The organism is Candidatus Uabimicrobium helgolandensis, assembly GCF_041508025.1.
Lineage (GTDB): Bacteria > Planctomycetota > Uabimicrobiia > Uabimicrobiales > Uabimicrobiaceae > Uabimicrobium > Uabimicrobium helgolandensis.
In genome coordinates, this window is sequence record NZ_CP165719.1 from 3,339,776 (window position 1) to 3,455,118 (window position 115,343).

The window sequence follows — 115,343 nt, forward strand, 5'->3', positions numbered from 1 at the left end:
CTAATGTAAGAAATGCTAGCTGGAAATATGAAAACGAAACAAGCGAAATGGTTGTTTACGTTGACGAAGCTGATTCTAAAGCTAAACTAAGCTACGCTGTTTCTTTCTTCGCTGATGTTGAAAACGGTGGCGCACCTACTCGTCCTTATTACCTTGTAGATGCTACTGATAAAGACAATGTTCTTCTTCAATTCGAAGGTTTAACAACTGACAGAATTGGTAAAGGTCCTGGCGGAAACAACAAAACTGGCCAAATTCAGTACGATCCTAATTCTAAATTTGGTGCAATGGACGTTCAATTTGCTAACGGTCGTTCTACTATGACCAACAAAGACGTTAAAACAGTTGATATGAAAAATTCATCTTGGGGTGGCAATACACACTCTTTCGATGGTACAACAAACACACACAAGTCTATCAATGGTGCTTTCTGCCCACTAAACGACGCTCACTATTTTGGTGGTGTTGTTTTCAATATGTACAAAGAGTGGTACAACACAGCTCCTTTGACATTCCAACTAACAATGCGCGTTCACTATAGCTCTAACTACGAAAACGCTTTCTGGAATGGTACTTCTATGACTTTCGGTGACGGACGTAACAGATTCTATCCTTTAGTTTCTCTTGACGTATCTGCTCACGAAGTAAGTCATGGTGTTACAGAGCAAAATTCTGGTCTAGTTTACAGAAACCAATCTGGTGGAATCAACGAAGCATTCTCTGACATTGCTGGTGAAGCTTCTGAGTATTTCATGAATGGAAGTAACGATTGGCAAGTTGGCGCAGATATCTTCAAATCTGCAGGTGCTCTACGTTACATGGACAATCCTCCAAAAGATGGTCGTTCTATCGGACACGCTAGTGACTACCGTAACGGTATGGATGTACACTACAGCAGTGGTGTATTCAACAAAGCTTTCTACTTACTTGCTACCGACAAAGGTTGGGGAACACGTAAGGCATTCGATATCTTCATGAAAGCTAACCAAAACTACTGGACTCCAAGTACAAACTACGCACAAGGTGCTAAAGGTTGTATGGACGCAGCTCGTGACCTAGGTTACTCTGTTGCAGACGTTCAAGCAGTTTTCGCAGCAGTAGGTGTATCTGCTGAGTAGTCATAACTACTAGTAACAAAGCCTGAATATAAGATCCCTTCACATTATTTGTGAGGGGATTTTTTTTTGAAAAAATAGAACTTCGTAAAAGTAGCTTTGCAAAAAATAACTACACGAATATACTTTTCGCTATTGGCGATACGTAAACATCCTGGTTATTAATAAATCTCTCTTACAGATGTGCCTCGTTTGTGGATTGTCCAAGCGTATTTTTTTTGGCGCCAGTAAACTTTCACTTTAAATTCATAAACAACAAAGTGAAGAGTTTGCCAACTTTCACAAGCCCCGCGGTATCGCTTAAAAAAAGAAATACCTAAAAATGAAATACCGCGGATAGGATCGCTTTGATAATCTTGAGTTCTTATGTGTGCTAAAACTTGTTTTTTAGCACACATATATCCACACAAAAACCAACAGAACAACACAATAATACAAACTATTGAGATAAGTAGTTTTTTATGCTTCATAACAACTTTCTGCAAGTATTTTCTCAAATTTCTTTAACGCTTGGGCACGATGACTTATGGTATTTTTTATTTCTCCCAATTCAGCGAAAGTTTTATTGTACTCTGGCACAAAAAATAACGGATCGTAACCAAAACCACCTATTCCGCGAAAATCGCTTAGTATAGTGCCTGGACACTCTCCACGAACGGTAATCACCGCCTTCTCGTTAATTGCCATAACAATGACACACACAAACCTTGCCGTGCGTTTTTCTTGAGGGACTTTTTGCATCTGCTCTAATAGCTTTTTATTGTTTTCGCGAGATTGATTTTCTCCGTGTTCTCCCGACCAGCGACCAGAATAGATACCAGGTTCTCCTCCAAGTGCATCTACTTCTAAACCGGAGTCATCGGCAATAGAAGGTAATCCGCTAAATTGGCTGAAGGCAATTGCTTTTTTTGCAGCATTTTCTTCGTAAGTATTTCCATCTTCAATAACTTCTGGCAATATAATATCCAATTCTTTTGCAGTAATAATATTATAAGAAGTTTTTTGGAGTAGATTTTGTAATTCATATAGTTTTTTTTTGTTGCCACTGCCAAGTAGTATTTTATCCATTACTTCCTCTGTTTTGTCATTGGATTTGCGTCAATATGACCTACTTTAAGTAAAAAATCCCACTCATTTTTTTAGCCATTTTAAAACGCGTTTTTTTGTGACTCTTTTTTGCGGGCTTATAAAAATAAAACGCTAAAAGTTCTGTGCTTCCTAGGTAATCGATAGGAGGTGGTTCGAAAGGATCTTCAATAATATTGCGATAACTTCGCGGATAAACTATCAATAAAAAAGTAATAAGTAGTTTTTTTTGCGGAGTTTCTCGTTTCGCTTTTTTGGGTTTTTGCGGCTTCTTACTTGTTATTTTCATTGAAAATGGCGGATGGCATTTTAGAGCCTTTATTTCTTTTTTAGGTAGTACATTCTCTATTTTTACTTGTTGAATTACCCAATCTTTATCCAAATGTTTACGAGTTTTTTTTACAATCTCCAATTTTTGCTTTGGCGGAATCCATGTTGGAGGAATTTGCGTATAGAATTTCTTACGGTAAACATCCGAAATTACTTGCGAACGCGCAAACGAAAAACATACCACTAGAAGAGACAGCAATATGATTTTAGGCCTTATTATCAAATAAACGGATTGAAAAATATCCATAGAAGTGTAACCTAAGAAGCGAATGCCATAATATATCCTTTTGTTGTTTTCCATTTTACAAAGCGTAATATGTGAACATATTCAGTTACGACTTGTACTAGTAGAAAGTTTGCCATTTTTTACGTTCCCGAACCCGATCCCTTATAAATACAACGTAATCTAAGTATGTTTATGTTAACAATAGTGTAAAAAACATAATTGTATGTATCAAATATTAGTAACATTCAAGATGTATTTTCAATTTCTTGGTGTAAGTTCGTACTTATGTTTACTTGTTTAGTTAGTTAAATTCCGGAATCGAGTTCAAGATCGTATTTTTATTTCAACTAGCACAAGTTATTAGTAATTGATAAATCTATCTAATTTTATTTTGCAACAGGTTCTGATTTAAGGACAATAAACTAAGTAAATTTATTCAAAAAAAATTCAAAAAATGGAAATAACAACTGCATATTTTAAATTTCGTTTCGATAAGGCACGACGATGTCGCGCCGTTAAATTTAATTACGATTGCAGTAAGTAACCCTCGATAAAATCATCTAAATCGCCATCCAAAACTCCTTGAGCATTACCTTTCTCAACGCTTGTACGATGATCCTTTACCAAAGTGTAAGGATGTAAACAGTAAGAACGAATCTGATTACTCCAGCCAGCTATTTTTTTCTGACCGTACTGTTCATCAAAAGCTTCGCGTTGTTCATCCATTTGTTTTTGATATATTCGTGCTTGCAAAATTTTGAAGGCCGTCGCTTTATTTTTGTGTTGCGATCGCTCATTTTGACAAGAAACAACCATTCCCGTTGGCAGGTGAGTAATACGCACTGCGGAGTCGGTAACATTAACGTGCTGTCCTCCTGCTCCTGATGCACGGTAAGTATCTATTTTTAGATCTCTTTTTTCATCAATCTCAATAGGAGGTGGAGTTTCAAATTCTGGCGTCACCATCACTGAAGCAAAAGAAGTTTGTCGTTTGCCATTAGCATTAAATGGAGATATACGAACTAAACGATGAATACCGGTTTCTGATTTTAGATATCCGTAGGCAAAAACGCCTTTAATGTGTATCGTCACACTTTTTATACCAGCTTCTTCTTCTGGATCGATCTCTACTATTTGATGAGAGAAATCTTTATTATTTGCAAAACGCAGATACATTCGCAAAAGCATATTCGCCCAATCACAAGCGTCAGTACCACCTACACCAGCTTGCACAGATAGAAAAACATTGTTTTTGTCTTCTGGATTTGAAAAGATACTACTTAAACGAAGTGATTTCATCTTTTTTTTGCACTTGTTGAGATCCTCTTCAATTTCTTTTAGCACTTCTTCGTCTTGTTCTTCTTCAGCTAATTCATAAAGAGCCTCTATATCAGCGAGTTTTTCTTCCATAGCAATTGCAGGTGTCACGATCTGTTTTGCTTCTTTTAACTGGTCAATAACTTTCTGTCGTTCACCTTCTTGTTTTTGCCAAAAATCCGCTTCGGCCATTTGCTCTTCTAATAATTGCATTTTTTCTATTTGTGCGTTTATGTCAAAGATACACCTTGATAGAATTGTAATCTGTTTTTAATTCTTCTATACTTTGTGTTATAGAAACGTTCATGCGTATTCCTCTCGTACTTTGAAATATTCGAATAGGATAACCTTTAGATTTTAAGCCTATAATTATACAACTGTATCCCACAACGTCAAGGAGTGAATTTCAAACGTTTGTTGACTTCAATCACTATTTTATATAAACTTAAAGTAGAGAATAAGTGGCTTGATAATTTAAAAACCGCTTACTTACGAGTTTCTATTTTTGTGTTTTGGAATCATAAACGAAGTATACATCCTAAAATGCTCTGTAAATCAAAATGATAAAGCACAAAGAATTAGAAATTTATACCATAACATAATATTCCCGTTTAGGATAAAACATGCGTTTTTTTGATTCACTACCAACTAACCAATCGCGTCTACTGACTTTTCGTTGCCCATACCACAAAACAAGACCAAGTGTAAAACACTATCTAACTATTGCTTGGAAGTTTCAAGATCCCAAGCGAGGAGAAGCGGTACAATTATTGTCCGAGAATGTTCAGTATGTAGGAAAACCTTTAGCTCTATTTCCAACGGCTATTGATTCATACAAAAAAGATGTTTTTCCTCTAGGTACGCTGTTTATTACTTGCTCTTGTATGCCGGAAAGAAACGGTAAGATTTGTTATATTAGTACTGATGTTATTGACCCAAATAATATGGCTGCAGGCTCTCCTGCTGAGACAACTAAAATTCGCAAGAGACTCGAAGATGATTTTAAAGTAACGAACCGTCTTTTAATTCAAATATATGATGTTTTAGAAGATATACAAGAAGAACAACGCAAACAAAAAGCCGTTTTACAACAAGTTCTAAGTGATCATGGTAAAATTGCCGAAGAACAAACATGTTTAGAACATCATGTATCTAATATGGCAAAAATATTTGTAAAGTTACCAGCTTATTTAGAAGATCGTTTTTCAGGTGTGAGTGATTTAAGTGTTTACAATGATCTGAAACAACAAACAAAAGCTCTTGAGGGTAGTATAAAAGAAACAAAAAGAACACCGCGACCACAAGTAAAAAAAGTAGAAGAATTTGTGGAGAAGAAGGAAAAGAAAAAAGAAGACAAATATCTCGATTTATTCGGAGATGTGGATTCATCACTAGGTTCTGTTCTCAATGAAAAACCAAAAACACCAGTCGCTAAAAATTCATTTAGTGTAACTCAAGTGCTAAATAAATCCGCATTGGCACGCGAAATTAAAAAGCATCCTCATGCGCAAGACTTAGAGCAAATATTCATGATGGATGAAGATATGCCAAAAAAGAAGAAAAAAGAAGATGAATAAAAGAAGGCGCTTAAAGCGCCTTCTTTCTACTACTTATTAAGTAGATTTTTCATGGTAATACCAATTTCTGCAGGACTTGGTGCGACAACAATGCCATTTGCTTCAAGGCATGCAATTTTTTCTGCCGCTGTTCCTTTTCCACCAGAAATAATAGCACCAGCGTGCCCCATACGTTTACCTGGAGGCGCTGTACGGCCAGCAATAAATCCAACAACTGGCTTAGTAAAATGTTCTTTTACATAGCGAGCTGCTATTTCTTCATTTTCACCACCAATTTCACCGATCATGATGACCCCTTCTGTATCAGGATCTTCATTAAAATCTTTTAATAGGTCAATGAAAACACTTCCGATAATAGGGTCTCCACCAATTCCAATACAAGTTGATTGGCCTAAACCTTCGTTGGTCAATTGCCAAACCGCTTCGTATGTTAGTGTCCCACTACGCGAAATAACACCTATTTTTCCAGGAGTATGAATGTATCCTGGCATAATTCCAATCTTACACTGACCTGGAGTAATAATTCCTGGACAGTTAGGACCGATAAGGCGACATCCTTTTTCCGATACATAACTAGCAGCTTTCGCCATATCAATAGTTGGAATTCCTTCAGTAATACATATAATTAAAGGAATCCCTGCATCTGCAGCTTCCATAATTGCATCCGCAGCTCCAGGAGCTGGAACATAAATCATGGTAACATCAGGTTTTACAGAAGCAACAGCTTCGCTAACAGTATTAAATAATGGAAGAGGATCGTATTCTTTACCATCTCCTGCATCTACAGGAGCTGTGGTTCCGCCTTTGCCAGGCTTTACACCTCCTACAACTTTTGTTCCATAAGCAATACACTGCGAAGTATGAAATAGACCAGCACGTCCTACACCCTGACACAAAATTCTTGAATCGCTTCCTACGAGTATACTCATGAGCTTGCTCCTTGTCCTTTAGCCGCTTCTACAACTTTATTTGCAGCTTCTAACATGCCTGTCGCGGTAATAATCGGTAAATCTGAATCTGCAAATATCTGTCGTCCTCTTTCGACATTCGTTCCTTCTAAACGAACAACTAGAGGCACGCTAAGTTCTACAACTTTTACAGCTTCGATAATTCCTTGTGCTACGACATCGCACTGAACAATACCACCAAATATGTTCACAAGAACAGCATTAACATTTGGGTCTGATAGTATGATTTTAAAAGCTTCCGTTACGCGTTTTTCACTAACTCCGCCTCCTACATCGAGGAAGTTAGCTGGTTCCGCTCCAGCTTGTTTAATAATATCCATTGTTGCCATGGCCAAACCTGCACCATTTACCATACAACCAATATTACCTTCCAGCTTTACGTAAGAAAGATGTAATTCAGCTGCTTTGAGTTCTGTTTCATCTTCTTGGGTTTTATCATGTAACTCAGAGTACATTGGATGGCGAAAAGAAGCGTTATCGTCAAAAGTAATCTTCGCATCCAAAGCTAAAACTTCACCTGTCTTAGTAGTGATAAGAGGATTGATTTCCATCAAAGAACAGTCTGTTTCCAAAAATGCTTTTGCTAAGCCTTGCATAATTTGACAAACAACACTTAGTTGATCTTTACCAAAACCTAAACTAAATGCTAGTCGGCGCGCTTGAAAATCTAATAATCCTAATCCTGGATCAACAGGCTCTTTTAAAATTTTCTCAGGAGTGTTTGCAGCAACTTCTTCAATTTCCACACCACCTTCAGTCGAAGCCATTATCACAGGGCCAAGAGCGCGGTCAACAACCATGCCAACATAGTATTCCTTTTCTATATCAGCTCCTGGGCAAACGAGAAGTTTATGAACAGGAACACCTTCGGCTGTTGTTTGCGGTGTTATAAGTGGCTTCGATAAAATAACTTCAGCCACTTCTTTTGCTTCTTGTGCAGAGCGTACAAGCTTTACTCCACCACCTTTACCTCGTCCACCTGCATGGACTTGAGCTTTGACAACGGCAAGTTCTGATCCTAGTTTGCCGTAGGCATCAGCAGCTTCGTCGCCATTTGCAACAACAACGCCCTGTTGAACAGGAACATTGAATTTTGCAAGGATTTCTTTGGCTTGATATTCATGAATATTCATATATTTATTTTGTTACGTCTCACAATAAGTGAACGAGTAAAATTCATTACCTAGCAAAATCTGTAAATTTATTTTTATAATAAGGATAATAAAGGTGTAAAACCTAAGCTTTATAACAGAGAAGCAACAAAGCCTAAAAAATAAAAGAGTACATCGCAAGCAGGTAAGTTTTTTGACTGGTCACTCGGTTTGATTATTTTATGAAGCGCAACAACCTTTCGAGAATCAACTACTTTAATTACCGAGTACAGGATTTCAAAAAATATAAAATTTCATTGTGAAAAAACTTTATTTTTCATACAATCTCGAAAGATTGTAGTCTGTTTTTGTTTTTTTGTCAAACACCTTCTAAAAAGGCATATAACTATGGCAGATAAGCACCCCATGATAGGTCGAGTTTTAGCAGATGACTATAAAATAGTATCTTTTCTCGGACGAGGAGGCATGGGGTCTGTATTTAGCGCTCAACAACTATCTTTAAATCGTCAAGTAGCAATCAAGCTATTTCCTACTTGCGACATGACCACCGCTGAATTGCAGAGATTTGAAAGAGAAATTGCCACAATGGCGACTATCTCACATGCGAACATTGTTACGGTTTATCACCGGGACAAATTTGGCGATCCCCCCACTCTATTTTATGCAATGGAGCTGATGGAAGGAGGGTCACTCCGAGGTTATCTAAATCAAAATGGTAAAATGCTTCCCAATACGGTTTTACGTCTCTCTCGTCCCGTTGCTGAAGGGTTATTTTATGCACACCAAAAAGGCTGCATTCACCGTGATATTAAACCTGATAATTTATTGTTTGATCGCAACTACCGCAATTTAAAAGTCGCAGATTTTGGAATTGTAAAACGCAACTCAGATGCAAGCATCACTAAATCGCAGACAATGGTTGGAACTTTTGTATATGCCTCTCCGGAACAAATGCACTGGTATGAAACAGAGGAAGACATCGATGCATTAGAACTAGATGCTCGTGCTGATCAGTACGCGCTAGGAGTTGTGATGTATGAAATGATATGTGGAGGACCACCATACCAAGCGAAAAACATGGTGAGCCTTATGAAATCTCTAAATGCTCCTCCCATACCCTTGTCAGAACGTATTGATTCGATCAGTCCAAGCCTTAACTGGTTAATTTCAACGATGATTTCAAAATCACGCGATGAGAGGTTTTCTTCTGATGAAGAACTTTTAGCTGCAATGGACAGTGTTGAACTAGAAGTTGCGGCTTCCGTTTCTGCACGCGTTTTTATCCCAGAGCGACCAAAGAAACAGTCTATTGGTGCTACAGCATCGAAAAAAGATCTTTCTGATACAGAAAAACAATTTATTCAAAATCTACAAACAGTGACAAACGATTCTTCAAATGAAGCAATTCGCAAGTATAAAAAAATACTTATTGTATCTGTAGCTATTTTAGCATCGCTCGTTGCAATTATCAGTCTCTACGAATTATTTTTACACAATAAAATTATAAAGAGAAATGTTCCTATAGCCACGAACATACAGTATGATGTTAAACCACCACAAGGCTTTCCACAACCAAGTATAGAATTTATACCTTATAGCAATACCTCTGAAAAAATAATTGTATCCAATCAAGTAGAAATAAAGCCTGGAAATTACACTGTTTTAGTAAACCTACCTGGGTATTCGTGTTTACAAAATAAATCAACAATTACCGTTCCTGAAGATCAAAACACTTTACTACTTAATATTAATTTTGTGGCAAATATGCGCAATGTGATTATACAAATAGTCGATATCGCAACAAAACAAAATGTCATTCCTGCTTCACTACATATTAATGGTAAAAAAGTAGATAAAGAGTATGCTATTAAACCAGGGCTGCACAATATAGATATATATTTTAATAGTCACGAAGAAATTCACAAGAGTATGACTATCTTACCCGGAAATAAACCTGTACAATTTGAATTTTATTTGCGCCCTTTACGTGAGATTATTGTTAATTTAGATACAGTAGTAAAAAAAGTAGACGGAAGTTATTATCCCGTTGAAATTTGGATAGATGGTGAACCTTTAGATAAAAAATATTACAGACATGACGTAAAAAAAGGACGCCTGCACTGTTTTTTAAAAGTACCATCTCATGTGAAAAATATTATGCTCCAAAGTGGTTATTTTTATCAAAAAGTAAGCATTAAAGAAATTTTCTTGTTGAATGATTTACCTAATATAAATATTGACCGCCTGCTACAACATTTGGCTCTTATTGTTAAACGCAAAGATGTGGCTCAGTTTACTCAAAGTTTGCTAAAAAACGATTTGGGCAAAATACAGAGTTTGCCTAAAGATAAGAAAGAAACACTATATAAGTTTTTAGTGTCTCTCCTTCAAGGAGAGAATCCCAATTTAGGAGACCCTAGTTGGAAATTAAGATTTTCTTTGAACAAGAAAGAACATTTAGAAGCTCAGAAATTTAGTGCTTTGTTACAAATAATTGATTTTGAAAAAAGTTTGCAAGCATGGGAAAGTTTTTACAAAAAAAGCCGTAAAGGAATTTTTGCTAGTAAAGCGCTCGAAAAAATAGATTACTACAAAAAAGTAATTAACTACCGCAAAATTCTTCAAAAAAGTACTAAAGACTGTTATTTAAGCCTGAGTGAAAAAAGAACTATTGTAAATTTGCGAAGTAAAATAACAAAAACGGATGTAGGAAAAATACACTTCGCAATAAAAAAATATTTAATTCAATTCAATTGCGGTGAAAGTTTAGAACAAATGTTAAATGAAAAGTGAGGTATCAAAATGTATATTTACTTGCCTATTCTACTCGTGCTTCTTGCCTTTGGATGCACAACCAACCAAACACCAACCCCTAACCACACAAAACCACAACATTCCAACACCGAATTATCTACCGCTGTTGAGTCCAATAATACTAACGAAACCGACAAGAATCATTCACAAAACAATGAACAAGCGCAAAATGAACAAAATATTTCACACATAGAGTCCGTTTCCCAAAATACAGAAGTAAATTCTCAAGCAAACATAAATATATCGGAAAACAATTTAAACGAGATAGTCATTGAAAATCTGATTCATGCCGAAACTCCTCAAAAAGATATTAAAATTTTGCATTTTTCTTCGTGGGAAGCGAGTTTACTTCCACAAATGCTCAGCGGAAAAAAACTAGGTGGGTTTGCTTATTTAACCCAAGCGATTAAAAACATCGAGCAATCTTCACAAGTAATTCTATGTACAACAGGAAACTTTTTTCGCGGTGATACGACAGACAGAAGGCCAGTTGTAAAAGCACTAAACATGATGGGACTTAGTGTTTGTAATATCAGTAACCTAGAACTGAATTATGGCCCTGAAGATTTACAAGACAAACTTGAAGAAGCAAATTTTACGACGTTATGCGCCAATGTATACCAAGAAAATAAACGATTATTCCCAGCCTACACTATTGTCAATAAAAATAACAAAAAAATTGCTTTCATAGGTATAATGTCGCGAGAAGCAGCAGTACAATCTATTCCCCAAGCTATTGAAAATTTAGTTTTTCGCAAACCGATAAATGAGCTGCAAAAAATACTTCCCAATATAAAAACACAAGCCGATTTTGTTGTTGTAATTAGCAATTTGCGCCACAGCGAAGACATTGAAATAGCTAGAAAATTTTCTTCCATAAATTTAATTGTAGGTCGCTACGACGTAGACATGAGAAATTTATCTGATAAAGTAAACAACACTTTAATTGTGCGAACCAATAAAAAACAGGGTGTTCAACTTGGAGAAGTAACGCTTAGTGGAGATTTCACTCCTAAGTTCCATGATATCGGACCAGATTCCAATGAATTCAATAACGCAGATCCACAAAGTAATATTTTAATTAATGAGTGGCAAAATTTAGAAAAAATTAGAAGCGAAATTTTATGTAAATCATTAGTATATCTCGACGGAGAATACTCTCAGGTACGACAAAGAGAAACAGAGCTAGGGAATTTACTTGCCGACGTTATTCTAGCGACGCGCAGCGAAGCCGATGTCGCAATAATTAACAGCGGAGCAATTAGAGCATCAATTGCAAAAGGCGATGTAACATACGGAGGAATTTTAGATACTCTACCATACAAAAACAAAATAGTGGGAATTGAAGTAACAGGAAAAACATTAAAAGAAGTACTTGAAAATGCTGTAGCTCGCTACGAAGCTATTTCTGGTTCGTTTTTACAAGTAGGTGGTATGTCTTTTAGTTTTTCCCAAAGCGAACCGATGTTCTCACGCATTTCTAATGTTAAAATCCAAGGCGAACCACTTACACCAAATAAATTATATAAGATTCTTACCCTAGACTATATCGCCTCTGGAGGAGATGATTACATTATGTTAAAAGATATAAAACCATACTACACTTCAGAACAAGGTTTGCCCGATATTATAGCAAATTACTTACGCGGTAAAAATAAAATAGACCCACGTTTAGAACAACGTATTGTCAAGAAATAACTCCTTCCATTATTAAATCTAAAGCAGGGCGTGTAGCACGCCCTGATCAAATAACCCAATCATTTACCGTATAAAAACCGTAAATCGAATTGACAACATCCTTCCTATTTGTTACAACTATTGTTTCTTATAATTCTTTATTTTCAATTAGATGGATAACAAAAATGACAATTAAAATTTACTTTTTTGGTCCGATGGATCGTAGTGGTAGAGTACGTTGGTTATTAGAGGAAATGGGCATGGCTTACGAAGATCATCGCCTAGACTATCAAAAACAAGAACACAAAAGTGAAGAATATCTAAAAATAAATCCCCTTGGAGCAATTCCTGCAATAGAGGAAAACGGAGAAATCCTTACGGAATCTGGAGGAATTTGTGCTTATCTTGCAGATAAACACAGAGACAAAGAAATGTCGCCAAGTATCGATTCTCCTCTACGTGGTAAATACATGCAGTGGATGTTTATGATTCCAGCAAGCATAGAGCCATATATGGTAGAATGTTTTCGTGCCTCACAACTTCCAGAAGAAGAACGTAACAAAGTAATGGCTGAAGCTGTTACTAAATTTGAGCCTGTTTTAAACATGATTACAGATAAACTTGGTGACAACGAATATATGATAGGCAATAAGTTTTCGGCAGTGGATATTATGCTTGCTTCCACTTTACATTGGGCTAACAACTTTGAGCTTCTTCAAAATAAACCAACTTTGGATAGTTACATCGAGAGGTTAAAATCAAGAGAAGCGGCAGTAAAAGTAGGTGCTTTTCTACCGATTACTCCTCCGAAAGAAGACTAATCATTTGTTATTGGGCGGTTTTACGCCGCCCAATTTACGCCTGTTCCAAAAAGCTTTCCTATTTTTCTACGAAGTAATGAATACGATCTCGATCCCTGAAAATCAACTAACCAAATAAGTAATGATAAGTACAAATTTACATAAAAAATCGAAACCGAAAAATCGTAACACAAATATTGCATTACTTTTGAGAATCAAACTTTTTTCTCAATTATTTTCTCTCTCGTAAGTAATCTCAGCTTTCTCATTTTCACCGAGTGTTTTGTAACATCCATACAACTCATAATACGATTGCTCTATAGGATAGAGCTGCCGCAAAAAATAAAATATTGGATTCGTTTGGATTTTCCTACGAAAGGGAATTTTAAAATGAGCTACAAGGTTATATTTCTCAAATCAAATATTTCCATTTACTGGAAAGAGGGAAGTGTTCTAGAGTTGGCAGAAGAACATGGCGTTGACATTGATTTTGGGGATCGTTGTGGTCACTGTGGTTGTTGTAAAACAAAACTTATCTCTGGAAAAGTTCTCTATATTAGTAAAGTTGCTTTGCCAGAGGAAGGGTTTTTTCTTCCTTGTGTGACACAACCAATTACCGATATTGTAATTGATGCGTAAAATAACTGGCAATTCACAATTTAAACAGTGGTAAACTCATAAGATACTAAAGTGTAATGTAGAAACGGTTTTGTAATGCCTTCACAAACAATTGCAAAACTTATTTAACGCCGATTGACAAATACAAAAAATGGCAAACGCTATTCATTTGAATTTGTAATACGGGCGGCACAAGACCGCCCCTACACCGCACTGTTATAAAGAAAATCTATTTTGGAAAGCACTAATTTACATTTACTTTAAAGCTTCCAAAAACTTGCTTATATCAAGAGTATTTCCGCCAGCAACGTAGTTGTTTAGTTCTTCAATTTCAACACTACCCTTGCTTGATAACAAAGCTGCAAAATATTCCTCGTAAGTTTTTTCTGAGCCGTGCTCTGAGATAGCTAAAGCAATTGCAGCTGTTACGTGAGCGGCAGCAATACTTGTAGAGCTAACTTTTTTATAAGTATTGTTCGGTGCTGTTGTAAGCACATCTTTCCCAGGAGCAGTTGTATGAACAAATTGATAGCTATAATTTGCTAAGAAAGGCTTTTTGTTGTTTTTGTCTATACTTGTGACAATAAAAACATTTTCGTATGCAGAAAAGATTTTATGCAAGCCATCACTACTACCAAGTTCCATATGAATATTTCCCGCACCAACAACAACCGGAATACCTAAATCTTGTGCCTTGTTAAGAGCTTGCTCTATCGCTTTAGTTTCAATACGGCTTATCTCAGGATAAGGCGAAAGTTTTACACTAATCAAATTAATAAGAGCAATATCTGGTTTTACTTCGCTAATATGCATTAAAGCACGAGCAAGTGTAGGAATGCGTGACTGTCCATTTGTGTTAATGTAACGCACAGGATAGATCGACGCCTTCTTTAAAATCCCTTTAACTCCTTTACCGTTGTTATGCGCTGCGGCAATTACTCCTGCCAGGTAGGTATCGTAGCCATAACGATCATATGCTAAACCATCGTTATCTACAAAATCCCAACCTACAAAGTTATCGACGAAATTGTCACCGTCGTCGTCTTTATTATTGAACGAACTACCATTACTAGGATTTTTTTCCTTGAGTTCTTTCATATTGATATGAATGTTTTCGCGCAAGTCTTCATGGTTATAGTCTATACCACTACCAACAATCATTATTTTTACTGCTTTACTACTAGAATATTGATCCCAAACACGTGGAGCAGATGTTTTTTGTAAATTCCATTGTTCAGAGTATAAAGGGTCTTCCTGCTCTTCACCTACGGTTATATGTTTAGGCATAGGATCTATATTTGGCTTAGGAGGTTTTACTACTCTTTTTCCTTCACAAGCAGCCCCTAACAATAACAATATTACAAATATACAAAGTTTACTCTTCCCCATTTTTATCCTCCGCTTTCACGTATTCAATCTTGTCAATGACGAAACCCGCACTTTCAAAATTTGCAAATGTTTCAGAAAGTATCGGAATATAGCATATAGTTTTGCCTGTAGCATCTTGCATGCATAGAGTTGCTCCAGCGCGAAAACCTTCGTCTGGTGTTTTAAACTCTTTTTCTTCATTTTTTTCAATAGCAACTAATGCATTAGCAAAACGCACTAACGCAGCATCTCCTTTTATCCATGGAGTCCAAAACCCTTGAGGGTATTGCTTTTCCACTTTAAAAACAAGACGGTATGACTTATCGTAAATAGCAATAAAATCAAAATTTGGGATATCAGCAACTAGCCACTTGAAATGTACGCGGATATACTCAGATTCTGGTTCAGCGATTCTCCAGGTTTTGTCAAAAAGCTCTTCATTGTAACGTGGTGCTGTAATTTCAATATCTTTGCTTTGAACATTGTCAGACTGGTGAAAAGAATTTACTTTGTTGGTCAAGGCACTGTGGACATTTAAACGACCTTGGCTAGAAACTAGACCAGAAAGTTGTGGTAGAACATCTACAGTTGTCAGTAATCTCTTTTTTATATCCAACGGTTTATTGCGAAGTTCAGGATCATTTGCAATCAGAAGAGCTGCAGCACCTGAAACAAAAGGGGCAGCCATACTTGTACCTGAAAAAGCAGCGTAAGCAAATTTTTTATTAGAACTTTTACTTAGCGGTATAGTACTCATAATAGAAACCCCAGGAGCGGCAATATGTACAGTTGAAGCTCCGTAGTTGCTAAAGTTAGCAATTTGATCTTTGTTGTCGGTTGCAGCAACAGAAATAACATTGTCTATTTCATAATTAGATGGATAATGAGGAAAATGATCATTGTTTGATGCACTATTTCCCGCAGCAGCTACAAACAAAACACCACTGTTTTTTGCTTTTTGCATGGCGTATTCTAGAAGATCATCTTTTCCACCACCACCCCAGCTATTTGACAATACATCTACTTTATTCTTGATTCCGTAAAGTATAGCTCGGTAGGCATCAGCACTTGATCCTCCTCCATCTTTGTTCAAAAATTTTAATGCCATTAATTTTACATTCCAATTAACTCCAGCAATTCCCTTGTAGTTATTTGGAGTAGCACCTATAATTCCAGCACAGTGTGTTCCGTGTGAATTATCATCCATTGGATCTGGATGTCCAAGTTGACCATGGTAAGTTCTTTTGCGACTACCGGTGATAAAATTCCATCCATATTTATCATCTGTATAGCCATTACCATCATCATCTTTGCCATCAATACCCTTTAATTCTTTTTCGTTTACCCACATGTTACCTTTTAAATCGGGATGAGTGTAGTCGATGCCTGTATCCACTACTCCTACGATCACTTCGCGGCTACCCTTACTTATCTCCCAAGCTTTAAGTATAGAGATATCAGCACCAGCTGTTCCTTGGGCTCCAGTAGGACTATCTTGACCAATATTGTTCATTCCCCACTGATGCAACCAAAATGTATCTTTAGGGGGCTTTGTGTCGCGCAAAGAATGAATCCAGTTTAACTGGGCAAAATCAATTTCTCGAAGTTCTCTCATTGCATCGACAATTTGTAAAACGTTCGCATTTTTTTGTAAGTGCAATAAATAGATATTAGTATCAAGTATTTGAATATCGGTAATCTTCTGCTGATTTTTGACTAGGTAATCTTTTGCGACTTGTAGATTCCCTTTTATAATGATCTCTGATGCCACATAGTCTTTGGCATGCAAAAATGCACAACTAACAAGTAGCAAAACAAGCAACTTTTTTTTCATGTTATAAGCTCCCCTTATTTGAGTTTTGTATATAATTCATGACTTATGTGGCTAAAACGTTGCTTAAAAAACAACAAGACAGGGTGAACTTTCGGTTCTGTAGAAAAATGTAATGTCTTTTTAACAGAAGAGAGCCAGTCGATGATAAATAAATTTTTCAGAGAAAATACTTGTTGTACTGACCATTGTGCCCCAGTACTTTTTGCGCTAACTGTTAAACTAATAGATCTAATATCAAATTTGTCCATTGCAAAATCAAAATGGTCAGTATATAACTTACATGGACCATCAAGCTGTATCGTGACCATCGGAAACACTTTGACTTTAGGATTTTTAATCATTTCATCAGGATAGTCAACAGTTGTTACTTTGAATGCAACTAAAACTTCAGGGTAATAATCAATGGTCGATTTAGCAAAAAAATACACTTTTTTTTGTACAGTAATTGACTTTTTGCGCGGATCTTTTCTTTCGCTTATCACTTCTTCAAAAATTTTATCAAGTCTTTCAACATAATACTCTTTGCTTAGAGTTTTGAAAAAATTGTCAGCAAAAACTTGTGGTTTTAAAGTAGCTTTGTTACTCCACATAGTAGTGGAAGAAACTGCACTTGGACTTAGAGCTACCTTGTTTACCAAAGGAGCCTGGGCAGTTAAAAACGCTGAGAACAACAATAAACATATGATAAATCTTTTCATACAACATCCTTAATATAGGGATACGCCCTAGAACAAAAATACAAGTTCTTTACATAAAGAGTACAAGGAGAAAGGAGAAATGTCAAACACCGAAATATCACTCGTTGTAAGTTACGAATAATTATAAACTATATTTAGAAAGAGGTATCACGTGGAAAAAAAACTATTTCTACTTTTTGTTTTTAGCATTATTTTTGCAACAGCATTTTATGAAAACTATGGTATTCCAGACACACAAACATCCGCAATATTCATATTTCTTATTATTGGTAATTTTTTGTGCGTAAAATACAGTAAGCATTATAAAATGCTAATCTCTTGTATTACACCGTTTTTTTTGATTGGTCTTTTGTTATTTCCTCAAGGAGATTATTTACAGGATGTAACCAGAGGTAGAGAAGGAATTCGGCCCATTTTTTTTACTACCTTTATTAAAAACGGCCCGAATACTAGTCTCCTAAATAAATACCTTGGACATGCTCCACCAGTATGGCAACATCTCTGCCCAGGTCCAGGTATGCTAAACCAGGTCTCTGACGGTGGCGAACGTGTCGAATCGCAATCTCTTCTTCGTCGCGAATATCTATCTAAATACCTAAAACTTTTGCCTTCAGAAGAAGCCAGAAAACAAGTATTACAATGCTTGAGTGATTCTAAAAACTATTTGCGTTTTCATCAAGGACTGTTACTTGCTTGTTTAGGAGAATGGCACTACCCGCAAAATATGGATAGTCATTCATGGTGGGAAAAGCACGCCATTTTTTTTAGGCGAGAAAAAAATGTGAGAAAAGCAGCGTCGATGGTTCTAGAATGGAAAGAAAAAGTAGCTAACTCCTCAAGAAAAAAAACTTGGCCTATTGATTGTCAATTATACGCAATGAAATGTTTAGAAGAGTCGCATTGGGCGGTAGAATCAGCAAAGGAACTAGGATATGAGCTCAAAGTGACACAGATGTATATCATAAATGGTATTGCGAAATCATATCAAAAACAGCCAGTGTGGTGGAAATAATCATCTTTATAAAAAGAAAATTAATTGTCTTAAACTTGACAAAAAAAAATTATCGCATACTATTATTGTAAACGATCAGTAAAACTTTTATCGATTAAAATTTTCTTATATGTAAAATAGGGCGTGTCACTTGGCACGCCTTACGCGTTTTATATGTTAAAATAGTCATGCTGGAGAAGAGAATATGCAGGGATTTTCTACCTCGGACATAGAAAAACAGTTGCAATTAGCACGTCAGAGTTTACTCGATTTAACAATGCGTAACCGCTTAATCAACTACCAACCTTCCTCGTCGCGTAGTATAAAAATTATGGAAGAAGATGCGCGTGGAGCTTATGATTTTCTTGTGATAAAAGGCAAGAATATAGAAATCAAACCTGGATTTTCTCCTAAAAAAGCACAAAAAAACCTCGACCCTGATGAAGTTATTGACGAAGAACAAGTGGAAAAAGAACGTCAAGATGAGCGCGAACAGCAAGAAAAGCGCGACCGCGGAGTTAGATATACAGATTTGAAAGCAAAAGAAGTTGAAAAGCGCATGTTTAACGTCTATCAAAAAGCGCGCATGATCATAGAGGAGCAAGGGTATACAGCCCTGTTTGTTGCCGCAGGATTTTTAAAGTGGATCGATGACAAAGAAAGTTGCTTTTCTCCTCTTATTCTAATTCCTGTTGAGTTATTTCGCACACGTGTCGGACGTTCTTTTAAGCTGCGCTGGACAGGTGAAGACATCATCACCAACATTTCTCTACAAGCCAAATTAAAAGAACGCGGAGTGTTACTGCCTGACTTTGAGATGCCAGATCGCATTAGCGGAATAGATAAATACATTAAGCAACTTTCAAAAACTCTCGAAGAACAAGAACAGTGGCAAGTAGAAAACGATGTATATCTTGACTTCTTTAGTTTTACTAAGTTTGTAATGTACAACGACTTAGCTCCAGAAGCGTGGCCAGAAGACATGACACCTGCAAAACACCATTTGATACAATCTATTTTTTACTCAAAAGAGAGTAACGCTCCAAAAAATGAAGAAACAGAGTTCAACGGCCCGATGAAAGATTTGTATCATGTAATGGATACCGACGCTTCGCAAATGGCGATTATTGAAGATGCTAAACGTGGTAAAAACTTAGTCGTTGAAGGCCCTCCCGGCACAGGAAAATCACAAACAATCACTAATATTATCGCCGATTTTATGGCGCGCGAAAAGAGTGTATTGTTTGTCAGCGAAAAGATGGCGGCACTTGAAGTTGTCAAAAGTCGTCTAGATAAGATAAGTTTAGGAGATTTTTGTCTTGAACTTCACAGTCGTAAAGCACGAAAACAAGATGTTTTAAGCGAACTGCAACGCACTTTATCCATGCCTGGCCCACAACAACCAGAAATGGAAGAAAAGTTTTTACAAATAGAGAATTTGCGCGGCGAATTAAACGATTACGTCGATATTCTACAAAACCCTATTGGCGAAATTGGCTTATCTCCTTTTGATTTACATTTGATGCGCGAATCAGCACGTAAACATTTTCAAGGAGAAGATGTCCCGCGAATGACTTTTCAAGAAATAGAAAATGTTGCTGTTAGTGACTGGGAAAAAGCCAAGTCTTTGTGTATTAGCTTTTCACAAGCGCTCGAAGTAGTTCAGCCAGTGTCTTCTCACCCATGGCGCCAGTGTGCTCCAGGAATGATTTTACCTTCTGATGAAGATTCCATAAAAAAACAACTACAAAATACTTTAGCTCACATAGAAAGTGTTCGCGAAAGTATTGAATATTTACAACAAACAACACATGTGTGCTTGCCTGAAAGTTTAGGCGACTTAGCCAAAATAGTCGATGCCACAAAATTGATGGCCGATATCCGTAAGATTTCTCAAAAAGTTATAGAACATCGCGAATGGGAAAATCCAACCGGTCGCCCACAATACCTAATTGAACAAGTAGAAAAAGCGCAAAAACTAAAAAGTGAAATACTAGAAAAATTTGAAGAACGCGTTTTGAATAAAGATGTTCCTGATATCTTGCGCGAATTTAAGCATAGTGCCATGAAATTGTTACATCCTTTAAATAGCCGTTTTCGTTATCTAAGATGGGACATTCGTTTTTGGTATAAAGACCACGCCAAAAGACCTCCTCAACAGGTAATACTCGACCTTGAGCAAGTAAACGATTATTTGAATCTCGTTCACGATATACAACAAAAATTCCAAGAAGGAACAAATCTTTTTGATTTTCTATGGCAAAGTGAAAATGGCGACACTACTTCTTTGCGTCTTTTTATGAAATGGATGGAGCAGTTAAAGTTCTTCTTATCGCGTAATATTCTTACCCAAGAATCATTGATTGCTCTTGAAAATGGCGTTGTACCTGAGGATATTCGTTTATGCACACAGCAAATTTCGGAAAGCCAGGATGCTTTACGCAAGAATATAGATGATTTATTCGAGAAAATGGGAGCAGAAGTACAAAAAACTTTTTCTAATAAGCTAGAAGATGTAAATCTCGATGTATTGTCTGAACAAGTCCAGTTATGGTTAAAAGAAATTCATCATTTACAGCGCTGGTCTCAATACTATTCCATCCGCAAACAGTGTTCGGACACAATCGCTTATTCAATGGTTGACATTATTGACGAAGATCTACTTACTCATCAAGATGTAATTCCATGTTTAGAAGCTAATTTAGCGGACGCTCTTCTTGAACATGCCTTTATTAAATATCCTTTCCTTGCCAATTTCATTAGTAAATTACACGAGAGTAAGATCAAACGCTTTTGCGATCTTGATAAAGAAATCATCTACTACAATCGCTACCGCTTATCTCATAAACTTCATTCACTACGACCACAAATTTTAGGTGGTGCTTCTCCAAATTCCGAAGCTGGTATTTTGCTTAGTGAATTTAATCGCAAACGCGGGCATATGCCTATTCGTAAGTTAATGACCCTAACTGGACATCTCATCCAAAAAGTAAAGCCTTGTTTTATGATGAGTCCACTGTCTATTGCAAAGTTCCTAGATCCACGTAATGTGCGTTTTGATGTCATTATTTTTGATGAGGCATCACAGGTACGTCCAGAAGATGCACTAGGAGCGCTACTACGCGGTAACCAAGTCATTATTATGGGAGATAGCCAACAATTACCTCCGACGAGCTTTTTTGATTCTCTAATCCAAGAAACGGAAAGTGAAATTGCTTCTATTTCCGATATGGAAAGCATTCTGCACCAATGTAAACGTACTTTTCCAACACGAATGTTGACAAACCACTATCGTAGCCGTCACGAGTCGCTCATTGCCGTTTCAAATAAACAATTTTATCACAACAACTTGACTGTTTTTCCTTCCCCTGTAGCACATTCAAATCGCTTAGGCTTGCATTTAAATTACCTAAAAGATACTATATACGATCGCGGTGGAAGTCGCATAAATTTAAAAGAAGCAAAAAGCGTTGCAAAAGCAATTACTGAACACTACCGTAATTTTCCAGAAAAAAGTTTAGGTGTGGGTACTTTCAACATTCAACAACAACAAGCTATCTTACAAGAGATTGAGCTCGAGATGATCAAGTACCCTGAAGTGGAAGAGGCAATCCAAAATAATACCTACGAACCACTGTTTATAAAGAACTTGGAAACTATTCAAGGTGACGAAAGAGACGTTATCTTCTTAAGTATGGGCTACGGTTTCGATCAACAAGGCAAACTTTCCCACAATTTTGGACCGCTAAATCAAGATGGTGGCGAACGACGCTTAAACGTTCTCATCTCGCGAGCCCGCGAAAAATGCGTTGTGTTCTCTAACTTTCGCGGACGTGATCTCCGAACAGATTCACAAAGTCCTCAAGGATTACAAGTTTTAAAAATGTTCCTTGATTTTGCTGAAAACCGCCAACTAAAGCGCGTAGATCATTTTGCAATAGCATCATCAGCAATGCAGGAAACGTTGGAAGAATTTATAGAAAACCAAGGATATAAAGTTGAACGAAATATCGGTTGCGGCAACTTTCGCATTGATTTAGCTGTTGTTCATCCTCATAATGACAACTACTATTCTTTAGCAATCGAAATCGACAGCAAAAAATACCTAGATAACCCATTCACTCGCGAACGTGAGCGTCTATATCGCGAAATATTACGTGGTCTTGGTTGGAATCTACACCAAGTCTGGTTTCCTGAATGGTATCGTAATAAGGAAGCGACAGAAAACGCTCTTCTCGAAATTATAGAAAATAGTAATCGTGAGTCTCTGGATATTTTTCCCTCAAATGAAGAATCGATCGAAGAAAACTTACCAGCACCACCGCTCAAAGAGAAAAAAGAGCCAAAACAAGAACCAATTTCGGAATACAAAGTGTGCAAAAAACTGAGTTTTGATGTTTCCGGTGACTTACAGCAACAGCCAGAAGCAATAGTAATTGCAACAATAAGCGAAATTGTTGAAGTAGAAGGCCCCATTCATATCGAAGAACTTTTGCGCCGCATTCGCGTACTATGGAGCATCAAACGCAGCTCAAGTAAGTTTACCGAGCTAATAGCACAAACGATAAGTGAAGCGGAGGAACAAGGGCGCATTTGTATTCGCGAAGATTTTATATGGCCATATGACATGACACAAGTTATAGTAAGACGCCGTTTTAATGATCCACCAGCAAAGGTTGACTTTATCTGTGACGAAGAAATGAATACTGCACTAAAATTAGTTATTAAACGCCAACACGCCACAAAAATTAAGGATCTAATCAAACAAGCGTCGCGCTACATGGGCTTTAAAACAGTAACGCGAACTGTTAGCGACAAAATAGGAACTCTAGTTGAAGAACTTGTTGTACAACAAGTTCTAGTAGAGCTCTCAAACGGAATGCTTGATTTACAAGAAAATGTATAGGGCACGTTCCCTAATATCACTCAAATTTTAGTTAAAATCTTTGGGGGTAAAAGTGACTTTGTCAGGTCGCTTTTACACTCAAAATAGGAGAATGTAAATGACAAAATACGCGGTGCTATCTGATATACATGCGAATTTAGCAGCACTCGATGTAGTACTGGATGATATTGATGAGCGTAATATAGAAGAAATTATTGTACTAGGTGATGTTATTGGGTACGGACCTAGCCCCCGAGAGTGTTGGAAAGAAATTTCAGAACAAGCAACATTTATTTTAATAGGTGATCACGAACAAGATGTTATTTCTAATGCGAGGCCCGCAGACGAAATGGCAGCATGGACAGCGAAAAAAATGAAGAATCTCGATAGTTGGGATGCTTTTGCACGTATGACAAAAACCAATCTAACAGAACATGCACAAAAGATCTATGAAGGTAACTTCTTTGTTCATGCTGCTCCTAAAAACACAACTAAAGAACGCATTTGGCCTGGTTATGAAGATTTTTATATTTCATACAACAGCCAACTAGATAAGCGCCTACAAGGATTCATGAACGATTTCCCTACAGACCACGGCTTTTTCGGACACACACATATACCTACTGTAATGACTGGTTATGAAAATTGTAGTATCTTTGATACAGGAGGCCCGTGGAACAAAGAATTGACCTTTATAGGCCCAAATAGCATATTCTATGTTCCCAAAGGCAACACGCGCATTGACAATATCGAAGGAAAACTAGTTTTTATAAACCCTGGAAGTGTAGGGCAACCAAAAGATGGCGACAACCGAGCATGTTACGCAATCTACGACGAAAACTCTATCGAGTTTATACGCCTAGAGTATGATATAGAAGAAACAAAGGGAAAACTGGAAAAACTAAGCGTTGACAAAGAAATCACCAGCCACTTAAGCGAACGTCTGCAAAAAGGACTGTAAGTAATAAATACGTAAAATGAAAATAGCCATAACTCAAAATAAGTTATGGCTATTTTTTATTTTCACTTGCAAAGTTCTAGCTTTTTTCATCGAGTAAACCGCACTGCCATAGTGCGAAAAGAACTACACTTCCAGCAATTGTTGCACTAACTGCAATGTAGAAAAAGCTTGTTTGTACTCCGTACTTGTCAGCAACCACACCTAAAAACGGTAAAAACAAAGCATAACCTAAACGAGTCACCATACTTTGTACAGAAATCATTGTTGCTCGTACTTCCGATGTAACAAGGCGATTTAGATAGGCTGAAAAAACGATCTGTGAAAAACCTCTTACAAATTGATGTCCTAATGTAAATAAGAAACTAAAAGGCAGTACCCAAATCCCCATAAACAAAGAACTTAAAACGAGTATAGGCATTAATATAATTATTGAAAATCGAATCCCTAGAGTTTTTTCTAACCAATATGAATATTTAGAAACAACACCAGCGAAAACATTATAAAGTGCAAAAATAATCCCGTAATACTCAATATGCACACCTGTGTACTTGAAATATGGCTGGTAAAGCCACAGTACGCTGTGGTAAAAACACACAACAACAGCACAAAACAACAAAAATGAGCATATTTGCCTTTGAGAAAAAGCATGCGTTTTTATGATAAAAATTAATTTTTTAAGATAACCTTTTTTTACAATAATTCTGCTACGCTTTGGCTCCACAAAACTAAGAGCAGTAGGAATCATAAAAAACATTGTTGTTGCTGTTGCAATAATAGGAACGCGCAAATCCCATTTAGCTAAAAAACCACCTATCACATTAAAAACTGCGCACATTGTCGCAGCATAAAACATAGCATTACCCCAAATTCTTTGGTATTCATCTTCGCGATTAAGCTCTTTCAATGTGTCATATATAAGGGCGCTATCAGCACCAGACGTTAATGATAAAGCAATAGCAATAATTGCTTCAGCAATAACAAAATGGTAAAAATGATAGCTAAAACAATAAACGGTAAAAGAAATAAAAAAACAAGTTCCGCCAATGACCAATGATACTTTTCGTCCAAATAAATCAGCAAAATAGCCCGAAGGAATTTCGAGAACAAGTACAATTAACGAAAATATTGTTTGCAACAACATGATTTGAGTCATAGAAAGCCCACGCTCTTGCCAAAATAAAACAAGAATAGGAATTGCAATTCCTATAGAAAAGTGTAGAGTCTTGAATAAATAATATTTCCATATGTTTGCTGATAGATTTTTATGCACAACAGATCCTTATTGACAGCTGATGTTGTAAAATTGCAGAAAATCAGGTAAAATAGTAGTATTTATCATAGATATAGGATGTTTATCGCAAAACCATCAATGGCATTTTTATTACAAATACCTAGGTAGGTTATAAAAATTGTAAAGCTAATTTTACTGAGTTTAGGAACTCTATATTTCCTCAACTAGCAACATACAAGTAATGGCCATGATTACCAAAAACTAGTCTGTTGCTCAGTATGAATCAAACCATTATTAGTAGAAAACCTAAATACTAGGAACAAATCAAACCATTGGCAATTAGATATTCTGATTATTTTTGTTGAACATAGAAATGATTGCACTTTACAACACTTCGCCAAGGACGTAGCCCAACTCTACCACTAAGAGATTCTGTTAAGTTTACGGTATACTCAGTTTCATCGTCGATAATAACTTTGAGCTTGTCTGGTTCTACAGATATACTCAGGGAATACGAGCGCCCTGCTTCTGCAATAAAATCAACGCCTGCATCTACATGTTTATAATCCCCAAACTCATCTCCTCCATCATTACCAATCAACTCTAATAAGACTCGTCGAGTAGAAAAAAGTAAATGATAATATCTTCTGATGTTATTTGGAGCACTCCATCCAAGGACCAATCCCGAATTTCCCGATCCTTTCTTTCCAAAGCGAATTGTTGTATTAATTGTATAAGGAGGCTTATATTCCTGCTGAGATAAAAGATAGTTGTACATTCCTTCTCCCGAAATTAACTTGCTATTCTCATCGATTTCCCAAGCGCCTATTTTTAGCAAATCTTTCCAGTTATCGGTAAAGTGCTCACTATCTACTTGAACTCTCTTCTGAGATTTTGGAGCAAGTTTGTCAACTAATGCCTGCACTTGTTCAGGAGTTTCAATACGGCATCCATGGCTCATACGAATAATATCTATTAAATCTTTTGGCTCAACAGACATAAAAGCAGGGATCATTTCTTTATTTAGAATCCAAGCTGCTCCCGCTTCGGCATTAACCCAAAGACTATCTTTAGAGCGAGGAGTAAGTATAAAAAGAATTCGACGTGAGGATAAAATTGCACCGTGAATCGTATCCAACCAATCTTTACTAAGAGAAATATCTTTTTCTGCCAAAAAACAATTCACTCCAGCACTGTCAAGAGCAGAGGCTAAGTTTGCAGCAAAAGAACCATCTTCATTCGTATAGCTAATAAAAACATCGTAGTTATATTCTTTTTCATTTTCCATGGTAAACCCTTTGTTTTCTATTGTTAAATTCGCTGACATTACGAAAATATGTTTTATGTAAGTAAAAGTGCTGTCAAATATTCAGTTTAGTAGGGTATTTTCGTATAGTATTATAAATATAATACTATATAATTTTTACATATGCTTAAAATGATTAGGGTCTGTCATCAATTAAAACATTATACTAAAAATTCGTGACTGTAACCGTAACCTGTGACCCTAGCTGTAATCGTGATCGTAGCAATAATCATAACCGAACAACTGCGATTTCTTTTTCAATAAATACTTAAAATATTCGGTTCAGGATCGGATCGGATTCGGGAACGTAAAAAATACCAAACTTTCTACTAGCACAAGTTGTGTTAAATTATACAATATAGCAGAACTTCTGTAAAAGATGCTAAAATTTGCAAGTACACTACTCTGAATTTAGTGTACAAACTATGTGACTTCTACCCAAAGGGATAATGTTATGGTTAGATTTTTATATATCGCAGTCTTGTTCGTGTCCACTTTGCATTTCCATGCTATAGAGTTTTCAAATTATAACATTCCTGATAATGCCCATAAAAAAATAATGAGTTTACAACAATCGCAAATTCAAGTAACAGCATTTACTCCTAAAGGAGGATGGATTGTTACTACAACAACTGGGCAACATTTTTATCAAAAAATCCCTAATAGCTGCGAAGAAAAACTTTTGTCGATTCGAGATAAAGAACAAATTCGCGATGTCATTTTCTATTCTGACAATGATGGTTGGGTTATCTTAACAAACACCAATATTTATTTTGATGATATTCCATTAGAGTGCCAAAATAAGCTGGAAAAAATTTCTGCGAAAGATAATTACGTATACATCAACTTTACGCAAAAAAACGGCTGGATTATTATCACACAAAACCAAGTTTTTTCAAAAAACGTTTCTGGTGAATGCATACAAATAATAAAGAATTTCCAACAAGGCTTTAGAAATGTACATCGAGTTATTTTTTTTGCAAATGGCTGGGTAGTTTTGGCTAAAGATCTATATTTTGCTAAAAATATTCCTAACCGCTGTTATCAACAGCTACAAAAGTTCAATCGCGAAAATCATCTTGTTCATAATATCGCAACTACTTATAACAATGGATGGTCAATTGTTTCAAACAAAAGTATAAACAACATCCCTTTACATCCTTCCAGGTTATTTGAAAAACAATCATCGATCTGGCAATCAATGGCGAATCTCAATGTTATCGGAATAAGTGTAGCTGTTGTTGTTGATAATAAAGTAGATTGGGTATGTAATTATGGCTTGCTTGAAAAATCTCAACCATATCCTGTAACTAAAAATAGCGTTTTTCAAGCAGCATCAATAAGCAAAACATTATGTGCCGTAAGTGTTCTAAAACTAGTAGAGCAAAAAAAACTTTCTCTCAACACAGATATTCGCCAATGTGTAAATAGCCGTTACCTATCTTATCGTTCTTGTTTACAAAACGGTAATCTTGCAGTAACAGTGCAACAACTCTTAAGCCATAGATCAGGAATTATTGGACGTGGGACTACGTATCCGCTAAGTACTTGCTCTAACTTCGGTAGTGGTGGAGGTGGTTTTGCAGGATACTTAGATAATAAAAATCTACCAAGCATTGATAATATTCTATTAGGACACTCAAAGAGCAACTCTCCGCGTATAGAATTTAGCCATTACCCAAATCAACGCCTTAGCTACTCTGGTAGTGGTTATGTACTATTGCAAAAAATAATAGAAAACATAACACAACAAGATTATGCTACTTGGGCACAAGAAAATTTATTTCAACCACTCAATATGAAAAATAGTACATTTACAAAAGATGTGATCACCAAATTCTCTACTGCTAATATTGCAAGCGGACATGATTCTTACGGCTCAGTGATAAAAGGAAAGCGTAGATTTTATCCTGAATCAACTGCTGCTGGTTTATATACAACAGTTACAGACTTAGCAAATGTTATTATACTACTTAACCAACAAGGGATATTCGATAAAAATAACCTACTAAACTCACAAGATGTTCATGCCATGCTACAAGAAGATTTAGGTGTTTTTAGTTCTGGTAGTGGAAATTACCTTTCATATAGTCATAGTGGTTCAAATGCAGGTTTTAAAACTGTCTATTATGGTTTTCCACATCATAAAAGTGGTATCGTTATTTTTTCGAATAGCGATGGTGCTTCTTTTTGGATTAATAAGCTTGTAACGACAATCAGGTCTATCTACAACTGGTAAAATCAAACAAGTATGTAAAACCACTACACATAATAATTATATCCGTAGTGATTTTACTATTTTGTTAACGAACAAAGCCAATTCTATTCCATGGCCATACAATGAACCACGCGCGTCCAATGATATTTCTACGGCGTAAAACACCTGAAAAACGGCTATCATAAGAATCTCGCGAATGATCTCCCAAAACAAAATAACCATCTTTGATAGTCACTTTTCGACCGATATAAAGAGAGCCAAATGCATAGTATTTCAAGAAATCTAAATGCGGCGGGCGAGAAAGAGGGACTTCATCTATCAGTACCCACAATTTCTTAGGGTCAATCGATATCGTTTCTCCAGATAAGCCTGCTACCCGCTTCATAACTTGTATACCGTCCTTGTTTTGAAACGTGACTATTTCCCAACGCTTAGGATTGCGAAACCAATATGTCCATTTTTCAGTAAGGACCCAATCTCCATTGTTACGATTAGTTCCTTGTAATGTTGGGCTCATAGAATATGAAGAAATGATACTCAAATCGAATAGTAAAAAGTATAAGAAGAATATAAAACCTATTATTGCAAAAACGCGTTCTACCATTCGAAAGAGTTTTCGTTTCCATTGACTCGTTTGTTTAGTCATGACACTCGTCTTGCGACTTATTAAAAGCTTTCTCTTGTTCTTCAATAGCTGCTCGAACCTGTGCTTCATTCTGTTGCCATTGTATTTTAGCCGAAGTAGTGCTTCCCATAGTAGTACTTCTTAATGCTGGTACATCTACAAAAGCAGCAGTAATCGCAGCTCCTCCTATAAAAACAGCTGCCAGAGCTAAGGTTGATCCTAAATCAGAGCTAGGAGGTTGCGAAGGGTCCCAATCGTTATCATCCATATTTTTCTCCTAAGTTAAAGTTTTTAGAGCCTTCAATGTTTCTTCCATACATAGTTTGTTTACCATACACAATAACAAATCCGGTTCTCGTGTTTTTCCTGTTCGTATGTAGTTACTGCACTGACAACTAGTACTGCACAAAGATTGAATAGAACAACCACGACACTCTTCATGACACGATTCATTTTGTTGCTCTTGTGGTAGAAAGTTATCTTTACCATCCATCACATGTCCTGGCATACGCATCGCATTCAACTCAGAGTCTTCACCGATTAATCTTTCACAAGGGTAGAGATTTCCGGCAGGTGAAACCGCAATTTCTCCGTTTCCAAAACTACAACGTGCCGTTTTGTTTGTTGGAATTTGCGCATATTTTATTGTTTTTTCATCAAACCAGTTAACACCACACGTAGGTAACTTTTTTCGCCATACCTGCGCACATTCTTTAATCATTGCTTGCAGAGGCAAAGAATCTTTTCTTCCCCATTTAGTCCACAAGTCAAGTGAAAGATCTGCTTGCTTAACTCCTAACCCAAACAAATATTCTATTCCCTTTGCCACAGACGAAAGATTGTTAGGCCTAACCACCATTACCACACGAAATTCTCGTTGAGCTGCCAACAGTTTTTGTATAGTGGCAATAACTATTGACGACGTGCCCTTGCCATCAACAGTTATACGGCAAGAATCATGAACTTCAGGAAGACCATCACAACTAATTGCCACAAAAATATGTGGATGGGTCATCACTTGCCACGCCTCTTCATGAACAATAGTACCGTTAGTAGTTATGTTTGCAACAATGCGAATGGATTTTTTTTCGGCGCAGAGACTTACATAATCAAGAAGCTGAAGAATTAATCCAGATTCAACTAATGGCTCTCCACCAAAAAAACCCAATTCAATGGTTCCGTCATCTGTTATAGACGCAATCGCACGATCAATAGCTTTTTTAGCTGTACCTAGATCCATACGTCTCTGAAATTTACTGCCTGTGTAACAATAAGTACAGCGTAAATTACACGCATGGTTTACCATCAAAGTTAATCCAAAATTCGTAAACATAACATCCTATCATCAATTTCTAATAATATTTATTGTTAGCGTTCAATATAGGGCGTGTCATCATTCAAAATATTATGTGTTTTTTCGAGCCCGAGCCCGTTTGCGAGCCCGCGCCCGAAAACTTTTTGAGAGCGACAGAAAGTGATTTATTGGTTCAATACTAGTTTTTTGCGATGGAAAAAGAAACTTTGCTTCTTTGATAAATTGTTAGTGAAAGTTTCGGAAACGGGCTCGGGCTCGAAAAAACACATAATATTTTGAATGATGACACGCCCTAAATTATATCGCAATTTTTTTATCTCCAAAATATCTATAAACATCTAAGGTTTGTTAACATTTAAAATTCGAAATCACTCTCAAGCCCGTTTTCGAAAATAAAGGCCATTTTCTAATATCAGCACATTCATATCGTAAATCGCGTCGCAAATAGATTATTTGCCGAAAACAACTATTAATAAGTCAGTGAACCTGTTTTGATAAATTAGAAATATCAAATGCGAGACGACCTATCCGTTAGATAGTTTCTCTAACTAACTTTGGTAGTGGCAGAGTAGTTTAGCAAGATACTTAGATAATAAAATCGATTACTGTTATTCTATTAGGACATCTGAAGAGTAACTCACCGTATAGAATTCAGTTATTCCCAAATCAACGTCTTAGTTACTCTGACAGAGGTTAAGCACTACTGCAAGAAATGATAAAAAACGATAACAACCATAGGCATAGTTATCTTTTTCGAATAGCGGTGGTAACTATTGGATCAATAAACTTGTCACAACAATTATGTCTATCTACAACTGGTAAAAATCGCTGTTTTTTTTCACAGTTGTTTCTTTTAGCATTGTTAATCTTTGCATTCATAGAATCAAACAAGTAATAAAATCACCACACATAAAAATTGTATGATATAGAATATTGATTTTACTATTTTGTCAACCAACAACGCCAACCGTTTTCACGCCATACAATAAACTATATGTATCTAGCACCATGTAATCTTGTTTTGTATATTACTATCTTGCTAGACCATCATATACTGGTAAAGAACTTACTTCTTTTTATTTCCGTTTCCGTTTCCGTTTCCGTTTCCGTTTCCAGAAGAATTGGGTTCTGGTTCTGGTTCTGGTTCTGGTTCTGGTTCTGGTTCTGAATCAATCCCACCACTTCCACCACCATTTCCATTGTCGCTATTATCAGTTATATCATTGTTATTCGTATTTTGATTATTATTTTGATTATTTTCTGCACTAGGGTCAAAATCTTCTAAAAAAGGGTGCGGCGAAGCTAAATTTAAAGATGTTTGATAGTTGGCAACAAACATATTACCTCCACCTCTACTTCTAAATATGGAAACAGATATACTTACCCGTCCATCTTGCATTGTAAAACTAACTCCTCGACGAAAAGAAGGGGTTCTGTTACCATTATTACCCGGCCAGTCGTCTGTACTTATTATGTTACGTGATAGTACAATAGTTAAACCATTACCTTTAGTTAGAGTCAATGTTCCTACCTGAATACCATTTTCAATACGGTCATCTTGATAAAAAAATCTATTAATATCACCTAAATTTCCAAGAGCATCTATTTTTTTTATGTATTCGATATCATTGCTGTCTGCTGGAGCTGTTCCATTTTGGGGATTTACTGAAGGCAGACCTGTTCCTTGAATCCATATTCTATTTTCTAGAACATCAACTAACTCTGCTGTTATTTTTTCAACAACTATTTTTGCTTCTAATTTTGCTGCCTCTTTCATCGACTTTTCCGCATATACTCCCAATGAAGTTGAAATAAAAGAACCAATCATAATAGACAACGATGAAAATATTGCTACTGCTATTATCAGTTCAAGTAGTGTAAAACCCTTATTCTTTTTCTTCATTGTTATTCCCCTAAAAATATCATACGGTTTAAAACGTATTGCCTGTTATCATTTGCAGTATTTATATTATGCCAAAGAATTCTTATCGTTATTACTCTTGTTTCGATACCACCAATTATTTTAGGATTAGCTATCTCAACTGCACCAGCAGATGAACCGTCAACTTGTGCAATCATATTTTCATACGGTTGACCAGACTCTGGTACTGAAAAAGTTGCATTGTCAAAATCTAAAAGAGTGTCCTGGTCTTTATCAAAAGCTTCTAATATTTCTTCCATTTTTTGCTGGGCAGCATAAATAGCTATAGAGTCTTCCTCTAATGAGCGATCTAGCATTGCAGATACAGATAAAAATCCTGCAGCTCCAGCTGCAATAATACTTAGAATTGCAATCGCAATTAAAATTTCAAGTAGAGTTAAACCAGTTTGTTTTTTCTGATACATTTCCCCTCCTATTTCTCTCTGTACCAATGATACCAAGTATTATAATCGTTTTCAAAATCTTGTTTTGTGATAGTTAATAAAGTGGAATAACTAAGTATTTGTAGATTTTTGTCTTTTTCATTTAGTAACTCGATTAACAGTGGTATGCTTTCCCAATCTCTTATTTTACGTAAAGTTTTTATTATTTTTTTTTGGAGTTCTATCGTTAGTTTATATTTTTGCATTAAAGCTCTTAATGGCGCAGCAGCTTTTCGCGATTTAATGTTTCCTAATTGTTGAATTGCGGCATCTAATAAGTCACCTTCACCAGTCTCTAGCAACTCAAGCAAGCCTTCTTCGCTATCGTTGTAGTGCAAAGGTTGAGCTTCCCACCATTTTTTCCATAGGTAAGGGTCTTGTTCAAGTTGTATTTTACTCTGTCTTTTTAATATAGTATGGATAAGCCTTTTGTTTATTTCCTCAGGCTCTTGCTCAAACAAGGAGATTAAAACACCAAAAAACTCTCGATAGTTTAATTTTTCAAGATATAAACACGCTTGTCTGCGTATTTTAGCTGAACGATGAAACATTAAGTCCTCTACTATATGCAATGTATTTATGTCTCTATACTTTGCCAGCTCTTGTAAAGTAGAAACGATGTTTTCCTCGGATACGCTGTATAAATTCGATGTAAGTTCAGAAATAGCATAAGCGTTTTCTTTATTTCTTACCCACCAACTTTCCCACAGTGCTTTTTGCAAAGGATATTTTTGCCCTGTTACATTGCGTAACGCCCAATGAGAACTTTCTCTCACTAAGTCACTTGAATCATCTAGAAAAGAAATTAATTTGGGAATTACTTTTGCATTTTGCGTTTTACCTAATGCATATATCGCCTTACGTTTATACACAAGGTCTTTGTTTTCTGTAAGACTATATAATTTTGATATTGCATCACTTGTCGCTAATATTCCTAGTGAATCAATAGCGGCTAATGATATTGCTCTATTACTTGATTTCGAATAGCGATGCAAAATAGAAACAGCTCTCTTGTATTTAATTTTTCCCAGAAGTATAATTAATCCTGCATCTTCATCTTGTATGTTTATATTAGTGTTAAAGTATTTTAGTAGTATGGAGCCCACAGATTTTTTTTGATTGATTTTTTGTAGTATATTATAAGTTGTAATGATGCTCTGCTTTTGTCGAATGAGAGAAAATAAGAAAAATATATGTGCTTGCTGATAACTATTCCGCAAAAGGTTTAAACAATTGCGAAAGACCATAACATCTGGGTGCTTTTTTATTTCATTTAGCATTAGTATGATGTATGGACTTTTAGCTTTAATTGTCGCTTTACAAACATTTTCATAAAATGAAACGCTATATTCTACAGTGTTAGTAAGGCCGATAGACTGCTGATATTTGAGCTTATCTTTTTCAATTGATTTACTTATTTCAAATATCAAGCACTTATAATATTCATCTTTTAGATTTTTTTTTATAAAAGAATAACGATTTTTAGAAAGATTTTTTAATATTTCATCTTCTATTTCTTGAGTTACTTGTGGATCATTGTATTTAATGGAAGATTTCAAATAATTTTTTGGAATGACCATATGATTTTTATTTTGACTAACAACAACAAATTCAGGATAACTTGTTATTTCTCCGATTATTTTGCTTGAGTCTTTAAGAATAATCAGCTGTTTTTCTGAATATAAACATATCGTTAGAACAAAGAGCATAAACAATATTCTCACAAGAAACTCCTAATTTACACTTGTGCGATGGATACCGCCTGTATGTAATACAAAAACAAAATTTCCTTCCCCTTCACTTTGAGGGTTTCCATTAATAAAATCACTAAAGCCAGCATTACCAGTAATACGAATTCTATTCGCAGCAATGTTCCCAAAAAATTGATTTGTTCCTAAAATTTTGACATTGGCATCAGGAGCATACATAATGCCATAAAAATCGCTCGTTCCATTTAGTTTTACATCATCAGTACTAGAACTCGTTGATATGTGTGCAATTTTTACTTGTAAATTTTGAGGGTCAATAGTTTCATTGGTAACAGAATGCCCATTGAAGGTTGCTTTTCCTGAAATAAATAATTTTAATGTTGCTCCTTGCGGAATTACAATCCCACCACCAGCATTTATAGTTAAATCACCTTGTACGTAGATTTCTGTATCACCTGCAATATTTAGTGTACCTTTTACCGTAAGGTCAGTGAAGTGATTTACTCCCGATAAATTATGATCCCCTTTTTTAAAATTTCCATTTGAAGGCGATGTTTGAGGAAAATCAATTTCTACAGGCGGTAATTCGAAAGGCTTATTGAGATTACTTGTTGCTTCTTCAACTGTCTGTCCTACAGGTGGAACTACATTTTCGCTCCCATTTAAAACTCCATCTGGACCAGGGTGTATTTCTCCTAGAAAAGGCACAGAGAGGTTTATATCACCATTAGATGCGAACAATGCTTTGCCTGGTTCAGGAAAAGACAATACTTGTGCAGAACCTCCAATCTCGAGTAATTCGTCAGCAGCATTTCTTGGTATAATACCATTGGTATTTGATCGCACTTGCATTATTAGGCCGCGAAATGCTGTTGCTTCGCGGTCAAAGACCCCTACAGATACTACATCGAAGTCATTTTCGCTAGGATTTTGTATAGATTGCACTGCTGTTAAACGCACGCGAAAGTCATTATTATCTCTTTGTCTAATAGGGGTATTTGCAAGAGCTTGATCATATACCCGTCGAGCAAGCGTGTTAAAACTAGCAGGGTTATCATTTCCAGTAGCCAATTCAAACCATTCTTCCGTGCCATTATCATCAACAAGAACAACGACAGAGTCCCAATTACTACAGTTACCATGGACTTCTGTAGGTCTTTGGTTATTGTTTAAAAACTCGCGAATAGCAAGTGTTGTTGCTTGCAAACCGGATTGCGCAGCTTGGTGACAAGATTTTAGAGCTTTTTGCTGTCTAGTATATTTTGCATGAGTTGCAGATTTAGTAAGTAAAGTACCAATAATCCCCATTACAACTATTGCCATGACCATAACAAGCATTAGAGCTGAACCTTTTTTTCGATTAATATGTTTCACTAAATATTCTCCTTACCCAAGGTCTAATTTTTAGACATTCTAATCCAATATTAAACTTCCAAATGATTATATCCTACAATAAAGTAATACTAGTACGCAAAGTTAAAATAATCAAAAATAACCAAGTATCTTATATTTTCAAAAAAAACTATCTATTTGGATTTTACTATACTAAAAATCTTCTGAAAGGATTTTGGAGAAATCACAAAGAAAAATGTTGTGTTTTCATGATAGATATTTTATTGCTTTCTAAACATAACAACAAAGATAACTGCCCTCTTATTAGGGCGTGTCATCATTCAAAATATTGTGTGTTTTTTCGAGCCCGAGCCCGTTTGCGAGCCCGTTTCCGAAACTTTCACTAACAATTTATCAAAGAAGCAAAGTTTCTTTTTCCATCGCAAAAAACTAGTATTAAACCAATAAATCACTTTCTGTCGCTCTCAAAAAGTTTTCGGGCGCGGGCTCGCAAACGGGCTCGGGCTCAATACTACTGGCGTATCATTAAATGAATCCGTTATATTTTTATCTGTATTGAACGACGACACGCCCTAATACACTTTTTGTGCGAAAATATTTGGTTTATCGATTACAAGAAAGAAGGAAGAAGCTCAGATTATGATTCAATTGTCAAACGGAACAACAAAAAAACTACAAATAAATAAAAAAGTAAATTTTTTATCTTGACTTTTTTCAAAAGTATAGTATTATTTGAAGACTAATCAAACATGCGGCTGTAGCTTAGCTGGTTAAAGCGCCTGATTGTGGTTCAGGAGATCGTAGGTTCGAGTCCTACCAGCTGTACAATTCTTTATCCTCCCATCAAACTAAATATACAAAATAACCAAATCCAAGTACCAAAACCCCCAAAAATACAAAGGTTCACCTTATGACCCAAGGAAGAAAGTATAAGATCCAACCTCGTTTAATAAAGGGTTTTCGCGATATTTTTGCCGATACTTATCTTGCGCGTCAATGGATGATTGAGCAAGTTCGTTCTGTTTACGAAAAATATGGCTTTGTTCCCTTAGAGACACCAGCTCTCGAATATGTAGACAATCTAGGCAAACACATCCAAGAAACTGATAGCGCCGAAGAAGGAATTTTTTCTTTTCGCGATGATGATGACAAACTTATTGCACTTCGCTACGATTTAACTGCACCTCTTTCGCGCGTGTTTGCGCAATACAACGAACTAACACGTCCATTTCGCCGTTACCAACTAGGAACTGTATGGCGCGATGAAAAGCCAGGACTAGGTAGATTTCGCGAATTCTATCAATTCGATATTGATATTGTTGGTAGCAATAAAATGTCTGCTGAAGCAGAAATTTGTAGCGTAATTTGTGAGTGTATGGAAAAACTCAACATTAAACGCGGAGAATATTTAGTACGCGTCAACAATCGTAAAATTGTAAACGGAATCATGGAATCTTGCGGAATCGAGCATTCCGACAAAGAAGGTAATCCCACTTTTAAATGTCTAACAACACTACGTGCTATTGACAAACTTGATCGTTTAGGTATGTCAGGTGTTATAGATTTGTTAGGTAAAGGACGCAAAGATGAAACTGGGGATTTTACAAAAGGTGCCGAGCTTTCTGCATCGCAAATTGATTGTGTGCAAAAATACTTAAGCGTTTCTACTAAAAAACGCGCAAAAACTTGCGACGAGCTACTTGAGATCGTTAAAGATAGTGAAGTAGGTCAAGAAGGTATAACTGAACTTCGTCAAATCAATGAGATTTTATGTTCGTTAGAAATAGATGAGCAGCGCGTTATTTTTGATCCAACTATTGTACGTGGACTTAACTACTATACCGGACCAGTTTTTGAAACCGTCCTTACTTCTTGTAAAAATGAAAAAGGAGAAGAGGTTGGTTTTGGCTCTGTTTTTAGTGGTGGACGTTATGATGGACTTATCGAACGTTTTACTGGGCAAAAAGTCCCAGCAACAGGAGCTTCTATTGGCCTAGACCGTTTACTAGAAGCATTAAAAGTAAGTGGACGCATTAAACAACGTAAAGCCACAGCCCAAGTGTTTGTAACAACCATGGATAAAAGCTTAACGGCAGAGTACCATAAACTAGCTCGTAGCTTGCGCGAAGCAGGACTAAATACCGAACTATTTATGGGAAATGGCAAGTTAAATAAGCAACTTAAGTATGCAGATCGTTGGGACATTCCCGTTGCTATTCTTCTTGGTAGTAATGAGCTGCAAGAAAATACAGTAAGCATAAAAGACTTGTACCACGGTCGTGAAATTGCTTCAGAAATAGCAGATCGCGAAGTCTGGCGTAAAGAACAACCCGCGCAAATCACCGTTTCAAGAGATAATCTTGTAGAAGAAATAAAAGGTATTTTGCAAAAGTACGGCTTATAAAGCTAAAATTCTCTACAAAAACCCCAGTAAAAAAAAATGAGTTAGAACGCAGACGTGTTCTAACTCATTTTTTTTACATTCTAACGTATATTTGAGTACCAGCGTATGAAAAATAAAACTACAAAAAAAATATTGTTGATATGTATTGCATACATCTCTTTCGAATTGACGTTATATGTTGGAATTTTGATTTTAACAGGATACGGATATTTACCTAAACCAATAAATTTATTATCATCAAAACATAAAAAAGCGCTAAAAACAGTAGCATCCCAAAAAAAGAAACAATACACTACTTTCGATCCTATTTTAGGTTGGACGGTTGTCAATAATGGCAGAGCAAAAATGGCAACAGCAAATGCCCACGGAATACGTAGTAAAAGAGAATACTCATTGGTTCCACAGAAAGGTATTTATCGTATAACTACGTTTGGAGATTCTTTTACTCACGGTGCTGAGGTAAATAATCAAAACACTTGGCAGGTTCAAATGGAAAGAGATAAAAGAAAACTAGAGGTTTTGAATTTTGGTGTTAATGGTTACGGTCTCGATCAGGCATACTTACGCTATTTACATAAAGGTTTTAAATACAAAGCCAACGCGGTATTCATTGGATTTATGCCTGAAAACATTTTTCGAGGTGTAAATACTTTTCGACCTTTTTATTACCCTTCGACGGGAATTGTCTTTGCAAAACCAAGATTTATTTTCGAAAAAAATAAATTTACACTAATTGAAAACCCTCTAAAAAAAAGAGAAATGTATAACGATTTATTGGCCAATCCTCAAGAAATATTAGCTAAAATTAGTAAATACGATTATTACTATAAATATCGCTATAAAATAAGCGCATATGATATATTGCCTTCTTTTAGATTGATCAGGACTCTCAATAGCGGAAGTGGTAAAAAAAATATCATCAATAACGGTTCTTATAACACAAAACACGAAGCATTTCTCATTGTGAAAAAAACATTCGATATTTTCTATCAAGCAGTAATTAAAAACAACTCAAAAGCAATTATTCTTTTGTTTCCTGATCGCAAAAATATTTTACAATATCGCAAAGATAAATCAGTAGAGTACAAACCATTGATTAAATATTTTGATACTGTGGGTTATAAATATATTGATTTGATGTATGCTTTCAGCGAAAGAAAAATGGAAAGTTTGTTTTTGCACTCTCATTATTCCCCTTTGGGAAATAAACTAATTGCCCGATATATAGTAAAAAAGCTAAAACTCAAATAATTTCCACAGCAGTATTGCAGATGTCAGCCCAAAGATAAATCGCATAGTTGTTAAATTACTAGGAAAAAAACTTATGAAAACGAACAATTTATAATAGGGCGTGTCATCATTCAATACAGATAAAAATATAACGGATTCATTTAATGATACGCCAGTAGTATTGAGCCCGAGCCCGTTTGCGAGCCCGAGCCCGTTTGCGAGCCCGAGCCCGTTTGCGAGCCCGAGCCCGTTTGCGAGCCCGAGCCCGTTTGCGAGCCCGAGCCCGTTTGCGAGCCCGAGCCCGTTTGCGAGCCCGAGCCCGTTTGCGAGCCCGAAAACTTTTTGAGAGCGACAGAAAGTGATTTATTGGTTCAATACTAGTTTTTTGCGATGGAAAAAGAAACTTTGCTTCTTTGATAAATTGTTAGTGAAAGTTTCAGAAACGGGCTCGGGCTCGAAAAAACACACAATATTTTGAATGATGACACGCCCTATTATAAATTGTTCGTTTTCATAAGTTTTCCTGTAAATCTACGCCTTTTTTTGTAAAAGTAGGCGGTGTAATTTCATAATTTTTTTCTCTGCTAGCTCAGTTAAAATATTAAGCTCCATGCGCATAAGTTTATGAAATCTTGGATCAAGTAATTCTGCAAGCTTCTTTTCATTTTTGTCGAATTGACTTTGGAAAAAATAATAAGTCTTTAACAAATCTTCCGAATGATTGTTAATTTCGACAACTTCAAAATACGGATCACTATTTGTAACTAGTTGTTTTACAGAGGCAAAACCAAGTATAGGAGCTTTCTTTAAAATATCGTTAGAAGTATCTTTGTACTTAGTTCCTTCAATAAAACGACTGTCAGCATTGAGAACTTGTATATAGAGTTTTCCCTGGTCTTTTAGTTTGCTACTACACCACGCAAATAGTTTTTGAAGTCTTAGATCCATTAATCCTGCACGACTTTCAAACAAAGTAGCCATATGCACTAAAATTTCGATGATAATAATAGCATCAGCAAGAGGGTAGGGTGTTTTTACTACATTATCGAAATCTTCCCAGCTGGACCACACACAATCGAGATTTTGCTCTGCACATATACGCTGTTCTGTTTTACTAATTGTAATTCCCAGAACTTCGGCTCCGCGATTTTTCATTTCCCCTAACATTTGTCCACGGCCACATCCAACATCGATAACAAAGTGTCCCTTTTCGAGACCTATTTGTTTCATGGTAAATTCATTGCGATTTTTGTAGGCTTGTTGAATGCTACAATTATCTTTAAATAGTGCTGTTGAATAGCTTCCAAAGTCTTGCATTAATATTTTTTCAACCTCTTCTGGAAGAGAGGTATATTCTGCCATATCCATTTTTTTCTTACGCGTGTTTTCAATCATATCGAAATTTGGATTCAAATGAAGTATATAACCTTCAACAGTAATAAGCGTTAAAAACATTTTACTGGTATTGGGTTTCAGTTGTAATTGATAGCGCGAGAGTACTTGCACTAGTTCATAAAAGACAACAGAGAAACCTTCTTGGCTATGACTGAGTGCTTTAACTATTTTGTATAATTCTTCTAATAGTTGATCTTTATTAAAATCTTTTTTGCGGCGTTTAGGATGAGGTATAATGAAATGATCGATAAAATATTCTGTTGCAAAATGGTAAAAACCTTCTACTAACGAGAAATAATAAGTAGTTAAGTGATTGCGATCGATAACTGGAAATTCGTGAACAAGGCCAAAATCAATAAGAACCAATTCACCTTTTGCATTCCAAAAAAAGTTACCTGGGTGCAAATCAGCATGGCATAAACCTTGTAAAAAAATCATCGAATCCATGAGATTGTCGACACGGCTAGCAAGCTCTTCTCCTGGAATATTGAGTTTTTCATATTCATAAGGTTGAATAGCATCGACAAACTCTGTTACCATTACTTGGCAACTAGAGTATTCGGGAAAAACTTTTGGAACCGTAAGGTTTGGTTCATCCGCAAATAGTTCTTTAAAACGCAAAAAATTATCTGTTTCATGGGTGAGATCTGTTTGAGTTATCAGTAAATCTTCGAGCTCGTTGACAATTCCAGGCAAATTAACCATACGTATTTTTTTTACTAAAAACTCACATATATTTACTGCCATACTAAGAAATTTAAAATTTTCCTGCACTTGTTTTAAAATATTAGGACGTAAAACCTTGACCGCAACTACTTCTCCACTATGTAACTTAGCTTTATATACTTGGGCAACAGAACCTGCAGCAATAGGTTCTTCACTAAATTCACAGAAAATATCTTCTAGCTCTTCAGGTAAATTTTCGCGTAATATTTTACGCATAATTTTTTCTTTTTCTGGTGGAACATCATCACACAAAGTAGCAAGTTTTTCGGTGTATTCTTCTGGTATAACATCGCGACGTGTGCTAATCACTTGTCCCATTTTTACGTATACGGGACCCAGTTTAACTAGAGAATTACTAAGAATTTGTGGAAATTTTGAGCGTCGTAGATAAAAAGCAGATGCCCCGATTGAACCGTACCATAAAAATTTAAAAGTAGATTTTACAATGCCCATGATGTGTTCCTTGCTACTAGTTTTTTGTTTTTTGTTTGATTTTCAGGATAGATCATATTGTAATAAAAACAACGGCTAAAATAAATACCCTAAGAAAAAAAACATGAGGAGCTTTCTATAAAAAATGGAGAAAGCATTTAAAAAACATAGAGCATCAGGTCTTTTATACCTATCTATTCTTACAATATTACTTAATATTGTAACCATAACTTATATTTACGAACAGAGTTATGCATTTCGCGAATTTATCCACGAGAGAATGGCTTTTTTAACTCCTGTGATTAGTCAAGTAATTTCACGATATAGTTATTTTTATGAAATAGACATGCAGTACGTAGTTTTTCTATTATGGGGAATCATTTTTTTAAGTTCAGTTATTGGATTTATCGAAACACCTCAAAATCCATTACTACCAAATCCTCTTAATTTATTTTTAACAATAGCTATTTGCACTGTTTTTTGTCTATTTGTTACTGTTGTGTACTACTGGCCTTACGATACTATTCGTATTGGAAGCTTATTTGAATTTTATCGCGGAAATGCAGAAGAATTTTCTAATAGCGTTATTTATATAGTGAATATCCTTACAATTATTTATCTTTACGTGTTTATCATAAACCGCTTATATTTATGGTTGCAGCAAAAAGATAAAATACAAGTGAGAGAAACATAGGTTATTAATACGTTCATTTAAATCCATAAAACGGAGACACCATGCTAAATGAATCCGACATTCTATTTCTAAGAAAGCATGATATAGCTATTAATGATGCAAAACAACAACTAGAATGTATAAATAAAACACAACCTTATTTAACTTTAAGTCGCGCTTGTGCTTTAGATGATGGAATAAAAAAAATAATAGACACAACCCCTCTTCTAAAATCATGGCAAGAAGCTAATTCAGCTCTTTGTATAACGAAATTCATACCGGCTTCAGGGGCTGCAACAAGGATGTTTAAAGAGTTGATTTCTTTTATCGACTCCCCAGATAATCCTTCTTCAAAGATAAAATATTTCTTCGATAATATTCAAAAATTTGCTTTTTTTGAAGAAATTCCAAAAGAAAAACTCGAAGATCGTTGCGAAACTTTAAAGTTTTTATTAACAGCTGAAGGTCTTAATTACACTCAACTTCCCAAAGCAATGTTATTATTTCATAAGTCCCCTGAACCGCGTTTTGCATTTGAAGAACATTTATCAGAAGCGGCAAATTATATAGAAAAAGACGGTCATTGCCACTTACATTTTACTATTACCAAGGAACATTTGTCGATCTTTCAGCACTTGATCAAAGAAAAAATGATCACATGGGAGGAGCGATGGAATTGTAAATTTAACATCAATTTTTCCTTTCAACAACATGCCACAGATTCATTATCAGTAAATGAAAAAGGGCAATTATGGCGCGATGACGAAGGAAAGCCATTGTTACGTCCCGCAGGTCATGGAGCTCTTATTCGTAATCTCAATAAAATTAACAGCGATATTGTAGTATTAAAAAATATTGATAATGTTTGTCCTGATCACTTGAAAGACACTACTTTTTTATGGAAAAAAGTACTTATTGGACTTTTATATAAACTTCAAAAACAAAGCTTTGCTTTTTTGAGAAAACTACACGATAATCCAAATGAAACGGAAAAAAAAGATGCCGAAACCTTTATTCGCGATTCTTTGAATGTCGACATTCAAGATACGCAAGTATCCGTAGAAACTTTGATTTCCTTATTAGACCGTCCAATACGCGTTTGTGGAATGGTTCCTAATACAGGAGAGCCAGGAGGAGGACCGTTTTGGGTCGAAGAAGAGTATGGTAATAGCTGCCAAATTGTTGAAAAAATACAAATTGCTCCTCAACAGCTTGATGTTATGAAAAATGCTAGCCATTTTAATCCTGTAGATGTGGTATGCGGATTAAAAAATTGGCAAGGAGAAAAATTTGATCTACATCATTTTGTAAATGAAAAAGCGTTTATCGTCGTGGAAAAATCACATCAAGGTAAGTACCTTAAATCTACAGAACGCCCTGGACTGTGGAATGGCAGCATGCATTATTGGAACAGCGTCTTTGTCGAAGTACCCATCACTACTTTCACTCCAGTAAAAACCGTTTTTGATTTGCTCCGCGACGAACACTTATAAGGATAGTTGAAAATGGTACGATTGTTATTGTTAGTTTTACTTACAATATCGAGTTGTAATACAAATAAAGAATCACTAGCCTCAGATTCACACAGTAAAGAAGAACCTCCTAAAGCAGAAATTTCTGTAAATATCGTAAATGAAGCACAACTGTCAGAGGAATTACTACAGCAAATTACTAAAAAAATTCTATATTGGACGCCAAAAGTATACGCTTATAATTATGCTGATCCTGGACCTGTTACATGTATTTTAACTAATAATCGTGGAGTGGGTACTTATTATAGAAGAACAATTCATTTGCCTGCTTTTTTTCGTCCCCAAAGTATTGTTGAAACCTACATTCATGAACTTGGGCATCATGCAACAGGCACAAGGTCTCGTATGTTTTTCAAAGAAGGAATTGCTACAGCGACTTTAGAGGTAGTGTTAGAGGAAGAAAATCAAATACCAGATACATGGCCTCAGTATGGACAAACAAACGACAATTGGGCACGACTTCTGTTAAAAAAGAAAGCAATGGTTCCACTTGAGGAATTGATAAATTGGGCAGGCTTTCAAGGTGGTTCTGACGCTGGTGATTTTGGTTCATGGCAAGTTTACACAATAGGTGGCTCTTTTATAAAATGGTATATCAGTAAATATGGATATAAAATGTTTCGCGCATCATTTCGCAACAGAAAATTTCACAAATCGCATAGAGAGTTAGAGAAAGAATGGAAAAACTTCCTAGGAGATGTAAGCAAGATAGACTTTTACCCTGGTGATTACTTTCCTCGTTTGTCTCGCTATGATTACTTTATCGATCGCTTGCAATAGTTACAAATGCAATACTTCCACGAGCGAAGTTCGACTGTTGACTTGGTCTGAGATACTTATTTTATAAATAACGAGGGCGTGTCATCATTCAATACAGATAAAAATATAACGGATTCATTTAATGATACGCCAGTAGTATTGAGCCCGAGCCCGTTTGCGAGCCCGCGCCCGAAAACTTTTTGAGAGCGACAGAAAGTGATTTATTGGTTCAATACTAGTTTTTTGCGATGGAAAAAGAAACTTTGCTTCTTTGATAAATTGTTAGTGAAAGTTTCGGAAACGGGCTCGCAAACGGGCTCGGGCTCGAAAAAACACACAATATTTTGAATGATGACACGCCCTAAACCAAACTAAAAATAGAGAATTTTGTCGTTCGCGATAATACGAAGTAAGGTATTCTATCGGTAGAAGTAGGAGGGCGAAATTCCTGGAAGTTTAGCCCTGAAAGAGTGAAATAGAAATAAGTTATTCCGTCCTTTCAGAGCTAAACCATTTTTTTACCACTGTACCTAGTGGCTTCGCCCTAGGCTAGAATATATAGCACTTTCAGCATTCTTAAGTCAACAGTAGTCGAGCTTCGCCCTCCTAATTCTAAATGCAGTAGTGATTTAGCAACTATGCGATTTCTCTTTGGGTTATAAATTCTTTAAGTCAACAGTAAGTTGAGCTCAGCTCCTTCTAGCTCGCTGGTTGATCGCCTTCGGCTATATTTTTGCACTTACTATTCTCGTTTCTCTTCTGCCTCTTCTTTCGAGTCTAGTATTTCGCGCATACTTTCCTCAACCTCTTTGTGTAGATCCAGAGAAATTTGAGCATCTTCGTCTATTGGAACATCGTCACCGTTACCCAAGTCTTGATTTAAAGCATCTTCTCCATATTCTTCCGTAACTTTTTCTTTGAATGATGAAGGCATTAAATCCCACGGCAAAGCCTTTGCTAAAAGTGGTAAAAGAATCATTCCCCCTGGAAGTAAAAAGATACCAAGTGCTGGAACTGTTTTTATTATATCTCCAAGTTGTTCTTTCGTCGCTTTTTTTTCTTCTTCAGAAAGATTGTGTCCCTTAGAGTATTTCCACAATGCTAGCAACATTTCATTTGATTCGCCTAACTCTTGACGAACTTTTTTCCAATTGTCACGTAAAATACCTTTTAACCACGGATATCCAACTTCTGCACGATATTTGGCGTCGGCTAAAAATTTAGTTGTGTTGATAACAGACGACGCCAACATTTCAACGCCTTGGTATATTATATTACCTGTAGTTTCAACTGCTTTTCCAGCTACATTTCCTACAGAAACAGCAGTATCCACAACAGTAGATACTGATTTTCCGGCAATATCACCAGACTTTTTGAAAAACTTAGAAAAAAAATTAAACATACTCATCATTTACCTCATGTATAAACTTCAAATGTTTTTTCTCGGATCACAGTTACTCTTACTACACCAGAATATAAAATTTCTTTACCAATAGATATAGCTAGCTCTTTTGCTATTTTTTGTGCATCATGATCATTTATAATATCTGGTTGAACAATAACGCGTATTTCTCTACCCGCTGAAACAGCATAGGCATCTCGAATTCCTTTGATATTCTTAGTAAGGGATTCTATCTTTTGTAATTTTTTTGTGTACTTTTCAAATGTTTCTCTTCTTGCACCAGGTCGTGCTGCACTAATAGCATCAGAAATACTAACAATCGCGGCATATGGTTTTTCTGGAGAAGCATCTTCATGGTGCTCCACAATACCTTCGATTACTTGAGATGCCTCATTTTCATCCTTCAGAATTTGTTCGCCTAAAGAAGAATGTCCACCTGCTTCTTTATGATCTACAGCTTTACCTATATCGTGTAAAAAAGCTCCTCTTTTACTAAGGGACTGTGAAAAACCCAATTCTCCGGCAATACGCCACGCAAGCATGGCAACTTCATATGAATGAGCTAATATATTTTGCCCAAAACTCGTACGATATTTTAATTTTCCCATATGCCAAGCAAGTGATTTTGAAAAATCGAGTAAATCTATTTCTTCGCACTTTTTAAGTACGAATTCTATTGTTTTTTGTTTGTAATGTTCGCATTTTTGTATAATACAAGAATAGAGATCTTCACTATTATCAATAGTATATTGTATAGTGTCGAGTAATACCTTTCTCGCTATTTCTCGGCAATAGCCATCTGATTCATTGATAATAACGATACTATCTTTAAACTGTAACGACACACCTAATAGTTCGTTTAGAATATGTTCGTTGTCTTTTAAAAAGCTTTTCGTTTTTTTATCGTTTATCAATAAACTATTAGGATAAGAATCATTCCAGTGACTAAAAACACTACGCTGCACAATTGATGAAAGCAAACGTTTTACAATTTCTTCTGAATACATACTTATGTCATCAGCAAAGCGGTTCAATAAAATTTGCTTTTCTCCGTGAAGTTCTCGCTGAGTGTTTTGTAATATATATTTTTTTATTTTAGCAATATCATATTTTTTTACTTTGAGTAATGCTTTTTTGTGTTCTTTACAGATATCTGATAATTTATCATTTAAATAATTAAAAGTATCTATTTTATTTTGAACTCTGGATTTTTTGTCGAAAAATAGTTGCTCTTTAAGATTTAAATACTCTTCGCGATTTTTTAATTCCATCTCTTGGTAAGTAATTTGTTCTCGTAAAGATTGAATATTTTGCTGGTATTTTTCAGAAACAACTTTTTTCAAATGTTCATATTCTTTTATAATTGATTTTGTTTTTTCTTCGCCGATATTCTTTTTCTTTGCTATCTTTTTTGCGCAAATACTCTCAATCTTCGTTTTTATCTGTTGAGAATATGATTGCTGACGTTTGTATAAAAGCCAAGAAACTATATAACCTAGAATTGAACTTAAGAATAGTAACAAAATCATTTAAAAGCGTCCCATAATAAAAATAGCGCACCTGCTTCGTAATCGAAGTAGATGCGCTTTTATAGACAGAAAAAAAGTTAAACAAAAACGTTTACTCTTCTTTTTCTTCCTCATTTTGTTCAGCAGACTCTTCGCTCTCTTCAGGAGCATCAGCGCTTTCTGAACTACTATCTTGGACTTGATTTTCTTCTTCTTCAGAATCAGATTCAGATTCTTCTTCATCAGATTGTGCTTTAACTAGAGATAAACCAATTTTTCTTTCTTTTTCGTCTACTCTTAGTATTTTAACTTCCACTACATCACCAACTTTAACTACTTCGTTAGGTGATTTAATTTTCTTATCTGTAAGCTCTGATATGTGAAGTAAACCTTCTAAGTCTGTTTCTAGCTCGACAAATACACCAAAGTTTGTTAGTTTCGTTACTTTTCCACTAACAGTATCATCTACTTTGTATTTACCTAGTATTTCATCTTGCCATGGATCTGAATGAAGTTGCTTCATTCCAAGCGCAACTCTTTTGCGTTCTTGATCAACCTCTAAAACTTGAGCTTGAATATTGTCACCTTTTTTCAACATTTCAGAAGGATGACTAATTTTCTTCGTCCAACTCATGTCAGATATGTGAAGAAGACCATCAATACCTTCTTCTATTTCGATGAACGCACCATAGTTAGTTAGGTTACGTACACGTCCTTCGATAACTGTTCCAACAGGATATTTTTCTTCAACAAGAGACCATGGATTGATTTCTGTTTGCTTCATTCCAAGAGAAATTTCTTGTTTTTCTTTGTTGATATCCAAAACAACAACTTCAACTTCATCGCCGATATTTACAACGTCTGAAGGGTGATTGATTCTTTTTGTCCAAGATATTTCAGATATGTGAACCAATCCTTCTATACCATCTTCTAGTTTTACAAAAGCTCCGTAGTTCATTACGTTTACTACACGGCCTGTAACTTTCGACTGGATTGGGTATTTCTTTTCGATGTCTGTCCAAGGGCTTTCGGTTTTTTGTTTTAAACCAAGTGCAATTCTTTCTTTCTTGCGATCTAGCTTTAAAATTTTAATTTCGATCTCATCATCAATAGAAACGAGTTCTGATGGATGACTAATACGTCCCCAACTCATATCTGTAATGTGAAGAAGACCATCAATACCACCTAGATCAACAAATACACCAAAATCTGCAATATTTTTGACAACACCTTTTCGAACTTGTCCTTCTTCAAGTTCTTCTAGAAGTTTCTCTTTCATCTTCTTGCGTTCTTCTTCGATGAGTCTACGTCTAGAAACAACTATATTCATGCGTGTTTGATCAATCTTGATGATTTGCGCTTGCAGGGTGCGCCCGATGTATTCAGAAATATCGCCTGTGCGACGTATATCAATTTGAGAAGCAGGTAAGAAAACCGGAACGCCAACGTCGAGTAATAATCCACCTTTGATTTTGCGGATAACCTTACCTTCAACAAGATCACCCTCTTTTTTCGTGGCAATAAGTTCTTCCCAACCCTTGATTCGGTCAGCTTTCTTCTTAGAAAGTACTACCGTTCCCGACTCATCTTCGACGGCTTCTAGAAGTACAGAAACTTCTTCACCAATTTCTGGTGGAGTGTCAAATTCAGAAGCAGAAACTTCACCTTCTGATTTATAACCAACATCAATGACCACTACATCATTGGTAACATTGATCACTTTACCTTGCACAATTTTATCAGGTTCGAATTCTTTTGTTGAATCATCGTACAACTGGGCCATATCTTCGCTGGCAATTTCACCCATTGCTTCAGCAACTTCTTTTTCCAAAGTATCTTGTTCTATAGATAGTCGCTTAACAACATCTTTTTGCTTCATTATCATAAAATGGAACTCCTCTGTTCGATGAATTTGCTAAGTCCCAAACCACTTAACTTTACACCAGATACGCTCTAGTATATAATTCATCGTCACAAAAAAAATAGCTATTTTTTTGCTTTTATAAATTTAAGGATTGAAATGTCAATAAACATTCCAAAATGCAGATTTTATAGTGGTAATAGAGATTTTACTCCAAACCACTGTCCTTATATTCCTTGGCTCTTATACTTAAGATAGTCTTCTGCCATTTGTTTCTGTAAAAAGAAACTAAATTTGGGCCAAAAAATTACAAAGAGAAAATACAAAAGCATAAAAATTACTAAAAACTTTAATAATTTTTATGCCTTGTTATTACACGTTATGATAAATATATTTTGTAGATTTTACAATAAAAATATATTTTTATTTTACTTTTTCGTGAATTTTTTTTGCTCTTGAGTACCCAGGTTTTAAATCGAGTGCAGACTCCACGTGCGATTTTGCTTCAGATAAATTACCTAACTTCAAATAGAGCTCTGCTATGTCTGTATAAAGTACATGAACATTTTCTTTTGGCTTCAAAGCAATTGCTAATTTGTAGGCAGAAATAGCTTTTTGCCATTGTTTTAAAGTAGTAAGAACTTTACCACGTTTGATTTGAAACTTAAGATCAAATGGAAAAACATCCAAAGCCTCTTCTAACCATTTAGAAGCTGTTTTATATTTTTGTTGGCTAATATAGTGATCTGCTAATTCTATGCGCAATTTAAATTCATTTCCTTCTTTGTCTAAAAATTGCTCAATTTCTCGAAAATATTTAGCAGTTTGTTTACGAGCTTTATAAATCTTCGCTAATAGTAAGTATGGATTGCTAGGACCTACATAATTTGGAAAACTTTTCTTGGCTTTTTCTAAATACGCTTCCGCTTGTTTTATATTTTTTTGGTTTAAATACATAATACCTAAATACAAGAAGCTATAGAAATTCTTACAACCTAACTCTTCAGCCTGTAGTAGTAATTCCTCTGCCTTTTTATATTTTTGTCGGCGGTAAAATACTCGACCCAATATTTCGTAACCATCTACATTTTCGGGATCTAGTGCTAACACATACCCTGCGTTAATTTCAGCATCTTTTAATCGACCACTTTGCAAGTAAGCGATGGCTAATTTTTTGTAAGCTTCAACATCCTCTGGATCTTCTTCGGTGTTGTCTTTTAAATCATCTATCTCTCGTGATGACACAGCGGTCATTAGATTCATTTTTCCAAAAATGTTTTTCTTAACCCACTCAAGGAAATATTTATCGAATTTTTCGTCATCTAATCCTGTTACTTCCTTGATAATTTCAGCATCTTTTTTACCTTTTTTATACAAAGCTAACATTTCTTTGATTGCAGAAAATCCATAATTATTGCGAATAAAATGACATAGGAGTCCTGCTTGATAGTAGCACACCACAACCTCTAAAGCATATTTAGGCCTAGTAAACCCAGCGTTTAAATCTTTTATACCACGCATTAAACCTGAATTATATACAGTCCACAAATCTTTATCGCGTTTACGAATAACAGAAGGATTACGGTCTCTTTCAAACATTTCAGAAAGCCCCTCTGTAAACCAACGTGGTATTTTGTGATCTGTCATTTGTAATGTAAACGCGTGGCTAAGTTCGTGCCAACCTACAGATGCCCAATTCATTGTACCTAGTTTCATTGCTTTGGGAGATAATTGTGCTAATACTTTTCCAAAACATACACCACTTGCAGCGATCATAGACAAACCAAGTACTCTTACTGAAAAATCTTTGGTTTCAGGATAAACCTCCCATAGCATTGGTGTTTCAGGAACAAATCCATATATTTCGGACATTTTTTCTATAGATTTTTCCAAATGTTCACTAAGAATGGGAAACAATACATCAGCTTCGCTTACATGTAAACGTATACGGAAATTTTTAGTGTGATAAACTTTGAATTCTTTGAATTTTTCTAAAAGTAACAACATATTATGCGTTTGTACGTGAAAATTATATTCTTCGCGTACTTTTTCAAAATGTTTCTTGGCTTCATCTTCTTCACCAGTTCTCATTAAATTTGAACCAAGTTCAATGTAGGCATCCCATAGAAAAGGATTCAATTCAATGGCTTTTCTTTGCATTTCAAGAGCATGCGCATATTGGAAATTCTGCGCCAAGATAACCCCTGACAAGTGATAAAATTCACCATATTTAGGGTTTATCTTAAATACTTTCTCTTTAATTTTTTCATATTCAGCCATATTTTCTTTTAAATGGTAATATGTTGCTAACCACGACAGTGATTCTAAGTGATTTGGATTGATTTGTAGAGCTTTTTGCAATTTTTTGTACGCACGGTCGTATTCACCATCAGAAAGATGAACAGCAGCGCTTACAGTGAGTGCATCAGTGTAGTTGGGATTTATTTCTAATGCATGATTTATTGTCGGCATAATTTCTGGGCGTTTAGCGTAATTTTTTGTACAATAAATTGCTTTTGCATGTAGTAGCTCTGGGTGGTGAGGATTCAACTTTAAAACACTACGAAGAGTAGAACTAGCATCTACAGTATTATAAGCCTCTAAAAACAAGTGCACCATCTCTATATATGCAGGAAAATACAATGGGTCTTTTTCGATAGCGCCATTATCATAATCAGTGTCTGAAAGAATTCCATTAATAACAACTTTTAAAGTATCACTGCGATCTACTTCATCACTATTCATCGCGTAACCGCGACATGCAATTGCTATACCAACTAGATCCTCAGCAGAATAATCTTCATCTGGATCATAGTTATCGAAGATATCACCAAATAACTTTAAAGCTTTCTCTTTTTTGCCAGTCAACATGTAATGTTTAGCAAGACTAACGCTAATAATAATACTTTCTTCGTCTATGATATACGCAGAGATAAAATTTTGATATGCTTGTGGGTAATCACCTTTTATTTCAAGTATCTTTCCTGTAAGCATTAAGCCGCGAGCTGCCTGCTTTTGCTGCGGAGTATTGCCATATTTTTTGGCTAGGGAAAGTGCCTTGTCGTATTTACCGGTTAAACGATAAGCTTCAATAAGACCTTCGACTCCCAATGTCGATTTATCAATATCGACAAATTTTTCGAAAGTTTCAATTGCAATTTCATACGAACCTTTCTCTAGCAAATCCTTTGCTTTGATTGCAAGAGTTTGATCGTTCGCGTGTATGGGTATCAGCAAACATATAGCAATAGAAACAAGAATAAACTTTCTCATAAATACTCCTTTGATAGTATTATAAAACTGTTTTGCTTTCTTATAAAAGGTTCAAAGAACCAGTGGTCAATTGTAGTTACAATTGTTTTATTCGAAGAATCATCAAATATAAAACAACTCGTATCAAATTAAAATATAATCACCTTCACTAAAGTCTACGCAAATTTCGCTACTCTGAGGAATTTCACCTTTGAGTATTTGTTTGGCAAGCATATTTTTTATACGGCGTTCCATTACTCTTTTAAGAGGTCTTGCTCCAAAAACCGGGTCAAAACCTTCTTCGGCAAGATGCTCTTTTGCATTATCTTTTAGCTTAAGTTGGAATTGGTGATCTTTTAATAAATTATTAAACTTTTGCATTTGGATATCAATGATTTGCTTGATATGCTCTTTTTGTAGAGGCTTAAATATAACTATTTCATCAATGCGATTAACAAATTCTGGTCTAAAATATTTAAATAATTCATTATCTATTTTATTTTGTAAATTTTGGTCTATTTGGCCGCCTGCTTCTTTTATGTAATGGCTACCAATATTTGATGTCATAATGATAATAGTATTTTTAAAATCTACTTTTCGTCCCTGCCCATCTGTTAAGTGTCCATCGTCGAGCAATTGTAAAAAAATATTAAATACATCAATATGCGCTTTTTCTATTTCGTCAAAAAGCACAACCGAATATGGACGTCGACGTATAGCTTCTGTTAATTGTCCACCTTCTTCAAAACCTATATAACCAGGAGGAGCTCCAATAAGACGACTAACACTATGTTTTTCCATATACTCTGACATATCAATACGTACTAAAGCATCTTTTGTATCAAATAAAAATTCAGCTAAGGTACGAGCAAGCTCTGTTTTTCCAACCCCTGTAGGACCTAAAAATAAAAAAGAACCGATTGGTTGTTGAGGGTTTTGTAATCCTACGCGACTTTTGCGCACAGCATCTGCTATATAACTTACTGCCTCATCTTGTCCAATTACTTTTTGCTTTATTTTTTGCTCCATGTCAAGTAAACGTTCTTTATCACCTTGCAACATTTTGTCTATAGGAATACCTGTCCACGTTGCTACTACATTAGCAATTTCCTCTTCGCTTACTTCTTCTTTTAACATTTGGTGATCACTCTGCATATCTTTTAAAAGAACGCTCTCTACTTCGATAGCTCTTTCTTTGTCTGGCATGCTCTGGTAGCGAATTTTTCCTGCTAATTCTAGGTTTCCATTTCGGCGAGCAAGTTCTTCTTGAGTTTTCAGACCATCAAGCTCTTTCTTAAACTTACGTATGGCAAGAATTTTTTCTTTTTCTTGCTGCCACTTATTTTTCATCAAATCTGATTTTTGCGTGAGTTGCGCTAGCTCTTTCTCTATAATTTCTGAACGCTTCTTTGAGGCTTGATCTTTTTCTTTTTTGAGCGCCTGTCGTTCAATTCTTAATTGTAAAATCCTTCGTTCGAGAACATCAATCTCAACAGGCATACTATCTATTTGAATCCGTAAACGGCTTGCGGCCTCATCAATTAAATCAATAGCTTTATCAGGTAAAAAACGTTCACTTATATAACGATTAGACAATGTAGCAGCAGCAATAGTTGCACCATCAGTAATGCGTACACCGTGATGTATTTCATAACGTTCTTTTAAGCCACGCAAAATTGCAATAGTGCTATCTACCGAAGGTTCTGAAATATATACAGTTTGAAACCTTCTTTCTAGCGCCGCATCCTTTTCAATATATCTTCGATACTCATCTAGTGTTGTTGCTCCTATACAACGAAGCTCTCCTCTAGCAAGAGCTGGCTTTAACATATTAGCTGCGTCTTGTGCCCCTTCAATCCCACCTACAACAGTATGCAATTCATCGATAAATAATATAATCTCCCCATTTGACTTGTGAATTTCTTGTAATACCGATTTCAATCGTTCCTCAAATTCACCGCGGTACTTTGCACCGGCAATTAACGCTCCCATATCTAGAGAAATTACTTTCTTATTTTTTAGACCTTCAGGTACATCTTCATCAATAATTCTTCTTGCCAATCCTTCAGCAATAGCTGTTTTTCCAACACCGGGCTCACCAATCAAAACAGGATTATTTTTGGTACGACGAGACAATACTTGCATAACACGTCGAATCTCGTCATCTCTTCCAATCACTGGATCAAGTTTTCCTTTTTGAGCTAGTTCAGTTAAATCTGTTGCGTATAATTGCAAAGCATTGGTATCTCTATTTGGATTGTTATTTGTTGATGGCATGTATTTCCTCCTCTTTCTCTTGTTGAAAGTTCTATAATTTTTGATCTTATACTAAGGAGTGCCCTAAGATCAAATTTAGAATAGGAAGTAGATTTTACAACACTAAATTTAGTTTTATTTTAGTATTAGCAAATTGCTTGCCATTTTTTAGAAAAGAGGAGTAAAATAAAGAAAGAGAATTAGACAAGTACTCCAAAGTACAACTAATTCTCGCTTCTCTAAAACATGCTTTTTTATTAAATTTTGTTTTTTGTATGAGGGGTTGTGTGTGTATATGAATTTATATGTTATTATGACATAGTTTACTTATTTCTGTATCTTGTTTTCTCTAAGGTAACCAATTCATTCCAAATACGCTGTAGATCAGATAATTTGTCTAAGTATTGCTCTTTGTATGTTTGAAATTTATAAGAGTAAGATTCTGGATGTTCTATGGCTTCTTCTAAGCACTCTTTATCATCCCATAACTCTTCAAGAAGTCTTTCGCGAAGAGTTAATTGTAATTTCTCAATTAATTGTCTAATTTGTTGCCCTTGTTTCGGATTTATCGACATGTCATTGTCATGGATCCCCACTGTTCACGCTTCCTTTCTTCAACTATAAGTCGACAGCCGTTTTATTCCATTAGCTAAGTCACCAACCAAAACTATTCATAAAATGAGTAGCTTGTCAGGCTCTGTAGAGATATCTGAAAATGTTATGTAAAGTAGAAACGTTTAGCTTGCCTAGCGAAAAATAGTTAGAGAACTTCACGCCATTTTTGTTTTATTGAAAGGCAAAGCTATGGCTGTTTTACCGCGCACCGATGTAAGTATACCACTCCTGCAAGAATTGTGGCACTATAATTTAAACGAACTTCCATTACCAGGATATAATCCTAGTTTAAATTGGCAAATATTGTTACAAGCTGCCAATTAAAAATATGAAAGAAGTTTCTGCTCTAACAGTTATATCCTTCACATTCTTTTTTGAATAGCTCAAGTTGCTATTCTAAAAAAAATCATTTTTAAATAGCAACTTGAGTTTTATTTTTTAAAGACAAATAAGTCAGGCTTTAATATTGTACTAGATTTATTCCAACATTTTTGTAAAAGTTATTCTAGCATTTTTTCTATTTTAGCTAAAACACCTTCTATTTTTTCGATTAAAGCATCATCATCTGTCTCAATAGATTGTACGAAGTATAGAAATTCTTCTTTTTCTTCATATTCCCAGTGGCGTCTTATTGAAGAATCATAACGCATTATTTCTTGCACTGAGTTTACAAATGCTTGTGTTCCTTGATCCTTACTTACTTTTGATAAATGCTCAATAAGCTTTCTACTTGAGAATTTTGCAAGATAACCAATGGTTTGTTTTTCTTTTAATGAAGATTTTTCAGCATAACGATAACCGCTGTAAACAATCACACCTTTAGCTTCAGGATCGATATACAAGTGAAACTCTATTTTACCACCTGATTCGTAAACTGTCACTAAATGCTCTGGTATTTCTTGTTCCCCAACCATAAAACCATAGTTATATTCAATGTTGTCGTATGTAGAGGTCTTACTTGTTTCTGTAAGAACTATCTTTTTCAACAATTTCAAGTCAACGTGCAATACCTGAGAGCCTTCTCCAGATTCTATTTTAGTATTACCTACGTAAGTTTTATAGCTGCTAAACAATACTTTTAATTTACACTCTTCGCCTATCTTTATAGGAGTATTTGTGTAGAGTTTATCATTTATAAAAACTTTAAAAGGAGTTATTTTCTCTAAAGTATTTGGTTCAACTCCTTTTATAACTAGAACTCTTGGTTCGTTTTTTTCTACTTTTACTTGCTCTTTTTTATCTTCAGTAGGTTTCTCAGTTTTGTCACCAAGTGTCAATGGAATTTTTAATTCAAATTCCATTGTTCCAGGTTCGATAAAAACTTCATTTTCACCTGTATAAGAATATCCTTGTTGTTCTACAGATACTTTATACCTACCAGGCTTTATCATTTGGCCAGGAATAACAACTTTATTTGTAGTAATATTGACCATTTCAATTTTAGCATCTGGATAACCTGAGGCAGGAGCTACATCATAGATATACTTAGCACGAAGCTTTCGTAAAGTAGACTCAAGAACGATATTGGCAGCAAATATTTCTTTATCGCTAGTGACTTCGATTTCTTTTTGGTACATCTGGTGACCAGATGTATACGCGACAACTGTATATTTCCCTGGTAATATCTTAAAGTCAGGTGTGAACGAACGATCATTGATTGTAAGAATGTCTACTTTAATAGGCACTTTAGAATCTGCATCGCTAAACGCTTTTAAATCAATCGCTACAGGTACAATTTTCTTTTCTTCAGGTTTAGGAACTAATGAAATTTCTATTTTTTGCGCATTATCTGATGGTGCAATTTGCACATCGGAATTAAAAACTTCATAGCCTTCTTTTTCACAAGAAATAGCATATTTCCCAGGAAAATAACCTGTCGCACCGGCTTTTTGTCCATTCATTTTTATTATATATTCGGATAATGGTTGTTTTGTTTTATCATCTGTGACAGCAAAAGTAACAACAGTGTTTTTAACGTTCAATAAAACTTTCACTGTTTGAGGTTGAACTCCCATATCAATATATATATCTCTTTTCCAAGATTCATATCCATTCTTTCTTACCACAAACGAATAATTATTCCCTGGCATAAGTGTACCTGTAAAAACTTTATCGTTTGCAAGAATCTCATCCGCTTGTAGAACCTGATTATCAGGATAATTAGCATGTATTTCTACTAATACATTCCGTTCTAGTACGGTTAGATTTTCTTCAAGAATAAACAAATCAGTTGTAGCAGGTACTATTATTTTCTTATTGATAACTTTATAACCTTTTGCTTGGACAACAAGTTCATATTCTCCAGCAGTAAAGTTATTTCCAGCGATGTCTACACCATTCAAGGTAGCCTTGTCAGCTTTGACACTATAAGGAGTTTGCGCAGCGTAGTTACTCATTAATTTAAGTTCTATCGCACATTTTTCGACTTTTACAACATCAGTTTCGTTACCTGTGTTGGTTTCGTTGCCTGCATCGGTTTCGTTGCCTGCATCGGTTTCGTTGCCTGTGTTGGTTTCGTTGCCCGCATCGGTTTCGTTGCCGGTGTTGGTTTCGTTGCCCGCATTGGTTTCGTTGCCGGTGTTGGTTTCGTTGCCGGTGTTGGTTTCGTTGCCTGTGTTGGTTTCGTTGCCCGCATCGGTTTCGTTGCCCGCATCGGTTTCGCTGCCTGCATTGGTTTCGTTGCTTATGTTGGTTTCGTTGCCTGCGTTGGTTTCATTACCTGCATCAGTTTCGTTACCTGTATCAGTTTCGTTACCTGTGTTGGTTTCGTTACCTGTGCTGGTTTCGTTACCTGTGTCAGTTTCGTTACCTGTATCAGTTTCGTTACCTGCATCAGTTTCGTTACCTGTATCAGTTTCGTTACCTGCATCAGTTTCGTTGTTTGCATTGGTTTCGTTACCTGCATTGGTTTCGTTACCTGCATCAGTTTCGCTACCTGTATCAGTTTCGTTACCTGCATTGGTTTCATTACCAGCATTGGTTTCGTTACCTGCGTCAGTTTCACTACCTGCATCAGTTTCGTTACCTGCGTTGGTTTCGTTACCTGTATTGGTTTCGTTGCCTGCGTTGGTTTCGTTACCTGCGTTAGTTTCACTACCAGCATTGGTTTCATTACCAGTGTTGGTTTCGCTACCTGCGTTGGTTTCGTTACCTGCATTAGTTTCACTACCTGCGTTGGTTTCGTTACCTGCATTAGTTTCACTACCTGCGTTGGTTTCGTTACCTGCGTTGGTTTCGTTACCTGCATCAGCTACATCTATTTTTTTAGGGAGTTTTTCCAAGTTTGCTTTGTATTTATAAGGACTACCTGCCCCTTCAACTTTGATAGTTTCCGAAAAACTTTTATACCCTTCTAATTCTAGCTGCAACTTGTGAACTCCTGGAACTATCTTATTTCCAAGCAAGGTGTTACCATCTACAATTACTTTTAAATTTGCAGTGTTTAATTTTTCGTTTTTGCTGGAAACTTCTAAATGAAAGCTTCTTGGCAACACCTTCAAATTAAAATTTAATCGTTCACTTTTTTGGCCAATATTTATTTCGCCGCGATGTTCAATTGTTTCATATCCTGGATGTGTAATACTTAAACTATATTTTCCAGGCAAAATAGTCAGTGTTGTTTCTTTGAGAAGTTGTTCTTTGTCTTCTATCTTCAACAACACGCGAAGTTCATCTTTTGACAAAGGAGCAACCATATATTTTACCAAAACTTCAAGCTCACATAAAATTTGTTTCCAGCTAGGTTTTATAGTGTGCTGTTTTGTCTCTTTGGTAATAACCAATTGTTCTTTTATCGTTTCGTAACCATTCTTCTTTAATACAAGTTCATAGTTACCAGGTTTAAGTTTTGTTTCTTTAATATTTGCGAGCTTTCCATCAATATAGATCTCATCAGGTACAATAGATCCCTCAATAGAAACACTGTGTAAATTTTTGGTATTTTTTGAGTTTTTGCTATTTGGTATTTGCATTTCACACGAAACTAAAAACACAAATAGACTCAGTATTACCCAAAAATTGTTTGAAAAATTCATTATATTCTTCCTTTTAATTTTGTAATGGAAGTACAATTTGAAACATAGGAAAAATGTTTTGTGGCTGTCTTTAGACTTGGGGAGATGATAACATTTTCATGGAAAAAGGGGCAAGAAAAATTTAAATTCGAAAGTATAGTATAAAAAGATTTGTAGAGAGGTAAGGAGTGGGGGTTTTTATTTATGTAAGTCAAGGGGCTTTAATAAAAGAAAATGAATACCGCACTGTATTACCCAGTGCAGTGGAAAGCGTATGCTCTAGCAACCCTAGCAACGAACTGTTTTTCATCGAGAAAAAACATTTAAATATAGGGCTCAAAATAATTTACCTACTGATCTCTTTTATTTTTTAACATCGCTGCTTTTTAGCCGCAACACTAAAAAATAAAATTTAGCTGTTGGATAACTATTTTTACTAGATTAGTATACTTGCCACTGTACTAGATTTACAGTAATGGGTAATTATATTACTCATATTATTTTGTATGTAAATTCTTAAATGGCACAATTAGCAGCCTTTCTTCTTTTTATTGTTTGTCTTAACATTGACAAAGTTTCTTTTTCAATTTGGCGAATTCTTTCCTTGGTTAGTTTTAGTACTACTGCAATTTCTTTCAATGTCATTGGAGATTTACCGTTTAATCCGTATCGCAACTTGATTACCTGTGCTCTCTTAGAATCTAAGTTATCTATAATCTGCATGATCCATTCAAATTCGCTTTTGTCAAATATTTGTTGAAGGGTGTTACCTGTTTTACGATCTTCAATCCAATCTTGATTTGCATTTAAAGTATATAAGCTTTGCATTGATTCTAACGCTTGAGTCGTCATAAGTGCTTCGTGAATAATACTTTTCTTGGTTTTCTTTAAGTTAGTTCTCTCGACCACTTCTTGAATCGTTGGAGTTTTGCCCGACTCTCGTATCATTTGTGCTATTTGTTCTTTGCATTGGCTTATTATCTTTTTCATATATGCTGGTATTCTTACCAATTGATTCTTCTCTGTAATTGCGCGGCATATAGAATGTTTAATCCAACATGTAGCGTATGTTGAAAATCTACAGCCTTTGCTCGGGTCAAAGCGCTCTACAGCATAGATTAAACCTACGTTACCTTCTTCTATTAGATCAATAAACGGTAAACCACAGTTTACATATTTTTTTGCAATACTTACCACCAAACGCAAATTTGATGTGATTAAATTTTCTCGCGCTTTTTGATCACAATCTTCTATACACAATTTAAATAATCTTTTTTCTTCTTTTGCCTTTAGAATCGGATATTCTCTGATTTCTTGAAGATACTCTTTTAAGTTTGGGTCACCCATCATCATAACTCACTCCCTCTTCTTTAAGAAATTTACCTGTATTGTTTTGACTGCTTTAGTTCATATGCAACAACCATGCCAAACAATAGAAACAAAAGAAAGAATAACCACAAGCGCTTTCACAACAACCACTTATACCCCCTGATGCTTTTTTTCATTTTAAAAAGAGGACAAACATTAACCAATAATGTAGATTTTTGTAGACACATTTTTCTATTTTTTGTAGACAGTTTTAAACAATAACTGTTTATTGAAATCTATAATTATTGCTCCACAATCATATGTCGCAAAAACTTTCACTGAATATTTCGAATAAAGATCTAAAGTGCATTTAGAAGGAAAACTCTTTTTACTACTAAGTGTCGCGTATTTTGGCCGCCATTTTCTTAATAATGGTTCCATATAGTTGTTTTGTGAACCGTGGTGAGGTACTTGCATAAGCGTAACAGAGGAAATGGAATCATTCATTAAAGTATTAAGAGCCGTATCTTCCATATCGCCCAGCAACAAGACTTTATGCCCATTTATTGACCAATGCATGCCCAAAGAATGTTCATTATCGCTAGTTCTATTTTGAAAATATTGACCCGGATACAAAAAAGTAAAGCCATCTACTTGTTCATTATCAGCAACAACTTGTACTTCAACATTAAATTTGTAAATCTGTTTTGTAAACGATTGCTTTATAAAATGGCTATTGCATATAATTTTATCGATTTTGACATTTCGCAATAATTCAAAAAGGGCTCGATAGTGATCAATATCAGGGTGAGAGATAATAACAGCATGTATACGATTAATTCCTCGGTAACGCAAAAAAGGTAGCACTCGATAGCTACCACAATCATATAGATAAATTTTTTTATTTTGTTCCAGAAGAATACAATCTCCATGTCCTACATCCAGGACTGTCATTCTACAATTCTGTTCTCTATTCGATAAAACAAAGACACAAAAAATCACAAAAATAAAACATAAGCTTTTGATACGTCTAGGTTTGAGAACAACTAAAAATAAATAAAATACAAATACCAACAATGCGCTTGGTTGTTTAACATGAATATATCCCCAAGGAGCTTCAGCTAAATAAGAGAGTAGCCACAGTAAAAAATAAAAATTATAATACACGGCAATAAAAAGATACGGTTTTAACAAAGTTAAAGAAATAGGAGAGAAAACCCAAAATATTATCAATAACAAACCGATATATATTGGTATATATAGTAAAAAATTAGAGAAAATAGCAATGGGAGTTAGTGAATAAAAATAATAAGAAGTAATCGGAGAAGAAGAAACGCAAGCAACAGAAGTCACAAATACACTGGTATGTATTTTGTTTGAATTACGCGGCGCCTTCAAATATAAAATAAAAAAACACACAGTAAAGGATAATTGAAAATCTATGCGAATTAGTTGGTACGGGTCAAAAAATAAAAACACTAGAGCTGTAATAAGTAGACTACGCATTGCGTTTTTTTCTCTTCCGCAAAAAGGCGCAAAAAGATAAACGCACATCACTGTTGTTGCTCGTACAGTAGAGACACTCATTCCAGCAATCAAAGTGTATGCTACTAAAGAAAGAATAGTAAAAAATAAGCTTACATAGTAATCGCAAAATACAAAAAGACATGCGCGAAGTAAAATTCCGCTAACAATAATAATATGAAAACCAGATATTGCCAAAAGATGCATCGCTCCACTTTTCATAAAATTTTGCTTCACAAGAGGTAGAATAAAATATTTCTCGCCAAAGCACAAAGCCGCTGCAACACCTCCGACACGTTCTCCAAACTGATCAATTAAATAATTGCAAATCTTGGCTTGTAAATTTTTTGCCCAATTTAAAACAGGGCAACCAATCGATAGCGATAAAGTACGAATACAAGTTTTTTGAGTTCTCAATTCGTAATAAATGCCCTTTGATTTCCAAAACAGTTGGCGATTGAATTCTCCAGGGTTGCGCGGTAATTGAATCTTGTGAATAGTTGCAAAGACCTCGATATAAGTTCCTCGTAAGAGGTCTTTTTCTATTGCACCTTGAACTCTAAGGCATATCTTTATAGATGCTTGCAACCATTTATTGTTTACTTTTACAGAACGAGCCTGTATAACAACATTACGCCTTATATTTTTAGTATGTTTGGTAGTAGAAAAAACATTATCGAGTAAAATGCCGCGAATAGTTACAAACGTACCTTCGTTAAAAATAAATTTAGATTGATTTTTATCTTCAATACATACTCTCAAAAAACCACACAAAATAATAAAGATAACTATAATAGAAGTATTTCGGTATTTTGAGAACAAAGTCAAAACAGCGAGTAAAAAGATTACCCACACAAGATAACTAAAAAAAATTGCCATTATAATACCGAAAGAGTATAACACTAGAAACAAACCTACAGAGAGGCGATCCATTTTTTTCTCCCATGTTTGGCAAACGAATGCCCACAAATAATTTTACAAACCTTATCCATTAAAACATGGAGTATGACAAATTAAGATGCTTCAGAAAAATACATCAAATAAAATAAGTCTCTCTGGAAAGCCATCAATTAGAAAATTCGTAAGCATAACCATATCCGTGATCGTAGTCTTACTATGGAGCTAAACAATGCCTCATTTAAAACTAGAAGTATCAAAAAATATAGAACTAACGTGTTACAAAGATATCTTTACTTCTTTGCAAGAAGTATTATTTCATCATGCTAATGTTCCGTCTAAAAATTGCAAAAGCCGCGTTTACGTAGCTTCGCATTTTAACGTAGGAGATAACGAAACAGCAGCATTTGTTCACTTAGAAATAGCTTTATTAGAAGGAAGAAGCGTGGAAAAAAAATCGCTTATAGGAAAAAATACACTGCTACTATTACAAAATCATTTTACGAATGAATGTGGTGTTCAAATTACAGTAGAAATTCGCGATATGTTATCATCTCAATACTTTAAGAAAGTACAATGTGCTAGATAAAATCATAAATATTTAATGTTTTTTAAAAAACTTCAGACGCCTTACCTCCTAGTTCCAATATACATGTGGATACTAACCCAGTACAAAACACTAAAATTGGTAAAACACAGCGGAAGAAAACACATGAATGAGACTAATAAAATACGAGATCTACTAGATTTAGGGCTTGAAAGTTTTCCTGAGCAAAATACATATGTGAACGACAAAGTAAAGAAGCAAGGGTGTTTAAACAAAGGTACTTATTTAAATCAGTATTTGATTATGGAGGAACTGGGACGTGGCGGCATGGGTGCAGTTTACCGTGCTCATGATACGCGTTTAAATCGTGATGTTGCTATCAAGATTATTTTACAAAATACCACAAAACATATCCAAAAGTTTTTACAAGAAGCAAAGTCTGTTGCACGGTTAAATCATCCGAATATTGTACAAATTTTTGAGGTGTGTGAAGAACCAATTTGTTTTTTTGTTATGGAATTAGTGGAGGGAATGTCTCTAGATCATTTTATTAGACATCATAGCAAAAAGCTAAAAAACCGAGAGTTTTTTGAAAAAATCATTCACATCTTTACCCAAGTTGCAAACGCTTTATACTTTACACACACACGCAAAATTATCCATCGTGATATTAAACCTGAAAATATAATGTTAGACAGCGAATTAAAGCCAAAGATTATGGACTTCGGTCTAGCCAAAATAGAACGAACATCATTAGTTTCTGTCGATGAATTTGCTGGAACCCCAATGTATATGTCACCCGAACAGGCACGAAACAAAAAAGCAACCAAAATAAGCGATATCTATTCATTGGGGGCTACTTTTTATGAATGCTTGACAACAAGAACTATCTTTCAAGGCGACACCGTTTTTAATATTTTATACCAAATTATACACAAAGATCCTGTCGCACCACGATTATTAAATCCTGATATTCCTAAAGAACTAGAAGCAATATGTCTCAAATCCTTAGAAAAAAAACCACAAAAACGCTATTTATCGATGAAAATATTCGCAAACGATTTACAAAATTATGTAGATAACAAACCGATAATAGCAAAACCTATAACTCGTTTTGGGGGTCTTATTAAATCAGTAAAACGCAACAAACCCATGTCTTCCTTGGTAGTAAGTATTTTAGTAACAATCCTAAGCACCGCTTTCTTCATAGTTAGAGCAAACCAAGCAGAACTACGAATACAAAAAGAAATACTAAAACAAAAAGAGATTTCAGCAAAAGAGATTGCTAAGAAAAAAGAATTTATCGATTTAAAAAAAAATCTTGATCTTGCAAATATGCGCATCCAAAATAATAATATCAAAGCTGCTACAAATGATTTGAAAAGTGCATACAGTAATTATATTAATAGCGATTTTGCAAACCCCAATGACTGTATTGAATTTCGTTGGCTAAAGAATAAAACCAAACTATTCAAATACCAATCCAAAGCCGCAGGTGATGTTGCCTTATTTCTCAAAAAAAAGCTAATAACAAACAGTAAGAAAAGTAAACGAATTTACATCTATTCTTGGCAAAAAGGTTGGCAATTCGAAAAAATAAGAGATCTACCTTTTCGCCCTACATCGATATGCACAGATGATGAGCAAAAGCATTTTGCAATTCTTTCTCGACGAGAATTATATCTATATGACGCAAATAGTTTCGAAGAAAAAGCAAAAATCGCAATTCCAGAAAAGTTAGGAAAATTAGAATGTTGTTATTTTTACGATAAAAACAATATAATTGTCGGCGGTCACTACTACGTTTTTTCTTGCCAATTGCGAAATTCAAAATTTGTCAATATAAAAGTAATAGGAGATTTTTCGCAAGGGTTAGTGGGAATGACATCTATGACAAATACTTTTTCTATTACTAAGAATCCCAAAAATCGCAATGTTTTTTTTGTATACAGCGGTAATCTATATACATACTCTTTTAAAAAGTATAAAATTACCAATATCCATAGAATAACAAACCAAGAAATTCATAAATGCTATTATATAAATTCCAAAAATTGCATTATGATGGGAACAACCTCTGGAAAAATATATCATTTGGATCTTAGAAGTAATAAAAGAACGAAAATTGCTGAACATCACTCTTGCGTAATTCAAATAAAAGGCAATAGCGACTATTTGTCATCAATAAGCCGTTATGGTCAAATATTTATTTACGATTTGCAAGGAAATCTAGAAGAACGTGTTCACAGTACAGAAAGTGAACTAAAAGATATCATTTTCCATGGTAAATACTTTTCCACAATCAATTATTCGCAAACATTAACATATCAAATCCCCATACAAAAAAACCCAACAATTATAATCAAAAATTCAGATGCTCAATATGTTGAATTATCAGGAAACTATATTTCTACTGGTAGCTCTTTTTCCAGGCTACTCATTTACAACACTAAAACTCAAAAGAAAAAAAAACCTATCATCACCAGAAAATCTCTTTATTCATTTGTCGACAGTAAAACGCAAAATGTCTTGTATATAAACGATTTACATGATGTCTATTGGAAAGGCAAACCATTAAAAGAAACAAGAAGTGCAGCACAATATAAATTTTTTAAAGGTAAACCTATTGGTGGTGTTTTTGACAAAAGAAAACGTTGGTTGTATCTATACAATAGAAAGGCAGTTGTTTTAATATGGGATACAGTAAAAGAAAAAATCATTGATGAAATTTCTTCTCGTACTTTAAGTAATCATGAAAGTGCATATGTTTTAGATGCAATTTTAACAACAAATAAATACATAATTTTTACTTTTCTCTACTACGTAAACGGTATAAAGCCACTGTGTGTTTTAAATCTAAAAACAAAAAAATACCAAATAATTCCTTTTGATTTCGGTGCGCAGAAAGTGAATGTCACTTACGCAAAAATCTGCGAAGTAAATTCTTTGATACTACAGTATCAAGACAAAATTAAGATTTTCGATTTTCAAAAATTACTCCAAGGAAAACGTGTATTTCGTTCTTTAGAACAACACAAGGCTTACTATAGTTGTTTTGCCCTCGCTCAAAACAACAAACGCTTGATCTCTATTGACGTAAGAAATCGCATTTTGATATGGGACATTAGCATGAAATCGTTTTGGAATTTTGAGCAAAAATCAGAGAAATTCGTCCAGCAAAGTCTACTTCTAGAATTAAAAGCAAAACACTCTATATCAGATTGCGTTTACCTACCTCAAAAACAAGCTTTAGTTACTGTTGGTAAACAAATATTACTATGGAAGTTCTAAACATCTCGATAATTGTTACGCCATAAAATGTAGTAAGATGCTAAAAGTGCTAAAAGTAATAAAAAAAAGCAATACTCTGTTCCCACGCTGTCAACAAATGTTGTTAGAGTAAAAATCAGAATAATTTGGATGATGTTAGCAAACATAAAAATAGTGGTGTTAACACGTCCAATTATTTCATTATCAACAATGCGCATCATTGCTGTATTTCTAGCTACGCGAATACTGGCATTACTCCATCCCATAAAGAAAACATTAACCACAAATACCCACACTGCATCATTAAATACATGAACACCAATGCAAAGCATGAACATAAAAAAACACAACATAATCATTTTCGACATGTGCACTTTATAAATCAAAATAGGGATAGATATGCCAGCAGTAATCGAACCAAATGCCCACACAATTTCTCCCCAACCAAAGACGTGCGCACTGCCATCTAAAACTCGAATAATATGTGTGGGGAGTAAATAGTTAAATCCAACTAATGTTATAAATGGAAATAGGCTTAAAAATAAAAACAAAAATTTTTGAGGAAATTTTCGCATGTAAAAAACCCCCTCCCACACCGACGAATGCGGACTTTTTTTCGCCGTTTGTTGCTTTTGATATTGCAAGCAAGCAAATATAACTATTGAAAGTAAATATGTACTCGCATCAATAATAAGAACTGTCTTAAGAGAAACCTTGTCGAGAAGTATACCAGCAACTCCTCCTGCCGCTACCATAGCAAATTGCGACTGCACTTCCATCAAGCCATTAACACGCTCGTACATTTCTTGTGGAAAAATTTCTTGGATAACTGCGAGTAGAGTGGGAAATTGAAAGTTATAAACTATTTGTCCTAGTATATAAACACCTGCCAAGGTATATATGCTATTTTCTGGCAGTTGCACAGACAAACTTGTACCAATAAAACCAACAAAAGCTACCATTAGTAATATTTTTTTTCGCGAAAAACGATCAACAATCACCCCAATATACGGCAAGAGTAAAATACTTAAAACCATTGCTAGAATACTTAAATAACCATAGGCTTCCGTGGCATTTAATTTTTTTATTAAAAGCCATGGGATTGCCAGCATGGTAATTCCTGTACCAATATGGCTCAAAATATTTCCAGTTAATAGCAAAAATAAGTTTTTTTTGTGCATTAAAATCTCCTTGCAACCTGTTGTAAAAACAAGTATTCTTGTATATTGGGACAGCATTTTAGGTGTACATAAATAATTTTGCCCTGTGACTTTCAAATACAGAGACAATTTATAATAAATGGATTTGATTCCTAGGGCGTGTCAGCACACCCTAGTAAATAACAATTTTAAAGATTGTTGTTTAACATACTTTTGGGCGTGTAGTCAAAAATATTTTCTTTTAGCAGAAACTATTCTTAGCGAATACCCAAATATGTCGAGAGGGGGATAATATGACTAAAAATCGTAAAAAAGGTCTTGCATTGATTGTAACAATGGGTGTGTTGTTAGTACTATCAACAACAGGTGTAACATTCATACGCATGACTTCTTATGAAAGAACAGCTGCTAGTAACTACAAAGATCGTGTAGAAGCAAAATTGGCAGCATTTGCAGGGGTAGATCATGGAATTGCTGTTCTTTTTGAACAAGCACAACAAGGCATTGTAGGACAGCAAGTAAATGGTGTAGATGTTTTATATCCTCATGCTCCTGGAGATACAGCTCAGATCAATAATCAAACTGAAGATATATTCGAGTTAGATAATGCCATTCGCGGTGGCGCAGAAGAAACACCACCACTATTGTCACTACACCAAGACCAACAAGGTCCATTTTCTTATTCCGGCTTGGTTGGGCGTCGTATAAACGGAGCCATCCGAGGTACATACGAAGACAACGGTAATCTTTACGGATTAAAAATTATCAATATTGGCGGACGACTAAACGTAAACAGTCATATTAGTGTTGACCAAAATGGTAATGTTTTAGCAAACGAACAACAAGACTCTAATCGTATTATGCGTGGTCTTTTACAGACATTAGCAGAAAAGTGCGGTATAGAAACTGCTCCTGCATTTACAATTGCCAATGCTATTAGACCTGACGATGCATCGATTCCAAACTTCACAACAAATGATTTAGAAGATATTGTTGAGTTTAATCTTGGAACCAGTACAGAAAGCCGTCGTTTTTTAGCAAATATATGCGTAAATTCTCGTATAGATCCTAAAACAGCAAAAGCTTCTTTAGTTGATGCGAGTGGTGATATACTCCCACCACAAAATTTATCAGGTACTAACTATCGCACGAATGTTGCTCCTCAGTATGTTCGAGAAATGCGCGCTGCTATTAACATTAATCGCGCTTCTTTACAGCTTATCCAAACTATAATTGAAAGAACAAAAGCGATACCTGTTCTGCTTTTAAGTCGCGTTGATCGCAGTATAGATGCTACCTTTGCTAATGATACAAATACTCAAAGTGCGCGTAGAGAAACAGCAATAGAACACCGCATTCCTAAATTGCAAATTCAGTTTTCGTCTAGCCAAGCATTACAAATAGCACAGTCATTAGTAGGAAAAGACTACAGTTCAAATGCTGAAATTAACGAAGAAATAGATCGCATACAGCAAGTTAATGCTAGCGATGGTATTGATGATGATGAATTAGATCTATTAAATAGTAATACTTTTTTTCCAGCTTTTCCTGTTACAGAAATTAAAAATTTGTTTGGCGCAGGCAAATCATTTGGCGACAACGATGGTGATCTTGCTAAAATTAAGTTTCTGTGGAAACAAGCATGTCGCGATGTTTTAAAAAGTAATTTTAATCCTAACGTAATTGATAATTATTGGAATCCAAATGTTGCATCGCAGTTACTAAGCGTAAAAGCAAACCTTTTTGGGCGAGAAGATGAGAGCATTGCTTCTTTTATTGTTGGCTTAAACACAAAAATAGTGAACCACCATACAACCGAATTGACCGCCTTTGACGATGGTGTATACGAAATAACTTCTTCATCGAGAATCACCGCTGAAAACGGTAATCTTGTCACTGGAGCATGTACTTTCCGTACAGATGTACGTTTATTTGACGTTTTAGAACATTCAACGCAAGAAGATTTTGTGACAAGCGGAGATTTTGGCAATGACACTATTTCGTATCCAGGTCGCCACAACACTAATTTCACTTCTCCATTTTCTGGTCGTGTTGAACCGCGTCCACAGTTGATAAATCCTATCAATGAGACTGATCTTTTGTTTAATACGGGAAGCGCTAGTGAATCGTCTGCCCCTAACAATTCTGATCACTTTTTAGGCACTAACAATAGTACTTTGACAGGAAGTAAAGATGATCAATCTGTTAAAATCAAAGAAACGAATAACGTTGATACGACAACTAGAGAAGAAAATATTCTTGCGCCAAACGCAGTCAGTAATATTGTCAACGACGGCCTTGTTTCTGTAGCCCATTTCTATGAGAGTCAAGGTATTATCGATGGTTTAAACAATGGTATTGGTGGAGCAACTCCTGTAAAATACTACTCCAAATACGCTTTAGACAATTCTGCTATTGGTAGTGATGGTAGTAGTGATAGTAGCGGCAATAACAACGCAAGTCTCAACGACGGTGATGCCACCGGCAACAACGCCGATGACAGTTTAAATAATCATCGTGTTGGAAACTATGAGGGCACGATTGAGTTCTGGATTAAGTTAGCTGTTGATGGCGATTCTCCAACAGAATGTGGAATTCTTTCTTTTTCAACCATCGGAGAAGAACAAACAGGGCCTGCAGATATAGAAGGCACTAGACAAGATACCTTTAGAGAAGGAACACAAACATTCTTAGTTAAAGATACCGAAGGACATTTAAAATTAACGCGTTATTACTTCTGCGGCTACTTTGGTAAAAACAATTTAGAGAACGCAACCACATTCAACCGCAATGGAGATATCCAACGCCGTTTTGCAAAGCGCGATATTAGCTTAGATATCTCTAACTGGAAAGCAAATACTTGGCATCATATTATTATCAACTGGGATGATAAATCACAACAAGGTAATGAAAACAACCAAGGACCAAAATTCGAAGCGGCTGACGACTTTAAAGAAAATTTGTCGCTTAGAGCTGATAATCAAGTTGCTGGCATAGAGCAGAGTTATTTTGGCATAGCTGAGACTGTAGGAGTTAATGAACCGCGTTTTGTCGTTTGTGCTGAGCGTGATGTTTTTAATGTAGGTAGCACTGACTCAAACGTAGGAAACGGGCTTAATTATTTACTGATAAATGGTATTTTTCGCCGCCAAAATAATATTGGCAATAGCAATAAATTTTTTCAGCATAGTACAGGTGTTTATTTGGGAAACGCCACTGTTGATAATGTTATTTCTTATGAAAAAAGATTGGATCGCGATGCTACACTCAATAGATTTAATCCGCAATCAGTTTATACAAATTCATTTACAATACCACGAAAAGGTATGCTAGGTATCCTTCGATGGGTAGCTTACAATAATAACGGTAAATACAATGTCAATGCTGGAAATATCTTTGAAAATGCCTTTGTTACGGCATCAGCAACTTTAAATGGAGCAAGTGTTTTTCAGTTTCCGGCAAGTAAAATAGACCAAGGAGGTGATGGAAGTGGTATTCCTGCATCCGGCACACATACGGTCAAAGAAGGTGACGCCTTAACCTACGAGGTTGTATTTCAAACACCAAGTAATGTTGCGGGAGCTATTGGTAGTGTTTGCGCTGCTTTAGACTCAATGCAATTGACTATTTTAAACATTGAGCATCTTTCTTTTGACGAAATTCAATAAGTATTTCTCATCAAACAAAAAAAGCCACGTCGCAATGACGTGGCTTCTCTAGTTTATTTTTAGTAAACTACGATTAATCACTTGACATAAACATTTGAATGATGTACCAGAACATTAAAGCAATTGAAGCAAAAAGCGCCAAAGATGCCGCGACATACTGATCTGTTCTGTAGTGACGAATCACATTTGAAGTATCATACAACAAACACCCACCTGCAAATAAAACCATCAAAGCACAAAAAACATTGCCAATATGATAGCCAAATATCATTGAGCAAATAATAAATCCAAAAGCCACAAAACCTGCAACTCTTAAAAAACCACCCAAGAAACTAAAATCTTTTTTGGATGTGAATGCCACAAAAGTGATTCCCGCTACGAGTGTGAGAGTAGTTACTCCCGCTTTTGCAATAATTTGTGGATCATTAGCATAATTATTTGCCATGTATAAAAGTGGAACAAAAATAATCGCTTGAGCAACGACATAAAGCGCAAGACCCATATACTGAGTTTCGCGAGAAGTAGAAGATCTTGCCCAGTTTTCAGCAAACCAAGATATCCCGATAAATGCAAAAAGTACTACAGCCCAGCTTGCACGCGAACCTAACATTGTGTTGGTAAGCGTAACAGCTAAACCTGTTTTTTGTATGATAAACGAAATACCAATAAATGCTAAAACAGCACCTGCAAGGTGATTGTAGGTACGTTGGATAAATAAAGCACGTTCGTTTGCAGCAACATTTGCAGCAAGACTTGGATGTGCATATGGATTATTCATGAAATCCCCCATTACAAAAAGGATTGTAAAAAAAAATGTATTACCTCTAGACAGAGAATAATACTTTAAAATACCAGCGGTTGCAATAAATATCGTAGATATTGCAATTATTTTCACTATTGTAACATGTAAACAAGCATGTTCGCATTGATTTTTTATTTTGCATAAGGCATCGATATACTCTGCATTAAGTTTATTTTTTTGTCAAATCTTTTTAGAAACATTCTTTAAACTAGCTAATTAAATTAAGCAAGTCGCAAAAAGTTTTTAAGAGCACGCAGCTTGCCTTTGAGTATCATAGCGGCGTTGAGCTTCGGTTACATAGTTACAGTTATGTGCCTCTCAGGCTCTCCTTCTTTGACACTCAAATTCTACGCTGACTTGAAACGTGCTCAAAAACTTTTTGCGACTCACTTAATACAATTCATTTAATCGATTAGGTTGACAAATGTGCACTTTCGGCTTATAATAATCTTAATGAAAGTAACTATAAATCATTTACAAAATTCATTGGCTTTTTTAAAAAAATATACTTAATCCTATGATAGCAAAAAGCAAAAACGGTATAGAAATATCTATTGATACCGAACATTTAAAAAACCATTTAGATCCTGATCAATCAGGTGGCACTTTTCTATTTAGCGAGATGGACGTTGCCATAGAAAAAATTTCTACATGGTTAAGCCAAGTCACTTTACCACCAGAGACATCCAAAAGTTTTTGGGGAGACCCAAAACCACCTTTAGGTCCTTCTACCATTCGAACAATTGTCGAATGTGAAGAAAATGTAGGATGGCATTCTTTGGTAAATATTCGCGAAGTAGAGGACGGAACGAAAGTCGAGTGGGAAGTTCGACGTGGTTATTTAACGAAAGTTTTCCCTACTTTGACACCAAAATTATGTAAAACAGTTGCGTTAATTATTATGCGTTTTGATCAAAAACGCTTAGCAAAAAAAATTGATTCAGATGTCTCTTTAGGCATTTGTAAAACAAAAGAAGAACATCGACACTGGAAATTTATTCAAAGTCCAAGTGAATGGGTTCTCATTACCGCTTTTCCAGGATTTCTTGCTCCTCCGCAAAGTGATCTAAGTTTTTGGAGATTACACGGATTTGCAACAGGTCCTATGGAAGAATTAAACTCCAACTAAAAATATGGCTAAAAAATCAAAAAAACAATTAAAAAAACAATCGCAAAAAAAACAACAAGAAGCATTTAAAAAAATTGTAAACAGCGAAGAAAAGCCTTTGCGGATAGATACAGATGATACATTTCATGCTATTGTCAAAACCTATGAACACACGCAAAAGTGGATTAGTTTAGCAGATACGAAATCGGGACTAGTATTAACGGTTCATGGTGTACTTGTTGGTTTTATGTTACAGCGAATGGTTTTATGGAAAAAAGCTTTACAATTAGGCAATGTTGAGCATGTTGCTGGTTATTTAATTGGTACATTGTTTGTTTTATATTTTATCTTTCAAATTATCTCTTTTTTGTATGCAGTACGCGTTTTTTTTCCACGTACTCTACCAGTTGACTATTGCCAAACAAGACATGTCTTTAATATTGGTATGACAATTGCTTTTCCAAAGATGGATGACAAAGAGAAATTTTGGCAAGAGTATAAAAAATTATCAGAGGAAGATCTGAAAAAAGAGTATGTGTACCAACTTCATACTGACGCGCACGTTTGTAGTCGAAAATATGCGTGTTTGCGTAGCAGCATAAAGCATTTGCTAGTAACACTGAGTTTTGCATTCATAACATTTATATCTACTGCGATATTTGTTAGCTAGATTTATGGATTTCTCCTTATAGGAGAAATCCGCTAACGTGCATAAAACAGTAACAAAGTTAAAGTGAGAGCAATGATGATAAGAATAGTAACAACTAAAAGAGTCATCACTACTTTGGGATTGTGAAACAAATCAGAAAAAGATGGAAAAGAACCTTTGTGGACTATTTTTTTGCCACTTAAAAATGCTTCAAGGTCTCTTTTTAAACGATATGCATCCTGATAGCGATTCTTTTTATTTCGCTCAATAGCTTTTAGGCAAATATTCTCTAATGATTTGGGAATGCGCGCATTTTTTTTCGTTGGTTTTGGGACTTTAGTAAACAAAATTTTATCCATCGTGTCTGTATGACTTCTACCGTGAAAAGGATTGTAACCTGTTAGCATTTCGTAAAGAATTACCCCTATCGCATACACATCATTTTGAGCATCAACTTCTTTTACCTTTCCACTAACATATTCTGGGGCAATATAAATCAAAGTTCCCAGCATTGTTCCATCACAAGTCAGTTTTGTTTCTGCATGTTGTACTTTTGCTAAACCAAAGTCCATTACTATTGGTTTACCAACTTCATTAATCATAATATTATCGGGTTTTAGATCGCGATGAATAATACCTTGCTCGTTGGCATAGTGTATAGCATCAGCAACTTTAACCATAATTTCAGCCATATACTTTGCAGGCAAGCCCCTTTTTTTCTTTTTTGACATTTCAAACAAGTTAACACCTTGGATTAAGTCCATCGTAAAATACGGGTAACCATTATATTCACCACAATCATATAAACGAATGATGTTTTCATGTCTTAGTTTCGCAATCGTCGCGGCTTCTCGTTTAAAACGCAAGTGCTCTTCTTTTCCAAATTGGTCATCAGATAGTACTTTTAGTGCTATATCACGCGACAACAGTTTGTCATGCACTCGGTAAACTGTACCCATACCACCCTTGCCGATTTTTTGTAAAATCTTGTAACGCCCTCCAACCTCGTGGCTTCTTTTCTCCTGATAAGGGTCTTGTCCATATGGCATATCAAATTCCTATACTACTAATTTGTGATGATTTTTGATTATTGAACACACTAATTTTTTTGTAGACTCAAGGTCCTTAAGAGAACATATTTCATGAGGGCTATGGTTATTCAACGTTGCTATAAGTAGACATAGAGTTAAACAGCCATCACCAACATCTTTAAAATCTTTTGCATCAGTACCGGCGTAATTATATACTTCGTATTGAAGTGGAACTTTATTTTCTTTTGCTATTTGCCCTACTGAATCGCGCGTCGTTGTTGGGAGGAGCACTGCGGCATCTGCAAGGGTAAGAACAGGACCTTTACTCATTTTCACTCGACCTTCCTCATAAGTTGTGTCCAAGCAAATTGCAATGTTCGGCTGTATCATATTTGCTAAAATTTTTGCACCTCTTCCCCCTGTCTCTTCGCAATCAGTGGCTGCAAAGTAAATATTGCAATCGAGGTTTTCATTACTTAATTTCTTTGCAATATTAAGCAATGAAAATATCCCTAAACGATTATCTAAATGTGGTGCTGAAATTAAGTTATTTTCCATTTCCACGATAGGGGAATCAAAGCAAACACTGTCACCAATACAAACTCCTTTTTTTTCTGCATCTTTTTCGGACAAAAAACCAAAAAAGCCTTTATAGGTAGCCATACGGCGATCAGTAACATCCTTGTCTTTTAAAGTAATAATTCCTGGATATATTTTATCTTTTGTACGAAGTTTGACTTGACGCAAATCCATCAAACTCGGGTTAAGTCCACCTAAAGAGATAATAGTGAGCTCACCACTATCTTCAATATCTTTTACAATAAACCCTGGCGAATCCATATGTGCAGTTATCACTATTTTAGTTTGTTTCTTTTTACTGTTGTTTTTGTGCGCACAGTAAAACCCAGTCCATTTAGACCGGTGAATCTTGCCATATTTTTGAAATTCCTCTATTAATAAATCACGCAGATCTATTTCATTTCCAGGGACACTGCACGTTTGAATAATTGATTTTAGTAGTGTATTCATGGTACCCTCATTAACATTTGTTGTTTACGCTCTACTTGATAATATACCGTAAATTTGCTAGAATATAAACTTGTAAATAAACAAATTTAAATCATTTTGACAAGTGTTTGTTAACAAATGTTTAAAATTTCAATACATTATATTCAAAATATCAATGGAGTGCAACAATGGATAAACTACTCGAAGATCTAGTCAGCTTGCCAGGAGTATGTGGACAAGAAGAAAAAATCCGCTTGCGTATAGAAGAAGAAATCAAAGGTCTTGTTGATAACTACGAAGTCGATAACATGGGAAATTTAGTTACGACTATTGGCCAAGGAGAAAAACACTTAATCATCACCGCTCACATGGACGAAATAGGCTTAGTAGTTACTCATATCGAAGAAGACGGCTTTTTGAGAATTCGCAAACTTGGTGGCGTAGATCCGCGTACTGTTGAAGGTCGAACCATGCGACTTATTACAAAAGACGCAGAACTTCCAGTAGCCATAGCCATAAAACCTCCTCATGTTATGGTTGATCGCGGAGAAATGAAAAGAACCATTGCATTTGAAGAGATGTTTGTGGACGCAGGAGCAACGAGTAGAGAAGAAGCTCATGAAATGGGGATACAACTTTTCGATAGTATTGTTGCGTTTAAAAAACTCCATTATGTCGGCAAAAAATTTATTATGGCTCGTTCGTTAGATGACCGTTTAGGTTGTTGGGCAATGGTAAAGCTTCTCCAGGAGTTAGCGGGAAAAGATTGGCCTCTTCGCATTACATTTGCATGGACTGTACAAGAAGAAATAGGTTTACGCGGCGCACACGTACTTGCAAATAAAATGAATCCTGATTATGTAATCGCTCTCGACACAATATCGAGTGGTGACACGCCTGTTGTCCCTCATAACTTGGCTACTTCAGTTTGTGGCAAAGGCCCTGCTCTACGCATGGTAGATTCGCGTTGTATTGCTTCTCCATGGTTAAGTAAGTTTTTAATGGATTTGGCTAACGACGAAAACATCCCTATCCAGCAAGCTGTGAGTGGTGGTACTACTGACGGCGCTGTTTTTCAAACAACAGGTGCACATATGGTAGCACTTAGTTTTCCACTTCGTTATACTCATGCTCCTTGCGAAATGGCAGACAAGAACGATATAGAAAACGTAGTAAAGCTTCTTGCTAAAGTACCAAATGCTATTGCTGCCACACCTTAAACTTCATTTAAAAACAAAGTAGACCATCTTCTTATGTTTACATCGCTTTTTTTCGTTTTCGGTAACCAATTGGAAGCGATGTAAGCATGAAATGGGTAATTATTTTATGAAAAACAAAAATAGAATTTACACACTAAAAATAATCTTTTTTATTACCTTCTTTATCTTTACCGCATTTATTCGTAAACAAAAAGCGTTTATAAATTTTAAGTAGCACGCCCTAAGTAAAATACCAAAATTACGATTAAAGTAAGAAAGATCGCTACAAAAAAACTGTAGCTTTTTGATGTACTTAGTAGTGGTTTTTTATGTTGTAAAATACGGCGTAAATCTTGTGCAAACATTTTCGCCGAAAAGTAGCGACACTGTTTATTTTTAGCAAGCGCTGTCATACATACATTTTGCAGGTCTTCACTAATATTTTTGTTTAATTCGTTTGGTGGCGTTGGATCTGAGCATAGAATAGCATTAAGAATCATCATGTTAGAGGTCCCTTTGAAAGGGTAATGCGATGTTAAAAATTGGTATAAAATAATACCTAATGAAAAAACATCGCTGCGATAATCAAGATCACTTCCTCCACTTGCTTGTTCAGGTGACAAATAAAAAAGGCTTCCCATCACTGTATCGCTATCAGTAAGTTTTGTGTTGTAACCCAAAGACTTTGCTATTCCAAAATCCATTAAAAAAGCTTTATTCTCAGAGGAGCATATAATATTCTCTGGTTTTAAATCGCGATGAATAATACCTTTTTTATGGGCATGATAAACAGCATCGGCAATCTGAGCAATAATTTCAATTCCTTCGGCCTGTGATAATTGTTGCCATGTACCTACAGTAAAAAGTTTGCCTTCGATAAAAGTCATTGTGTAGTACCAACGCTTGTTTGCTTGACCAGCTTCATAAATTTGCACAATATTAGGGTGTTGTAATTTACGCATTGTGGTAATCTCACGCGCAAATCTTTTTACATTTGTTTCATCCTCTGATTCGGCTTCTGCTATTGTTATCTTTAGAGCTTTTATTTCTAAAGTCTCAATGTCTTCAACCTTATAGACAAGTCCCATACCTCCTTCACCGATTTTTTGCATCACTTTATAGCGATCAGCAAATAGATCTCCAGGATATAGGTTGAAATAGATATTAGGAAAAATATCTACGTCGTTTTTATTGTCTAAACTTGTGCCTTCTCCACGCAAGATATTTGTCGATTTTAACTTTAGCCTTATTGTATCCTCTTTTGATTCTTTCTTTTTAGTCATGCTAAGAACTTACCGTTGGGTTATATTCTATTCCGCAACTATCGCGAATATCGTCGAGAATTTTCACCAGCTCTAAACTATTTTGCCAATTCCACAAAGAGCTTTGTTGTTGTGTTCTTTCCATACACTTCATCGCTTCGATAATTTCAAAAGTATAGCCATTACCTATATTGTCATAATTAAAACGAAATTCTTCTTTGCTTTTGTCCTGGTATTTTTTAAATACAAAATGCGAAGGAGCGTACCAAGGTGAAAGTATATCAAGTTCCCCATCTTTACCATACAAAGATGCGCGCGTTTTGGTTTTTGAAGTAATCGAGCTATGCAAAGTTGCCAATGCACCACTGTCATAAGACATATTAATTATGCAACTTTCATCCACATTTGTAGAACCAATTTTAGCTAAAGCTTGGATTTCTTTTGGTATACCAAGAAGTAAATAAGAGAGAAACACAGGGTAAATTCCGATATCAAGAAGCGAACCCCCACCAAGCTTATTGTTAAAAAGTCTTTTTTGCGGCTCAAATGGCGCGCGAAAACCAAAATCAGCTTCAAGAAGATGGATATCTCCTAGAGTCCCATTATCTACAAGCTCTTTGATTTTGCAAATATGTGGTAGAAAACGGCTCCACAAAGCCTCCATAAAAAATACGTGTTTCTCGCGCGCTGTATCAATCATCTCTTCAACTTGCTCTGTGTTTATTGCCAAAGGTTTCTCGCAAAGAACGCTAATGTGTTTGCGCATACACATTAGTGAAACTTCACAGTGCAAATGATGAGGAGTAGCGACATACACAATATCTATTTCGGGATTCGATGTTATTTCTTCATAGCTACCATAGTAGTGAGGCACATCGTATTTTATGGCAAATTTCTTCGCTCTGTCTAAAGAAAGAGAAGCAACAGCACACAAACGCGCCTGCGGAATATGCTTCAAACCTTGTGCAAATAAATGCGCGATATTACCTAAACCAACAATCCCCCAATTATAAGTATTCTTTATCATGTTTAATTTCCTGCGATATTTTCAATATGGTTTAGTTCATCTTCGGTTAGACTAAAATCATCTATCAGTAAATTTTCCAACATACGCTTTTCTTTGGTTGTACCCGTTAAAATCATCATTCCACGTTGCATTGCAAAACGAAAAACGATTTGCCCCAGCGTTTTGCTATATTTTTCGCACAATTCTTGCATCAGAGGGTTTTGTAACTCGCGACTATTCGCTGTTAATAGCGAAAATCCCTGATAGATAACATTATTATCATTACAAAGTTGACGAACATCATAGTCCCAACGTGCGCTTGCAAAACAACGATTCTGAACAAAAGTTGGTTTTATTTTTGCTCTCTTAAAAAGAACCTGAAGTTGCTCAAAAGTAGCATTCGAGATTCCAAGAAAACGTACTTTACCTTCTCCGTGGAGTTCTTCCATTGCTTCCCATACTTCCCAATCGATATCTACAAGTAAAGGGTAAGAATAAGGGCCATGAAGAACATATGAATCGATATAGGAAGTTTGTAAGTGCTCTAACGAGCTTTGAAAAGACTGTTGTACTTGCTGTTTAAAATCAGAATCAGGATCATAAGGTAAGCGATGATCTTGACCACGTTGATAAGTATATTTCGTTTGTAAAAACAAATCTTCACGTGACACTTGTCCATCCGAAATGACTGCAGCAACTGCTTCTCCTACTGCTACCTCAAAATAGTGTTTTCTCTGATTGGCGGTATCAATGCTGCGAAAACCATTTTGTATCGCTTGAATGGTAAGCGGTTTTGTTTGATCTTCTTTCCATGCTGTACCATACATCATAACAGGGACAACACCTTCTCCAACGGTAATATTCATGTGTACTCCTTAGTGGATACGGAAATAATACGGCAAAAACTTGCAATTTGTAAATGTAAATGTAAAATGTAACTCTATAATTTATATATTTTTAACCAAAATATGACCTACTTCAATAAAGGAACATTTTATGCCAATTACTGGTTTCTACACTGCGATACTAGGCATCATTATATTTTTGCTTATGGGTAACGTTATTCGTTATCGTAGATCAGAAAAAATAGGGCTCGGTCACGGGGAAAATCAAAGTTTACTTTGCGCTATGCGCTCACACGGAAATGCAATAGAAACAATACCTATATGTGTGCTACTACTTGCCATGGCAGAGTTAAATCAAGTTAGCAGTACAGTGGTGCACTGCTTTGGTGCTACCCTTGTTGTTGCTAGAATACTGCATCCTTGGGGTCTTTTATCTAACGCCGGAGTTACTTTTGGCCGCTTTTTTGGAACAATACTAACTTTTCTAACAATGATTGGTCTTGCTGGAGTAATCTTAGCAAACGTTATTCCTAAGATATTCTAATGCCTAAGGTTATCACACAAAGAAATAATCTCGATACAGAATACACCGAAGACTTTATTGCTCCTGAGATCGCCAATCTTTGGTTTCAAAATTTAGCAAGTAATCTTCCTTGGCAACAAAAAGAAATATTTATCATGGGGAAAAAAGTACTGCAACCTCGTCTTATCTGTTGGTACGGCGAGGTTTCTTATACTTACTCGCGTTCTACTTTGCCTTCTAAAGAATGGCATCCTTTGCTGTTTGTAATAAAACAACAAGTCGAAGAGAGTACACAACTCAAATTTAACAGTTGCTTACTAAACTACTATCGCGACGGCAATGATTCTATGGGATTTCACGCAGATAATGAAAAACAATTGAGAGAAAATCCTAGTATTGCCTCTCTATCTTTAGGTGGCCATCGTAGATTCGTATTAAAACACAAAACAGATAAAACTGTTCCCAAATTAGAAATACAACTTGGTAACGGAAGCTTACTTGTTATGAAATCTAAAACACAACACTACTGGTTACATGGCATTCCTAAAACAAAGAAAAAAGTAAATCCGCGCATTAACCTAACTTTTCGCTGGACATATCCTAAGGAATAGAAAAAACAGCTGCAACTGGTCGATGGTCACTAGTTGTCTTATCATCAGGAAAGTCATTATCGCGCACGATAATCTCTGATTCGCTTTCCCATAAATCGTAGCTACAAAATATAAAATCAAGCACACTATTGTAGTGACTATCTTGCGTACGTATCATTTTTTCTGGTCGCACCCAACTAACAACGCGACTTGCTGTTAACAAATCATAACCTCTGTCATGATCAAAGTCTCCGTTTTTTACCTGCCAATCATAATTATAATCACCAGCAGCAATAACTGGTTCGCGTTGTTTAGCAATCCACTCATTGAGAAGCACTGATTGTTCATGACGCGCTGTTTCATTACCTCGATATAAATGATTGACCATAAAATAGAATTGAGTATTGGTTTTTTTATCCAGAAATTTCGCAACGACAGGAGACCGAACACGACCACCAATATTGATATGATGCAGTTCAAAATCTTCTAACCTTTGAAGGCGGTCACAATCATAAGCAATAACAAGCTTATCAGACCTTCCTGTGGTCCCCACAATACTGCTATATTTGCTTCGAGAATTAAATACACTTGTGGTAAGGTGTAAACTACGGAAAGCGGCTTTCTCCGCTGCTTGTGCAAACATTTGCGCCGCTTCAATACTCGGCACTTCTGAAAAACCCCAAATATGGTATTTTCCTAAGTCCTCTATCTGTTCAGCAATTACTTCATTTTTCGAACCACTTGATTCGACATTCCAAGAAATAACCTTTAAATCCTCACTTAATAAAGTAATAATAAGTGAGAAAAAAATGACACACCATTTTTTGAACATGAGTTCCCTCAATGCAAAAAAAAGAAATAAAACGCATTAAAAAAAATTCGGTGGTATTCTATATCTATCGCAATCACAACAAACAATAGATTAACCACTAAATTTACAAAGCTTACAAAATAAAACCTTTATTGTTTAATCAATAGTGTAGGTATTATTAAACTAGTGTGCAATATTTTTCTCAAATAACAAATATAAGAAAGGGAATATAAGATGTTAGATCATGGAGTTACTTTCTCCTTGGGGAACTGGAAAGTAAATGGTTATAGCGCTGCTTCGCGCGTAACATGGCTTATTGTACCGCAACTAAATTCAATTTTTGATATCGGATGGTGTGTTGAACCGATGCGTCACATACCACGTATATTTTTAAGCCACCTTCACCAAGATCATTGCATCGCTTTGCCAACCTGGATCGCATGGCGTCAAAAATTTCGCCCGCAAATTCCACAGATTTATGTCCCACAAGAATGTGTAGAACAAACGCAAGACTTTGTAAAGTCTATTTGTGTAGCAGAGCGCTTTAACATGCAATATGAAATCATTGGTCTTAAAGATGGCCAACAAGTCGAAATTGAAAATAATCGCATTGTCGAAGCTTTTACTACCACTCACTGCTTACCAACTATTGGTTTCTTAGTAAAAGAAAAGCGCAAAAAGTTGAGTGAAGATTTTGAAGGAAAAAGTTCTAATGAAATTCGCGATGCAGTTAAGCGCGGCGAAATTGTACACAAATATGTAGAAATCCCTATTTTTTGCTACACCTCTGACACCGACACCGACCTTTTTAAACAACGTCCTGATATTCTAAATGCCGAAATTCTCATCACAGAATGCAGTTATCTAGAAGAATATTTACAATACGACCCAAAATTTATTCCACCGGAAAACCAAGTAACACATAATACAATTGCGCAGTTAGCGCCTGTTCTAGAAAATTTCACAGGAAAAACCTTAGCATTTTGCCATTTACCACGTAAATATGAAATGTGCGATGTACGCGCGTTCTTACTACCACGTATTCCCAAAAAACAACGCGATAAGCTGCAAATAGTACCGCATAGATCTCGTAAGCCAAGGTACATTTACACAAGTTCTCCCACAGAAAAAAACGCGAGCCTGACGCAATTTGCAATAGAATTTTACGATAAGGAACAAACCCAGGAATTACCTGAAATAGTTTATCATTGGCAAAATAAATTAATTACATATAGCAGCGCTTTACAATTATATGAAGATGCCTACTACCAATTTTTAAAAAATAATTCGCATGTATGTCAGTGGTTAGTTGAAAAAGCTAGCGATGTTTACCAGAATACTTGTGAAGATATACATTTAGGTATAGATTACCCCAAGCAAAAAATAAATCCGCAATGCATTGCTATTCGCCGCGCTTTACAACGACTAGGGTTGTGGTTTTCAGGAAAAAGATTACTTGAAATAAACGGAATGCGCTCAGAAGGATACGTTTTAGATGCACATGTTGTGCCTTTTCATGAAAGAGAGCATATTGTTTTAAACTCTAAAGGCAAAGGCATTAGTGGGAGTATTGAACATTTTTGGTGTGCTAATCGCGTAGAAAACTCTAAGTAAACTAATAAAAATAATTATCCAAAGTTTGCTATTAGGGCGTGTCATCATTCAAAATATTGTGTGTTTTTTCGAGCCCGAGCCCGTTTGCGAAACTTTCACTAACAATTTATCAAAGAAGCAAAGTTTCTTTTTCCATCGCAAAAAACTAGTATTGAACCAATAAATCACTTTCTGTCGCTCTCAAAAAATTTTCGGGCGCGGGCTCGCAAACGGGCTCGGGCTCAATACTACTGGCGTATCATTAAATGAATCCGTTATATTTTTTATCTGTATTGAATGATGACACGCCCTGGTATCATCAATCTTGACAAAATTAATCTACTTTGAGAAGATAAAATTCGCACACGCCCTAAGGCAAAACTTGATATTTAGACAGAATCAATAATCTTCTCTTGAGTAGACCGGACAAATAAACGCCAAAGGTTTCTCAAAACCGTTGTTAGACAGGTCAAAAATCTCTGGGAAAGCGTAGAGAAATCAGAGCTCCGAGCTCGTATACCAGGTAGCAAAGGGTCCCCAGAGAACAACACTCAGTGAGAAAGGTATTTCATTCATAAGATAAGGAATAAAAAATGTCAGTTCTCACAGTAGGAATAGATGTAAGCCAAGACAAATTGGATGTCGCAATAATAAATAAAAGTCAGGATAAGCCAACAGATCTTGGAACATTCTCCAACGCAAACAAAGGTCATAAAAAGTTATTAAAACAGTTAAAGAACATAATAAAAAAACATGAGTTAGAAAAAATACGAGTAGTAATAGAGCCAAGCGGTGGATATGAGCAACCAATAGCAAGATTTGCTCTCGACCACGAATGGACTGTAAACATGGTCAACCCATTTAAAGTAAGAAAGTGGGCTGAATCAGAAGGCATAAGAGCCAAAACAGATCGCATGGATGCAAGATTACTTGCTAATTTTGCTATTGCAAAAGGCACTTTACCACAGTGGCAACCTCAAGAAGAACACATTGCTCAACTTGACGAAATGCTCAAACGTAAAGAAGAGTTACAGCAATCCCTTTTACGTGAAAAAAATCGCCTTAATGCTTTACTTCTCAAACTAAAGTTCGAAGGTTCTGCCCTTGCTAGTATCAAAAGATCTATTGAATGGATTCAAGATGAAATCAGACGCCTTGAGAATGACATCAACAACCACATTGGGAAGCATACTGACTTAAAAGAACAAGTCAAAAAGCTCAAAAAAACTCCTGGCGTTGGTGATAAAAATTCTCTTTACTTTCTTGTTCTGTTTCATCGTTGGACTTCTCTTACTCAAGGTCTTGGTTCTGCAAAGCAACTTACTTCTTATGTTGGTCTTGATCCAGTTCCTCGATCTAGTGGTTCTAGCATTAAATGCCACGAAGCTATTTCTCGTAAAGGTAATCCTTCTTTACGTAAAATGCTGTATCTTGGAGCTCTCGGAGCTGTTTACGGAACTACAAAAGGTCCTCTTCGCACCTTTTTTAATCGTCTTGTTTCTCGTGGCAAGCACAAGAAGCTTGCTCTTATTGCTTGCGCTCGTAAAATTCTTATTTGGGCTTGGACTACTTTTCATAAAAATACGTCTTTTGATCCTTTAAAATTTACTTCTTAACCTTATTTTTTATAGCTTCTTTACTGTTCTTTGAAAATTTTAATTTTACTGAGTTTTTGACTTGTCTCGATGAGAGAAATCTAATCTTATTCGAGCACATCATGTAATATAGCAATATAGAATGAGCATTCAATCATACCGTGAAAAAATTTTCACCAATGCCAACGCACTAACATCTAAAATCATTGACAGAGGACCAAAAAACTCAAATAGTAAACGGTGAAATATTCACAGCTAATCATCTAGCAGAGCTATTAGAATGTAACCTCTACGAAGCGATGGCCATATTTCAAATACTATTTAACTAGAACATCAACAAAAACACTAGGCTTGGTGTTAAAAAGCACCAGACTTAGTGAAAATACTTAGCGCTCAATTATATTCATTTTCTATCGCTTGCTTATTTTTTGGGAAAAAAGAAGATAATATTAAGCATTTGTCAAAATTGGTAAAGCACGCCATATGAGTTGTTTCGCCAACGACGAATATAACATAAACAAACGGAGCATCGTTAAATTTGCTAATGGTGAATTGAACAAATTTAACACTAGCATAAGATAAATTATTTGCTCTTTTTATTCCCAGAATTATCGACATAAACAGACTGTTGCGATAAAATATATTATCCCCAGAGAAAACAATTCGTGGTGGAAAAAAAATTCCCCAAGACATCAAAGCAGACATAAACATAAAAAATACACCAAGTAACCGAAAATCGCGATTAAAAGTAAAAACCACTCCTATTAACATGAATACAATCGTAATAACAATGGTCAAAGTACGACTTTCATTCAAGACAATTTTCGGTTCTCCAGGAAACGGTTTGCATTTAACTTCTTTATGTTTACGAATGAATTCTGCAACATTTCTTTTATGTTTTCTACGCGCTATTTTTTTCGCAAACGGTTCTAGTAACTTGCTAATCATTTTATTTGCCTTTTCAAATTACAAACGATACTTTTTTTGTTTGTATTCCAAAATACCTTACATTTTTTTGCATTTTTGATATAAATCGTTATATTTCTTTGCTTCATTCCACTTATTGAGACTTGTATACAGCATTGCCATATTGTAGTAGGCTGTGCTAAGTCCTTCAAAATCTCCCAAAGAACGTGAAACCTGCTCATATTCTCGGTAGTTTTCTAATGCTTTGTTTGCTTCATTACGCTGAACATAAACATAAGCTATATTATTCAAACGCGCAGCAAAACTTCGCTTATCACCAATATCGTATGCTATTTTTTTAGCTCTTTCGTAGCAATTGAGTGCTTGTTCATATCTTTGTTGTTTACTGCACACAGCGCCAATGTTATTTAAATTCGCGGCTTCTTCTTTAAGATAATTGTTATCTACAGCAATTTTTTTCGCTTCTTCAAAACACGCAAGAGCTTTGTCATATTCTTGCCGTGTACCGTAAACAACACCACTGTTGTTAAGACAATGACATGTTTCTTTGAAGAGATTGTTTTGCAAAGTAATGTACTTAGCTTTTTCAAAGTAGTGCAGCGCCTCATCGTAACTTTCGCAATATCTATGCACAATTCCCATATTCAGTAGAGCCTCTATTTTTTCTACTGCTGGTAGCGACTTACAAAGAACGAAAGAACGTTCAAAACAACAAAGAGCATCTAGATACTTACCACTATGGAGAAATAAACGTCCAAGCATATTACATGCTTGTTGTGGTTGTAAATATCGTTTACTCCACTCTTCTAAAGCTGCGCATAATGTTGCGTTTTTTTGTTGTTGCCAATCATCGCGCTCCTGTTCTGTATACTCTTGAATTTCTACTTTTGAGACTTGGCTGAGTATTTTTGGAATATTTCCGACACTAATAGTAGCTTTTTCGCCATAGATCTCTGCTATTTGTGCAACATAAGAATTTACTTTTTCATCGTAAAAATCCCAGAAAAAACCTTTTGCCTGTTCACTAACACTCAACATTTGCAAGTAGTCAATATCTATTTTGAAATCGGCTCCACTATAACCCCAAAACAAAAAATAGCACTCTTGAAGCAAAAGCCGCAAAACATTTCTTTTCGAATAACAAAGACCTTTCGCTTCCTGCTCTACTGTGGCGGTGATACTTTTTGGCTTACTAATGCAACCATGCAACTTGAAAAGATGCACCATGTTCTCGTCATCATTAAAAGTATCAAAATCTTCTTCGGTACAATAAACTTTAAAGGTAACACTCTTACTTTGTAACGCTTGTTCGATAAAAGTATCGAAGTTTGTGGTAAAAATATAACGAAAACCGCTTGCTGCAGCAAGATAGTGATTTGCATTAGGTTCGCCGTCATTTAGAGACGCAAAACTATCAAAATAACCTTCACTATGATTTGCAATTTCTGAAGCGACAACTTCGGGAGTAAGTCCTTTTTTATCCGAATCAGCGATCATTTCCATTTCGAGTAAAATAGAGATTTTACCCTGTAAATGACTATCGAGAGAGGCAATAGCTTCAAGAGTGTAATCACGTAGTTTATGCCAATCAGGTAAGCCTGCTGGTGGATCTAAACTAATACCTGCGCCGCAAAATAGAACCGCCTGTTTATTATTCAAAATTTTTAGTATTTTTTGTTCCATGTCAAACCTACAATAAAAATATCACTTCAATTGAAAAGCATAATAATTAACGACAAAAAGCTCATTGGCCTGTTGCCAGAAATAAAGCATGCAACCAGTCAAGTCGTCTCAACTCAAAAGCATTCAGCACGACAACATCCCTTGAAAGTAAAAAAAATACCCGCAAACCATTTTCATTTCTTTTCAAAAACCCTCATTCCCGACATAATATATTTTACATTCTCACTATTAGCTTTTTCTATTAATTTCAAAATAACAGTCGCACGTCCTTGTCTTTGATTAGCAAAAAAAAGTTGCGGATGATCATTCCACTTATAACCTTCAGGTTTTTTATATGCTTCACGAATATCAATTCGCAATTTATGTTTTCCATCGTACCAGTATTTAAACATTGGTATGTGATGATTGTTTTCTAAATTCTGAGAGTAAAATGATGATAAGTTTTCCGTCCACTTGAAATGAATGAAGGATTTAATCTTTTCTGACGATATGAATAACTTTTCCAATAAATTGTACATTTGTCGGTTAGAGATTTTGTTTTGTCTATGACCTAAAACTATTTTATCGAAATTTTTGTAAGTAAATATTTCTTGCGGTAGCATTTTATCGTAATCAATCAGTAAAAATTCCATTTCATAAGTATTGCTCATTGCCTTGAGATCACATATTGATTTTTCATTTTTAGATTCCCAAACCAGGAACGTATAAAGTACTCCTCAAGGAGCACCAGACACTCCTAGGTCCGACAATACTGGTAAAAATACTGGCTTGGGATATAGTCTTACATTCCAGTAAAACACACTGTAATCATCATCTTGTTGTTTACGAATACTAATATTCAAAAATGTTTGTTTTATAAGCTCGGCACTAAGATTACGTCCACTTATTTTATATAAAAGAATACTCTCTGGTGATATTTTGTAGCGCGTAACTAAAAAATCTATGAATTCATGTTGCTTATTGTTTTTATTGTAGAAAAGATCAAAATACAAATTTTTTTTCGGAGAACAAAAGTACAAAGTTGTATTATTAAGTTCAATCAGCCATTTATCACCACTTTGCTTCACCGTAATATTTTTAAGTGCTACTACTTGATCACCAACTCTTTTGAAAAGGGGAACCCCTAATTCATTTCTCAAAAATACATTACATTTGTTTCTGGCATAAACAGTGTAGTTTTCAGGAATTTTGCTTAGATTTTTTTTTGTAATTGAAAAATGAATATTGGTATACCAACCTTCATTTTTTAAGCTAAAAATTTGTAACGGCATATTTAATGTTGGATAGCTTGAAAAGCCTTTGGTTTCTGTTTCAAATTTATTCCATGACATTTGCTCAACGCGAACTCGTCGCAAAAAGCTTTTTTGCAATTCTTGGGCAATTTCATCGCCAACCAGCTTTATTTTTTGCAAACTAAACAATCCATTTTTATCTATATAATTCGGGGAAGAAATTAAAACAGGAGTGTAAATTTCGGCTATTTTGTGTACATCGAGAACACGAGCTTCCCACATTGTGTACTGTAAAAAATTACGATAGAGCACGTCTGATATAGCAATAGGAATAGGTATTTGTTTTTTTTGGACAATTTGAGACGTAAGAGGGTATAGTTTTTTAACTATTAGACTAATCTCAGAATATTGAGAAAAACTCCGCGGTATACCAAGATAATATGCGCGAAGAAACATTTCTATTTTTTGGTGATTTCGATTTAAAATAAGATTATCAAAAGAGACAGCAAATTCTAAATTGTTATCATCAAAAGACAAAGAGTAAAGATCACTAGAAATATTTTGTTTCTTGGCGATTTGCTGCGAAAGACGTTGCAACTTTAAATAGCGATCAATTACATCTTGAGCATACGGACTCCAACAAAGTAACAGCACTTCATACATCAACCGATATGAAAATTTCACAGCATGCGTATTCTTTTGTTTTAAAGAAACGGCAACTTCATTTCCCAAAAGGTCAAGACGAGCAGGAACCTCCGCAATGTTATTGCCAATAGATGTTAAGCTCCAAAAAATTAGACTCGCCCAACGCAAATCTGACTCGTTTAATTTTTTATAAAACGAACTATGAAGTAAATAAGTAGAAGTGCATGTTGTTAAAAATTTAATGGTTTGCGAACTATCAAACTCATCATTGCCAAAATTTTTAATAATAATTGATACCTGTTTTTTTGAGCTATCGAGACTAACAGACACTTCTTGTGATAAAATAATCGAAAAGCAAACAAATATCAGCAACAATGTATTTTTCATATTGCCTCCAAATAAGAAAAGAGAAGACTTGAATATTCCCAGTCCAAAATGCGTTGTAAAACGTAGTTTTGTATTATCTATTATAAATATGAAATTTGCTGTTGAAAATAATCATCCGCAGGTATATTTATTCTTTTGGGAAATTACAACATACGCACCCATACTAGTCGCTGGTTAGCAGGTGAACGCAACGAGTTTTGGAGTGAATAAAAAAAGTAAGTATTCTATTTGCTAAGTTTCCTAAATTTTTTAATCCAATCGCTTGCAAAATCTAGCTTATTCGATACCAGCTCCAAAAGCCACTTCTCTAATAACTTCCTTGTAATGAGATACCCAATAACATTGACATAATAAGTAGTTAAATCATCCGAATTTGCTACTTCATTTGGATGAACACCTATAGCAATCAAGAAGGATTTCGCTTGTTCCTTAGAAAGGTTAGCTAAGCAATCTTTAGCTAATTCCACTGTGTATTTAAGAGTATTTTTTTCTATATTAACAGCCGATACTGTGTGTTCGTAATCCCTCAGTGTATTCAAAAAGTTACTCATAAAAGAATTGAAACTATTTTTAACCAGGGCGTGTCATCATTCAAAATATTGTGTGTTTTTTCGAGCCCGAGCCCGTTTCCGAAACTTTCACTAACAATTTATCAAAGAAGCAAAGTTTCTTTTTCCATCGCAAAAAACTAGTATTGAACCAATAAATCACTTTCTGTCGCTCTCAAAAAGTTTTCGGGCGCGGGCTCGCAAACGGGCTCGGGCTCAATACTACTGGCGTATCATTAAATGAATCCGTTATATTTTTATCTGTATTGAATGATGACACGCCCCAAATTATCTTTTGAAAATGCGACTTCGCGTTGAAAGTATTATTTGTCCGTTTATGCGAGACAAAACAGATCAAATTTGATGCGCAACTCACAACCATTTTGTTTTTTACTCAGCATCGCATAAAATTATACTTTCTTAACTTGACAACCTCTGCTTTCACAGGGACGACAAAAGAATCCTTGTTTTTCGAGCTTCCTCCCCTAAATACAATAGTGATTTAACAAAACCATGCGATTTATCCTCTTCGTAAACAATTACAAAACAAATTGGTCTTTTAATAGTTTTTGGTAAGCGTATTTTCTTTGAAATTCGCTTAATTCTTGTTGTCGTAATCTTTGTTCTTTTTCACAAATGGGGTAACCTCTAGTGTTTAATATTCTTCTTACCTTTGTCATTACCCATTTTTCTAATTCGAGTTCGCAAAAAGAATTCATTTCAAACTGCCGTACTTTGTGGATTTCGCGAATGATGTCAAGGCGCTGCCAATATTTTGGATACAAAAAAGGAAGAGGTTTGCACATTATTTGTAGAAGCCTTTGCAAACTAAAACGGCAGTCTTTAATTGCATTAGCAATTGTATCTACTTGTTTATGATCAAATCGTTCGAACAATACTTCTTCATATGCCCCTAGCTCAGGCAAATCAACATTTACTACATATTTTTGCGCACCACTATCTTTGGCAAGTAAATCAATTAAGGACAAATACGATTGCACAAAATCAACATACATACCTTCTACTTGATGACGATTGTATTTCATTGAAAACTGGATAACAAAAATATCTTTAAACGAGACAAACATTCCCCATATGTCGGGTAAAAATCGCTTGAAAAAATCCCACAGTGAGTTAGCAATTGTTTGCTTGGTTTCTTTCGCAGTTAATAACGATAATCCGCGCTTCATGCCATCAAAATGCTCACGCATTTCCAGCGCTATTTTTAAGGGAAAAGTTGCGGTAACGTAGTTTGCGTATTTACCAAGATTTTGTCCCTTGTAAATTTGCATAGAATGACCGGCTAAGCCAAAAAAGCGAGATAAATAAATACGTCCGATATTTAAGTCATGGATTAGCATGCGTATTTTTGCTTCGCGGGTTCTGTTTTTCATTGCCTTGCGAATACTGCGCATCCACCTCCAGTTTTGATAGATACTATTTATATAGCTCGCAATCGTATCAACAATAACATCAATAAAATTGGCGATAATAATAAATTGTAAGCCAACAAAATACTGCATGCACCTCATCGCATTCTCTGACTGCGCAATTAGTCGCTCGACAGGTCCTGGCCTTCCAGCATCATCGCTGAGCATTTCTTCGAATTTTGGTAGTTGTTGTGGATATTTCTGGCGAGACGATGATTTTTCAAACGAAAGTTTTTGCTGTTTTTGCGGTAGGTCTTTGCCAGACAAAACAAAATTTTGTTGTTGTTTAAAGATTTTTTGTTCTATTTTTTCTGGTTCTTTAAGAGTATCTCGTTGTGCATATATATCTTCAGGACTGTCATCTGGTTCGATAACTGTACTCTCGAAAATATCATCATACTCATCCTCTATTGACAAAAAAGTACTTTCCTCACCAGATAGTGATAAACCACCAGATAGTGGTAAACCACCAGATAGTGATAAACCACCAGATAGTGGTAATGTACTCTCGAAAATATCATCATACTCATCCTCTATTGACAAAAAAGTACTTTCCTCACCAGATAGTGATAAACCACCAGATAGTGGTAAACCACCAGATAGTGATAAACCACCAGATAGTGGTAAACCACCAGATAGTGGTAAACCACCGGGTAGTGATAAACCACCCTCTCGTAGATATTTAATTTGATTTATTTCAATTCCTTTTGACTTATCCAGCAACTCTAAGAGGATTTGGCTTTCTCCGTAAGGTTTATATAATATTTCTGTTAAGAGCACTAACTCTTCAAAAAAAAAACCCTTACGTATTACCACAACTCCAATATCTTTATCTGCCATTGCGTTTAGTAAAACATCACATTGCAGTGTTTCCTTGAGTTTTCTATTGTTCACTAGAATTTGTCCGTTACGGTTAGCAAATGTCAACTCTAGAAATGCTTTTAAATACGCATTCAAAAAATCAAAAAATTCCGATAATTTGAGGTGCGTTACTGAATGATCTTTGCCATACTGCTTAAAGGTATTCAAACATACACACAAATCTTCTAAAAATTGAACATGTTGTAACGATCGTTTATATTCCTTTTTCTCTGCAGCAGTTAAAGGAATCGGTGAAAAATCTATATTTTTTTCGACGAATGCCACGATATCATAATTGTCAATTTCTCGGTATTGTTCACCTTTATAATTTTCTATGAGAAGTTCATAAATCTTTGAGGTTTCCTGTTTGAGAAAAGAAGTTTTTTTATTTTGTTCTATCTGTTCGCGAGACACTTTACACTCCTTGATTTCAAAACTATTTACCGGCTGCAAAAAATACCGCAATTGTATGATAATTCATTTTTTCTATATCCCAATTCACTTGGCTCCCTCAGAAATTTGCAATTCAAATCAGATTTGAATTCCTTAACTCAACAGTGGTCAAGCCTTGGCTCTCTAGTAGACAATTACAAAACAAATTGGTCTTTTAGTAGTTTCTGATAAGCATAGTTTCTTTGAAATGCGCTTAATTCTTGTTCCCGTAATATCTGTTCTTCTTCACAAATAGTATAACCTCTACTATTTAAAATTCTTCTAACTTCCACCATCACCCATTTTTCTAATTCCAGTTCACAAAACGAATTCATCTCGAACCGCCGCGCTTTGTGAATTTCACGAATAACATCAAGGCGCTGCCAATACTTTGGGTACAAAAAAGGACGAGGCTTACACATTATTTGTAGAAGTCTTTGTAAACTAAAGCGGCAGTTTTTAACTGCGTGAGCAATTGTATTTACTTGTTTATGATCAAAACGTTCAAACAACACTTCTTCGTATATCCCTAGTTCTGGTAAATCAATATTTGCAATATGTTTTTGCGCACTATCTTTTGCAAGTAATTCAATTAGAGATAAATACGATTGAACAAAATCGACATACATTCCTTCTACTTGATGGCGATTGTATTTCATTGAAAACTGAATTACAAAAATATCTTTAAACGAGACAAACATTCCCCATATGTCAGGTAAAAAGCTCTTGAAAAAATCCCACAGTGACTTAGTAATTGTTTGCTTGGTCTCTTTCACAGTTAATAATGATAACCCGCGCTTCATACCATCAAAGTGCTCGCGCATTTCCAGTACTATTTTTAAGGGAAAAGTTGCGGTAACATAGTTTGCGTATTTACCAAGATTTTGTCCCTTGTAAATTTGCATAGAATGACCGGCTAAACCAAAAAAGCGAGATAAATAAATGCGTCCGATATTTAAGTCATGGATTAGCATGCGTATTTTTGCTTCGCGGGTTCTGTTTTTCATTGCCTTGCGAATACTGCGCATCCACCTCCAATTTTGATAGATACTATTTATATAGCTCGCAATTGTATCAACAATAACATCAATAAAATTGGCGATAATAATAAATTGTAAGCCAACAAAATACTGAATACACCTCATCGCATTTTCTGACTGTGCAATTAATCGCTCGACAGGTCCTGGCCTTCCAGCATCATCGCTGAGCATTTCTTCGAATTTTGGTAGTTGTTGTGGATATTTCTGGCGAGACGATGATTTTTCAAACGAAAGTTTTTGCTGTTTTTGCGGTAGGTCTTTGTCAGACAAAACAAAATTTTGTTGTTGTTTAGGGATTTTTTGCTCTATTTTTTCAGGTTCTTTATGAGCATCTCGTTCCCTAGTTATATCATCAGGAACGTCATCTGGTTCAATAACTATACCTTCGCCAATATTCTCGTGATCCTCTACTTCCTCGGTTGAAGAAAAAGTCCCAGAATCAACAAATATCCCTAAATTTTCCTCAAAAAGATACTCAATTTGCTCTATTTTAGTGTTTTTTAATTTAGTAAGACGTTCTAAAGGAATTTGACTTTCTTCATGGGACTTATACAGTAATATTTCTATTAAAAGTACTAATTCTTCGAAGGTAAATCCTCTGTATATTCTTATAATACCAATACCTTTATCTGACATTTTACTGATTAGAAAATTGCCCTGCGGTGTTTCTTGTACTTTTCTATTGTTAAATAAGATTTGATGCCCAACACTTGTAAGTTTCAATTCCTGAAATCTATAGAAATATACATTCAGAAAATCAAACAATTCCGATAATTTGAGGTGTGTTACTGAATGATCTTTGCCATACTGCTTAAAGGTATTCAAACATACACACAGGTCATGTATAAATTGAACGTGTTGCAACGATCGTCCATATTTCACTTTATCTACAGTAGCTAAATGAATCTGCGCAAAGTCTATCTTTTTTTCGATGAATGTCGCGATATCGTAATTGTCAATTTCTCGGTATTGTTCACCTTTATAATTTTCTATGAGAAGTTCATAAATCTTTGAGGTTTCCTGTTTGAGAAAAGAAGTTTTTTTATTTTGTTCTATCTGTTCGCGAGACACCTTACACTCCTTGATTTTAAAACCATTTACTGACTGCAAAAACACCGCAATTGTATGATAATCATTTTTCTATATCTTACTATGCCAAACTAAACTTTTAAAAGTAAAATAGTCGTTATAAAACAAATTTTCAAAAAAATGTATTTTTTTTAAAAAAGCTAAACATTTTATTGAAAAAAAAATGCAAGATTTTGCATACACAAAAGTCAATAGTTGTTCGCGGTAAGTAAAATGAAATTGCTACGGAGGTTATTTTGGATTACGAGTTGCAATTCCTATTTCCAAATAATGGATTTCAAATGTATCGAAACAAGTGTTTTACAAAATTAACCTTGATTTTAGTAAGTGATTGAAATATCTTCAAAGTATACAAAATATTTTACATTCGCACCTCTAGGAGGTTTTATGGTAAAGCTAAAAATCAATCAAAAAAAATATGAAATCGACGCTGATCCTGAAATGCCGCTCTTGTGGGCAATTCGCGATAAGATCGGCTTAACGGGAACCAAGTACGGATGTGGGGTAGCTCAGTGCGGAGCTTGTACTGTACATGTTGATGGTGAAGCGGTTCGTTCTTGTGTTGTTCCTATTTCCGCGGCAGAAGGCAAAGAAATTACCACCATCGAAGGGCTGTCTTCTGATCTTGGTGATTCTTTACAACAAGCGTGGATTGCCGAAGATGTTCCACAATGTGGTTATTGTCAGTCAGGGCAAATTATGAGCGCAGCAGTATTACTAGCACACAATGACAAGCCAACAGACGAAGACATCGATGATGTGATGACCGGTAATATTTGTCGTTGTGGTACTTATAATCGTATCCGTCGCGCAATACACAGTGCAGCAGATTCCGTGAGAAAACAAAAGGGGGAAAATTAATGAGAGGTATTAATGGAATTAGTCGCCGCTCTTTTCTCAAAGCTGGTGCTGCAGTCGTAGGTGGTTTAGTCATAGGCTTTAACCTGCCCCTAAATGGTAAACGCGTAGAAGCAGCTGACAAATGGTCTAGTGCTGACATTGCCAATGCTTTTTTGCGTATTGGCGAAGATGATTCAATTACGATTCTTGTCAACCACTCGGAAATGGGACAAGGCGTCTACACTTCACTGCCAATGATGGTTGCCGAAGAACTCGATTGCGATTGGAGCAAAGTTAAGATCGAAGCCGCTCCAGTCAATGTCGTATACGGACATACAAATTTTGGCGCGCAAATGACGGGTGGTAGCAGTAGTACTTGGACAGAGTGGGATCGTCTACGCCAAGTGGGAGCTACTGGAAAAGCAATGTTGATCGCAGCCGCAGCAAAAACATGGGAAGTAACAACCGAAAGTTGCCGCGCAGAAAATGGCGTAGTATTTCACGATGCGACAAAGCGTCAATTGACTTATGGAAAATTGGCCAAACAAGCTGAAAAAATGCCAACGCCAACAAACATTACTTTGAAAGACCCAAAAGACTTTAAAATCATTGGCAAACCGATTAAACGACTTGATACACCAAGTAAGACCAACGGACAAGCGGTGTTTGGTATTGATGTACAGATAGATGGTTTGTTAACAGCTGTAGTAAGGCGCCCACCTGTGCTTGGTGGAAAAGTGAAAAGCTTTTCTACAGATAAAGCAAAGGCAATATCAGGGGTGAAGGCCATTGTCCAAATTCATTCAGGTATTGCAGTAGTTGCCGACAATTTTTGGTCAGCTAATCGCGGTGCTAAGGCTCTAGATGTTGTATGGAATGACGGAGCTGGCGCAAATCTCGACACCGAAAAACAACGCGAACAGTACGCAAAACTTGCCGATTCTCCAGGAGCTGTGGCTAAAAACAAAGGCAATGTAGAAACAGCGATGAGTAGTGCAACCACAAAACTAGAAGCTGTATACGAAGTTCCTTACCTTGCTCATGCACCAATGGAACCCCTCAACTGTGTTGCAGATGTTCGCAAAGATAGTTGTCATGTATGGACTGGAACACAATTTCAAACAGCAGAACATGCAGTTGCTGCCAAGATAACAGGACTCCCAGCGGAAAAAGTTCATGTTCATACTACCTTGTTAGGTGGCGGATTTGGACGACGTGCTGTGCCAGATAGCCATTTTGTACGCGAAGCAGTTGAAACATCAAAAGCGGTAAAAGCGCCTGTAAAAGTTGTTTGGACGCGAGAAGATGACATTCACGGCGGATGGTATCGTCCAAGATACTATCACAAAATTGCTGGAGGTCTTGATGCCAACAATAACCCAGTGGCTTGGAAACACACGATAGTAGGACAATCGATTGCTTCAGGGACTCCTTTTGAAGGGTTTATGGTTCACAATGGTGTTGACAGTACTTCTGTAGAAGGTGCTGAAAATGTGCCATATGCAATACCGAATGTGTATGTCGATTTACATAGTCCCAAATCAAATGTACCAGTACTTTGGTGGCGTTCTGTCGGTGGCTCACACAACCCTATTGTTGTCGAATGTTTTCTCGATGAGTTAGCAGCTGCTGCTGGTAAAGATCCATACAAATTAAGACTTGAGTTACTCAAAGGTCACCCGCGGCATAAAAGAGCTTTAGAACTAGCCGTTAGCAAATCAAATTGGGGCGCGCCATTACCTGAACGACATGGACGAGGCTTAGCAGTACATGCAAGCTTTGGAAGCTTTGTTGCGCAAGTAGCAGAAGTTTCGGTTTCAAAAGAAGGCAAGGTCAAAATCCATAAAGTTATCTGTGCTGTAGATTGCGGTCCTGTCGTAAATCCAGATACAGTGGAAGCACAAATGGAAAGTGGAATTGTCTACGCTTTAAGTGCTGTACTCCACGGAAAAATCACCTTTAAAAATGGTCGTGTGCAACAAAGTAATTTTTACGACTACAAAGCACTACGCATGGACGAAATGCCTCAAGTGGAAACTCATATTGTGCCGAGCACTGACAAAATGGGCGGAATCGGTGAAGTTTCAGTTCCACCTCTTGCACCTGCAGTTATAAACGCTATTTTTGCAGCAACAGGTAAACGTATTCGTCAACTACCTATTAACAGCGAAGAATTACGCGGATAGAAGGAGAAGAAATGACAAATACTCAAAAATATTCTGGGCTTGCGCGACTAGGGTTAATCGCTTCAATATGGATTTTTATCACTCTAGTGCTCAATTTAGTTTCTGCCCAACAACAAAATGAAGAACAAAACAAAGCAGATATTTCTCGCGCAGCGTTTGAAAAAGCTTACAAAGTTTTCATCCACCCGCGATGCCTTAATTGTCACCCTACAGGTTCTGCACCACTACAATCAGACAAAAGCATTCCACATGCTATGCGCGTTCAAGGTGGTAAGAACGGCAAGGGAATTCCTGGCATGAAATGTACAGCCTGTCACCAAAAAACAAATGGTATCGGAAAACACATGCCACCAGGTGCTCCTAACTGGCATTTACCACATCCAAGTATGCCGCTTGTTTTTCAGGGAAAAACCGCTGGACAATTAGCAAAACAACTAAAAGATCCAAAGCATAATGGCGGAAAAACTCTCGAACAAATTTTCGAACATGTCAGTTCTGACCCTTTAGTTCTTTGGGGATGGAATCCTGGCAAAGGTAGAACAAAACCGCCACTTAGCCATAAAGAATTTGTTCACTACATGAAAATTTGGATTGAAAATGGAGCTGTTGCACCTAAGTAATAGTTTAATCCTCTCGTCTTAAACGAGAGGATTAAAATCAAAATTAAACATACTTATTTTCAATTAACAAAGATATGCTACTTCATTTTCGTATTACTCTGTTATTTCGAGTTACAAACTGGAGAAATTGATGAAAATCTTTTTTTATACCTTCTTTTTTATATGCCTAAGTAACGTTTTTCTTCTGGGGAACGAACAAAACATTCCGAAAAGGCAAGCATTAAAAACAACAGAGTCTATAGTTAAATTCTTGTGGAAGCACGGAGATAATGCATGTTCTGTTGCATCTAATTTGAGAGAAAAAAACTGGGTAAATTTAAATTGGACAAGAGCATCATATCAGTACATAAAAAGTACAAGTAACGAAGTTATTGCCATTGTACCTTCGATATTTATTTTTTTATTTGAGCTAATTTTAAACATAGCTATTCTATTTCTTGTACTAGCGATATTTTGTTATGGTGCTATTGTGTATTTCGTAACCATTATTTTTACTATTTTTGTCGCTATATGGGATCTTACTTTTGGAACTTAAAAGAAGGAAGTTTCTCAACTCAGTTGAGAATATATAGTATAGAGTATGAGAACCTACATTCGTCGTTTGAAAAATTGCGGTTTACAAAGCGGTTATATCGGAACAACAGCTTTCAAAGGTGTCATTCCGACAAAAATTTTTCTATGTATATGGCCAACAGATCCTAATATTAAAAACCGCGCATATTTTAGTATACGCAAAATAGCTGGCAACAATATTTTTGTTTTGCAAACTACAGTAGAACATAGAGGTCATTATGTTCTCAAATTCGATAAAACTGCCAATATTTTTGATAGCGAGGGTTTCTTTTGGACGGCAGCAAAGGGACATAATTTTCAAATTGAAACCAAAGACATAGAAAATAATCAAGTGTTCTTTTGTTGTGATCACATCAATAAAAATCGTTTTTTTCTAGATATGCTGCAAGTAATTAGTGCTGAAAATCACAATGAAGATGTTTCTTTAGTAGATTATTTACAAAAAACTTTTAATGTTCGCGATAAAAACACTTATGGTTTTGCCATTTATTTGCAAGTGGATTTTAAGCGAGACAAGATTCAATTTGGCAATAGTTGCGAAGAAGTGTATCGTTTTGTTTCGCCGCGCTTTTTTCTTGGTGATATCAATATTAGTGCACTTTTATACGAATACAACAAAGACTATCAAGCACAGACAAATTCAACTACTGTCGATCCAAAAGTAATAGAACAAACGCACAGTGATGTTGGCAAAGTTGATAGCATTGAAACAAGACAAAGTGTACGTGATGTTTTAAAGAATTGCATTTCTAGTTTTTTGAATGAAAAACATCAACAACAGTTAAACGATGATGATTACACATGTTTAGTCGAAGATATTCTCGAAAATTTATCTAAAGTTTACCATGAAAATTAAAAAAATCTTACAACCTAGTTGCGATCACTTTTATACAAAATTAGAGCTATTTTCTCTCAGTGAAAATTGGCGTAGCTATGATATTTCTTCTGCGGAAAATAAATTGCTAATCAAAGCATTTAATACCATAAAAAGCCAACACCCTTTTTTGTACTACCACTCTCTTTATCACCTACTAAGTTGTCCGTTTTGCGTTGAAAAAGAATATCAAATACTAAGTGAGAGAAGCCACAGCAAACTATGGTATCTCGCCGACAAACATCCTGGTGAATATTTAGACTTAGTAAGGCAAGCACAAACAAATGAAAATAAGGACTTGCGCTGGTACTATTTTTATCTTTTGTATAAAAATCTAGCCATAAAACGCGGAACTGTATTATTTTTGTGGGTGCATGGCAATAACATTTCACAACAAACTTGCCAAAGACGCGCTGCAGGAACAACAGACAACCTACCACCGAATATGGCAATTCCAAGCCAGTTTATTGGTGGCAAGAATATGTCATTGCATTTTGAATGGGATTCAATTACTCAGGAACTTTATATGAGTTTACGAGGTGGTTCTGCAAAATTACGCCTTGCAATAGTAGTACACGTCTCTTTTTTTAGTGGAGAACAACAAACTTTTAGCGGCAAAGAAATTGCTGTTGGAGGCGTATGGACAATTGAAGCAAATAGAGCAAAAAATATTTGCCGTATAGATTTTATCTACAACACAGAGGACTAAAAATGGATTTTCGCATAGGCTTTCCCGTCGACGCAGGCTCCGCAGATTTATCGTTTATCGTAACTGTGCGCCTTACAATCGCTGAATCTCATTTTTGCAAAGGTGGTGGAGCATCTGGGCTCAGAGAAAATTCTGGTGCGGCATATGTATTTAAACGAACTCAACTCGATATCCAACAAAAATATCGTTATGAATTTGCACTAGCTCCAATGCCAAACAACAAAACCCGTCCTAATAATCTTTGCGATTTTGGCTATTCCGATTCAGCAGCATGCGCATTAGCCATCGAACAGCATCGTGATTCTTATCCGAAAAAGCCTACTGAAACTCCTTTACTTCTCATATCTTGTTCTTTTGTGTCACAACCACAACAACAAGGACTCAAAAATTTACTTTTAGAAAAAGTAACGACTGATGACGAAATTGAAGCGCGAGAATCATTAGCTAACAAATGGCAGGCAGCATGTAAAAACAAAGCCTTGGCGCTTATTCTTCACGAGGACGATGCTAAAATCTTGGGCAAAGAACTCTCGATTAAACTTACCCCATTAGACAAACTAGATTTTTTAGAGCCGTTATCAACACCACATCTTATTTCTTGTCAGACTGATCAATGGCCATTATTACTAAAAAAACTCAAAAAGCCGCGCGTTTCTTATGGAAAACAGCTTACTTTAATTACGCTTCTCATTATAGTTGCTTGTTATTTGTGGTGGCCAAAAAAGAACACTTTGCAAACCTCAATTATACAAATATCAAAAAAAGCGACTATGGCGGATATATATAAAGAAGGTAATGGACCAAGTTTACAGAACGTAAAAAACTATGTGCGCAGCTCTTCTTTTAATCTAAAAGATCATAAAAATACTTTGTTAGCAAACTTAGAGCACAAAGATTGGCGCATACGTCTAGTTAGTTTGTATTTGATTGCAGAAATAAAAGACAAAAAATTTGCAGAAAAGCATTGTTTACAACTTTTGGCCAAAGATCATCTTGCTGGATTTGCTGCAAGTAAAGTCCTTGTAGAATTGCAACCGCGTCTTGAAATTGTTTTACCTCTTATCGAAAAACCAAATAATCACAACATCCAACATATTTGCACCGTATTAAAAAATACTACATTCGAAACAAGCACTGAAACGTTTCTTAATCTAACAAAATATATTAATCATGAAAGCCGCCGAATAGTCGCTACGGTTATGCATTTATTAAAGAGTTTTGAAGTAATACCACCAAAAGTTATCCCTATTTTTTTTGCCAAATTACAGGCATCTGGCATAAGTATTCGCAATATGAGCATGCAAATTTTAATGCTCTCACCAAACACGGTTCCTTTTGTGATAGAAAAATTGCAAAAATCTAGCCACGAAAAGCCACTTTGGGAAATTTTGGAAAACAAGCCACATACCGAAATAAATATACAAACAATGCGCTTTATCTTACAAACATTTAGTAGCAATAAATTGAAATTGAAACAAATAAAAAAAAATATTCTACTAAAAATTCCGGCGACAAAACTTCTACCATTCCTGTTACAAAGTTTACAAGCAGCTGAAAATCGCTATGTAAAAAGTGGTATCATGTATGTTTTATCTCATATCAACAACGTCCCGCGCCTACCAAAACTTTCCTCTACCCTCTTAGAACTTCTTACTCACAAACAACTAGACACAGCAACATACAAAGTTGTTTTAGCGTGTATCAAATGTATAGGACCGCAAATCAAAGACGATGCACTACCTATATTATTTTCTTTGCTGAGCAAAAAACGCAACAAAAATGACGAATACTATTACCGAGAAGTGCGCCGAGAAGTAATTAAGTGTCTAGCAAACATGGGAAAAATACCACTACCAAAACTAAACTATGTGTGGAATTTACTAGGAGACATACATTTTTATCGCGGAGCGATTATTGATTTGTGGCTGAACAACAGTTCACCACAATTAGTAGCTTCCTTAATAGAACGTTTGCCTAGTTTAACCGTCGAGAAGCAAGCAGTGGTTGTTTATACTCTTGGAGAGATGAAAGCGAAAAAGAGCGCCACTACTTTACAAACACTAAACTCACCTGTAAAATATATCAAAGTACTGGTAATCGAAGCTTTGGCAAAAATAGAAGGTCCACTTAATAGTGATTTGTTACTTGAAATTGTTGTAGATGATAGCGAGCCGCCTGCACAAATGAGATGCTTACAAATATTCGAAAGATTCCAGGTAAAGAAATCTTTGCCAATTTTGCGTAAACTACAAAAACATCACAATCCTTATATACGCGCAAAATCATTTATTGCTATTGCTAATATTTCTAGAAATCCCAAATTATTAATAAAAGCTCTTAACGATAAGTCCGCAGTGGTAAGAACGATGATTGCAGAAGAGTTTGCATACAAAGGGGGTTTACAATTTTTGGACGACATACTAGAACTATGTGATCAACCACAGAATACGATTCCAACTTTATTCGACGCAGCCAATTATTCTTTAGTCAACGCGAAGCGCCTTTTGAATCACAATGAAAAAATTCGTATTATTGGTATAAAATCACTAAGCAAATTTAAAGAAAAATCTCTACCAATAATATATGAAATTTTAGAGAAAAAACAATCGAATGCAGAGCTCGAAGCCATAGCGCAAACTCTAATAAAAATCAACAACAAAGAAGCTCTTATATTACTACAAGAGCTTCTGAGTAAAGATTTATTACTTGAATTAGAGGTAAAAGTTAGAAGAGCTATCCGTCATGCAAAACTCGAATAGCTATTTATTTTTTTTAATAGTAATCACTTGGTCAACAAGACGAGCTTTTTTAATTAATTGTAAAAATTCTTGGCGATGTTTTGATTTAGAATTCTGTGCTCCTCTTTGTGCCAGTTCATCAACAATATCATAGTTGAGTACACCTTTGTACTGAGAATCGCGCAGTAACATTCCAAAACTCACTACCGAAGAAGCAAATAAAAAGTCTGGCGACGGCTTTTGGCGTATGTCTTTGTTAATCGCAAATTGCAACAACTTGCTCTTGTTTTCCTTAGGTTCTTTATAACGCAACTTAATAAAAGCAAGCTCTTTTTCTGAACTGTTGACAATCACTTTTTGCTGATAGCGCAAAGGTTTAACCTTAGACTTGAGATTTACATTATATGCTGGAGTAATTTCATAAAAGGCTGTAACTCTATGTCCAACACCTATTTCTCCTGCATCTTTAGTGTCATCACTGAAATCCTGGTGGCGTAATTTTCTATTTTCATAGCCAACCAAACGATAAGACTCAACTAAACTTGGATTAAACTCAATTTGAATCTTCACATCTTTGGCAATAGTCCACAACGTTCCTTGCATTTCTTTCACCAACATTTTTTGTGCTTCATTTATATTATCAATATATCCGTAGTTACCGTTGCCTTTATCTGCTAAAGTTTCCAAAGTAGAGTCTTTGTAATTCCCCATACCAAAGCCCAGTACCGTCAAAAACACCCCTGTTTTGGCTTTCTCCTCTATAAGGCGTGTCAGACTCCCTTCATCGGTAATTCCAATATTAAAATCACCATCAGTAGCGAGAATAACGCGGTTTATACCATCGGCAACATAGTTTTGTTGTGCAATTTTATAAGCAAGCTCAATTCCTTGGCCACCATTTGTCGAACCGCCAGCTTGCAATTGTTTTAACGCATTGAAAATTGTATTCTTGTTATCACAAGTTGTCGATGGTAAAACTAAACCTGAAGCTCCCGCGTAGACAACAATAGCGACGCGGTCGTTCTTTGTAAGATTGTCAATCATTAACCCAAAAGATTTCTTAAGTAACTCAAGCTTCTTGGGCGACTCCATGGAGCCAGATACATCAATCAAAAATACAATGTTACTTGCTGGACGTTTTTCTTCGGAGATTTTTCGCCCCTGTAGGCCAACTTTTAACAATACATTCTTTGGATTCCAAGGACAGTTCGCCATTTCTGTATGCACTGAAAATGGAGTATCTATTAGTGGTTGTGGATAATCATAGTCAAAATAGTTGATCATTTCTTCTAAACGAATCGAATCTTTTGGAGGCATTTGGTAATCATTTAAAAAGCGACGAATGTTTGAGTAAGAGGCTGTATCAACATCAATAGAAAATGTAGAAAGCGGGTCATCGAGAACCTGAATAAACGGATTTTCTTCGATATGAGCATACGCTTCGGTATTGTGTTTACTATTATTTGCCATATAATCAAGAACAGAACGCGCTTTTTTACGATTCTTCGCGTTGCGCCATTCTTGTGGAAAATCAACATTTATATCTCCTTTGAGAATAAGCTCCTCAAATTCTTTTTTTCCCCAACCTTCTTTGTAATTAAAACTAGTGATGTTTGGTAAAAATTTTTCTCGCGCCTGTTCCAATTCCTGTTTCCCGCTAAACGTATATCCAAACACAATGCTGTCGGTATTATTAGTGGTATTGTTCTCGGTATTATTTAGCGTTTTTTCCTTAGAAACCCCCGATTTTTCTTCGGTGTTTTTAACGATCTCATTTTCATTTGAGGGTTGCTGTTCAAAAACATCGTGCGTACCACCAAAGCGAGTAGTAACAGAATCTCCTTTTTTGACCTTTATTCGCGTTTTTTCTTTTATAATGCGCGCTGCACAAGCGTCTTTATAAACCTCTTCAACAATAACCGCTCCTACATATTTTGCTTCTCTGTAAATAGTAAATTGATAGCCTTTTAATACCTTATCATCACTTCCCAAAGACAACATAACAAGAGGGAGCTTTTTGCTTACCGCGGTGATAAAACCATCCAAAGGCTTTTTTTTAGTGTAAAGAAGATCTAAACGCACACCTTGCTTTTCTGCTGCCGAAATAATTTGTTTAGCTTCTAAAAGCTCTCGTTGTTGTTTTTGAATAATTTTCTCTTTTTCACTAACTTCTGCGAGCACATTGTTTAATTCTCTTTGCAAAATCAATCGTTCTTCTTCACTACTTTCTTTCGCGACTATCTGATCTTCTAATTCTTGTCGTGATATTTTTGCTAGTTTCTGTATCTGTTTTTTCTTAGGCGAATTCTCAATCAACGTTTTTTCTTTAGAAACGTCATGGTTTTTTTTGGTGCTTCTAATCTTATTTTTATTTGAATGTTTTTCTTTAGAAACCTCGTGCTCTATACCAAAATGAGTAGTAGCAGAGTCTCCTTTTTTAATCTTTACCAATGTTTTTTCTTTTATAATCTGCGCTGCACAAGCATCTTTGTATACATCTACAACGACAACCATTCCAATATATTTTGATCCTCTAGAAATAGTAAACTTATATTCTTTTAGTACCCCATCATCGCTTCCAAGAGACAACATAACAAGAGGTTTCCTTCTACTTACTGCAGTAACAATACCATCTAGAGGCTTCTTTTTAGAAAGAAACATACCTAAATGTGCGCCAGCTTTTTCAGCAATCCGAAGAATTCGTTTAGCTTCTAATACCTCGCGTTGTTGGTTTTTAATAATCTTTTCTTTCTCAAGAATTTCTCCAAGCGCATTGTTTAATTCTGTTTGTAAAACTAATTGTTGCTCTTCAAAGTTTTCTTTATCTTGTATATATTTTTCTAATTCTTGTGATGCTTTTGTTATCTCGTGCTGATATCTTGTTTCGGACTGATATTCAGCAACAACCTGCGCTAGCTCTTTTTCCTTTCTTCTGCGGATTATACTTCCTACGCGATAAAGAGGAATAATTTCTGTCAGTTCTTTGGCTTTTGTTTCTAAACGTTTTATCTTATGTAGCTGTTCTTGTTTGCTTAATAACGATTGTTTTTTTAATTCTTTGCTCAATTGAATATTTTTCTTTTCTAGCTGTTCAATCTCAATCGCATGTTTATTTTGTTCTTTCGCAATTTTCTGCATATACTGGTGTTGTTTTTCTTCTTCCTCTGCAATAGCTTTTTCGTAGCTTTCACTAACTCGTTGATATGTCGCTTGTAGTTCTTTTAACTGTTTGTCATTGTGTTTTATATTCTTTTGATAATTACTTTCCGCCGCAGAAAAATGAGAAAGCTCATTGTGCTGTTGTACAAACAGCATTGAAAAAATCGCTGATACTACAAAGAAAAAAATAGCTGCCGCTCTCCAATAAATATATTTTGATTTCATAGGCACAACTTTATCCACTACTTGCACTTCTTCTTGTGGTTGCCACGCTTGTAATAAACTTAGTCCTGCTTGCTGCTGCTCAAACTTTTCTTTGCACTCATAGCAACTTTGTAAGTGCTGCTCAAATTCATTTCGTTCTTCGTTTTCAAGAAGATCGTAATAATAATCATAAATATACGCATGAAATTTTCCGCAATTCATATGTACTTTCCTTTCATCGCAATGTCGGTAAGAGATGTGAGCAAATCGCGTAAAGACTTTAAAGCACGGCGCATATCTGATTTAACTGTATTTAACGGCCGTTCTACCGCTATACTAATATCAACATAAGACATTTTTTCGTACTCGCGCAAAATAAAAACTTGTTTTTGGTTCGGTGGAAGCTTTGCCACAGCTTTGTCTATCATCTCTCCGATTTCCTTACAATGGAGATGATGGACAGGAGAATTTGCTGTTTTAGTCATAGGCTCCTCCTTTTCTGCTAAAGATTGCTGTTTTTTCTGCTTTAGTTTATCTTTTGCGGTATTACAAGCTATTTTATAGAGCCAAGGCTTAAATGGTTTTCCACGAGTATACATCTCACATTTTTGAAACACTTTTACAAAAGTTTCCTGCAAAATTTCCTCAGATAGAGTTGTATTACCAGTATATCTTAAAAGATAGTGATAAAGTGGTTTTTGATATCTCTCCATTAGGACTCCAAACATTGCTCTTTCACCGCAGATAAATAATTCAAAAATTCGTTCATCATTCAATGATATAACTCCCGAAGAATTTCAACGTGCAAATCCTTCATACAATATGAAATCCGGATTTCTGTAACTATTACGAATTACAAGTACCAAAAGTTGCAAGTTTTTTGAGGTTTATAGAAAGAGTGTAATGTAGAGTGCGGCCCAATCCACAAAAGAAATATGTCAAGTGCCATTGGCCAACAAACAAAATAATCGCGAAAACAATTGTCAGTAGACGCAAGGTTTTGTAACAAATGATTTGAAATTGACCAATGTAGGAAACGTCTCTTGTGGCCTGATGAATTTGTGAGATAAATAAATCTAAGATCGAGGAATTTTTTTGACGATTTTTTGGTATATATCGGCGCCGTTTTTGAACTGTGGCATATTGCTTGGTGCTTCTTCGAGAAGTTTGCAATATTTTTTTTCTAAGGAACGAAAACAGAAATCTTGCCCTATTTCCAAGCATTTTCGAGCATAAGCCATGATTTGTATGCCCTCTAAACGAGAAATTTCTTCAAAAAACCACCCGCAACTAGTTTGCATAAGAAGAGATTGATGTTGCATGTCTAGAAGTGTAAGTATTTTCTTTTGACTTCGTTCATTTATTCGTTTAGAAAAGTGAGTTTTAAAAAATTCAGTAGTTTTATTGTTTTCTAAAATAAGATCTATGTAATGATTGCGTATTTCCCATGGATTGACATCGAATTTTTGCATTTGCTTTTCAAATATATTTGCGCTTTCATTCACAAGCCAATCCATAGCTCTGCGTAAAGGTGCACGCCAAAGTTGTTGGCCTCCGCCTTCTGAACCACAACCACAATCGTCGCGCCACCTTTCAACACCGTGCATACAACTCCAAGAAGAGTCTTCAAAGATTTCTACTTCGTATTCTGCTGGAAATTTCTCTATAAATTCACTGTAAACACTTAATTTTGCGTGCTCATTATTCATAATATGATTCAAACAATAAGCTAAAGCTTTGTTACCAAAATTATGGTGGTGTCCATATGTCTCACCATCTGTTGCTATATGAACTAATTGCGCTCTTGTGTGAAATAATATGTGTAGTAAGCGGTCTGCAAAAGATTCGCCATTTGCCAAAAGATTGTCAAATGCTATATCTTGCGAAATGGGGCCATCGTAGAAGAAAAGATTGATGCTTTTTCCAGATGGTAATTTACATAAATATGCGCGAAACGGATCTATTTTTTCGTAAGCAACCGATTCCCAAGAATCTTTGCCTATTTCGCGAACCCGTTTTGCTTGGCGCGGTGCTAGGATTGTAAAACGAATATCGTTTTCCGCTAAAAGTTCTAGCGTTGCAGTGTCAACAGCAGTTTCAGCAAGCCACATACCAACAGGCCTACGTTTAAAACGATATTCAAAGTCTTTGATACCCCACACAATTTGAGTTTTTTTATCGCGTTCGTTTGCAAGTGGCATGATGATATGGTTGTAAACTTGTGCAATAGCAGAACCGTGGCCATTAAAATTCTCGATACTTTCAACATCAGCACGAAGAATGGATTCATATGCTTTCTTATTACTGCGTTCCATCCACGAGAGCAGTGTTGGGCCAAAATTAAAACTTATGTGCGCGTAGTTATTCAAATCTTTGACTTTTATTCCACTATGATCAAATATTTCGCAGTGGCTATTGGATTCATAACACTCAGCGGTGATACGTTCATTCCAATCATGATATGGAGCTGCCGATGGTTGCTTTTCAATTTTTCCAGTCCATGGATTCTCACGCGGTGGTTGATAAAAATGTCCATGTATGCAAATGTATTTGTCCATTAGTTCAACTTATGCCATAAAGGAGGATTGTTAATATATTCCGTAGGAAAAAAACTTAAGTCACTATTTATCCCAGTTTTTGCGTAATCTTCAGCAAGGATATCCAGCGCATTGCGCGCAGCAAGTCTTTCCGCTTCTTTTACTTTCGTTGCTCTTGCTTCTGGAAATCTACGGCCACCAATTTGCACTGCAATATAAAAAAACTTTCGCTCATTTTCAATTTCAATATGAATTCGTTTATACTCAGGATATGGCAGTTTATTTTTTTGCGTTACATGTTGAAGTAGCGATTTAGAATTGTGAAACAAGCTAGGGGTTTTGGCCAAAGGTTTATTGTTTTTCTTATTCTCTTCTACAGAAAGATTACGGCGAATATTTTCGGCAATCACCGGGTCTTCCAAGGAAAGAATCTGCAGTGCGGCGTGCGCGGCGAGTTGTTCAGCTTCTTTCTTATTTGGTCCTTCTGCGGCAAGAAACTTGCGTTTCCCAATAATCGCACAAGCAATAAATACTTTCTCGTGGTTTGCACCTTTCATCCCCAGTATTTTGTAACTAGGAGTTGTTCCAAGATATTTCTGGGCAATAAATTGTAGCAGCGTCTTGTAATTTTTCTGATAAGGATTTTTAATCGCCGATTCTATATCGTTGCGTAGCGAAGCAAGAATAAACTTTCGCGATTCAGAAAGCCCACTATCGATATAGATTGCGCCAATAATCGCTTCAAAAACATTCGCAAGCACTGAATTGGGAATCTTATTCCCCTTCTCTTCTTTATTGGGATTGGCAAAAGAAAAGAAATCAGGCAAGCACAGTACACGCGCTTGTTTTGCAAGTGTAGCGCGCGATACCACGATAGACTTTATTAGGCTGAGATCTCCTTCATCAAAATCGCGAAATGTATGAAAAAGAAAATCCGAGACAACGAGCCCTAAGACCGCATCTCCTAAAAATTCAAGGCGTTCATTGCAAGTTCCACTTTCCTTGCGCAGCGATGCATGTGTTAGAGCTCTAATTAAAAGAGACTGATCTTTAAAAACATAGCCAATGCTGTTTTCGCACTTTTGTAGTGTTTGAGAATCTACCAACATAAACCTTTCTTGTTCTCTGAAGCTACATTGCAAAATAAAATACAGCGATTGACCATAAACTATTATTCAATAAAATAGATAATCAAGCTGTATATTTTCGTTTGCAGAAAAAATGTAGTTTTACTTGAATAAAAGAGGCACAATCCCATAATTTCGCATAAAGATTACGCCTAATTATAATTACACTCACTGGTTCTATGGTTTATCAAAACGCAGCGCCATTTTTTGGCCATTGCGTATAATGTTTAAACGAAAGCTTTTCATTTTGCGATATTTTTTTGCCATTTTGCGTATATTTTTCTTTGAAGATAGTTCGTCCAACTTCAAAGGCGCACCATTAAAATCTACAACAATATCGTTTTTTTGTAGGCCATAGAATGCTGCCTTTGAACCTTCAGGAACACGTCGCACCCAAATACCATTTTCATGCGGCCGTAGTCCCATCTCTCCAATATATTTATCGTAGTCTTCGTACATTTTCCGGGCCTCGTCGCGTGTTACCAACCACTGATTTTCACCGATCTGTCGACTACGAGGTAATTTGCGAATCGATTTACCAAGACCATTTTTCTCGCGAAGTTTTAACCACGCTTCTTTACCGTCACTTTTATTCTTGAAAAGAATTCCTTCTTTGTAAGAAATTTTTTGTACGGTCAATTTTTTCCCTGGAATATTCACTTCCCACGGGCGTTGCGATTCATCACCTAAATCGAGAAAAGTATCCTCTTCTGTTTGGTTAAAAGGACGAATGATCATTTTTTTACGCTGATAAATAATAATAGCAAAATCATCATTGAGAATACTGTGGATTTGCAAATTGCGCGATAAAATATCCTCTAGTGTTGGTCCTTGTCGAACAGGTCTTTGCGTATTTTTTATTGGAGTTCTATCAACAGGTTTTTTTGCATTGATTTCAGTTTTCCATAACGCACTAAGCTGGATAAGCGTTGATTTTTTGTTGTTTGCTAGTTTTGGCTTAGCAGGTAATTCTGGTACTTTTTCAGCACTAGCCGCTGAAACAAAAAAAGTAAAGAACAACGCTGCGCATAGTAGTAGGCTTAAGAAACCACTTGCGAACCAAATTGTTTTTTTTATTGTTTTGATGGGCATCTGAAAATCCTCTCTCTATTAACGTGGAGTTTTTATTGAAGTTCCCCGGGAAATGCCGCGAAGTTCCATAACAAGTTCCTCGGGCTTGTCAGAAGCCTGTTTTGCTGCGTCAAGAGTAATAATTTCGCTTTTCACTAAAGCAACAAGAGATTGATTAAAAGTCATCGTACCGTAATAATCGTAACCTTCATGAAGCGCTTTTGGAATATCAAGAGTACGCCCTTCGGCTATCACATCGCGAATAGTTGGTGTCTTCAACAACAACTCTACAGCCGGAACGCGCCCTTTGCCATCTTTTTTACGAATAAGTCGCGTTGAAATAATGCCTTCCATAAGAAGACCTAACTGTTGGCGCAACATTTCATGTTGGTGCGGAGGAAAAAACATGACAATACGCTCGACCGTTTGCATCGCGTTGAGTGTGTGGAGTGTAGAAAATACCAAGTGCCCTGTTTCAGCAGCATTAATAGCAGCTTCTACTGTTTCAACATCACGCATCTCTCCAATAAGTATAACATCTGGACTTTGCCGCATTGCGTGGCGTAGTGCTTGCGTAAAACTTTCGGTATCAATACCTACTTCTCTTTGGCTAAAAATACATGACTTTTCTTTGAATACATATTCAATAGGATCTTCTGCTGTCACAATATGCTTAGAAAACGTTTGATTAATGTACTGTAACATCGATGCAAGTGTTGTTGATTTTCCACTTCCGGTAATACCTGTTGCCAAAACCAAACCGCGTTTACGACTAGATAAATGCTGCAATCCTTTTACCGGTAGACCTAGTTGTTCAAAAGAAGGTATTTTTTCCTGAACATGGCGAAACACCATACCATGCTGACTCATATGGCGAAAAACATTTGCACGAAACCTTCCGACATTAGGGATAGCAATAGAAAAGTCAGCGCCGCCAGTTTCATTAAAGTTTTCTTTGTTGGCTTCATCAAGCAAACGATCAAAAACCTTCCACATGTTTTCTTCTGATAAAGGCACATCAGCAATAAAGCGAATCTTACCATCAATGCGCACTGCTGGACGACTATTTGTTTTAAGATATAAATCCGACGCATTTTGTGCAATCATATATTTGAAAAATTTTGTGATATCCATCGTAATCCACCTCTATAGCAACATAAAGTCAAAATTCCAAGTATATAAAAGAGCAATTCTTTCGAGCCCTTGAAGGTGACAAATTAAGTGACCTGACAAAAGTAGTTGCCACATAATTTTGGCGGATCACCTAATTTTGTCACTAGGAGCGTGCCAACACGCCCTAAATAAACTTTACTTTAATATAAAGTTTATACATTCACAGCATTGAAGTCAACAGCAATTAGGGGAACTGTACTTTATTATGACGTTTTTATAGAAAAAAAGTTTAGAATATTTTGACCTATCATCAACTTATTGCACTCCTTAATTGAAGTGACACTTGATTTTATAGATATTACTAGA

83 protein-coding genes and 1 tRNA gene (1 of these 84 cut by a window edge) are annotated in these 115,343 nt (G+C 35.7%); 35 read left to right on the forward strand and 49 right to left on the reverse strand.

What is annotated here, in order from left to right; translation table 11 throughout:
- A protein-coding gene (locus tag UABHE_RS12235; RefSeq protein ID WP_372370590.1) for a M4 family metallopeptidase crosses the window boundary here: on the forward strand, window positions 1-1,118 show its 3' portion. It extends 421 nt beyond the left edge of the window; 1,118 of the gene's 1,539 nt are visible here — the last part of the coding sequence; its start codon lies off the left edge, out of view; its stop codon occupies window positions 1,116-1,118.
- 158 nt (window positions 1,119-1,276) lie between these two features.
- Here UABHE_RS12235 and UABHE_RS12240 read toward each other — a convergent pair whose 3' ends face one another.
- The 4 genes from UABHE_RS12240 to prfB form a co-directional block, all read right to left on the reverse strand.
- Window positions 1,277-1,585, reverse strand: coding sequence for a hypothetical protein (locus tag UABHE_RS12240; RefSeq protein WP_372370591.1), 309 nt, complete (start codon window positions 1,583-1,585; stop codon window positions 1,277-1,279).
- Window positions 1,575-2,183 carry an RdgB/HAM1 family non-canonical purine NTP pyrophosphatase gene (rdgB, locus tag UABHE_RS12245; RefSeq protein ID WP_372370592.1) on the reverse strand — a complete coding sequence of 203 codons (609 nt, stop codon included), beginning with the start codon at window positions 2,181-2,183 and terminating at the stop codon, window positions 1,575-1,577. The genes UABHE_RS12240 and rdgB overlap by 11 nt, the downstream gene beginning before the upstream one ends.
- A gap of 40 nt (window positions 2,184-2,223) precedes the next feature.
- On the reverse strand, window positions 2,224-2,778 hold the full coding sequence (locus tag UABHE_RS12250; RefSeq protein WP_372370593.1) for a hypothetical protein: 555 nt from the start codon (window positions 2,776-2,778) through the stop codon (window positions 2,224-2,226).
- 504 nt (window positions 2,779-3,282) lie between these two features.
- Window positions 3,283-4,381, reverse strand: a protein-coding gene (prfB, locus tag UABHE_RS12255) for a peptide chain release factor 2 (RefSeq protein WP_372370594.1) whose coding sequence is annotated in 2 segments (ribosomal slippage) — window positions 3,283-4,311 and window positions 4,313-4,381 — 1,098 coding nt in all. Because the reading frame shifts where the segments join, the coding sequence is not laid out codon by codon here.
- Window positions 4,382-4,697: 316 nt separating this feature from the next.
- On the opposite strand from prfB, the gene UABHE_RS12260 reads away from it, so the two are divergent.
- Entirely contained in the window at window positions 4,698-5,651 is a 954-nt protein-coding gene (locus tag UABHE_RS12260) for a hypothetical protein (protein ID WP_372370596.1), read from the forward strand.
- A gap of 29 nt (window positions 5,652-5,680) precedes the next feature.
- On the opposite strand, the gene sucD is transcribed toward UABHE_RS12260, so the two are convergent.
- On the reverse strand, window positions 5,681-6,580 hold the full coding sequence (sucD, locus tag UABHE_RS12265; protein WP_372370597.1) for a succinate--CoA ligase subunit alpha: 900 nt from the start codon (window positions 6,578-6,580) through the stop codon (window positions 5,681-5,683).
- Window positions 6,577-7,752, reverse strand: a complete 1,176-nt coding sequence (gene sucC, locus UABHE_RS12270; RefSeq protein WP_372370598.1) for an ADP-forming succinate--CoA ligase subunit beta — start codon at window positions 7,750-7,752, stop codon at window positions 6,577-6,579. Before sucC ends, sucD begins: the two co-directional genes overlap by 4 nt.
- Before the next feature lie 366 nt (window positions 7,753-8,118).
- Here sucC and UABHE_RS12275 point away from each other — a divergent pair, with 366 nt between their 5' ends.
- From UABHE_RS12275 to UABHE_RS12290, 4 genes are all read left to right on the forward strand, one after another.
- Window positions 8,119-10,524, forward strand: a complete 2,406-nt coding sequence (locus tag UABHE_RS12275) for a serine/threonine protein kinase (protein WP_372370599.1) — start codon at window positions 8,119-8,121, stop codon at window positions 10,522-10,524.
- A 9-nt stretch (window positions 10,525-10,533) separates the two neighbouring features.
- The gene (locus UABHE_RS12280) at window positions 10,534-12,243 is read left to right on the forward strand and encodes a bifunctional UDP-sugar hydrolase/5'-nucleotidase (RefSeq protein WP_372370600.1); all 1,710 of its coding nucleotides are present in this window, start codon (window positions 10,534-10,536) and stop codon (window positions 12,241-12,243) included.
- Between the two features lie 164 nt (window positions 12,244-12,407).
- A complete protein-coding gene (locus UABHE_RS12285; RefSeq protein WP_372370601.1) occupies window positions 12,408-13,043 on the forward strand; it encodes a glutathione S-transferase family protein in 636 nt (211 codons plus the stop codon).
- A 369-nt stretch (window positions 13,044-13,412) separates the two neighbouring features.
- On the forward strand, window positions 13,413-13,661 hold the full coding sequence (locus UABHE_RS12290) for a 2Fe-2S iron-sulfur cluster-binding protein (RefSeq protein ID WP_372370603.1): 249 nt from the start codon (window positions 13,413-13,415) through the stop codon (window positions 13,659-13,661).
- A gap of 234 nt (window positions 13,662-13,895) precedes the next feature.
- Here the strand turns inward: UABHE_RS12290 and UABHE_RS12295 are convergent, their stop codons facing one another.
- The 3 genes from UABHE_RS12295 to UABHE_RS12305 are packed head-to-tail and all read right to left on the reverse strand — an operon-like array spanning window position 13,896 to window position 17,540.
- Window positions 13,896-15,029, reverse strand: a complete 1,134-nt coding sequence (locus UABHE_RS12295) for a S8 family serine peptidase (protein WP_372370604.1) — start codon at window positions 15,027-15,029, stop codon at window positions 13,896-13,898.
- Window positions 15,016-16,842 (reverse strand): S8 family peptidase, encoded by a 1,827-nt coding sequence (locus UABHE_RS12300; protein ID WP_372370606.1) that lies wholly within the window; start codon window positions 16,840-16,842, stop codon window positions 15,016-15,018. The genes UABHE_RS12295 and UABHE_RS12300 overlap by 14 nt, the downstream gene beginning before the upstream one ends.
- A gap of 14 nt (window positions 16,843-16,856) precedes the next feature.
- Entirely contained in the window at window positions 16,857-17,540 is a 684-nt protein-coding gene (locus tag UABHE_RS12305) for a hypothetical protein (protein ID WP_372370607.1), read from the reverse strand.
- A gap of 151 nt (window positions 17,541-17,691) precedes the next feature.
- Between UABHE_RS12305 and UABHE_RS12310 the strand changes: the two genes are divergently transcribed.
- From UABHE_RS12310 to UABHE_RS12320, 3 genes are all read left to right on the forward strand, one after another.
- On the forward strand, window positions 17,692-18,552 hold the full coding sequence (locus UABHE_RS12310; protein ID WP_372370608.1) for a hypothetical protein: 861 nt from the start codon (window positions 17,692-17,694) through the stop codon (window positions 18,550-18,552).
- A 184-nt stretch (window positions 18,553-18,736) separates the two neighbouring features.
- Window positions 18,737-23,437, forward strand: coding sequence for a DUF3320 domain-containing protein (locus UABHE_RS12315; RefSeq protein WP_372370610.1), 4,701 nt, complete (start codon window positions 18,737-18,739; stop codon window positions 23,435-23,437).
- Between the two features lie 97 nt (window positions 23,438-23,534).
- Complete coding sequence (locus tag UABHE_RS12320; RefSeq protein WP_372370611.1) at window positions 23,535-24,377, forward strand: metallophosphoesterase; 843 nt, start codon at window positions 23,535-23,537, stop codon at window positions 24,375-24,377.
- A 76-nt stretch (window positions 24,378-24,453) separates the two neighbouring features.
- On the opposite strand, the gene UABHE_RS12325 is transcribed toward UABHE_RS12320, so the two are convergent.
- On the reverse strand, window positions 24,454-25,647 hold the full coding sequence (locus tag UABHE_RS12325) for an MFS transporter (protein ID WP_372370612.1): 1,194 nt from the start codon (window positions 25,645-25,647) through the stop codon (window positions 24,454-24,456).
- A 313-nt stretch (window positions 25,648-25,960) separates the two neighbouring features.
- Window positions 25,961-26,896, reverse strand: a complete 936-nt coding sequence (locus tag UABHE_RS12330) for a toll/interleukin-1 receptor domain-containing protein (protein ID WP_372370613.1) — start codon at window positions 26,894-26,896, stop codon at window positions 25,961-25,963.
- Window positions 26,897-27,368: 472 nt separating this feature from the next.
- Here UABHE_RS12330 and UABHE_RS12335 point away from each other — a divergent pair, with 472 nt between their 5' ends.
- Window positions 27,369-29,153, forward strand: a complete 1,785-nt coding sequence (locus UABHE_RS12335; RefSeq protein ID WP_372370614.1) for a serine hydrolase domain-containing protein — start codon at window positions 27,369-27,371, stop codon at window positions 29,151-29,153.
- 64 nt (window positions 29,154-29,217) lie between these two features.
- Here UABHE_RS12335 and lepB read toward each other — a convergent pair whose 3' ends face one another.
- From lepB to UABHE_RS12370, 7 genes are all read right to left on the reverse strand, one after another.
- Complete coding sequence (lepB, locus tag UABHE_RS12340; RefSeq protein WP_372370615.1) at window positions 29,218-29,778, reverse strand: signal peptidase I; 561 nt, start codon at window positions 29,776-29,778, stop codon at window positions 29,218-29,220.
- Entirely contained in the window at window positions 29,771-30,025 is a 255-nt protein-coding gene (locus UABHE_RS12345; protein WP_372370616.1) for a hypothetical protein, read from the reverse strand. Before UABHE_RS12345 ends, lepB begins: the two co-directional genes overlap by 8 nt.
- A gap of 9 nt (window positions 30,026-30,034) precedes the next feature.
- Entirely contained in the window at window positions 30,035-31,090 is a 1,056-nt protein-coding gene (locus tag UABHE_RS12350) for a radical SAM protein (protein WP_372370617.1), read from the reverse strand.
- A gap of 1,048 nt (window positions 31,091-32,138) precedes the next feature.
- Window positions 32,139-32,975: a type II secretion system protein J gene (locus UABHE_RS12355; protein WP_372370618.1), complete on the reverse strand. Its 837-nt coding sequence runs from the start codon at window positions 32,973-32,975 to the stop codon at window positions 32,139-32,141.
- Between the two features lie 2 nt (window positions 32,976-32,977).
- Window positions 32,978-33,418, reverse strand: coding sequence for a prepilin-type N-terminal cleavage/methylation domain-containing protein (locus UABHE_RS12360; protein WP_372370619.1), 441 nt, complete (start codon window positions 33,416-33,418; stop codon window positions 32,978-32,980).
- A gap of 8 nt (window positions 33,419-33,426) precedes the next feature.
- Window positions 33,427-35,160, reverse strand: a complete 1,734-nt coding sequence (locus UABHE_RS12365; RefSeq protein ID WP_372370621.1) for a HEAT repeat domain-containing protein — start codon at window positions 35,158-35,160, stop codon at window positions 33,427-33,429.
- A 9-nt stretch (window positions 35,161-35,169) separates the two neighbouring features.
- Entirely contained in the window at window positions 35,170-36,519 is a 1,350-nt protein-coding gene (locus UABHE_RS12370) for a hypothetical protein (protein WP_372370622.1), read from the reverse strand.
- A 730-nt stretch (window positions 36,520-37,249) separates the two neighbouring features.
- Here UABHE_RS12370 and UABHE_RS12375 point away from each other — a divergent pair.
- The 3 genes from UABHE_RS12375 to UABHE_RS12385 all read left to right on the forward strand — a co-directional run bounded on the left by UABHE_RS12375 (window position 37,250) and on the right by UABHE_RS12385 (window position 40,153).
- Window positions 37,250-37,323: transfer RNA gene (locus tag UABHE_RS12375), tRNA-His, on the forward strand.
- Between the two features lie 85 nt (window positions 37,324-37,408).
- Entirely contained in the window at window positions 37,409-38,902 is a 1,494-nt protein-coding gene (gene hisS, locus UABHE_RS12380) for a histidine--tRNA ligase (protein ID WP_372370623.1), read from the forward strand.
- Between the two features lie 105 nt (window positions 38,903-39,007).
- A complete protein-coding gene (locus UABHE_RS12385) occupies window positions 39,008-40,153 on the forward strand; it encodes a hypothetical protein (RefSeq protein WP_372370624.1) in 1,146 nt (381 codons plus the stop codon).
- 510 nt (window positions 40,154-40,663) lie between these two features.
- Here UABHE_RS12385 and UABHE_RS12390 read toward each other — a convergent pair.
- The gene (locus UABHE_RS12390) at window positions 40,664-42,706 is read right to left on the reverse strand and encodes an AarF/UbiB family protein (RefSeq protein WP_372370625.1); all 2,043 of its coding nucleotides are present in this window, start codon (window positions 42,704-42,706) and stop codon (window positions 40,664-40,666) included.
- 124 nt (window positions 42,707-42,830) lie between these two features.
- Here UABHE_RS12390 and UABHE_RS12395 point away from each other — a divergent pair, with 124 nt between their 5' ends.
- Genes UABHE_RS12395 through UABHE_RS12405 form a run of 3 tightly spaced genes read left to right on the forward strand, consistent with a single transcriptional unit; the run spans window position 42,831 to window position 45,670 of the window.
- On the forward strand, window positions 42,831-43,379 hold the full coding sequence (locus UABHE_RS12395) for a hypothetical protein (RefSeq protein ID WP_372370626.1): 549 nt from the start codon (window positions 42,831-42,833) through the stop codon (window positions 43,377-43,379).
- A gap of 41 nt (window positions 43,380-43,420) precedes the next feature.
- On the forward strand, window positions 43,421-44,851 hold the full coding sequence (locus UABHE_RS12400; protein ID WP_372370627.1) for a DUF4301 family protein: 1,431 nt from the start codon (window positions 43,421-43,423) through the stop codon (window positions 44,849-44,851).
- Between the two features lie 12 nt (window positions 44,852-44,863).
- Entirely contained in the window at window positions 44,864-45,670 is an 807-nt protein-coding gene (locus UABHE_RS12405; protein WP_372370628.1) for a hypothetical protein, read from the forward strand.
- Between the two features lie 721 nt (window positions 45,671-46,391).
- On the opposite strand, the gene UABHE_RS12410 is transcribed toward UABHE_RS12405, so the two are convergent.
- The 6 genes from UABHE_RS12410 to UABHE_RS12435 form a co-directional block, all read right to left on the reverse strand.
- A complete protein-coding gene (locus UABHE_RS12410; RefSeq protein WP_372370629.1) occupies window positions 46,392-47,051 on the reverse strand; it encodes an LETM1 domain-containing protein in 660 nt (219 codons plus the stop codon).
- Between the two features lie 14 nt (window positions 47,052-47,065).
- Entirely contained in the window at window positions 47,066-48,580 is a 1,515-nt protein-coding gene (locus tag UABHE_RS12415) for an HD domain-containing protein (RefSeq protein ID WP_372370630.1), read from the reverse strand.
- A gap of 91 nt (window positions 48,581-48,671) precedes the next feature.
- A complete protein-coding gene (locus UABHE_RS12420) occupies window positions 48,672-50,438 on the reverse strand; it encodes a 30S ribosomal protein S1 (protein ID WP_372371606.1) in 1,767 nt (588 codons plus the stop codon).
- A 405-nt stretch (window positions 50,439-50,843) separates the two neighbouring features.
- Entirely contained in the window at window positions 50,844-53,693 is a 2,850-nt protein-coding gene (locus UABHE_RS12425) for a tetratricopeptide repeat protein (RefSeq protein WP_372370631.1), read from the reverse strand.
- Window positions 53,694-53,816: 123 nt separating this feature from the next.
- Window positions 53,817-55,949: an ATP-dependent Clp protease ATP-binding subunit gene (locus UABHE_RS12430; protein ID WP_372370632.1), complete on the reverse strand. Its 2,133-nt coding sequence runs from the start codon at window positions 55,947-55,949 to the stop codon at window positions 53,817-53,819.
- A 302-nt stretch (window positions 55,950-56,251) separates the two neighbouring features.
- Window positions 56,252-56,524 (reverse strand): hypothetical protein, encoded by a 273-nt coding sequence (locus tag UABHE_RS12435; protein ID WP_372370633.1) that lies wholly within the window; start codon window positions 56,522-56,524, stop codon window positions 56,252-56,254.
- A gap of 208 nt (window positions 56,525-56,732) precedes the next feature.
- On the opposite strand from UABHE_RS12435, the gene UABHE_RS12440 reads away from it, so the two are divergent.
- Window positions 56,733-56,867, forward strand: a complete 135-nt coding sequence (locus UABHE_RS12440) for a hypothetical protein (protein WP_372370634.1) — start codon at window positions 56,733-56,735, stop codon at window positions 56,865-56,867.
- Between the two features lie 176 nt (window positions 56,868-57,043).
- On the opposite strand, the gene UABHE_RS12445 is transcribed toward UABHE_RS12440, so the two are convergent.
- The 3 genes from UABHE_RS12445 to UABHE_RS12455 all read right to left on the reverse strand — a co-directional run bounded on the left by UABHE_RS12445 (window position 57,044) and on the right by UABHE_RS12455 (window position 64,321).
- Window positions 57,044-60,577, reverse strand: coding sequence for a PEGA domain-containing protein (locus UABHE_RS12445; RefSeq protein WP_372370635.1), 3,534 nt, complete (start codon window positions 60,575-60,577; stop codon window positions 57,044-57,046).
- Window positions 60,578-61,072: 495 nt separating this feature from the next.
- Window positions 61,073-61,909 (reverse strand): RNA polymerase sigma factor RpoD/SigA, encoded by an 837-nt coding sequence (locus tag UABHE_RS12450; RefSeq protein WP_372370636.1) that lies wholly within the window; start codon window positions 61,907-61,909, stop codon window positions 61,073-61,075.
- A 207-nt stretch (window positions 61,910-62,116) separates the two neighbouring features.
- Entirely contained in the window at window positions 62,117-64,321 is a 2,205-nt protein-coding gene (locus UABHE_RS12455; RefSeq protein ID WP_372370638.1) for a DNA internalization-related competence protein ComEC/Rec2, read from the reverse strand.
- A 196-nt stretch (window positions 64,322-64,517) separates the two neighbouring features.
- Between UABHE_RS12455 and UABHE_RS12460 the strand changes: the two genes are divergently transcribed.
- Entirely contained in the window at window positions 64,518-64,874 is a 357-nt protein-coding gene (locus UABHE_RS12460) for a 5-carboxymethyl-2-hydroxymuconate Delta-isomerase (protein WP_372370640.1), read from the forward strand.
- A gap of 123 nt (window positions 64,875-64,997) precedes the next feature.
- The gene (locus UABHE_RS12465) at window positions 64,998-68,123 is read left to right on the forward strand and encodes a protein kinase (protein WP_372370643.1); all 3,126 of its coding nucleotides are present in this window, start codon (window positions 64,998-65,000) and stop codon (window positions 68,121-68,123) included.
- On the opposite strand, the gene UABHE_RS12470 is transcribed toward UABHE_RS12465, so the two are convergent.
- Window positions 68,120-69,283: an MFS transporter gene (locus UABHE_RS12470; RefSeq protein WP_372370644.1), complete on the reverse strand. Its 1,164-nt coding sequence runs from the start codon at window positions 69,281-69,283 to the stop codon at window positions 68,120-68,122. The genes UABHE_RS12465 and UABHE_RS12470 overlap by 4 nt on opposite strands.
- A gap of 272 nt (window positions 69,284-69,555) precedes the next feature.
- Between UABHE_RS12470 and UABHE_RS12475 the strand changes: the two genes are divergently transcribed.
- Window positions 69,556-72,930, forward strand: coding sequence for a pilus assembly PilX N-terminal domain-containing protein (locus UABHE_RS12475; RefSeq protein ID WP_372370645.1), 3,375 nt, complete (start codon window positions 69,556-69,558; stop codon window positions 72,928-72,930).
- Between the two features lie 73 nt (window positions 72,931-73,003).
- Here the strand turns inward: UABHE_RS12475 and UABHE_RS12480 are convergent, their stop codons facing one another.
- The gene (locus UABHE_RS12480) at window positions 73,004-73,708 is read right to left on the reverse strand and encodes a Bax inhibitor-1 family protein (RefSeq protein ID WP_372370647.1); all 705 of its coding nucleotides are present in this window, start codon (window positions 73,706-73,708) and stop codon (window positions 73,004-73,006) included.
- A gap of 541 nt (window positions 73,709-74,249) precedes the next feature.
- Here UABHE_RS12480 and UABHE_RS12485 point away from each other — a divergent pair.
- Complete coding sequence (locus tag UABHE_RS12485) at window positions 74,250-74,861, forward strand: hypothetical protein (RefSeq protein WP_372370648.1); 612 nt, start codon at window positions 74,250-74,252, stop codon at window positions 74,859-74,861.
- Window positions 74,862-74,865: 4 nt separating this feature from the next.
- Window positions 74,866-75,510, forward strand: a complete 645-nt coding sequence (locus UABHE_RS12490) for a hypothetical protein (protein ID WP_372370649.1) — start codon at window positions 74,866-74,868, stop codon at window positions 75,508-75,510.
- Between the two features lie 32 nt (window positions 75,511-75,542).
- On the opposite strand, the gene UABHE_RS12495 is transcribed toward UABHE_RS12490, so the two are convergent.
- A complete protein-coding gene (locus tag UABHE_RS12495; RefSeq protein ID WP_372370650.1) occupies window positions 75,543-76,538 on the reverse strand; it encodes a serine/threonine protein kinase in 996 nt (331 codons plus the stop codon).
- Window positions 76,539-76,547: 9 nt separating this feature from the next.
- Window positions 76,548-77,549 carry a M42 family metallopeptidase gene (locus UABHE_RS12500; RefSeq protein WP_372370651.1) on the reverse strand — a complete coding sequence of 334 codons (1,002 nt, stop codon included), beginning with the start codon at window positions 77,547-77,549 and terminating at the stop codon, window positions 76,548-76,550.
- Between the two features lie 167 nt (window positions 77,550-77,716).
- Between UABHE_RS12500 and UABHE_RS12505 the strand changes: the two genes are divergently transcribed.
- Window positions 77,717-78,748: a M42 family metallopeptidase gene (locus UABHE_RS12505; protein ID WP_372370652.1), complete on the forward strand. Its 1,032-nt coding sequence runs from the start codon at window positions 77,717-77,719 to the stop codon at window positions 78,746-78,748.
- A gap of 206 nt (window positions 78,749-78,954) precedes the next feature.
- Here UABHE_RS12505 and UABHE_RS12510 read toward each other — a convergent pair whose 3' ends face one another.
- Genes UABHE_RS12510 through UABHE_RS12520 form a run of 3 tightly spaced genes read right to left on the reverse strand, consistent with a single transcriptional unit; the run spans window position 78,955 to window position 81,861 of the window.
- Complete coding sequence (locus UABHE_RS12510) at window positions 78,955-80,010, reverse strand: serine/threonine-protein kinase (RefSeq protein WP_372370653.1); 1,056 nt, start codon at window positions 80,008-80,010, stop codon at window positions 78,955-78,957.
- Window position 80,011: 1 nt separating this feature from the next.
- Entirely contained in the window at window positions 80,012-81,016 is a 1,005-nt protein-coding gene (locus tag UABHE_RS12515; RefSeq protein WP_372370654.1) for a Gfo/Idh/MocA family protein, read from the reverse strand.
- Between the two features lie 2 nt (window positions 81,017-81,018).
- Window positions 81,019-81,861 carry an aldo/keto reductase family protein gene (locus tag UABHE_RS12520; RefSeq protein WP_372370655.1) on the reverse strand — a complete coding sequence of 281 codons (843 nt, stop codon included), beginning with the start codon at window positions 81,859-81,861 and terminating at the stop codon, window positions 81,019-81,021.
- Between the two features lie 130 nt (window positions 81,862-81,991).
- Here UABHE_RS12520 and UABHE_RS12525 point away from each other — a divergent pair, with 130 nt between their 5' ends.
- Window positions 81,992-82,384, forward strand: coding sequence for an MAPEG family protein (locus UABHE_RS12525; protein ID WP_372370656.1), 393 nt, complete (start codon window positions 81,992-81,994; stop codon window positions 82,382-82,384).
- Entirely contained in the window at window positions 82,384-82,974 is a 591-nt protein-coding gene (locus UABHE_RS12530; protein ID WP_372370657.1) for an alpha-ketoglutarate-dependent dioxygenase AlkB, read from the forward strand. Before UABHE_RS12525 ends, UABHE_RS12530 begins: the two co-directional genes overlap by 1 nt.
- Here the strand turns inward: UABHE_RS12530 and UABHE_RS12535 are convergent.
- A complete protein-coding gene (locus UABHE_RS12535) occupies window positions 82,964-83,785 on the reverse strand; it encodes an endonuclease/exonuclease/phosphatase family protein (protein WP_372370659.1) in 822 nt (273 codons plus the stop codon). The genes UABHE_RS12530 and UABHE_RS12535 overlap by 11 nt on opposite strands.
- A 213-nt stretch (window positions 83,786-83,998) precedes the next feature.
- Between UABHE_RS12535 and UABHE_RS12540 the strand changes: the two genes are divergently transcribed.
- Together UABHE_RS12540 and UABHE_RS12545 are read left to right on the forward strand one after the other, a co-directional pair.
- Entirely contained in the window at window positions 83,999-85,378 is a 1,380-nt protein-coding gene (locus tag UABHE_RS12540) for an MBL fold metallo-hydrolase (protein ID WP_372370660.1), read from the forward strand.
- A gap of 572 nt (window positions 85,379-85,950) precedes the next feature.
- Window positions 85,951-86,973: an IS110 family transposase gene (locus UABHE_RS12545; RefSeq protein ID WP_372365710.1), complete on the forward strand. Its 1,023-nt coding sequence runs from the start codon at window positions 85,951-85,953 to the stop codon at window positions 86,971-86,973.
- A 372-nt stretch (window positions 86,974-87,345) separates the two neighbouring features.
- On the opposite strand, the gene UABHE_RS12550 is transcribed toward UABHE_RS12545, so the two are convergent.
- The 4 genes from UABHE_RS12550 to UABHE_RS12565 form a co-directional block, all read right to left on the reverse strand.
- Window positions 87,346-87,900, reverse strand: a complete 555-nt coding sequence (locus UABHE_RS12550) for a hypothetical protein (RefSeq protein WP_372370661.1) — start codon at window positions 87,898-87,900, stop codon at window positions 87,346-87,348.
- A gap of 57 nt (window positions 87,901-87,957) precedes the next feature.
- Complete coding sequence (locus UABHE_RS12555; RefSeq protein ID WP_372370662.1) at window positions 87,958-89,562, reverse strand: tetratricopeptide repeat protein; 1,605 nt, start codon at window positions 89,560-89,562, stop codon at window positions 87,958-87,960.
- Window positions 89,563-89,735: 173 nt separating this feature from the next.
- Window positions 89,736-90,212: a hypothetical protein gene (locus UABHE_RS12560; RefSeq protein WP_372370663.1), complete on the reverse strand. Its 477-nt coding sequence runs from the start codon at window positions 90,210-90,212 to the stop codon at window positions 89,736-89,738.
- 66 nt (window positions 90,213-90,278) lie between these two features.
- The gene (locus tag UABHE_RS12565; protein WP_372370665.1) at window positions 90,279-91,826 is read right to left on the reverse strand and encodes a hypothetical protein; all 1,548 of its coding nucleotides are present in this window, start codon (window positions 91,824-91,826) and stop codon (window positions 90,279-90,281) included.
- 28 nt (window positions 91,827-91,854) lie between these two features.
- Between UABHE_RS12565 and UABHE_RS12570 the strand changes: the two genes are divergently transcribed.
- The gene (locus tag UABHE_RS12570; RefSeq protein ID WP_372370666.1) at window positions 91,855-92,004 is read left to right on the forward strand and encodes a hypothetical protein; all 150 of its coding nucleotides are present in this window, start codon (window positions 91,855-91,857) and stop codon (window positions 92,002-92,004) included.
- Between the two features lie 46 nt (window positions 92,005-92,050).
- Here UABHE_RS12570 and UABHE_RS12575 read toward each other — a convergent pair whose 3' ends face one another.
- The 3 genes from UABHE_RS12575 to UABHE_RS12585 all read right to left on the reverse strand — a co-directional run bounded on the left by UABHE_RS12575 (window position 92,051) and on the right by UABHE_RS12585 (window position 97,208).
- A complete protein-coding gene (locus UABHE_RS12575) occupies window positions 92,051-92,365 on the reverse strand; it encodes a hypothetical protein (RefSeq protein ID WP_372370667.1) in 315 nt (104 codons plus the stop codon).
- A 548-nt stretch (window positions 92,366-92,913) separates the two neighbouring features.
- Window positions 92,914-95,079 (reverse strand): hypothetical protein, encoded by a 2,166-nt coding sequence (locus tag UABHE_RS12580; RefSeq protein ID WP_372370668.1) that lies wholly within the window; start codon window positions 95,077-95,079, stop codon window positions 92,914-92,916.
- A 173-nt stretch (window positions 95,080-95,252) separates the two neighbouring features.
- Window positions 95,253-97,208: a hypothetical protein gene (locus tag UABHE_RS12585; RefSeq protein ID WP_372370669.1), complete on the reverse strand. Its 1,956-nt coding sequence runs from the start codon at window positions 97,206-97,208 to the stop codon at window positions 95,253-95,255.
- Window positions 97,209-97,613: 405 nt separating this feature from the next.
- Between UABHE_RS12585 and UABHE_RS12590 the strand changes: the two genes are divergently transcribed.
- The 7 genes from UABHE_RS12590 (at window position 97,614) to UABHE_RS12620 (ending at window position 105,787) form a co-directional block, all read left to right on the forward strand.
- On the forward strand, window positions 97,614-98,087 hold the full coding sequence (locus tag UABHE_RS12590; protein WP_372370671.1) for a (2Fe-2S)-binding protein: 474 nt from the start codon (window positions 97,614-97,616) through the stop codon (window positions 98,085-98,087).
- Window positions 98,087-100,252 (forward strand): molybdopterin cofactor-binding domain-containing protein, encoded by a 2,166-nt coding sequence (locus tag UABHE_RS12595; RefSeq protein ID WP_372370672.1) that lies wholly within the window; start codon window positions 98,087-98,089, stop codon window positions 100,250-100,252. The genes UABHE_RS12590 and UABHE_RS12595 overlap by 1 nt, the downstream gene beginning before the upstream one ends.
- A gap of 11 nt (window positions 100,253-100,263) precedes the next feature.
- A complete protein-coding gene (locus tag UABHE_RS12600) occupies window positions 100,264-100,872 on the forward strand; it encodes a hypothetical protein (protein WP_372370673.1) in 609 nt (202 codons plus the stop codon).
- Window positions 100,873-101,002: 130 nt separating this feature from the next.
- Window positions 101,003-101,407, forward strand: coding sequence for a hypothetical protein (locus UABHE_RS12605; RefSeq protein WP_372370675.1), 405 nt, complete (start codon window positions 101,003-101,005; stop codon window positions 101,405-101,407).
- Window positions 101,408-101,452: 45 nt separating this feature from the next.
- Window positions 101,453-102,301, forward strand: coding sequence for a hypothetical protein (locus tag UABHE_RS12610; RefSeq protein ID WP_372370676.1), 849 nt, complete (start codon window positions 101,453-101,455; stop codon window positions 102,299-102,301).
- Complete coding sequence (locus tag UABHE_RS12615) at window positions 102,291-103,028, forward strand: hypothetical protein (protein WP_372370677.1); 738 nt, start codon at window positions 102,291-102,293, stop codon at window positions 103,026-103,028. Before UABHE_RS12610 ends, UABHE_RS12615 begins: the two co-directional genes overlap by 11 nt.
- Before the next feature lie 2 nt (window positions 103,029-103,030).
- Window positions 103,031-105,787: a HEAT repeat domain-containing protein gene (locus UABHE_RS12620; protein WP_372370678.1), complete on the forward strand. Its 2,757-nt coding sequence runs from the start codon at window positions 103,031-103,033 to the stop codon at window positions 105,785-105,787.
- Here UABHE_RS12620 and UABHE_RS12625 read toward each other — a convergent pair whose 3' ends face one another.
- The 6 genes from UABHE_RS12625 to UABHE_RS12650 all read right to left on the reverse strand — a co-directional run bounded on the left by UABHE_RS12625 (window position 105,788) and on the right by UABHE_RS12650 (window position 114,998).
- The gene (locus UABHE_RS12625; protein ID WP_372370679.1) at window positions 105,788-109,351 is read right to left on the reverse strand and encodes a von Willebrand factor type A domain-containing protein; all 3,564 of its coding nucleotides are present in this window, start codon (window positions 109,349-109,351) and stop codon (window positions 105,788-105,790) included.
- Window positions 109,348-109,905, reverse strand: a complete 558-nt coding sequence (locus UABHE_RS12630; protein WP_372370680.1) for an RNA polymerase sigma factor — start codon at window positions 109,903-109,905, stop codon at window positions 109,348-109,350. Before UABHE_RS12630 ends, UABHE_RS12625 begins: the two co-directional genes overlap by 4 nt.
- Window positions 109,906-110,205: 300 nt before the next feature.
- Window positions 110,206-111,687: a DUF3536 domain-containing protein gene (locus UABHE_RS12635; protein WP_372370681.1), complete on the reverse strand. Its 1,482-nt coding sequence runs from the start codon at window positions 111,685-111,687 to the stop codon at window positions 110,206-110,208.
- A complete protein-coding gene (gene rnc / locus UABHE_RS12640; protein WP_372370682.1) occupies window positions 111,687-112,775 on the reverse strand; it encodes a ribonuclease III in 1,089 nt (362 codons plus the stop codon). The genes UABHE_RS12635 and rnc overlap by 1 nt, the downstream gene beginning before the upstream one ends.
- A 195-nt stretch (window positions 112,776-112,970) precedes the next feature.
- Window positions 112,971-113,885, reverse strand: coding sequence for a hypothetical protein (locus UABHE_RS12645; protein ID WP_372370683.1), 915 nt, complete (start codon window positions 113,883-113,885; stop codon window positions 112,971-112,973).
- Between the two features lie 18 nt (window positions 113,886-113,903).
- A complete protein-coding gene (locus tag UABHE_RS12650; protein ID WP_372370684.1) occupies window positions 113,904-114,998 on the reverse strand; it encodes a type IV pilus twitching motility protein PilT in 1,095 nt (364 codons plus the stop codon).
- Between the last annotated feature and the right edge of the window lie 345 nt (window positions 114,999-115,343).

Bases quoted from the DNA above. Each gene is read 5' to 3' on its own strand.
- UABHE_RS12240 (WP_372370591.1), bottom strand. From the start codon at position 1,585: ATGAAGCATAAAAAACTACTTATCTCAATAGTTTGTATTATTGTGTTG.
- rdgB (WP_372370592.1), bottom strand. From the start codon at position 2,183: ATGGATAAAATACTACTTGGCAGTGGCAACAAAAAAAAACTATATGAA.
- UABHE_RS12250 (WP_372370593.1), bottom strand. From the start codon at position 2,778: ATGGATATTTTTCAATCCGTTTATTTGATAATAAGGCCTAAAATCATA.
- UABHE_RS12260 (WP_372370596.1), top strand. From the start codon at position 4,698: ATGCGTTTTTTTGATTCACTACCAACTAACCAATCGCGTCTACTGACT.
- sucD (WP_372370597.1), bottom strand. From the start codon at position 6,580: ATGAGTATACTCGTAGGAAGCGATTCAAGAATTTTGTGTCAGGGTGTA.
- sucC (WP_372370598.1), bottom strand. From the start codon at position 7,752: ATGAATATTCATGAATATCAAGCCAAAGAAATCCTTGCAAAATTCAAT.
- UABHE_RS12275 (WP_372370599.1), top strand. From the start codon at position 8,119: ATGGCAGATAAGCACCCCATGATAGGTCGAGTTTTAGCAGATGACTAT.
- UABHE_RS12280 (WP_372370600.1), top strand. From the start codon at position 10,534: ATGTATATTTACTTGCCTATTCTACTCGTGCTTCTTGCCTTTGGATGC.
- UABHE_RS12285 (WP_372370601.1), top strand. From the start codon at position 12,408: ATGACAATTAAAATTTACTTTTTTGGTCCGATGGATCGTAGTGGTAGA.
- UABHE_RS12290 (WP_372370603.1), top strand. From the start codon at position 13,413: ATGAGCTACAAGGTTATATTTCTCAAATCAAATATTTCCATTTACTGG.
- UABHE_RS12295 (WP_372370604.1), bottom strand. From the start codon at position 15,029: ATGGGGAAGAGTAAACTTTGTATATTTGTAATATTGTTATTGTTAGGG.
- UABHE_RS12300 (WP_372370606.1), bottom strand. From the start codon at position 16,842: ATGAAAAAAAAGTTGCTTGTTTTGCTACTTGTTAGTTGTGCATTTTTG.
- UABHE_RS12305 (WP_372370607.1), bottom strand. From the start codon at position 17,540: ATGAAAAGATTTATCATATGTTTATTGTTGTTCTCAGCGTTTTTAACT.
- UABHE_RS12315 (WP_372370610.1), top strand. From the start codon at position 18,737: ATGCAGGGATTTTCTACCTCGGACATAGAAAAACAGTTGCAATTAGCA.
- UABHE_RS12320 (WP_372370611.1), top strand. From the start codon at position 23,535: ATGACAAAATACGCGGTGCTATCTGATATACATGCGAATTTAGCAGCA.
- UABHE_RS12330 (WP_372370613.1), bottom strand. From the start codon at position 26,896: ATGGAAAATGAAAAAGAATATAACTACGATGTTTTTATTAGCTATACG.
- UABHE_RS12335 (WP_372370614.1), top strand. From the start codon at position 27,369: ATGGTTAGATTTTTATATATCGCAGTCTTGTTCGTGTCCACTTTGCAT.
- lepB (WP_372370615.1), bottom strand. From the start codon at position 29,778: ATGACTAAACAAACGAGTCAATGGAAACGAAAACTCTTTCGAATGGTA.
- UABHE_RS12345 (WP_372370616.1), bottom strand. From the start codon at position 30,025: ATGGATGATAACGATTGGGACCCTTCGCAACCTCCTAGCTCTGATTTA.
- UABHE_RS12350 (WP_372370617.1), bottom strand. From the start codon at position 31,090: ATGTTTACGAATTTTGGATTAACTTTGATGGTAAACCATGCGTGTAAT.
- UABHE_RS12355 (WP_372370618.1), bottom strand. From the start codon at position 32,975: ATGAAGAAAAAGAATAAGGGTTTTACACTACTTGAACTGATAATAGCA.
- UABHE_RS12360 (WP_372370619.1), bottom strand. From the start codon at position 33,418: ATGTATCAGAAAAAACAAACTGGTTTAACTCTACTTGAAATTTTAATT.
- hisS (WP_372370623.1), top strand. From the start codon at position 37,409: ATGACCCAAGGAAGAAAGTATAAGATCCAACCTCGTTTAATAAAGGGT.
- UABHE_RS12385 (WP_372370624.1), top strand. From the start codon at position 39,008: ATGAAAAATAAAACTACAAAAAAAATATTGTTGATATGTATTGCATAC.
- UABHE_RS12390 (WP_372370625.1), bottom strand. From the start codon at position 42,706: ATGGGCATTGTAAAATCTACTTTTAAATTTTTATGGTACGGTTCAATC.
- UABHE_RS12395 (WP_372370626.1), top strand. From the start codon at position 42,831: ATGGAGAAAGCATTTAAAAAACATAGAGCATCAGGTCTTTTATACCTA.
- UABHE_RS12400 (WP_372370627.1), top strand. From the start codon at position 43,421: ATGCTAAATGAATCCGACATTCTATTTCTAAGAAAGCATGATATAGCT.
- UABHE_RS12405 (WP_372370628.1), top strand. From the start codon at position 44,864: ATGGTACGATTGTTATTGTTAGTTTTACTTACAATATCGAGTTGTAAT.
- UABHE_RS12410 (WP_372370629.1), bottom strand. From the start codon at position 47,051: ATGTTTAATTTTTTTTCTAAGTTTTTCAAAAAGTCTGGTGATATTGCC.
- UABHE_RS12415 (WP_372370630.1), bottom strand. From the start codon at position 48,580: ATGATTTTGTTACTATTCTTAAGTTCAATTCTAGGTTATATAGTTTCT.
- UABHE_RS12420 (WP_372371606.1), bottom strand. From the start codon at position 50,438: ATGAAGCAAAAAGATGTTGTTAAGCGACTATCTATAGAACAAGATACT.
- UABHE_RS12425 (WP_372370631.1), bottom strand. From the start codon at position 53,693: ATGAGAAAGTTTATTCTTGTTTCTATTGCTATATGTTTGCTGATACCC.
- UABHE_RS12430 (WP_372370632.1), bottom strand. From the start codon at position 55,949: ATGCCATCAACAAATAACAATCCAAATAGAGATACCAATGCTTTGCAA.
- UABHE_RS12440 (WP_372370634.1), top strand. From the start codon at position 56,733: ATGGCTGTTTTACCGCGCACCGATGTAAGTATACCACTCCTGCAAGAA.
- UABHE_RS12445 (WP_372370635.1), bottom strand. From the start codon at position 60,577: ATGAATTTTTCAAACAATTTTTGGGTAATACTGAGTCTATTTGTGTTT.
- UABHE_RS12450 (WP_372370636.1), bottom strand. From the start codon at position 61,909: ATGATGATGGGTGACCCAAACTTAAAAGAGTATCTTCAAGAAATCAGA.
- UABHE_RS12455 (WP_372370638.1), bottom strand. From the start codon at position 64,321: ATGGATCGCCTCTCTGTAGGTTTGTTTCTAGTGTTATACTCTTTCGGT.
- UABHE_RS12460 (WP_372370640.1), top strand. From the start codon at position 64,518: ATGCCTCATTTAAAACTAGAAGTATCAAAAAATATAGAACTAACGTGT.
- UABHE_RS12465 (WP_372370643.1), top strand. From the start codon at position 64,998: ATGAATGAGACTAATAAAATACGAGATCTACTAGATTTAGGGCTTGAA.
- UABHE_RS12470 (WP_372370644.1), bottom strand. From the start codon at position 69,283: ATGCACAAAAAAAACTTATTTTTGCTATTAACTGGAAATATTTTGAGC.
- UABHE_RS12475 (WP_372370645.1), top strand. From the start codon at position 69,556: ATGACTAAAAATCGTAAAAAAGGTCTTGCATTGATTGTAACAATGGGT.
- UABHE_RS12480 (WP_372370647.1), bottom strand. From the start codon at position 73,708: ATGAATAATCCATATGCACATCCAAGTCTTGCTGCAAATGTTGCTGCA.
- UABHE_RS12485 (WP_372370648.1), top strand. From the start codon at position 74,250: ATGATAGCAAAAAGCAAAAACGGTATAGAAATATCTATTGATACCGAA.
- UABHE_RS12490 (WP_372370649.1), top strand. From the start codon at position 74,866: ATGGCTAAAAAATCAAAAAAACAATTAAAAAAACAATCGCAAAAAAAA.
- UABHE_RS12495 (WP_372370650.1), bottom strand. From the start codon at position 76,538: ATGCCATATGGACAAGACCCTTATCAGGAGAAAAGAAGCCACGAGGTT.
- UABHE_RS12500 (WP_372370651.1), bottom strand. From the start codon at position 77,549: ATGAATACACTACTAAAATCAATTATTCAAACGTGCAGTGTCCCTGGA.
- UABHE_RS12505 (WP_372370652.1), top strand. From the start codon at position 77,717: ATGGATAAACTACTCGAAGATCTAGTCAGCTTGCCAGGAGTATGTGGA.
- UABHE_RS12510 (WP_372370653.1), bottom strand. From the start codon at position 80,010: ATGACTAAAAAGAAAGAATCAAAAGAGGATACAATAAGGCTAAAGTTA.
- UABHE_RS12515 (WP_372370654.1), bottom strand. From the start codon at position 81,016: ATGATAAAGAATACTTATAATTGGGGGATTGTTGGTTTAGGTAATATC.
- UABHE_RS12520 (WP_372370655.1), bottom strand. From the start codon at position 81,861: ATGAATATTACCGTTGGAGAAGGTGTTGTCCCTGTTATGATGTATGGT.
- UABHE_RS12525 (WP_372370656.1), top strand. From the start codon at position 81,992: ATGCCAATTACTGGTTTCTACACTGCGATACTAGGCATCATTATATTT.
- UABHE_RS12530 (WP_372370657.1), top strand. From the start codon at position 82,384: ATGCCTAAGGTTATCACACAAAGAAATAATCTCGATACAGAATACACC.
- UABHE_RS12535 (WP_372370659.1), bottom strand. From the start codon at position 83,785: ATGTTCAAAAAATGGTGTGTCATTTTTTTCTCACTTATTATTACTTTA.
- UABHE_RS12540 (WP_372370660.1), top strand. From the start codon at position 83,999: ATGTTAGATCATGGAGTTACTTTCTCCTTGGGGAACTGGAAAGTAAAT.
- UABHE_RS12545 (WP_372365710.1), top strand. From the start codon at position 85,951: ATGTCAGTTCTCACAGTAGGAATAGATGTAAGCCAAGACAAATTGGAT.
- UABHE_RS12550 (WP_372370661.1), bottom strand. From the start codon at position 87,900: ATGATTAGCAAGTTACTAGAACCGTTTGCGAAAAAAATAGCGCGTAGA.
- UABHE_RS12555 (WP_372370662.1), bottom strand. From the start codon at position 89,562: ATGGAACAAAAAATACTAAAAATTTTGAATAATAAACAGGCGGTTCTA.
- UABHE_RS12560 (WP_372370663.1), bottom strand. From the start codon at position 90,212: ATGAGCAATACTTATGAAATGGAATTTTTACTGATTGATTACGATAAA.
- UABHE_RS12565 (WP_372370665.1), bottom strand. From the start codon at position 91,826: ATGAAAAATACATTGTTGCTGATATTTGTTTGCTTTTCGATTATTTTA.
- UABHE_RS12590 (WP_372370671.1), top strand. From the start codon at position 97,614: ATGGTAAAGCTAAAAATCAATCAAAAAAAATATGAAATCGACGCTGAT.
- UABHE_RS12595 (WP_372370672.1), top strand. From the start codon at position 98,087: ATGAGAGGTATTAATGGAATTAGTCGCCGCTCTTTTCTCAAAGCTGGT.
- UABHE_RS12600 (WP_372370673.1), top strand. From the start codon at position 100,264: ATGACAAATACTCAAAAATATTCTGGGCTTGCGCGACTAGGGTTAATC.
- UABHE_RS12605 (WP_372370675.1), top strand. From the start codon at position 101,003: ATGAAAATCTTTTTTTATACCTTCTTTTTTATATGCCTAAGTAACGTT.
- UABHE_RS12610 (WP_372370676.1), top strand. From the start codon at position 101,453: ATGAGAACCTACATTCGTCGTTTGAAAAATTGCGGTTTACAAAGCGGT.
- UABHE_RS12615 (WP_372370677.1), top strand. From the start codon at position 102,291: ATGAAAATTAAAAAAATCTTACAACCTAGTTGCGATCACTTTTATACA.
- UABHE_RS12620 (WP_372370678.1), top strand. From the start codon at position 103,031: ATGGATTTTCGCATAGGCTTTCCCGTCGACGCAGGCTCCGCAGATTTA.
- UABHE_RS12625 (WP_372370679.1), bottom strand. From the start codon at position 109,351: ATGAATTGCGGAAAATTTCATGCGTATATTTATGATTATTATTACGAT.
- UABHE_RS12635 (WP_372370681.1), bottom strand. From the start codon at position 111,687: ATGGACAAATACATTTGCATACATGGACATTTTTATCAACCACCGCGT.
- rnc (WP_372370682.1), bottom strand. From the start codon at position 112,775: ATGTTGGTAGATTCTCAAACACTACAAAAGTGCGAAAACAGCATTGGC.
- UABHE_RS12645 (WP_372370683.1), bottom strand. From the start codon at position 113,885: ATGCCCATCAAAACAATAAAAAAAACAATTTGGTTCGCAAGTGGTTTC.
- UABHE_RS12650 (WP_372370684.1), bottom strand. From the start codon at position 114,998: ATGGATATCACAAAATTTTTCAAATATATGATTGCACAAAATGCGTCG.